The following is a 113,904-nucleotide window of genomic DNA, read 5'->3' on the forward strand; positions in this document are numbered from 1 at the left end:
GACCGAGGTTACCCAACGCCTTGAGCACGTTGCCAGCAACCGATTCGCTGGCCTGCATGGCGTAGCCCTGCTGCAGGTCGAGCAGCACGGCGGCAAGGCTGTCGTCTTTGTCGTCCAGCGAGACGCCACCGATCAGGTCGGCGCGGTTTTCGCGATCGGCCAACCAGCGTGCTGCCTCGCTGGACTTGCCGCGCGGTGACAGCACCCATACCGAGGAACCCTTGGCGTCGCCATTGACGAAGGCGTCGGCATGGATCGAAACGAACAGGTCCGCATTGTTCTGGCGCGCAATCTGGTAGCGCTGCTTCAGCGGAATGAAGAAATCGGCGCTGCGCGTCAGCACGGCCTTCATGCCGGGCTGCTTGTTGATCTGGTCGGCCAGCTCGCGCGCCACGGCCAGCGTGACGTTCTTTTCCAGCGTGCCGCCCGGGCCGTGCGCACCCGGATCGTCGCCACCATGGCCGGCATCGACCGCCACGACGACCTTGCGCTCGCCATTGAGCAGCGCCGCTGCCTGGCGGGTGGACGCCATGCCGCTCTGGGTGCTCTTGATGCTGTTCTTGGTTGGCGTAGGCGAGGTCTTGCTCGCTACCGGGGCAGCTACCGTGGGGGCGGAGGCTGCAACAAGGGCTGATGAGTCACCCGTATCGCGACTGGCGACAGCGGACGAGCCACCACCACCCGGGTACACATCCACCACCAGGCGGTAGCCGTAATCAGCCGCGGGCTTGAGCAAGAAGCTCTTGTAGTGGCTGGAAGCATCGACCTTGGCCACCAGCTGCAACCGGTCATCCTGCTGGCTGCTCTCCAGGCCTTTGTAGAGCCCCTGCGCGCCCGGAGCGGCAAAGCCACCGGCCAAGGCGCTGCGGTCGATGTCGATCATCACCTGGGAGCCATCCTGGCGGACCTTGTAGTCCAGCGGTCCGGAAACATCGAGCACCAGGCGGGTGTATTCCGGGCCGGCCCAGACACGTGCCGACTTCACATCGGCGGCGTTTACCGCGCACAAAGGAGCCATGGCCAGCACGGCCAGGCAGGAAAGCTGACGGAATCGAATCGGATGTCCCCTCATGGGCGGGCATTGAAGCGCAGCACTTTTCTGAATGCAAGTGCTTTTCCCTTGAATATCCATAACCTGCAGCTTCTTTGTCAGGCTGGATCCAGCTATCGGTCGCAAGCCACGCAATCGGAAGGCTTCTGCGATGAGGCTCGGCGGAAGTAAAAATCTCATGATGGACCGACACTTAGGTCCTGGAAGCGCCCTGAAGCGTGCTTTCCGGCAGGCGCGACAAGGCGCGCACCCCGCGAGGCGAGCGAGCGGTGATCGATGCCCGGCGGCCCAACCCGGCGTAAGCCAGGTCGACCACGAGATCGGCCGCCGGCAGCGCTCCCGCCCCCCGCTCCGGCCACTCCACCATCACCAGCGCTTGTGGATCGGACAACGCATCCAGTCCAAGCCATTCCAGCTCACCGGGATCGGCAATGCGATAGAGGTCCAGGTGCCAGGCCGCGCGGCCACCCACCTGGTACGACTCCACCAGACTGTAGGTCGGGCTCTTGATGCGTTCGCCTACGCCCAGCGCACGTAGCAGCGCGCGAGCGAAACTGGTCTTGCCTGCGCCGAGATCGCCGTGCAGGTAGATCACCAGCCCTTCGTCAAGGACAGTCGCCAGCTGCGCCGCCAGGACATCCGTGGCGGCTTCGTCGGCGAGCTCCCAATCGCGTTGGCTCATGCGTCCAGTCCGTTGAGCAATCGACGCAAGGGCATCAACAGATCGCTCGCCATCAGCCCTCGCTCACCCAGCGCGGCAGCCGCATCACCGGCTCGGGCATGCAAGCCCACGCCAAGACAAGCAGCCTGCCAAGGTGAGCAACCCTGGGCCAGCAACGCCGCAACGATACCTGTCAGCACATCACCCATGCCACCTGTCGCCATACCGGGATTGCCCCATGGACAGACGGCTAGACGCCCATCGGGATCGGCGATGAGGCTGCCTGCCCCCTTCAGTACGACGATAGCGCCATACCGACCAGCCAGGGCTCGTGCGGCGGCGAAGCGATCCGCCTCCACTTCGGACGCCGTAGAGTGAAGCAAGCGCGCCGCCTCGCCAGGATGTGGCGTGAGAATGGCGGCCTGCGTGAAGCGCTGTGGCTCCCTCGCCAATAAATTCAACCCATCGGCATCCAGCACCAATGGCTTGCCAGCCTCCAGTGCGGTCAGCCACAGCGCGTGCCCCCAGGCGGCCTGCCCCAATCCTGGTCCCAACGCGAGAACGTCAGCGCGGTCGAGCAGAGACCCAAGCGCTTGCGGGCCGTCCACGGCATGCGCCATCAATTCGGGGCGCGCACTGTTCAGCGCGATAAGGTTCGATTCGCGTGTCGCCACGCTGACCAGGCCCGCGCCCGCGCGCAATGCGGCCTCGCCGCATAACCGGATGGCGCCAGCAGTACCGACATCGCCGCCTATCGCCAGCACATGGCCGTTGTCGCCCTTATGCGCATGTCGCGCTCGCGGCGGCATGGCCTGCGCTTCAAGTAACGTCGCATCGGGTTGGGTGTCCTGCCATAGCGCTTGAGGTAAGGTCAGCGTATCCAGCTCCATCTCGCCCACCTGCTCTGCCGCCCGGCCGGTATGCAGACCGCGCTTGTGGGCAATGAAAGTGATGGTGGCATGGGCCCTTATCGCGACGCCTGGGCACTGACCCGTGTCGGCATTCAAACCGGAAGGTACGTCCAGGGCCAGTATCGGTTCACCGCTGGCATTCAGTCGCTCGATCAGACTGGCTGGGACGCTTTCCGGCGCGCGCGTCAAACCGGTGCCGTACAAGGCATCCACATGCACGTCGGCCACAGGAATGGCGGTCTGCCCATCCCAGCGATGCACATGCCCACCGGCGCGCTCGAAACGCTCTTTTGCGCTGGCGGCATCCCCACGCGCATCGCCGCTCAACGCGAACAGAGTGACCTGCCATCCCGATTGCAAAGCCAGCGCCGCCAACAGGAAGCCATCGCCACCGTTGTTGCCCGGGCCGCAATACACCCCGATACGCCGCGCCTTCGGCCAGCAGCGCTGTAGATAAGCGAATGCCGCGACAGCCGCGCGCTGCATCAGCTCGAAACCGGGAATACCGAGCACGTCGATAGCGCGCCGGTCCAGCGCACGCACCTGGTCGACGGTATAGAGATCGTGGCAGTGCGGGCGCGAAGTCATCGGCCGATTATAAGAGCCTGTTCACGATCTCCGCGTGGCCCACGCGGAGATCGTGAACAGGCTCTAAGAGACATCCACGGGCCGCCATCCCCGCAGCGCCTACAATAGGCGCATGTCCACGCTTGCCCCACCGTCCCGCGATTACACCGCGCTCGCCAGCGACATCAAGCGCTGGGCGCGCGAGCTGGGCTTTGCCGACGCGGGCATCGCCGGCACTGAGTTGGGCGAGGACGAGCTGCATCTCCAGCGCTGGCTGGACGAAGGCCATCATGGCGACATGGAGTACATGGCCCGTCACGGCACCAAACGCAGCCGCCCAGCCGAATTGGAGCCCGGCACGCTGCGCGTGATCTCGGTACGCATGGATTACATCCCGCCCGGCACGCGCAATGCGTGGGAGGTGCTGGACGATCCGGACGCGGGCTACGTGGCGCGCTACGCGCTCGGCCGCGACTATCACAAGCTCATGCGCAACCGCCTGCAGAAACTGGCCGAACGCATCCACGACACTGTCGGCGACTTCGGTTATCGCGCCTATGTCGATTCCGCACCGGTGCTGGAGAAAGCGCTGGGGCGCAATGCCGGCCTCGGCTGGATCGGCAAGCACACGGTGCTGATCAACCGCCGTGCTGGCTCCTACTTCTTCCTCGGCGAGCTTTACACCGACCTGCCGCTACCGGTGGACGAACCGGCCAGTGCGCACTGTGGCAGTTGTCGGCGCTGCATCGACATCTGCCCAACCCAGGCCATCATCGCGCCCTATCGGCTCGATGCGCGGCGCTGCATTTCCTATCTCACGATCGAGTTGAAGGGCAGCATTCCCGAAGAGCTGCGCGCGCCGATGGGCAACCGCATCTTCGGCTGCGATGACTGCCAGCTGATCTGCCCCTGGAACAAGTTCGCACAGGAGGCCGCAGAGCCGGACTTTGCACCGCGCCACAGCCTGGACGGTGCCAAACTGGTGGAACTGTTCGACTGGAGCGAGGAGGAATTCCTCAAGCGCACCGAAGGCATGGCGATCCGCCGTACCGGTTACGAAGGCTGGCTGCGCAACATCGCCGTGGCGCTGGGCAACGCGCCCCATTCAATGGAAGTAGTCACCGCATTGCAGGCACGCGCCGAGCATCCATCGGCCATCGTGCGCGAACACGTGGCCTGGGCCCTCAAGCAGCACGCTGCCTTGTAGGAGCGCACCTAGCCTTCGCGACGCTGGTGAATTTCCTCGATCAACGCACGGGTGGCCGAGTCGAAAACCGTCAGATCATCGAGCTGCCCGTCCAGTGCAGGCAGGATCTGCCTCGCAATGCCCTTGCCCAATTCGACACCCCACTGATCGAACGCATTGATGCCCCACAGGTGGCCGAGCATGAATACCTTGTGCTCGTACAGCGCGATCAACGCGCCGAGGCTTTCCGGCGTAAGCGAGTCCAGCAGGATCACGGTGCTCGGACGATTTCCCGGGAACGTACGCTGCGCAGCCAGCACGCGGCGGGCGTTTTCATCGCCACTCTTGGCCTCGGCCAGCGCTTCATCGAAGGTCTTGCCCAAGGCCAACGCCGCAGCTTGCGCCAACAAATTCGACAGCAGCGCATCGTGGTTGCTGCGCAGAGGATGCGCCGGCCGCACCACACCAATGAATTCGAGCGGCACCACATCGGTGCCCTGGTGCAACGACTGGAAATAGGCGTGCTGCGCATTGGTACCCACGCTGCCCCACACCACAGGCGAGGTGGACTGTGCCACCGGCATGCCCTGTGGCGTCACCTGCTTGCCGAGGCTTTCCATTTCCAGCTGCTGCAGATACGAAGTGAGGTCACCCAGCAGATCCGCATAAGGCACCACGGCGCGGCTGGTGCTGCCCAAGGCGTTGCGATTCCAGTATTCGACCAGACTGAGCAGCACGGGCAGATTTTCCTGCCACGGCGCACTGCGGAAGTGGTCGTCGATGCGTGCCGCGCCCGTCAGCAAGGCACGAAAATGATCCACGCCGATAGCCAGCGCAAGAGACAGGCCCACGGCCGACCACAGCGAGAAACGCCCCCCGACGAAATCCCACATCGGGTAGACGTTCGACGCCGGCACGCCCCAGCGTTCCGCTTCGGCGGTGTTAGCGCTCACCGCGATGAAGTGGCGCGCTGTGGCGCGCTCATCACCTTCATAGGCACGCGCAATCCAATCGCGAAGCACGTTGCCGTTGAGCAGCGTCTCCTGCGTAGTGAATGTCTTGGAGACCACGATCACCAAGGTGCGCTTCGGGTCTAGCTGACGCATCAGTTCATGCGCGACCTGACCATCCACATTGGTGAGAAAATGGCTACGCAGGTGCGGCACATGGAATGGCGCCAGCGCGCGTACGGCCAGGCGTGGGCCGAGGTCGGACCCGCCAATGCCGATATTGACCACATCGGTAATCGTGGCGGGCAAGCCCATACTGGCCGCCTCGCCGCGATCGATCGCCTGGATCAGACGCTCGATGCGCTGCAGGGTCTGTTCGATTTCCTGACGCGCCTCGCGCGGCGACGACGATGACAAATGCGATCCGCCGGCACGCAGCGCCGTGTGCAGCACGGCGCGCTTCTCGGACGTGTTGATGGGCTCGCCAGCGAACATCGCATCGCGTGCGCCTTGCCAATCGCTCGCTTCGACATGCGCACCCAGTGCTTCGAGTGCAGCCCCGTCGAGCTTCTGTCGACTGAGGTCGAGCAGGATCGGCCCCACCCGATGGCGCAGCCGCTTGCCGCGTTCCGTATCCCTCAGCAATTCGCGCAGGTGGGTGCGCGAGAGACGTTCGACGTGTTCTGCCAGGAAGGACGGACTGCGCTGAGACGACATGGGCTCTCGTACGTAGCGAAACGGAGCCCCGATCTTAGAGCGAGATTCAAGGGATGAGTAGCGCATTCCCGCAGGAATGCTCTCTATTCATCCTTTACGGCTGACGAGACTCAGGCCGCGGCCATCTGCTTGGGAATCGAGCGGTTGGTGTGCGAGATGCGATTGTCGGCGTCGACGTAGACCAGAGTCGGCTGGAACTGCTCGGCCTCGGCTTCGGAGAGCTGCGCGAAGGCGGCGATGATGATCAGATCGCCGGGCTGCGCGCGGTGCGCCGCACTGCCGTTCACCGAAATGATGCCGGAGCCTTCTTCGGCGCGCAGCGCATAGGTGACAAAGCGCTTACCGTTGTTGATGTTCCAGGCGTGGATCTGCTCGTACTCGCGGATGCCCGAGGCATCCAGCAGCAGGCCGTCGATCGCGATTGAGCCTTCGTAGTGCAGCTCGGCATGAGTCACCGTGGCACGGTGGATCTTGGCCTTGAGCATGTTCAGATTCATGACGTCACTTCCAGCGGAAACCAATGGCGCAGCGGGCCATTATCAAACCCCCGGCGTTGCGCCGCAACAACGCCGGTCGGCGGGCATCACATGGGGGCGGTTCAATCGAACGGCAAGTTGTCAATCAACCGCGTCGTTCCCAGGCGGGCCGCGATCAACGCCACCAAGCCTTCGCGCTCGCCATCGGCCGGTTCGGCCAGGTCCTCGGCGCGGCGGATGGCCGCGTAATCCGGCTCGAAGCCAGCACGAGCCAGTTTGGCGGCGGCGGCCTGTTCCACCACCCGCCAGGCGTGCCCTTTGGCGACCAGTTCGCGCATTTGTTGCAGGGTGGCGTAGATCTGCGGCGCAAGCGCGCGCTCGGCCACCGACAGGTACTGGTTGCGGGAGCTCAGGGCCAGGCCGTCGTCCGCACGCAGGGTAGCGGCACCCACAATCTTCACTGGCAGCGACATGTCGCGCACCATGCGCTCGATCACCTTGAGCTGCTGGAAATCCTTCTGCCCGAACACCGCTATGTCCGGCTGGACCAAGTTGAACAACTTGCACACCACGGTGGCCACGCCATCGAAGTGACCGGGCCGGTGCGCCCCTTCCAGGGTCTCGGTGAGCTGCGGCACATGCAGGCTCACGCTGCCCGCTGCGCCGAACGGGTAGATCGTCGACACGTCGGGTGCGAACAGCAGGTCGCAGTCGTGCTCGGCCAAGCCAGACTGGTCCTGAGTCAGAGTGCGCGGATAGCGCTCGAAATCCTCGTTCGGCCCGAACTGGGTCGGATTGACGAACACACTGGCCACGACGCGCTCAGTGCGCGCACGCGCCAACTTGATCAGCGAATGATGGCCGGCGTGCAGGTTGCCCATGGTCGGCACGAAACCCACCGTTTCGCCCTTGGATCGCCAGCCGCGGATCGCGGCGCGCAACGCGGCGGCATCTTGCACGGTCTGCATGAGGTCTCTTCTCAGCTGAAGCAGTGTTCGGGAGCCGGGAAGGCGCCGTTGCGCACGTCCTCGGCATAGGCGGCAATGGCCGCGGCAACAGAGTCGCGTCCTGCCAGAAAATCCTTGCTGAACTTGGGCCGCTTGCCCGGAGTGATGCCAAGCATGTCCTGCAGTACCAGCACCTGGCCATCGCAATGGGGGCCGGCGCCGATGCCGATGACGGGAATGTTGACGGCTTTGGTCACGCGCTCGCCGAGCGCCGTCGGCACGCCTTCCATCACCAGCAATTCGGCACCTGCGGCTTCCACCGCCTTGGCTTCGGCCACGACGCGATCGGCAGCCTCCTGCTCACGACCCTGGATGCGGAAACCGCCGAACTTGTGCACCGACTGCGGCGTAAGACCTAGATGCGCACACACTGGAATGGCACGCGCCGTGAGCGCGCTGATGCCATCGAGAATGTGTGGATCGGCGCCTTCGATCTTGACCATCGCAGCACCACCTTCGCCAACCAGCCGAGCACCGGCTTCGAGCACATGCGGCACATCGCGATCGCTCATGAACGGCAGGTCCGCCACCAGCAACGTGGCCGTCAAGCCGCGCGCCACGGCGGCGGTGTGATAGACCATGTGATCCAGTGTCACCGGCAAGGTGCTCTTGTGTCCCTGCACCACCATGCCTAGCGAATCGCCGACCAGCGCGATGTCGATACCCGCGGCCTCCAGTTGCCAAGCGAAACTGAAGTCGTAAGCCGTGAGCATGACGATACGGCGTCCCTCCGCCTTCATGGTGCGCAGGCCCGGCACGGTGACGGGCTTGCGGGCGGGAGCGCTGGCGTTCTGGACGTACACGGGGGTTCCTTACGGAAAAGACAGACGAAGATTATCGGTTGCGCGGCCTGAAGGGCTCAAGGCAGCGCCTCGCACTCGCCGTGATCGATAGCCGCCAACAATTCAGCCACCCTGCCCTGGCCAGGAATCACTAGCTCGGGCGCAAGATCATGCAACGGAAGCAGCACAAAGGCCCGCTCGGCGATGCGCGGGTGCGGCAGTGTCAGGCGCGCATCGTTCAGTAGCACGCCCTCCATATACAGCAGATCGAGATCGAGTGTTCGCGGTCCCCAGCGCTCACCGTCGCGGACGCGTCCAGCCGCGCGCTCGATCGCCAGCAGAGCATCGAGCAAGGCCTCTGCCGGCAAAGCGGTATCGATCTGTACGGCGGCATTGACGAAAGGTGGCTGATCCAGCAGACCCCACGGCGGCGTGCGATAGAAGCGCGAACGCGCCACGACGCGCGTCTGCGGTAGACGCGCGAGCGCTTCGATGGCATCCATCAGGTACTGATGTGAATCGCCCAGGTTGCTGCCCAGCGCGATGTAGGCCGTACTCACGCAGCGCCCGATTTACCGCTCGGCTTGCGGCGCTTGCGCCGTTTGCGTGGCGACTTGGCGCTCGGCGACGCAGCGACCGGCGCATCGGGAACGGCGCCCGAACCGGACAGCGCGGCGGCCAGCGTTTCATGCGGCAATTGCTGGGCATGCTCCCACCATGCACCCAGCTCGCGGATGGCGGGCGATTCGGCGGCACGTAGCAGCAAGAAATCGAAGGCCGCACGGAAACGCGGATGCGTCATCAGGCGGAACACACGCTTGCGCTGCACCTGCTCGAAGCGCGGCTGCAGTGACCAGATTTCTTCCATGGTGATGGTGAAACGGCGCGGGATCGCTACGCGCTGGCACTGCTCGGCCACGACATGAGCCGCCGCACGCTCCCAGGCCTGCGTACTCTCGACGCCCTTGACCATCCAGGCATGCGCCAGGTCGCGCACCTCGCCCCACAGCAGCACCGCGAACAGGAATGCCGGCGTCACCGACTTGCCTTCGACGACGCGCGCGTCCGTGTTGGCCAGCCCCTGCTCGACCAGGGCGCGCAGCGCCTGGTCGCCGCGCTTGAGCGCACGCGCCGTGGCGGGGAATATGAATTTGAGCAGGCCGCACTGTTCGAGCATGTGGAAGCTCTTGAGGCCATGACCGCCCAGGAACATCTTCAGCGATTCGTCGAACAGACGCGCAGGCGCGGCATCCAGCAGCAGCGGCCCCAACTCTTCGAACGGTGCCGAGGCAGCCGTGTCGATACGGAAGCCGAGTTTGGCGGCGAGGCGCGCAGCGCGCAGCATACGCACCGGGTCCTCCCGATAGCGCGTGGCAGGGTCGCCGATCAAATGCAGCACGCGATCTTCCACGTCCTGCATGCCGCCGACATAGTCGCGCACGGAAAAGTCGCTGATGTCGTAGTACAAGGCGTTGACACGGAAGTCGCGGCGCACGGCATCTTCTTCGATGGTGCCCCATACGTTGTCGCGCACGATACGGCCGTCCACGATGTGCCGGTCGCCCTCGCCATCGTCCTCACCGGTGCCGCGGAACGTCGCTACCTCGATGACCTCCGGCCCGTACACCACATGAGCCAGACGGAAGCGTCGGCCGATCAGGCGGCAATTGCGGAAGAGCTTCTTGACCTCTTCCGGCGTGGCATTGGTGGCCACGTCGAAATCCTTGGGGTGCCCGCCCAGCAGTAGATCGCGCACGGCCCCACCCACCAGGTAGGCCGCGTAACCGGCTTCGTTGAGGCGATACAGCACCCGCAACGCAGCCTTGCTGATGTTCTTGCGCGATATCACATGCTGCTCGCGCGGAATGATGCGCAGCGATGGCGTGGCGTCGTTCCTTGCTTTCCAGTTCAAGCGGTTTGAATCCTTGCAGCCAAAGGGTGCCCGCGAAGCCAAGACCTGCACTTATCGGGAGGAATAAAGCCGATGGTTGCGCGATGGCCCACAGGCATGAATCCATTGTTTCGCAGGCATTGCCGGGCGAGACAATTCCGCTATACTAGCGCGCTCCGGTGCTTTTCGCTCCCTTCGTCTAGTGGCCTAGGACACCGCCCTCTCAAGGCGGGAACACGAGTTCGAACCTCGTAGGGAGCGCCACTTCCCGGCCTGCACAGGCCCAGGCATACACAGGCACGTGACAGTATGACCTTTGTCGTCACCGACAACTGCATCAAGTGCAAATACACCGACTGCGTTGAAGTCTGCCCCGTCGACGCCTTCCATGAAGGCCCGAATTTCCTGGTGATCAACCCGGACGAGTGCATCGACTGCACCTTGTGCGAGCCGGAGTGCCCGATCAACGCGATCTATCCGGAAGACGACGTGCCGGCCGGGCAGGAATCGTTCGTAGCGCTGAATGCCGAGCTGTCGAAAGACTGGCCGGTCATCACCGAGCGCAAGGACGGCCTGTCCGACGCGAAGGACTGGGAAAACAAACCCGGCAAGCTCGATTTGCTGCAGCGCTGAGTTTTCATTTCATTGCCCAGCTATGAAAACGCCGCCCGATGGGCGGCGTTTTCGTTTCAGCATCGAGCACGAATACTCAGCCGCCGAGACGCGACTTGAGCGTATCGACGACCTTGGCCACGGCAGCCGAATCACCCTGCGCGCGTACTTCGCTCGCATTCTGGCCGCTGTTGCCGATGGTGACCTGCACCTGGTGCGCAGCTGCGCCCGGCGCGGCTGCCGTCGACTCCTTCTTGCTGCCGCCGAACACACGGCTAAACAAGCCCGGCTTGCTGGCCTGGACCGCTGACGCGACTACGCTGAGCGTGTAGGTATGCGCCGCATCGTCATGCGCAATCACCTGGCCGATATCCCCCTGCTCCAACGCCTGGCCAACGCGGCGGTAGGCGTTGTCGACGTTGTCCGAAAGCACAAAGCCGTCGGCGATCACGCCGCCACCCTTGCCCACACGTGCCGTAGCGCCGTTGGAGGTCGGGTTATTGGCACCCGGCTCCGGGATCACCAGCGCGGCACTGGTCGAAGGAGTGTCGAGGCCCGGCGGGATTTCCAGAGGCGACTCCTGCTTGGCGGCTTCCCACGCCTTCTGCGAACGGAACATGCCACAACCGGAAAGCAGCAAGGCAGACAGGGCCAGGACCGGCAAGGCAACGACGAGCGGGGATTTCTTCATTGAAGTGAGATTCCGTAGAGATATCGGGCGGCCAGATTCAGGCCGCGTTTGCCAAGGATGCCAGACCCGCCAGCGCTTCGGTGATACGCGCGCGATCCGGGCCTTCCTGCAGTTCAACCAGAGGTAGGCGTGGTGCCGCCGTCCCCAGGCCCAGCGCCGGCAAGCCGGCTTTCACCGCAATCGGGTTCGGTGCGCAGTTGAGGGCCTGTACCAGCGGAGCAAGCGCCTCGCCGCAACGAGCCGTGGCCGCCTTGTCGCCGCTGGTCGCCGCGTCGCACAGCGCGCGGAAGGCCTTGGGCGCAAGATTGGCCACCACCGAGATGGTGCCGCCGGCCCCGCCCAGCATGGCTTTGCCGGCGGTGACGTCGTCACCGGACAAGTAGACGAAATCGGGGCGCACAAGTTCCGTGAGGGCGTGGATACGCTCGTCGCTGGCCGAAGCTTCCTTGATGCCAACGATGGCCGGGTGTTCGCGCAGCACCGCCACAGTCTCCGGCAGCAAGTCGCTAGCCGTACGGGCGGACACGTTGTAGAGCAGCACGGGCAAGCCGCCGTGCTCGGCCACTTCCAGGAAATGGCGGCGCAAGCCTTCCTGAGTGGGGCGCACGTAATAGGGGGCGACCACCAGCGCGGCGTCGGCACCTAACGTGCGGGCACGCTGCGTCAGAGCCACGGTCTTGGCCGTACCCGCCTCGCCAGTACCGGCGATCACTGGAATGCGCTTGGCCACGCGATCCACCGCGAAAGCCAACAGGCGGTCGTACTCGTCATGCTCGAGCATGTGCGCCTCGCCGGTGGAACCAGCGACCACAACGGCCTGAGTGCCTCCGGCGATCTGGTACTCGAGCAAACGCCCGAAGGCGTCCAGATCAAGCGAGCCATCCGCCGCGAACGGCGTCACCAGCGCACAGATGCTTCCACGAATGTTCAAGACCTAACTCCGGCCAAAGCCAAGCCCTGCATGATAGAGCCTGCCCTCAGGGTCCGCATAGTCCATGCGGCCCCTGAGGGCAGGCTCTTAAACTTGCGGCTTCACGGGGGCGACAAGTAAGCTCCTCGGGCCCCGTGACACCTTTCCGCGCCCTGCGGGGTCTGCCACAGGCCAACTCTCTTGAATCGTGCTTCCGTGCGTACCGGCAACGACAACCAGCTGCTGATCCAAACGCTGACCCCTTCGCCACGCACACCTCTGCTGAGCCTGGCCAGGCGCATTGCGGATGCCGGCTGCAACCTCGCCGACGCACGCGTCGCTACCATCGGCACCGATACCTCGCTGACTCTGCTGGCGACCGGTGCGTGGGACGCGGTGGCCAAGCTGGAATCCTCCCTCGGGAAGCTGGCACGCGAGGAAGATCTGCATCTGGTGCACTACCGCACCGACTCGCGCGAGCAAGCCTCGCGCCTGCTGCCCTACCTGGTGGAAGTGATTTCCGCCGATCGCCCAGGCATCCTGGTCAAGATCGTCGACTTCTTCGATCGCCACGAGATCGCCGTCGAGCAACTCAGCTCCATGCGCTACCAGGCCATGCAGACCGGCGCGGCCATGTTCCAGGCGCAAATCACTATCGGGATACCCATCGACACTCATATCGCCGCCTTGCGCGACGACTTTCTTGAGTTCTGCGACGGCCTGAACCTCGACGCGATCATGGATCCGGTCAAGTTCTGAGCCCCTCAGGCGAGGCGCCGGAAACGGCGTTTTCGCCCATCGCGCGACGGACGCCCAGCATGCCCAGCCGGCACCTTGCTTGCAAGGGCTGTTATCCGTCGCCGCAAGCGCTAGTCTTCACCCCGAAGCAATACCGGAGGCCCGCGCGCATGCAGCTTGCAGTTCGAGCGATGACCATCGCGCGATGCGCCGCCCCCGTCTTCGCGCCGCCCACTGGCGCCTTGCATTCCACCCTCGTTGACAACAAGTCGGAGTCATTCCTGGCTCCGCAGGAGAGACCATGCCCGAAGTCGGCAAGAAAGCCCCCAAGCTCAAAGGCACCACCGGGGACGGCAGCGAGCTGACGCTCGATAGCCTCAAGGGCCAATGGGTCGTGGTGTACTTCTACCCCAAGGACAGCACGCCCGGCTGCACCAACGAAGCGAAAGACTTTCGAGACCTGTATCCGAAGTTCCGCAAACGCCATACCGAGATCATCGGCGTCTCGCGCGACTCGGTGAAATCGCATGCCAATTTCGCCACCAAGCAAGAGCTGCCCTTCCCGCTGGTATCCGACTCCGAGGAGACCTGGTGCCAGGCCTTCGATGTGATCCACGAGAAGGTGCTGTACGGAAAACGTCACATGGGTGTCGTACGAAGTAGCTTCCTCATCGATCCCGACGGAAGGTTGGTACAGGAATGGCGCAACGTGAAAGTCCCGGGCCACGCCCAAACCGTGCTAGACGCTATCCCCGCCAAGTGAAGTCCGTCCGCTTCATTCGTCTTTCCGCGATGGCACTTTGCACACGCCATCGCGCAAGACGTCTGCACTCCGGTCCCGGCGACCGGAAACCCACGGCATGTCTCATGCCGCGTTTCATCCACCTGCCAGCCAGCGAGGCCCCTTCCGTATGACCGGAAGCAAGCGGATTTACGCTCTCGACACAAATGTCCTGCTGCACGACCCGACGTCGCTGTTCCGCTTCGAAGAACATGACGTCTTTATCCCCATGACAGTGCTGGAGGAACTGGACGAAAAGAAGAAAGGCGCCTCGGAAGTCTCACGCAACGGCCGCCAAGTCAGCCGCTTCCTCAACGAACTGATCGAGAAGGGCAACGGCCACGGCATCAGCAATGGCATCGAGCTGACCAGCCCACAGGGCATCAAGCTCAAGCGGGGCGGCGCCGTGGGCCGGCTGTACTTCCAGCAGCGCGCCACCAACGGCCACGGCAAAGCCGACAACCAGATCCTGTCGTCCGTGATCGAACTACGCGACCAGAACACCGATCGCGCGGTGATCCTGGTCACCAAGGACATCAACCTGCGCATCAAGGCCAAGATCTACGACCTCGACGCGGAGGACTACGAGAACGACCGTGCGCTGGACGATTTCGCCCTGCTGTACACCGGCTCCACCGAGCTGCCAGAAAATTTCTGGGATCACCACCCGGAAGTGCAGTCGTGGAACGAGCGAGGCCGCACCTTCTACAAGCTCGACCGCCGTGACGACGAGGACTGGCATCCGAATCAATGCCTGTTCCTACCCGGCGAGAACAGCGTCGAACTGCGCGTGCTGCATGTCGACGAAGTTCACGCCACCCTGGTGCTGCTGGACGACCACAGTCACAGCAACCACAGCGTATGGGGTATCGCTGCGCGCAACCGCGAACAGAATTTCGCGCTCAACGTGCTGATGGATCCGGACGTCGACTTCGTCACCTTGCTCGGCACGGCGGGCACAGGCAAAACGCTGCTCGCGCTTGCCGCCGGCCTGGCACAGGTGATGGACCAGCAGCGCTACCGCGAGATCATCATGACTCGCGCCACCGTCTCGGTCGGTGAGGACATCGGTTTCCTGCCCGGCACCGAAGAAGAAAAGATGACGCCTTGGATGGGCGCGCTCACTGACAACCTCGAAGTGCTCGCCAACCCCGAAGAAGGCGGCAGCTGGGGTCGCCAGGCCACCAACGACCTGCTCGCCTCGCGCATCAAGATCCGCTCGCTCAACTTCATGCGCGGTCGCACCTTCCTCTCGCGCTACCTGATCATCGACGAGGCGCAGAACCTCACCCCCAAACAGATGAAGACACTGATCACCCGCGCCGGCCCCGGCACCAAGATCGTGTGCCTGGGCAACGTGGAGCAGATCGACACGCCCTACCTCACCGAAACCACCTCCGGCCTCACCTATGCCGTGGACCGTTTCAAGGACTGGAAGCACTCAGCGCACATCACGCTGCGGCGTGGCGAGCGTTCGCGGTTGGCAGATTTTGCGTCAGAGGCCCTGTAAACCTTACAGAACCCGTCATTCCGGCGCAGGCCGGAATCCAGTGGAGACAATGCCATGGATTGGCGACAACCTTGTGTGTACATGCTTGCAAGCCAGCGGAACGGCACTCTGTACATTGGCGTTACCAGCGACCTGATCAAACGCATTTGGCAACACAAGCAGGATGTCGTCGAAGGTTTTAGCAAACGCTACCGGGTTCATACCTTGGTTTGGTATGAGCTACACGAGAACATGGAGTCAGCCATTCTTCGCGAGAAGGCACTCAAGGAATGGAAGCGTGCATGGAAGACCCGCCTGATCGAAGGCGAGAACCCTGAATGGCTGGACCTCTACCCAACGTTGCTGTAACTGGATTCCGGCCTGCGCCGGAATGACGAGATAGAAAGCGAAGTGCAAAAAACCTCTCCTCCCATCGCCCTCACCATCGCCGGCTCCGACTCCGGCGGTGGCGCGGGCATTCAGGCCGACCTGAAAACGTTCCATGCCCGCCATGTGCATGGGCTTTCCGTGATCGCCGCCATCACCTCGCAGAACACCCGCGGCGTCACCGCCGTGTACGCCGTGCCCTTGGCGCATATCCGCAGCCAGTTGGACGCGGTGTTCGACGATTTCCCTATCACCGCAGTGAAAACCGGCATGCTCGGCAATGCCGCCATCACTCGGCTGGTCGCGCGCGAGATGCGTCGGCGCAAACCCGCCTGGTTGGTGGTGGACCCCGTAATGATCGCCACCAGCGGAGCGCGCTTGCTGACTGAAGAAGCCGTCGACGCCATGGTCAACGGCCTGATTCCCTTGGCCGACATCCTCACACCCAACCTGCCGGAAGCCGAAGCCCTGCTTGGCCGATCGATCCGCACCGCGAAAGATTTCGACAGCGCTGGTGAAGCCTTGCTTACGCTGGGCGCGAGCGCTGTCCTGCTCAAGGGCGGCCACCATACGGGCCGCGAAGTGGTGGACCGCTTCTACGACGAGCGCGGCATGATGGAAGTGCGCCACCCGCGCCTGCGCGTGGAAGGCCATGGCACGGGTTGCACGCTGGCTTCCGCTATCGCGGCGGAATTGGCCAAAGGACAATCACCGCGCTCCGCGGTGCGCCGGGCTGCCGACTATGTGCATCGCGCCCTCGCCCACAGTTATCGCCCTGGCGGCGGTGCGGCACACGTATTGAAGCACTGAGGCTATTTGTAGCCTCGGAGTAGAATGGCGCCCGGTTTCCCTGCCCGGCCGAACACCCCGACATGATTCTCGCCCCACGCCTGATCCTGCTGACCCTCTTCGCGCTGTTTGCACTTTGCGTGCTGATGGTCCATCTGCGTGGACGTGCGCGACTGCGTTTCGATCGACAGCTGGTGGATCACTCGGCCATCTTCGCACCGTACAACCTGCTGATGTACGCGTTCTCGGCGGTGCCGGCACGCCCCATCCTGGATCGGCGCGGGTTCCCCCAACTGGATCTGCTGCAGGCGAATTGGCAGGCGATCCGCGAAGAGGCGATGCATCTCTTCGACGAGGGTTATATCCGCGCAGCCGAGAAGCACAACGACGCCAGCTTCAACAGTTTCTTCAAGCAGGGTTGGAAGCGCTTCTATCTGAAGTGGTACGGCGAACCGCTGGCATCGGCTGAAACGCTGTGCCCGCAAACGGTCAAGCTGCTCAACGCGATCCCGAGCGTGAAAGCGGCAATGTTTGCCCTGCTGCCACCCGGCAGCAAGCTCAATCCGCATCGCGACCCGTTCGCCGGCTCGCTGCGCTATCACCTCGGTCTGATTACACCGAACTCCGACGACTGCCGCATCTTCGTCGACGGCGAAATGCATGCCTGGGGCGACGGCAAAGACGTGGTGTTCGACGAGACCTACGTGCACTGGGCGGAGAACCGCACCGACCAGACCCGCGTGATTTTGTTCGCCGACGTGGAACGTCCCTTGCGCACCCGCTGGATGAGCGCGATCAACCATCGCGTCGGCGCCTTCATGGGCAAGATCACTGCGTCGCCCAATACCGAGTCGCCGGAAGAGAAAACCGGCTTCGTCAACCGCATATTCGCGCTCAACCAGCGCAGCCGCGACCGCAGCCGTGCGCTCAAGAAGAAGAGCCCCAAACTGTTTCGCATCCTCAAGTACATCGGCATCGTGCTGATGATCTGGCTGGTGTTCCTGGCGCCCTATCCGTTCGCGTACTGATCGACGGTCACGTTTCAGCCGCTTGATACGTCCTGGTGCTATCCCCACCCAGGAGCTTCTGATGGACGCACAAACTGCCCTGTTCCAACAGCATCGCCAGCGCCTGTTCGGCCTGGCCTACCGCATGCTGGGCCGACCAGCCGACGCCGAAGATGTACTGCACGACGCCTGGCTGCGCTGGCACGAACAAGACACCGCCGCGCTCGATGACCCTGAGGCCTGGCTGGTCACCGTCACCACCCGGCTCGCCCTGGATCGCCTGCGCCGCGCCAAGACCGAGCGCGACCACTACACCGGCCCCTGGCTGCCCGAACCGCTGGAACCTACCGACGGCGAGGCGCCTTCTGACCACCTGGAGCGTGCCGAGACCTTGAGCTTGTCGTTCCTGCTTCTGCTCGAACGGCTTAGCGCGGAAGAGCGTGCCGCCTTTCTGCTCAAGGAGGTGTTCGACTATAGCCACGCCGAGACCGCCGCCATCCTTGGCATCAACGAGGAAGCCAGCCGTCAGCGCGTGCATCGAGCCAAAACGCGCCTGCGCGAAGCACGTCCACGTTTTCAGGTTGACCCAGCGATGCAACGGCGCATGTTGCAACGTTTTGTCGCGGCGCTGGAGCAACCCTCACTGGACTCGCTGCGTGCGCTGTTCGCCGAGGATGCGGTGCACCTCGCTGACGGTGGCGGTGTGGTCAGGGCAACGCTGCGCCCGCTGCATGGTGCCGATCGTCTCGCGCGCCTGTATCTGCAGATCGCCCTCAGTGGCACGAACGTCCAGCAACAGCGCGTACTGGGCATGCTCAACGGCTCGCCCGCGCTGTTCCTGTGGAACAAAGGCAAGCTCACCTCGGTGATGTGGGTCGAATGCGCGGACGATCGCATCACCGAAATCCACGCCATTCGCCATCCGGAAAAATTGGCGCGCATCGAGGCGGTCACGAAATCGACGGGTGGTGCGTCCTTGCATTGAACGGCCAATACCGGCCGCTTGTATCCAAGGAGCCTCCCATGTCCCGTTTCGCCATTCAGAAGCACTACAACGCCCTCCAGCCGCTGTTCGCCCTCGGCAACAACCTCCGCGCCAGCGGCCTGGAGAACAGCCTGATCGAGCTGGTCCTGATGCGCGCCTCCCAGCTCAATGCCTGCGCCTATTGCCTCGACATGCACAGCAAGGATGCGCGTGCCGGCGGCGAAAGCGAGCAGCGCCTGTACCTGCTCCCGGCCTGGCGCGAAGTGTCGCTCTTCAGCGAGCGCGAACGCGCGGCTCTGGCCCTGTGCGAAGCGATGACCCACCTGGATTCGCACGATGCCGTGCCGGATGCGCTGTACGAGCAGGTCCGCGCCCAGTTCAACGAGAGCGAACTGGTCAACCTGACCTTGCTGGTGGTGATGATCAACGGCTGGAACCGCATCAATGCCGTCGCTCGCACGGAGGCAGGCAGCTACCGGCCCGGCATGCACCAGACCGCGGCGGCGTAACCGTAGCGACTTCACGAAACAGGCTGCGGCATGGCCGCGGCCTGTTTTGACGTCCCTGCGCGGTACGAATCCGCCGGATCGGACGAAAACCGGCCCCCTCGCACCCCAAGCTGTCCACTCCGAACTCACTCGAACCCGGCGGATCACATGGTTTTGCGCGCCCTGAAAATCACCCTCGTCACCCTGCTGGTCGCGATACTCGGCGCGGCCATCTACCTCAATACCGCCGGCAGGGACCTGATGCGTACCGCCACCGGCTCGGTCAGCCGCTCGCTGTGCGCAACGACTTTCCTGTCGCGGCTGGACCCGGACCGGATGTTCGACGAGGAACAACGGCCCCTTATGAGCAGCATTGCCTGGGCTATCCATTACGACGTGGATCGCGCCAGGCGCGAAGTGCGCACCTCCGTGTTGGGCGGCTTTGCCGCACGCGCCGTGTTCCGCGAGGGCCTGGGTTGCCTGCTGGTCCACGGCAACGACCCGGTACCCGAAGCCGCCGGCTTCGAATCCGCTCCCATCGCCAGCCCGTACCCACAGGCAGAGGTGGTCGAGCCCACCGACCCGGCTATCCACCATGCGCTCGACCGCGCTTTCGCCGAAGCGGACCCGGCCCACCCCCGACTGACCAAGGCCGTGGTGGTGCTGCACAACGGCCAACTCATCGGCGAGCGCTACGCAGCGGGCTACGGGCCGGACACGCCGATCTACGCCCACTCGCTGACCAAATCGGTGGTCAACGCCTTGATCGGCGTCCTCGTGCACCAGGGCAAACTGCGGCTGGACCAGCCTGCGCCGGTTGCCGCCTGGCGCTCAGCAGCGGACCCGCGCCACGCCATCACCGTCGATCAGCTGCTGCGGATGGACAGCGGACTGCCATTCGACGAAACCGACGGCGCGGTCAACCCGATGTCGCACATGTTGTTCCTGGAGCGCGACATGGCCGGCTACGCGGCACGGACGCCACTCGCCCATCCCCCGGGCACCGCCTGGGGCTACAGCAATTTGAGCTACGTGTTGCTGTCGCAGATGATCCGCGATGCGGCCGGCGGCGGCGCCGTCGACGCCGGGCGTTTCATGCGTCATGAGCTGTTCGAACCGCTGGGCATGCGCAACGCGGTCATCGAGACCGACGCCACCGGCACGCCGGTCGGATCGAGCAACGTCTACGCCTCGGCCCGTGACTTCGCCCGCTTCGGCCAGCTCTATCTCGACGATGGCGTGGTCGACGGGCGCCGCATCCTGCCGGAAGGCTGGGTGGACTACAGCCACTCGCAAACCCTCAAGACCGGTTACGGCGCCGGCTTCTGGACCAACCTGGTGAACGAGGGCAGCGTACCCGTGTGGGATGCGCCCTGGGGCATGCCGCAACTACCGAAAGACATGTTCTACGCACGTGGTGCGCTCGGCCAGTACGTGGTGATCGTACCGTCCGAGCATCTGGTGGTCGTGCGCATGGGCATCACGGTCGCAGGCAGCACGAAGATCGGCGATATGGTTGCCGACATCATCGCTGCGCTGCATCGTCAACCGTCGCAATCGTGACCTCCTGGCGCCTCGAGGGGGACAGCACGACGACCTTGCGATAACTACTCGGCGTCTCACCTACCTGCTTCTTGAAGGCCGCATTGAAAGTGGACTTCGAGGTGAATCCACAGGCGTAGGCGATATCGAGGATGGTGCGCGTGTCACTGGTGTCGGCTAGACAGGCACGCGCCGCCTCGATGCGCAGGCGGTTGATGTAATCCCAGAAGCTCCCGCCGAGGCGGCGGTTGATCACCGTCGACACCAGGTATTCCGGATAACCGCTGCGCTTGGCGACCTGGCCGATGGTCAACGCGGGTTCGAGATACAACGGGTCGGCGCCACCCATCAGCTGCGAGAGGCGCGCCTCGACCGCCGCAAACCGGGCATCGTCCTGGCCGGCATCCGAGGCGAGCGCCGCCGCTTCGCCGGTCGGCGGTTCGGGTTCAGGCTCTACCGCCACCGGCGGCTGGCCAAGGCTGAACCAGCCCACCACGCACACCCATGCCGCCACCGCGCCGAACAACAGGCCGTAGTTGATCACCGGCAAGTACACCATCGCCTGCACGATCGCGATGCACCAGATCACCATCTGGCAACCGGCCATCGCATCGATCCAGCGCAGCGACAGGCGGTCGGCGTCGGACCGCCGCTCGCGCAAACGCCGCCGATAGCGATGCGCCAGCAACAGCGCGGCCAACACGTAGGACAGGCTGTAGGCAAACAAGGGTACGTCGAACCACGCCCCGACCGACCGTTCGCCCGCGATCCAGCGTGCAGACAACGCCTGCAATTGCGTGTGATCCATCATGAAGACGTGGCCATTGAGCACCAGCATCACGCCAAAGCCCAACAAGTGCACCGCGTCGCGCCAGCGGAAGCCACGCCCCTGGGTTAATGCACGCACGTAGAGGAAGAACAAGCTGCCGTAGAGAAACGGAAACAGCGCCACGAAGCGGTAGGCGCGGAACCATTCCGGCGACAGTAGATGCCAGTAGATCGCCTTGACCGCGAGATCGGCCCCCACCAGCGCCACCCATACGGCAAGTAGGCGGTTGGCCTCCCGGTTGACCGGCCGCCGCCATAGCGCCAGGGCCAGCAAGGCGGCCTGCAGGGCAGCGGCGATGTAGACGAAGACCCACAACGTCATGCGCGTAACCGTCCTGAGGAAAACGTGAAAAAAGTCGGAGGAGCGCATGCAAAGAACACATGGCACCCGCCGTGACCCATCATCGTAGCGGCGTGACCGGCGTCGATCCAGAAAGCAAAAAGCCGCGGACTGCGCCGCGGCTTTTGCATCATCCGGGAAGGTGAAACTCAGCCCTTGACGCGCTTGACGATAGCGTCACCAAAGCTGGTGGTGCTGCCCTTGCCACCGAGGTCCGGCGTCACGCTGTCGCGATCGTGCTCCATCGTGTCGCGAATGGCCTGACGCAGCTTGCTGCCCTTCGCCACCATGCCGAGGTGGTCGAGCATGTCGGCCGCAGCCAGCAGCAGCGCGCACGGATTGGCAATGCCCTTGCCGGCAATATCCGGCGCCGAACCGTGCACCGCTTCAAAGATCGCCGCGTCGGCACCAATGTTGTCGCCTGGGGCCAAACCGAGACCACCGACCAGACCGGCACACAGATCCGAAAGAATGTCACCGAACAGGTTGGTGGTAACGATCACGTCGAACTGTTCCGGCTTCATCACCAACTGCATGCAGGTGTTGTCCACGATCATCTCGTTGAACTCGATCTGCGGGTATTCCTTGGCCACCTCGCGGGCGACGTTGAGGAACAGACCCGAGCTGGTCTTCATGATGTTCGCCTTGTGCACGGCGGTGACCTTCTTGCGGCCTTTCTTCACGGCCATTTCGAAGGCGTAGCGCACGATGCGGGTACTGCCCTTGCGGGTATTGCGCACCATCGAGATCGCCGTCTCGCCGTCCTCGGACAGCGTCTGTCCTTCGGACAGGTACGCGCCCTCGGTGTTCTCGCGTACGGTGATGATGTCAATGTTCTCGAAACGCGCCTTGGTACCCGGGAAGCTGATCGCCGGGCGCACGTTCGCGTAAAGATCGAAGTGACGGCGCAGCGTGACGTTGATCGAGGTGAAGCCGCCGCCGATCGGCGTGGTCAGCGGCCCCTTCAGTGCCACCTTGTGCTTGGCGATGGTGTCCAGCGTGCCCTGCGGCAACAGATCACCATGCTTGTCGAGCGCCACCATGCCGGCATCGACGGTGTCGTAGGACAGGCCGCAGTCCAACGCGTCGAGCACGCGCAGCGTGGCGGTCATGATCTCCGGACCGATACCGTCACCAGGGATTACGGCGATGGTCTTGCTCATGGGGGGGAACTCCTCAAAGGAAAGAATCGAGCAGCCGGGCTGGGGACGCCTGGGCTATAAATCCTTTCAATTATCCCACGATGCTGCGTGAAGCGGCCAGAGCGAAACCCTTGCGAGGCGTTGCAAATCCTCGCATGGAGCGTTGCAAAAACTCGCACGGAGGGGGCCGTCGCGGCAGAGGCCCCACCCACCTCAAGCGTGGCTGGTGCAGCCTTCGCCGGCAGCGGATTCGCCGGATTCCAGCTGGTCCAGAAAATCCACAGCGCGGCGCAGGTGCGGGATCACGATCGAACCGCCCACCACCAGACCGACGCTGAACGTCTCGAAGAACTCCTCGCGCGTCACACCGGCTTCCTTGCACTGAGCCACGTGATAGCTGATGCAATCGTCGCAGCGCAGCACCATGGAGGCGACCAGGCCAAGCAGTTCCTTGGTCTTCACGTCCAATGCGCCGGGCTTGTAGGTCTGCGTGTCCAGCGCGAAGAAGCGGCGCACGACCTGATTGTCCTCGGACAGAATCCGCTCGTTCATGCGCTGGCGGAAGGCGGTGAATTCGGCGACGCGATCCTTGCCTTTATCGGCGCTCATGCGGCGCTACCCAGCAGTTCGGCCAACTTGCCGCTGCGATCGGCGGCCACGAGATCGTCGAAGCCACCCACGTGCTGATCGTTGATGAAGATCTGCGGCACGGTACGGCGACCGCCGCTTCGCGCCAGCATCAAATCACGCTGAGCCGGGTCGGTGTCGACGCGGATTTCGATCCATTCCAGCCCTTTCGACTTGAGCAGGTTCTTGGCGGACACGCAATAAGGGCAGACGGCGGTGGAATAGACCTCAATTTTGGGCACGACAACACTCCGGAGCAGAAAACGACCATGGCCGGCTACCTGGGGGTAAGCACCCCAAAAACAAGCGATAGCCTTATGAACCGACACCGCTGGACAGCGGTCACAAGTGATATTGTCACCCACCTATGCGCATGGCACCACGCACCTTCCCCACCCGTCTCCTGACCGCCCTGATCTGCGCCGGCCTGACCTTCGGAGCCGGCGCCCAGGAACACACGGTCCGCCTGCCCGACCTGGGCAGCTCGGCCAACGCCCTGGTCTCCCCGCAGGAGGCGCAGGACTACGGCGCCGCCATGCTGCGGCAGATGCGGGCCATGGACATGGTGGTGGACGACGCCTTGCTGGACGACTACGTCAACGACCTGGGCTACCGCCTGGTCGCCAGCAGCGACAAGCCGAAAGATCATTTCTCGTTCTTCATCGTGAAGGACTCGGTGATCAACGCCTTTGCCGCACCCGGCGGCTATATCGCGGTGAATTCGGGCCTGATCACCATCACCAACAGCGAAAGCGAACTGGCCGGTGTGATCGCCCACGAAATCGGCCACATCACCCAGAATCACCTGCAGCGAGCCTTCGAAGCGTCGAAAAAAGATGCGCCGTTGCTGGCCCTGGTGCTGCTGGGCGCTATCGCCGCTGGCGCGGGCGCCGGAGCGGGTGATGCCGGTGCCGCTGTGCTGATGAGTGGCCAGGGCTTGATGATGCAGCGGCAGATCAACTTCACCCGCAAGGACGAAGTCGAGGCCGACCGTGCCGGCATCCAGACCTTGGCCAATGCCGGCTTCGATCCCAACGCCATGGCCAGCTTCTTCGAGCGCATGCAGGACACCTTGCGCGCAGGCTCTGCTGGCGACCGCGATGTGCCCGAACTGCTACAGACCCATCCGGTGACGTTGTCGCGCATCAGCGACGCCAAGTCGCGCGCCAGCGCGCTGGTCGCCGAGCAGAAGCAGCGCCCCGCCTCCCCCACGCTGGTCAAGAGCCAGTGGGAAAAAAACACCGCGCCGATCGCTTACGTGAAGGATCCGACCGCTCTCAGCAGCCGCAACAGCAAGGGCGGCCTCGACACCTATGCGCTCATGCGCGAACGCGTCCGGGTGTTGTCCGAAGACGCCCTGCAGCAGAGCACCTACTACGCCTCCAATCTGGAAAAGCAGCGCGGATTCGACACACCGGCCAACCGCTACGGCTACGCGCTTGCTCTCACTCGCAGCGGTCGCGGCGCCAAGGCCATCGACGAACTGCAGCCACTGCTCAAGTCCAACCCTGACAACCAGATCCTGCAGCTCGCCCTGGCCGACGCCAAGCTCCAGGCCGGTCACCGTGCGGAAGCGCTTTCGCTGTACGCCGAGCTCAACCGGGAGTCGCCTCGCAACCACGCCATCGCCCTCGGCTATGCGAAAGCACTTACCGATGGCGGGGCCACCGCCGAAGCGGTCCAGGCCGCCGATATGCTGCGCCCCATGCTGGACAACGCCGTGGAGCCGGAGCTGTACCGCAGCTACGCTCGCGCCAGCGACAAGGCCGGTGACCCGGTTCGCGCCGGCGAGGCCTACGCCGACGCCAGCTACCTGTCGGGCCGCCCCTTCGACGCCATGGAGCAGCTCAAACGGCTGCTGAAACGCCCCGATTTGGACTACTACGCCCGCGCCCGCATCCAGGCACGCATCAGCGACCTCACCCCCCTGGTGATGGAGCTACGCAAGCGCAAGGTGCAGACCGAAGACAACCCCGATGGCCACTCCCAGCAGCTGCGGAAGCCCTCGGACAGCTGCACCGGCCGCCTCTGCTTCAACGTGATGGGCGACTCGCACTGAGCATTCAGGCGGGCTCCCGCCCCATCCAACGCACGTTCACGGGGATTTTTCGTACCGATATTGTGAAATGTCATCGCGACGTAACATTGGACCGCTGCAATATTTGCGTCATAGGCCAACCCGAGCGGACCACATCGCGTGCACAAACGCATACTGATCGTTGAAGATGAAGCATCGATCCGCGACATGGTCGCCTTTGCCTTGCGCAAAGCCGGCATGGACGCGGCCCACGCCGCCGACGCGCGAGCCGCCCAGATATCCATCGCCGAGCAGGTCCCCGACCTGATCTTGCTCGACTGGATGCTGCCCGGTACCAGCGGTCTCGAACTGGCTCGCCGCCTGCGCAAGGAGGAGCTGAGCCGGGAAATCCCGATCATCATGCTCACCGCCCGCGGCGAGGAAATGGACCGGGTCAACGGGCTCGAGGCCGGTGTGGACGACTACGTCGTCAAGCCGTTCTCTACCCGCGAACTGGTCGCGCGCATCAAGGCGGTGCTGCGGCGCAGCCAGGGCGACGACGGTTCCGGCATGGTCGAACTCGGTGGCCTGCGTATCGACGGCCCCGCCCATCGCGTGTTCGCCAGCGATGACGCGGTGCCAATCGGCCCCACCGAATACCGCCTGCTTTACTTTTTCATGACTCACCCGGAACGGGTCTACTCCCGCGCCCAACTGCTCGACCACGTATGGGGCGGCAGCGTGTACGTGGAAGAGCGCACCGTCGACGTGCACATCCGCCGCCTGCGCAAGACGCTGGAACCGTGGAAGCTCGACGACATGGTGCAGACCGTGCGCGGTGCCGGCTACCGCTTCTCAGCCAGCGTCTGATCCGGTTTGGGGGCTCGGCGGCGTTTGCCGATATGCTTGCTCGCCATTTTGGCGTCCACGGCTTAACTCCCTCATGTCCCAGCCCTCCGACCGCTTCTGGAAACTGCCGGCCGCACTCGCGGCCGGCCTGGTTGTCGGTGGACTGCTGGGATGGCTGGCCGGGGGGCATGTCGCCACTGGCGTCGCGCTGGTCGCTTTCGCCGAAATCGTCTTGCTGCTGACTCGAATCCGTCATGTAACACGGCACATCATGCCGGCGAACCCCACTATCAGCCCCTTGCAACATGACCGCTTCATGACGCGCTCCCGTCGCATCGCTTCCAGTCTGCGCGATTTGCGCAGCGCCGCCGGCAGTCTGCCCGACGCCGTCGTGCTACTCGACAATGACCAACACGTGCGCTGGTTCAACCACGCTGCCGAAGATTTGCTCGGCCTGCGTCGCCCCCAGGATCGCGGCACTGCGTTGCACGAGCGGATGGGCACCACCGAATTGGCCGGCTGGCTGCATGATGGCGCGCACGAGCCGCTCAACGACGTGATCGCCCCCGGCCATCCAAACCGGCACATCAATGTCACCCTGTTGCCGTTTGGCCGTCGCCAGCGCTTGCTGCTCGCCCGCGACATCAGCCATCTGACCCGGCTTGAGCAGATCCGCCGCGACTTCGTGGCCAACGTATCGCACGAGCTGCGCACGCCACTCACCGTCATTCATGGCTATCTCGAGCTGATCGATCCGGAAGACGTTCCGGAACTGGCGCCCGTACTCGGCGAAATGCGTGCGCAGTCCAAGCGCATGGGCCAGATCGTGGAAGATTTGCTGACCCTGTCGCGCCTGGAAACCCAGGACCATGTGACCGACGAACGCGTGCCCATGACGCCCCTGCTGGCGACCATCCGCAAGGAAGCCGAGGCGCTGAGCCAGGGGCGCCACCACATCGCCATCGAATCCATCGCCGAAGCCGATCTGCTCGGTTCGCCCAAGGACCTGCACAGCGCGTTGTCCAACCTGGTGAGCAACGCCGTGCGCTACACCCCTACGGGCGGCAGCATCACCATCCGCTGGAAGCGCACGCCCGCAGGCGCCACGTATTCGGTCAGCGATACCGGCTTCGGCATCCCCGCTACCCATCTGGCGCGATTGACCGAACGCTTTTATCGCGTGTCCTCCAGCCGCTCGCGCGACAGCGGCGGCACCGGCCTGGGCCTGTCGATCGTCAAGCACGTGTTGAACCTGCATCAGGCGCGACTGGAGATCGAGAGCGAACCCGGTCAGGGCTCGACCTTCTCGTGTTGCTTCGGCCACGAACGCTTACTGAAACCCGGCATGCAGGACGACGTCTAATCGCTGGCCCGTAGGAGCGCACAGGGTGCGCTCCTACAAAGACCCGTGCGGCCTGGGTGAACAACCGCCGAGCAGCCCATCACACTACGCGGCGCTGCCGCATGTGCTTCCTGGCGCTATCGGCCAGAATGATCTCATGCGTCGTAAACCTGTCACATCGTCCCCCGTGATCGACCGAGCTGCCCCCGAGCTGTACCTCAGCCGCGAACTGGCCGCCCTCGAATTCAATTTCCGCGTACTCGCCCAGGCGCGCGACACACGCGTGCCGTTGCTGGAGCGCCTGCGCTACCTGAGCATCGTCGCCAACAATCTGGACGAATTCTTCGAGGTGCGCGTGGCGATGCTCAAGCATCACCACAGTTTCGGCTCGGCCGCGCCCGGACCGGACGGGTTACCTTCCGGCGAGTTGCTCACGCGCATCCGCAAGCGTGTGCTGGACCTGGTCTCCGAGCAGTACGCCACCTGGCAGGACGAGTTGAAGCCGGCACTGGACGCCGAAGGTATCCACTTCCTCACGCGCGACCGCTGGAATGAACGCCAGCACCGCTGGCTGCAAGGCTACTTCGAAAATGAAGTGCTGCCGGTACTGTCGCCGCTGGGGTTGGACCCAGCGCATCCGTTCCCGCGCATTCTCAACAAGACGCTGAACATCGCCGTGGTGTTGAAAGGCCGCGACGCGTTCGGGCGTGAAGGCCACATGGCGCTGGTGCGCGCGCCGCGCTCGCTGCCACGCATCATCCGCCTGCCCAATGAAGTGTGCGGGCCGGGCGACCACTACGTCTTTCTCGCCGAGCTGCTGCAGGGTTTTGTCGACCAGATGTTCCCCGGCTTCAAAGTGGCTGGCTCGTACCAGTTCCGCGTTACCCGCAACAGCGAGCTGATGGTGGAAGAAGCCGAGGTGGACAACCTCGCTCGCGCGCTCAGCGAGGAACTGCTGGGCCGCGGCTACGCCCGCCCGGTGCGACTGGAGATCGGCACCGATTGCCCGAAGGCGATCGTGTCCATGTTGATCGCGAACTTCGAGCTGGAAGAGAGCGACGTCTACCGTTGCGACGGCCCGGTCAATATCATCCGCGCCGCTACCATCTACGATGGCCTGGACCGTCCCGCGCTGAAATTCCCGCGTTTCACGCCCCAGCTACCTAAGGCCTTCGACGCCAGCAAGTGCAAGTTCGAAGTACTGCGCGAACGCGACGTGTTGCTGCATCACCCGTATGAGTCGTTCGCCGCCGTGGTGGATCTGCTGCGCCAAGCTTCGCAGGATGCGGAGGTGCTGGCGATCAAGCAGACCCTGTACCGCGCCGGTGCCGACACACCGCTGGTGGATCTGTTGGTCGAGGCCGCGCGCAACGGCAAGGACGTCACCGTGGTAATCGAGCTGCGCGCGCGTTTCGACGAGGAAGCCAACATCCGCCTTGCCACGCGTCTTCAAGAAGCCGGTGTGCAGGTGGTCTACGGCGTGGTGGGCTACAAAACCCACGCCAAGATGCTGCTGATCGTGCGCCGCGAAGGTGAGTTGCTGCGCCGCTATGTGCATCTATCCACCGGCAACTACCACCAGGCCAACAGCCGCGCCTACACCGACATCGGCCTGATGACGGCCAACCCGGAGATCGGCGAGGATCTGCACAAGATCTTCCAGCAGCTCTCCGGGCTGGGTCCGATGATCCAGCTCAAGCGTTTGCTGCATTCGCCGTTCACGCTGTACAAGAGCGTGGCCGCCAAGATCGAGCGCGAAACAGCGCATGCCTTGGCCGGCCGACCGGCGCGGATCGTCGCCAAGCTCAATGCCCTGAACGAAGCACACGTGATCGAAGCGCTCTACCGCGCTTCGCAGGCCGGCGTGGAGATCGACCTGATCGTGCGGGGCGCCTGCACCCTGCGCCCGGGTCTGCCGGGCATCTCCGAGCGCATCCGTGTGCGTTCCATTGTCAGCCGCTTTCTCGAACACAGCCGCGTGTACTGGTTCGCCAACAACGGTGCGCCAGAGACTTACTGCGCCAGTGCTGACTGGATGGAGCGCAACCTGATGCGTCGCATCGAGGTGGCTTTCCCCATTCTCGACCCGGTCCTGGCGCAGCGCGTGTATGACGAAACCCTGGTCAATTACTTGGAAGACAACACCCAAGCCTGGTTGTTGGAAAGCGACGGTCATTACATCCGCGCCCAGCCGTCCGAAGCCGCGCCACACGACGCGCAGCAGTTCCTGCTGGACAAGCTCAGCCCGACGACGGCCTGAAAAACCGCGACATCCCGACCTGCGCCGGGCTGACGCGTCTGGTTCCGTGCGTGCGAGAATCCACTCTCATCTGCACGGAACGAGCCCCGCATGAGCCAAGGCGATCAGATCCAGATCAAGGACGGCGAACTGATCGCCGCCGTGGACATGGGCTCCAACAGCTATCACATGGTGGTGGCGCGGGTGGAGCACGGCGAGCCGCGCGTGATCGACCGCCTGCGCGAAACCGTGCGCATGGCCGCCGGCCTGCGCGCCGACGGCACGCTCGACGCCGAACATCGCGCCCGCGCATTGAACTGTCTGGCCCGCTTCGGCCAACGCATTGCCGGTGTGCCGTCGATCCGCGTACGCGCCGTGGCCACCAATACCGTGCGACGACTGGCTTCGCCCCAAGCGTTCCTGACCGCAGCGGAGACCGCACTCGGCCATCCGGTGGAAATCGTCTCCGGCCGCGAGGAGGGCCGCCTGATCTTCCTGGGCGCCTCGCATGATTTGCCTGCGTCGCGTGAAAACCGGCTAGTGATCGACGTGGGCGGCGGCAGCACCGAGTTCATCATCGGCCGCGGCCTGGCCCCAATGCATACCGAAAGCGTGCAGGCGGGCTGTATTGCCTCCACTTTGCGTTTCTTTCCCGGCGGCAAGCTCAACCGCAAACGCTGGCAACGCGCCAGCAGCGAAATCGGCGTGCTGCTGCAGCAGTTCGCCGAGGACTATCGCGAAGCAAGCTGGGTAGAGGCCTTCGGCTCCTCCGGCACGGCCAAGGCGATCGGCTCGGTGGTGCAGGCCATGAAGTTCTCCGACGAAGGCGTCACGCCTGCGTCGCTCGCCTTGCTGCGCGACGCGCTGATCGACCAAGGGCAGATCAGCACCCTCAAGCTGCCCGGCCTGGCCGAGGATCGCGCACCGGTGATTGCCGGCGGCGTAGTGATCTTCGAGGCCGCTTTCGAAGCCCTGGGCATCGAGCGCCTGCGCGTGTGCGAAAGCTCGATGCGCGAAGGGCTGTTGTGGGACTTGCTGGGCCGCGCCGGCGGCACCGACCCGCGCACCGCCAGCATCGACGCGCTGGCCTCGCGCTACGGCGTGGACCGTGCGCAGGCACGACGTGTGGAATCCACCGCCCTGATGCTGTTCGATCAAGTCGCCAAGGCCTGGAAGCTGGACGGCGAGGCGCGCGAGTGGCTGTCGTGGGTGTCTCGCGTGCACGAGATCGGCCTGGCTATCGCGCACAGCCAGCATCACCATCACGGCGCCTACATCCTGCGCCATGCGGATCTCGCAGGCTTCTCCCGGCAGGAGCAGCAATTGCTGGCTGCTGTCGTGGAGTCGCATCGCCGCAAGCCGGACAAGGCGCAGTTCTCGGCCCTGCCGCAGCGCCACCGCACACTGGCCCGCCAGATCACTGCCCTGCTCCGTCTGGCCGTGCTATTCCGCCGCGCCCGTCGTGCCGAATCATTGCCGCAGATGCGCCTCGCAGCCACCACCCAGCGGCTGCGCCTGGCGCTGCCTGGCACTTGGCTGGAACAGCATCCGCTCACCGAGGCCGACCTCGAACAGGAGCAGGCTCCCATGTCGGAGCTTGGCCTGAGCCTCGCCCTTTCGGCCGTCTGAATCATGCCGTCCATCAAATGGCCCGCTCGTTTTAAGCCTAGCCTCACTCCTGCCGCGTATGATGCTCCGATGCCCGACGCCGCCCGAACCGCCATGCAACGATTCCTGCTCGCCGCCCTGCTGCTGATCCTGCCATTCACGCTCGCTGCACAAGCCGTCAAACCAGCGGCCATGCCAGCAGTCCAGGCCCACCCACAGGTGGTGGTGCACACCTCGATGGGCGACGTCACCCTTGAGCTGTATCCGGACAAGGCGCCCAAGAGCGTTGCCAACTTTCTGCAGTACGTACGGGACGGCTACTACAGCAGCACCGTGATGCACCGGGTGATTGCCGGCTACATGGTGCAGGGCGGCCTGTACACCCGCGACCTGCAGCCCAAGCGCACCCGCTCGGCCGTGCCCAGCGAAGCGGACAACGGTCTTTCCAACCTACGCGGCACCATCGCTGTGGCGCGCGGAGCCGATCCGAATTCCGGCACGTCCCAGTTCTTCTTCAATCTGGTCGACAACCGTCGACTGGACTTCGTGGGCAACCAGAGTGGCCTCACCTGGGGCTTCACCGTCTTCGGCAAGGTGGTGAAGGGCATGGATGTGGTCGACAAGATCGCCACCCTGCCCGTTCGCGCCCTCGGCCCGTTCGCCAATGACGTGCCCAACCCTCTGGTGATCATCAACGGCGCCAACGTGGTTGGCGAAGAAACCCCTGCTTCAGCCGCCACCAGCGCTGCGCCTCCTGCACCCGCCAAGATCGCGCCAGCACCAGCACCGGCCTCCAAGCCGGACAAGAAGCACAGCAAAACCAAGGGCTGATCCACCCGATGCACACCCTGTTCATCGCCGACCTGCATCTGGACGCCAGCCGCCCGCAGATCACCCGGCTATTCGAGGATTACCTCGCCAGCGGCGAAGCACGCCAAGCCGATGCGCTCTATATCCTCGGCGACCTCGTCGAAGCCTGGATCGGCGACGACGACGATGCCGAGTTGCCGCAGCGCATCGCCCATGCGACCGGATTGCTGCGCGAGTCCGGCGTACCGGTGTACTTCATGGTGGGCAATCGCGACTTCCTGCTCGGCGAAGACTTCGCTCGCCGCGCCGGCCTCACCCTGCTCGAGGACGGCACCGTACACACCCTGTACGGCCGCCCCACACTCATCATGCATGGCGACGTGCTGTGCACCGATGACATCGCCTACCAGGCCGTGCGCAAGCAAGTGCGCACGCCGGAGTGGAAGGCACAGATCCTGTCCATGTCATTGGCAGCGCGCCGCGCCTTCGCTGCCAAGGCGCGCGAAGACAGCCGCGCGCATACGGGCAGCACCATGGAGACCATCATGGACGTGAATGATGGGGCGGTCGCCGCGGCGATGCGCCATGCCGGCGTGACGCGCCTGATTCATGGACATACCCATCGACCGGCCATCCATCGCTTCGATCTGGACGGTCGGGAGGCCGAGCGGATCGTACTGGGCGATTGGTATGAGCAGGGGTCGGTGTTGCGGGTGACGGTGGAAGGAACAGAGTTGCGGGGATTGGCGCTAGGCGATTAGCCCCTCAAACGTCATCGCTCCGCCGCACGAAGGTCTCAGCGCTTCAGCACCATTGCTCGCTTGGGTGTGCCCTCTTGCACATCCGCACACAGGCCATCGGTGAAGCGAGCTCATGGAGACCCCAGGCTTCAAGCAAAGGATCGCGCGCTACATAGGGCGTGCCCTGCGCCACCTGCTCTTTCTGGCTATCGCGGGTGCTGTCGCGCTTTGGGGTGCGGGCTTTGCCCTGACCCATCCAGCTCAGCGCGACGTCGGCCAACCGCCGCCAGACCTGCCTGCCCAGACCATCGTCTTTCCGAGTGCTTCCGGGCAGCTTGTGCACGGCTGGCTTGTTCCCGGCATCAAGGGCCAGGGCGCCATCCTCCTTCTGCACGGAGTGCGCGCCAACCGGCTCAGCATGCTTGGGCGCGCGCGATTCCTTCACGCGTCCGGGTACGCGGTTTTGCTGATCGACTTTCAGGCCTCTGGTGAAAGTCCAGGGCAAGCTATCAGCTTCGGCTACCGAGAAGCAGGGGATATTGAAGGGGCTCTTCGATACCTGAGGGAGGCCGCACCGGGAGAACGCGTCGGTATCGTGGCAACCTCCATGGGCGGCGCAGCTAGCTTGCTCGCCGAGCCCTTGCCTGACGTCGACGCCATCGTGCTCGAACAGGTTTATCCCACGATAGAGCAAGCATTGAAGGATCGGTTGAAGCTCCACCTCGGCGTGCCCGGGACATGGCTGGCGCCGCTCATGCTGGCGACATTGCCGATTCACCTGGGTATTTCACCAGCTCAGCTTCGGCCGATTGATCGCATTGGCAGGCTGCAGGCACCCAAGCTGCTTATCGCTGGCGATCAGGATCAACACACGCTGATCGACGAATCGCGTGCCATGTTTGAAGCTGCTGCGGAGCCGAAGGAGTTTTGGGTTGTCGAGGGGGCGGCGCATGTCGATTTGTATCGTTATGCGGGAGGGGCTTATGAGCAGCGAGTGGGCTGCTTTCTGGGGCGTTGGTTGCGGGATGAAGTGGCGAGCAGCAAGTGTGCTTTCGTGGCGAATCGCTGATAGCAAAATCGCAGGCGACGCGCGGACTTCGATGAAGCGCATCATGGCGTGAAGGGAGGGATTGTTCGGCCCATCCATGGGCCTCACCCCTACGCGCGTTGCGCTTCGGGGCCAGCCTGCGGCTGTCCTTGTCGTTCCAGACGAATTTGTCGAACCGGTGGGTTCGTCCACACCTCTCTCTCCGCCAGATACGCAAAACGCCCCTCCACTTCGATGAAGCGCGTCATGGCGTGAAGGGAGGGATTGTTCGGCCCATCCATGGGCCTCACCCCTACGCGCGTTGCGCTTCGGGGCCAGCCTGCGGCTGTCCGAATTCGTTCCTGACGAATTCGTCGAACCGGTGGGTTCGTCCACACCTCATCTCTCCGCCAGATACGCAAAACGCCCCTCCACTTCGATGAAGCACGTCATGGCGTGAAAGGAGGGATTGTTCGGCCCATCCATGGGCCTCACCCCTACGCGCGTTGCGCTACGGGGCCAGCCTGCGGCTGTCCAAATTCGTTCCAGACGAATTTGTCGAACCGGTGGGTTCGTCCACACCTCTCTCTCCGCCAGATACGCAAAACGCCCCACTAGGGGGCGTTTTGCGTATCTGGCGGAGAGAGAGGGATTCGAACCCTCGATAAGGCTTTTGACCCTATACTCCCTTAGCAGGGGAGCCCCTTCGGCCTCTCGGGCATCTCTCCGTTTTTATTCCGCATCTCTGCGGAGCCGGCAAGGATACTGACCGGCGCGGTCGAGGTAAAGCTTTTTGATCGTCAGTGTTCGCCGTTACCGCCGGAGTTGCCGCCATCCGGCTCGTGCTCGTTCTTGATCCGCTGATAGATCTCTTCGCGATGCACGGCTACGTTCTTGGGCGCATTGATGCCGATACGCACCTGGTTGCCCTTCACGCCCAGGACGGTGACGGTCACCTCGTCGCCAATCATCAGGGTTTCACCGACCCTGCGGGTCAGAATCAACATGTTTGCCACTCCATGAAAGCTATGTGGTCATAGGCCATCAGATGGTGAAACCTCACCCCTGAGCAACACCATCTGTAGTTCGACGAACTGTCCATCGAAGGCCCTACCGCCTTCCCCGGCTCAACGGCAAGTTACCCTAAGGGACCCTCGCCGCCTATCGGCACCGCAACAAACGGTGCCGACATTCATCCGATACTAGCCGAGCGCAAGTGCCCTGCGCAATGCATCCGACCTGTGGTAAGAGGCCCGTTCACCTTGGTTTTAGCCGGCCAGGCGCCCGCCGATCCAGCCCGGCAAACCGGCCAGCAGCGCGGGAAGCTGCGCTGTGTCGGTACCGCCGCCCTGGGCCATGTCGGGGCGACCGCCGCCCTTGCCGTCGATCTGACTGGCCACGTGCGCCACTACATCGCCTGCCTTGACGCGCCCCAGCGCCTTGCCGTGTACGCCCGCCACCAGGGATACGCGGCCATCGACCGCGCCAGCGAGCAGGACCACACAATCCGCAAGCTGCTGCTTGAGCTGGTCGACGCTGTCGCGCAGTGCCTTAGCGTCCAGGCCCTCAAGACGCGCCGCCACGACCTTGATGCCGTCCACGTCATGCGCGGAGGAAGCAAGATCCGCGGTGGCCGAACCGGCCGCCTTGGCGCGCAGGGACTCCAGCTCGCGCTCGAGCTTCTTCTGCTTGTCGAGCAACTGACGCAGCTTCTCCACCACCTCGTCGCCGCTGGTGGAGAGCAGCTGGGAGAGTTCGCCCAGACGGCGCTCCTCGTCGACCACGTAGGCCAGTGCACCAGCACCCGTGACCGCCTCGATTCGGCGTACACCGGAGGCCACGCCGGCTTCGCTGACGATCTTGAACAGGCCGATGTCACCGGTGTGGCCGACATGAGTACCGCCGCAGAGTTCGGTAGAGAACTCACCCATCTTCAAAACTCGGACCTCGTCGCCGTATTTCTCGCCGAACAGGGCCATCGCACCGAAGTCGATCGCATCGTTGTAGCCCATGTGGTGCACTTCGGCCGGCACGTTGCGGCGCACCTCGGCATTCACGATGTCCTCGATGCGGGCCAGCTCCTCGTGGCTCATCGGCTTGAAATGGGAGAAATCGAAACGCAGGCGATCAGGCGCGACCAGCGAACCCTTCTGCGTGACATGCGCGCCCAGCACCTGACGCAACGCGGCATGCAGCAAATGCGTGGCGGAGTGGTTGAGCACCGTGGACTGGCGCCGTGCGGCGTCGACGTCCGCTTCGACGCTGTCGCCGGTACGCAGTGGCTGTGCACCGTGCCAGCGCCCGGCATGACCGTGGAACACGCCACCCATTTTGAGCGTATTGATCACCTCAAAACGGCCGGCACTGTTCGACAACCTGCCTGTGTCGCCAATCTGGCCACCGGATTCGGCATAGAACGGGGTGCGATCGAGGATCACCAGGCCTTCGTCGCCCTCGGCAAGCTGCTCGACCTGCTTGCCGCCGCGCACGATGCCGACCACCTTGCTGCCCTGGCTCCACAAGGTTTCATAGCCTAGAAACTCCGTGGGCTTGAGCTGGCTGGCCAGCTCGGCCGGCATTTGGCCCTTGGCTTCGAAGCGGCCGCCTTCGCGGCTGCGCTCCTGCTGTTCCTTCATGGCCTGCTCGAAGCCTTCCATGTCCACCATGAGCCCGCGCTCACGCGCGATGTCGGCGGTGAGGTCGACCGGGAAGCCGTAGGTGTCGTACAGGCGGAACGCATCGGCGCCGGGGATGGTGCCGCTAGCCTTCAACGCAACCGCATCGAACAGGCGCATTCCATTTTCCAGCGTCTCGCCGAAGCGCCGCTCCTCCGTGCGCAGCGCCTCTTCCACGAAGGCCTGCTTGGCAGCCAGTTCCGGATACGCCTCGCCCATCTCCTCGACCAGCGGCTTCACCATCTTCCAGAAGAAGTCGCCGCGCACGCCGAGCATCCAGCCATGACGCAAAGCCCGGCGGATGATCCGGCGCAGCACATAGCCACGACCTTCGTTGGACGGAAGCACACCGTCGACGATAAGGAACGAGCAGGCGCGAATGTGATCCGCGATCACGCGCAGTGACTTATTGCCCAAGTCCTTGGTGCCAGTGAGCTGGCTCGCCACGCGAATCAGGTGCGCGAACAGGTCGATCTCGTAGTTGGAATGCACGTGCTGCAGCACGGCGGCCAGGCGCTCCAGGCCCATGCCAGTGTCCACGCACGGTGCCGGCAGCGGTGACAGCGTGCCGTCGGGCGCGCGGTCGAACTGCATGAACACGAGGTTCCAGATCTCGATATAACGGTCGCCATCTTCGTCCGGCGAACCGGGCGGGCCACCGGCGATCTCCTCGCCGTGGTCGAAGAAGATTTCGGTGCAAGGACCGCAAGGGCCGGTATCGGCCATCTGCCAGAAGTTATCGGAAGCGTACGGCGCGCCCTTGTTGTCACCGATGCGCACGATGCGTTCGGCAGGCACGCCAACTTCCTGGTTCCAGATGCCGTAGGCCTCGTCATCCGTGTGGTAGACGGTGACCCACAGCTTGTCCTTGGGCAGCTTGAAAACGTCGGTCAGCAGCTCCCAGGCGTAACGGATCGCGTCGCGCTTGAAATAGTCACCGAACGACCAGTTGCCCAGCATCTCGAAGAAGGTGTGATGGCGGGCGGTATAACCCACCGAATCGAGATCGTTGTGCTTGCCACCGGCACGCAGGCAGCGCTGCACGTCGGCCGCGCGCGCGTACGGCAATTTCTCGCTGCCGAGAAACACGTTCTTGAACTGCACCATGCCCGAGTTGGTAAACAACAGGGTCGGGTCGCTGGCCGGCACCAGCGAGCTGGAGGGCACGATGGTGTGGTCCTTGGAGCGGAAATAGTCGAGGAAGGCGGAGCGGATTTCTGCAGTTTTCATCGGTTCGTGGCGGCAAGCTGCGGAGGCCACACCACGGCCGTGTTGGCGCGATCAGTCGCTTTCGTCGCCCAACTCGTCCACTTCGGCGTGGGTAAGACCTCTTACTGTGGCGGCGGGAAAGCCTCTACGCAAGAGAAATTGCGCCCGGCGAGCCCTTTCGGCGGGGTCCGCTACGGCGACGGTGCCGTAGCGGCGGCGCAACTGGGCGGCCGCGGACTCGGCCCAGTCGACATCGGCCTCATCCAGCAGCTGACGGATGCGCGCGTCGGACAGGCCGTGACTTTTCAGCTCGGCGCGCAGGCGCAGTGGACCGTAGCCCTGGGCGGCACGACTGCGCACCAGCATCTCAGCGAAGCGATCGTCGTCCTGATAGTGCTGCTCGCCGAGGCGGTCGAGGGCATCGGTAGCTTCGTTGCCGGCGTAACCGCCTTGGTTGAGTTTCCGTTTGAGCTCGCGGCGGGAATGTTCACGGCGCGCGAGCAAACCCAGCGCCTTGTCGTAGGCGCTGCGCTTGGGCTTGGGCTTGGGCTTTTCTTCGCTGGATTTGTCGCGGTTACGGCTCATGGCGTGAAGCCGTGTCGGAAGCGCATGCAGGCGTGTCGCAAGGGTTTACCCCTCCCTACCCCTCCCCCGCAAGCAGGGGAGGGGTAGGGCTTATTGATCCCAGGGGGAGATCAAGCTTCCTCGAGCGCCGCTTCCGAACCAGCGGGCGCACCCTTGCCGGAAGTAACCAGAAGACGCGCACGCAGTTCCTGGTCGACCTCGTTGGCGATGGCCGGGTTGTCGCGCAGGAACTGGCGCACGTTCTCCTTGCCTTGGCCGATGCGATCGCCCTTGTAGCTATACCAGGCGCCCGACTTGTCGATCAGGTTCTGCGCCACGCCCAGCTCGATGATCTCGCCCTCACGCGAGGTGCCCTCACCGTAGAGGATCTCGAACTCGGCCTGGCGGAACGGCGGGGCCACCTTGTTCTTGACCACCTTGACGCGGGTCTCGGAGCCGATCACTTCCTCGCCCTTCTTCACCGCGCCGATGCGGCGGATGTCCAGACGCACCGAGGCATAGAACTTCAGCGCGTTGCCGCCGGTGGTGGTCTCGGGGCTGCCGAACATCACGCCGATCTTCATGCGGATCTGGTTGATGAAGATCACCAGGCAGTTGGACTTCTTGATGTTGGCGGTGAGCTTGCGCAGCGCCTGGCTCATCAGGCGGGCGTGCAAGCCAACGTGGGAATCGCCCATCTCGCCTTCGATTTCGGCCTTGGGCGTGAGCGCGGCGACCGAGTCGACCACCACCACGTCCACGGCACCGGAGCGCACCAGCATGTCGGCGATTTCCAGCGCCTGTTCGCCGGTATCCGGCTGCGAGACCAGCAGGTCGGCAACGTTGACGCCGAGTTTCTCGGCATAAGTCGGGTCGAGCGCATGCTCGGCATCGACGAAGGCCGCGGTGCCGCCGTTCTTCTGGCAGTTGGCGATCACCTGCAGGGTCAGCGTGGTCTTGCCGGACGACTCCGGACCGTAGATCTCGACGACGCGACCGCGCGGCAGGCCGCCGATACCCAGCGCGATGTCCAGGCCAAGCGAGCCGGTCGAAACCGTATCAATGGCGTCGTCCACCCGATCGCCCAGCCGCATGACCGCGCCTTTGCCGAACTGCTTTTCGATCTGGCCGAGGGCGGAGGCGAGCGCCTTGCGCTTGTTGTCATCCATCGTCTTGTATCCCGAGTTGCTGAAAGGGTTGGCTGTTGTATCCATGATGCGCTGGCCGTGTCTCATGGGCTGCGATCATCCAGATGGGGCAGTATCCCATACTGATCAAGCGGGTCCCGTGGCCGACACGCGCATCATTCCGTCAGCGCTTTCCTTACACCCGTGAGCGCCGCAGCCACGGTCTGGCGTCGGATCGCTTCGCGGTCGCCATCGAAATGGAACTGTCGGGCATGGGCATAACCGCCACGGCGCTTCCAGCCGATCCATACCGTGCCAACAGGCTTCTCTGGGGTGCCGCCACTGGGGCCGGCAATACCGGTCACCGCCACGGCCACGCCGGCGCCAAATCGGGCCAGTGCGCCGGAGACCATTTCCAACACGGTCTCCTCGCTCACCGCGCCGGTCTGTTCCAGCGTGCGCGGATTGACGCCCAGCAGCGCCTCTTTGGCCTCGTAGCTGTAGGTCACCACGCCAGCGTCGAACCAGGCCGAACTACCGGGCAGATCGGTCAAGCTCTTGGCAATCCAGCCGCCAGTGCACGATTCGGCCGTAACCAGCATCAACTTGGCTGCCTGCACCGCGGCGGCTACGTCACTGGCTAGCGCCAAAAGCTCGGCATCGGTAGGAACGGACAACAACTGCATAAGGAACTCTCACTAATTTGAACGTCACAGCCCGCCATCGCGTGAAGCCGCCCGTTCTACCCTCTAAACACAGCAACGCCAAGACTTGACGATGGGCAACACTTGCTCAACCTGCCGCTCTCAGAACGCATAGGTCCCCGTGAGCAGAACCGTACGACGCCGATAGAGCGGCACGAAGGTTTCGTCAAAATCTTCGCCGTACAAACGCCGTCCCCATAAGTTCTTTGCGCCGAGCGTCACGCTCCAGTTTTTCGCGTGATAGAACACATTGGCATCCACGCTGGCCTGCCCCGGATTGTTGAACGTCGTGGTGCCATCCGTGAACAGCCCGACGGCACGGCTGCGGGCATGCACGCCTCCAGCCACGCCCCAGCCGTGCAGCGCCGCCGATTGAAATGCGTAGCTGGTCCACAGATGAAACCGTTGCCGGGGCGCTCCCGTGGCCAGTGAACCATCGTGGTTGTGGATGCGCGCATACGTGTAACTGGCACTGACATCCCAACCCGCAACCAACTGGCCGTTGAACTCCACCTCCACCCCCTTGTTCGTCTGGCCAGGACCGGGAATACCGAAATAGGGCGGCTTGGGCGAATAAGCATCCGTGCTGTGGTCAAGCATGATGCGATACCACGACATCGTCAGGCGGGCGCGATTCTGGAAAAGGTCGAACTTGACCCCCGCCTCAACCTGTCGGGACAGCGCCGGCAGCAGCGGACGGCCGCTCTGTCCAAGCACCGTATCGGGCTGGAAGCCACTGGTAGTGCTGGCGTAGACGGAAATACCCGGGCTGGCCTTGTAGACCACACCCGCATTGGGCACCCAATGCACCTGATGCCTGACCCAAGGCGAGCCGTCGAGATGGTTGGTGGAGAGCAGGTAGGCTGCACGCCGCAACGCCAGCAACACATCCCAGCGTTCGCCGAGCTTGACCTGATCCTGGAGAAACAGGCCGCTGTCGGTCACCCATGGCTCGCCGGACGTACTGCTACTACTCGAAGGTACGACCAGCGTGCTCACTGGCGGCAATCGCCCCCCGGAAAAAAAGTTGTACGTGCCGTCACCGATGCTCGCCTGAGCGTCATCGATACGACCGATACGAGCGCGCGAATAGTCGAAGCCGACCACGACCGTATGCCGCACGCGCCCCTGGTCGAATGTCGCCACCACATCGTTCTGCAAGGTGTAGAACGCATCCGAATAGCGATACAGGTCGGCGGTTGCGTAGACGTCGCCCGAGGGCGATGGACTATCCAGGTACCAGCTCTGCTCGTTAGCGATTTCATGCACGTACTGGCCGCGGCTACGGAACGACCAGGTGTCACCGAACGCGTGCTCGAACAAGTAGTAGTACCGGCTGGTCCTGAACTTGGAATGCTCTTGCGCGTTGCCCAGCAGGATCCCGTCCGGCGAGGCCGAAGACAACGAGTCGCCCAGCAGCATCGTGTGATCGGGCACCGGAACCCGGTTGACGGTGCGCGCCATGCCCACGATCAGCTGCGTGCCCTGCCCCTCCCAGCCGAGCGACGGTGCCACGTAGTTATTGCGCTGCCCCACATAGCCCTGCGCCGTACGATCTGTACGTTCGCCGGAAACCACCAGCCGGTACATCAGCCCATGGTTCGCGCTCAGCGCGCCGGCAAAGTCCGCGCCCAACTGGGCATCGCCGTGGTCACCCACGGCGTAAGTCAGCATGTGAATGGGCTCGCGCTGCGGCTTCTTCATGACCAGATTGATCAGGCCGCCGAAATTATTGTTAGAGGAGACGTCGCCGAGGATGGCCTGCGGCCCCTTCAGCACTTCGATCCGCTCCACGCCGATCAACGGCGGCAGATCCCCTACTCCGGCAATGCTGTTGGGCATGCCGTCGGTCATGCCGTTGCCCGTATGAAAGCCGCGTATCTGGAACTGGGGCAAGCCGATGGAGCCATTGATATATTGGACGCCGGCAATACCCTTAACCGCTTCGGCCACCGTACGGGCCTGTTCCGAGTCCATCAGGTCGCGAGTCACCACACCGATCGACTCCGGCACATCGCCCAGATCGGAATCGATGCGGGTCGTGCTACTCGTGGCGTCGCCCCGATACCCGCTCTCAAACAAACCCAGCGCATGCACCGGCGCAAGCTGCTTCGCCTCGGTCACGGATGCCACCGGCGATGCCGTCTTGGCCGGAGCAGCGGCAACAGCTGCGGGCAGCGGCCTCACCACCACCGTGCCCTCATCGATGTACTCGAAGCCCAGGCCCGTGCCTTCCAGCAGCAAGGACAGCGCCGCATCAGCGGTAAAACTGCCCTGCACGCCGGTAGACCTCAGCCCGGCGACCACATGGCCTGCGGTAAGCACCTGCACATTGGCTCGCTTGCCAAAGGCGAACAACGCCGTGGAAAGCGGTTGCGCCGGAATGGCGAAATCCATTCGCGCGTGCAAAGTCGTCCCATCTGCCGTGCCAGTCGCCGCTCCCCATGCGGGCGACGACGCCAACCAACTGCAAGCGAACAGCAACGCGAACCGACTCATGGCATCCGCAATCCCCAGGCGAAACCACAAGTGTGGCATGCGCAAGAAGCAAGCGGACGTGCGATCAGGGCTGCCTATGGCGTGGAAGACCGGCTGACAGCCCTCGAACCTTACGCCTTACTGACGCGACTCTTGTGCAGCCCTGGAAAGAACCACTTCGCCCGGGCTGGCACTGACTCGAACCGGAAGAACTTGCGGCAGCGCATCCAGCCAATGATCGATGGCATCGGTCTTGATGGTGCCGGTAAACGCCAGGTTCTCCAGACCCGCATCGGCAATCCGAACAGGGCGTGCCGCGTAGCGATTGAGGTTGGCAACCACCCTGCCCAGCGGCTCGTTGTCGAACTCGAGGCGATCGTCGCGCCAGGCTGTGGCCTGCCCAGGCTGGAGGTTGCCAACACGCATCGCCTGCATGTCGGGATCGTACGAAATCTGCTGGCCTGCGACCGCTTCAACCGTACCTTGCGCGCTGTCTCCCGCCGCCACCTGCACACGCCCTTCCGTGACCGCAATCGTCACGCTCCGCCCCGTGCGGCGCACGTCGAACGCCGTTCCCACATCGCGAATGGTCAGTGCGCCCGCCGTCACCACAAACGGCTTTTGCGCATCGTGCGCCACCTGGAAGAACGCCTCGCCCTCGCTCAGCTCGACCTGCCGACGATCACGCGTAAAACGCATCGCAAACCGGGATGCGCCGCCAAGCGCCACCTGAGTCCCGTCCGGCAACAGGATGTCGCGATTCTGCGCCACAGCGCTGGTGTAACTCTGCGAAACGACACCCGGGGCCAAGACACTCCAGACAAGGTAGCCGCCCAGCACCAGCGCCACCATGCTCGCCGCCGCCGCGATGGGCAGCCAGCGACGCGCGGGTGCCGCCGGTAGAGCGAACGCCTTGGCGAACGAGCGCCGTGTCACCTCATCGAGCGTTCCCATCTGCTCACCCAGGGCACTTATGCGCTCGAATGCCTCGAGGTGACGCACATCCGCGTGAGCCCATTCGAGCCATTCCTGCATGGTCTCTTCCGCAATTTCCGGCTCGCGCAGGCGCAGCCACCAGTCCGCCGCTGTCTGCAGTATGTGTTCGTCGATCATCCATCCGGCCTTGGACATCAGGGCATCTCCAATTCGTCGAGCCGCGCGCGGCAATGCGCAAGAGCACGGGTCACGTGATAGCGCACCATGCGCTCGCTAAGTTTCATCGCCTGCGCGACCACACCAAAGTCGCGCCCTTCGATCACATGCTCCCGAAAGGCGTAACTCGTCTTGTGCGGCAGTTCGCGCAGCGCCTCGTGCAGACCATGCAGTTGTTCCACGGCCATCGCTTGCTGCTCCGGCGCCGGGGCCATGGGAATCTCATCCGGCCTCGGTTCGGCGGCCACGCGGGCACGCACCGCATGCCGGCGCATGCGATCCACGGCAAGATTCATCGCTGTGCGGAACAGATAGGCCCGAAGGTCATCGACCTGCTCCGGACGCTCCATCGTTAGCATGCGCACGTAGGCCTCCTGCGCCACTTCCTGCGCATCGGACAACGACCGGAGCCGGCACTGCAGAAACGCGACCAGAGCGCGATGGTGCTCCCGGCACAGCTGCTCGACCTGCGCCACGTGCGACGGCGCCGTGGCGTTCGTTGCGGAATGGACCATTGGTTTCAAGGTATCCAAGCGACTTCCAATGAGAGACGTGGCATGGGTTCGGAACGCGGTCCCACGCATCTCTCGTCCATAGCGAGATTCCCCGACGCGCCCTCGCCTAGCGCAAGGGTCAACAACCGATCCGCTTCAGCGCGCATCGCCTCGCGTCGGCGAAACGCAGAACGGTGATGGCTTGGCACGTCAGCCTCGGTTTTCCGGTCAAGCGTTGCGGGGAGCAGGAACCAGCCGTCGTCACCCTGGACGCCCTTCTGCTCCTGCCAGAACGCATCGTAGTCTGCCTGAAACCGGCGGCCACGGCGGCGTAGCGGATGGGCATCGTTACCCACGGCAAGGATATGCCCGATCCCACCATGCTTGGCGAACGCATACGCCAGAGACAGCATCAGCTGCTTCGGTCGCAGGCCATGCATCTGACGCGTGAGGTCGCGAACCATATCTCTGCTGTCCGCCCCATCCGGCCCCTGCAAGCAACCGATCGCCAGGGTGGAGCCGTCGTCGATCACAGTGAACACCAAGCGGTACAACACGCGGCCTTCGGCATTGCTGAGAACAAGGCCCAGCTCGCCCTCACATCCCTTGAAAATCGACGGGCGCAAGCTCAGCGTCAACACGCGGCCATCCTTCATCACCAGTTCGCCCAGCGATGCCTCGCCGTTGACATAGATCGCCTCGAACAGCGGAGCCGGCAAGCGGGCCAACATGAACCGGTAGTGCGACAACAAGCACAGCAAGCGTACGCGGCGACTCCAATGCGTGTTCACGAAACGATGCAGATGCCGCTCCAGCAGGCGGGGATCGCGGAGCCGACAGGCGTACATGCGTGGATCGTCGTGGATGAAATCCACGTACCACCGGTGCAAGACCGGGAGGCTGGCACAGCGACCAAGGTACTTGACCGCCGCGCTGCAGCGCTCATAAAAACTGCCGGACCAATCATGACGACCGCGCAACGACACGAACCAGCGGGATGTCGCGCGATGAGACACGCCAGCACCACGGATGGACTGGCCTGATCCCTGGCCCAGCCACCGTTGACCGGCGCCATCTCCCGGGCCTACCCAAAGGAATCCGACGTCCGCCCCAAGCGCCTCGGGGCCAAGTTGATGGATGGATGCGTTCAACGCCGACTCTCAACGTAATCATTCGATCCTTCCATGACGCGCGAGTCGACCGATCTTGAAATGGCGACGCGAAATCCGCCTCCAAAGCCCGCAACGAGGCGAACCTTGGTGCGCAGGACGAGGCTCTCCACCGCTTCGCGGGCCCGTTCCGGCATACTCTGCAGCCTTGCACGCCCTCGCCTGTTCCTCGGGCTACGCCAAGGCAGCAAGTTCCCCAACAGCGATGACGAGCCGCACGGCCTGTTCGCCGCACGTCCATGACGTCCAGGCCGCACGCACCGCGCCGGCTCCACCACAAAATGATGTGACTCAATCAGCGATGACGATCGAAAAAACGCCAGAGCACACGCCGTTCATGCGGCAATACCTGTCGGCCAAGGCCGAGCACCCGGAAGTGCTGCTGTTCTTCCGCATGGGCGATTTCTACGAGTTGTTCTACGACGACGCCCGCAAGGCGGCACGACTGCTCGACATTACCTTGACCCAGCGCGGCCAGTCGGCCGGCCAACCGATTCCGATGGCCGGCGTGCCGTACCACGCAGCGGAAAACTACTTGGCCCGGCTGGTACGCCTGGGCGAATCGGTGGCGATCTGCGAGCAGATCGGCGACCCCGCCCTGTCCAAGGGGCCAGTGGAACGCAAGGTGGTGCGCATCGTCACGCCGGGTACGGTGACCGACGCCGCACTGCTGGAAGAACGCCGCGACAATCTGCTGCTCGCCATCGCTGCCGGTGCACAAGGCGCCTACGGCCTCGCCTGGGTAGACCTGACCAGCGGCCGTTTCCTCCTGAGCGAAGTGCCGAGCGCCGAAGCGCTCGCCGCGGAGCTTGCGCGGCTGCAACCCGCCGAGACACTGGTAGACGAAAGCGTGGCCTGGCCGAAACTCGTCAGCGCCCTGCCCGGCCTGCGCAAGCGCCCACCGTGGCATTTCGACAGCGACGCCGCACGACGCGAGCTGAATCGATTCTTTGGCACGCGCGACCTCGGCGGCTTCGGTGTCGACAACCTGCCCATGGCCATCGCCGCAGCCGGCTGTCTGCTGGGCTACGTCGAGGAAACCCAGAAAAGCGCGCTGCCGCACCTCTCCGGCATGGCGGTGGAAAGCGCCAGCGAAACCATCGCACTGGACGCCGCCACGCGTCGCAATCTGGAACTGGACACCCATCCCAGCGGCCGCACCGAACACACTCTGCTCGGCGTGCTCGACGAAAGCGTCACGCCGATGGGCGCGCGTCTGCTACGCCGGTGGTTGAATCGCCCCTTACGTTCGCGCGAGCTGCTGCGCCGCCGCCATCAGGCTATCGGCGCACTGATCGACACTCGCCGCCATGAAAGCCTGCGCGACCAGCTGCGCGGCATCGGCGACCTGGAACGTATCCTGGCCCGCGTCGCCTTGCGCTCTGCGCGGCCACGCGACCTTTCCACTCTGCGCGACGGCCTCGCCGCCGCGCCCGTGTTGCGCGCTGAGATCACCACGCTGGACAGCCCGCTGCTGCACGCCTTGGTCGAGCGCATCGGCGACCACGCGGACCACGCCGCGCTACTCACTCGCGCCATCGTGGCGCAGCCGCCGGTGCTGCAACGCGACGGTGGCGTCATCGCCGACGGCTACGACGCCGAGCTGGACGAATTGCGCCGCCTGGCCACCAACGCCGATCAATACCTGGTCGAGCTGGAAGAGCGCGAAAAGGCCGCCAGCGGCATCGCAACGCTCAAGGTTGGCTACAACCGCGTGCACGGCTATTACATCGAGATCAGCAAGGGCCAGGCCGACAAGGCCCCCACGCATTACACGCGTCGCCAGACCACCAAGAACGCCGAGCGCTACATTACCGAGGAACTGAAGACCTTCGAGGACAAGGTGCTTTCGGCCAAGGAGCGCTCGCTGATGCGCGAGCGTGCACTGTACGAAGCGCTACTCGACACGCTCACCGAAAAACTCGAGCCACTGAAGTCCGCCGCCGCCGCGATGGCCGAGCTGGACGTACTCGCCACGCTGGCCGAACGCGCCACCGCGCTGGACTGGAGCGAGCCGGTATTGACTGACGAGCCAGGCATCGCCATCGAGCGTGGCCGTCATCCGGTGGTGGAGAAAGTCCGCGCGGAGCCGTTCGAACCGAACGACCTGAAGCTCGACGATGCGCGCCGCATGCTGGTGGTCACCGGCCCGAACATGGGCGGTAAGTCCACCTACATGCGCCAGAACGCGCTGGTCGTGCTGCTGGCACATATCGGCAGTTACGTGCCGGCGAGTCGCGCAGTGATTGGTCCGATCGACCGTATCTTCACCCGCATCGGTGCGGGCGATGATCTCTCGCGCGGCCAATCCACCTTCATGGTGGAAATGAGCGAGACGGCGAACATCCTGCACAACGCTACCGAACTGAGCCTGGTGCTGATGGATGAAGTCGGTCGCGGCACCAGCACCTACGATGGCCTCGCGCTCGCACGTGCCGCCGCCGTGCATCTGGCGGCCAGCAGCCGCGCCTATACCTTGTTCGCTACGCACTACTTCGAGTTGACCGAGCTGGCCAACGAATACACCACCATCGCCAACGTGCACCTCGACGCAGTCGAATATGGCGAGCAACTGGTCTTCATGCATGCCGTGAAGGAAGGCCCCGCCAATCGCAGTTTCGGCTTGCAGGTGGCCGCCTTGGCCGGACTACCGAAATCGGTGATCGCCGATGCGCGACGCACGCTGGCTGAGCTGGAACGCGGCATGCATCAGCAAGCTTCTGCGCCGAACCCCAAGGCAGAGAACTCACCGCAGCTGGGTTTGTTTGCGTCGGCGCCGTCGGCTGCCGAGCGTGCGCTGGGGGAAGTCGATCCGGACGCACTGACGCCACGCGAAGCGCTTGAAGTGGTTTATCGGTTGAAGGCGTTGCTTTGAGCGTTTGAGATGGGAGGGCTTGCCACAAGGGCTTACCCCCTCCCAGCCTCCCCCTGTCCCACGGGACTAGCTTCGCGTCGCAAGCAAGGGGAGGAGCTAGAAGCTCGCGACGACCTACTCCCTCCCTTGCTCGCAGGGGAGGGCTGGGGAGGGGTAGGCCCTTGCGATAACGCCACCCAGATCAAGCCGCCGCAGACATCGGCTCCGGGAACGGCTCCCGCCATGCCGGAATCTCCATCAACCGCTCGTGCCAGCGCGCGATGTTGGCGAACCCTTCCACCGGCAGGTGTGATTCCTTCGCCCACGGCAGCAGCGTGCCGGCGCCGAAGTCCGCAATGGTCAAGCGATCGCCGACCAGGTAGGTGCGATTCGCGAGATGGGCATCGAGCACGGCGGCGAAGCGCCTGTAGAACTTGGTGGCTTCTTCCACCGCGGTGGGATTCGGTTGACCCAGGCCCAAATACGGCTTGACGTGATTCTCGAAGTACAGCGTGCCGCCATGGCGCGAGAAATGCGCGATGTCCCAGGACAGCCAGCGCAGCACTTCCACCTGCTGCGCGGCTTCGCTCGGCCACAGGTCCGAGCCGGCTTTCACCGCCAGATGCGCCATGATCGCCGTGCTCTCCCACAGCCGCAGGTCGCCATCGACCAGGACCGGCACCTTGCCGTTGGGATTTTCGGCAAGGAAATCGGGCTTCATCTGTTCGCCCTTGCCCAAGTCGACCCGGATGTACTCCACCGGCGAACCGAGATACTTGGCAACCGCGCAGGCTTTGCGCGGGTTCATCGTCTCTGCGTAGTACAGCTTCATGGCACTGCCTCCATCCAGGGTTGGGGGAACTAGGCGCCACCCGGGAAGCGGCGCTGCCGGCAGTCTGGCAGCGGACAAAATATGTTCAAGAACATATTCATTCGCCGGAGTAGGCTTCGGCCGTCCCCTGTTCCCACGCGAGCACCCGCCATGCCCTATACCGCCGAGCACAAGCTGAAAACTCGCGCGCGCATCGTCGAGTGCGCGCGCGAACTGTTCAATCGCCGTGGTTTCGCCGACGTGTCCATCGACGAAATCATGCAGCGCGCCGGACTGACACGCGGCGGTTTCTATAACCACTTCAAGGCCAAGGAAGAGCTGTTCGCCGAAGCGATTGCCGCCTACCAGAACTTCAACCCGGCACAACGCTGGAAGGAGTTCACCTTCGACACTGCGCACGGCGGCGGCCCACATGCCCGGCAGATGGTGAACGCCTACCTCTCGAATGCGCACCTGGAAGACATCGAAGGCCATTGCCCGATGATTGCCCTGCCCTCCGACACCGCCCGCGCGGGTCCGCAGGTCAGGCAGGCCTATGGCGACCTGCTGGAGCGCATGGCTGGCATCCTCGCGGAGGGCATGTCGGTGCCGGACGATATCGACAAACGTCAGCGCGGGCTCGCTGTGGCCGCGCTTTGTGTGGGAGGCATGGTGCTCTCGCGCACCATCGACGACCTTGCCTTCAGCAATGAGATCCGGGAAGCCGCACGCGCGATCGCGCTCGAATTGGTGGGCTGAACGCATCCGCCGTCATCCCGTCGTGTTACCCACGGGAAGCAACGGATCCGTCACGTGAACTTCACCGTGGCGATGGTGAATGGCGGAGCCGATCGCCGTGCATTCGCCGCAGCGCATTCATAGCCATAGCCTATTGGGTATATCGAAACAATCGAATTCAATCTATGGTCCTACCTGCGTAGATTCGAACCCAAGCCAGCCGACGCCAGCCCTTCCCCACAGCGCCAACCAGGAGCCCCGCATGAGCGCCCACCGACGTACTCTCACCACCTCTTCCGGTGCCCCTGTCGCCGACAACCAGAACAGCCTCACGGCCGGTCCGCGTGGCCCACTGCTGGTGCAGGACCACCAGCTTTTCGAGAAGCACGCCCACTTCAATCGCGAGCGCATCCCCGAGCGCGTCGTGCATGCCAAGGGTTCCGCGGCGTTCGGTACGCTCACCATCACTCACGACATCACGAAGTATTCCCGCGCCAAGGTGTTCAAGCCGGGCAGCACAACGCCGCTGTTGCTGCGCTTCTCAACCGTCGCCGGCGAGCGCGGCGCAGCCGATGCCGAGCGCGACGTGCGCGGCTTCGCCATCAAGTTCTACACCGAGGAAGGCAACTGGGATCTGGTGGGCAACAACACGCCGGTGTTCTTCGTGCGTGACCCGTACAAGTTCCCTGACTTCATCCACACACAGAAGCGCGATCCGCGCACCAATATGCGCAACAGCACCGCGATGTGGGATTTCTGGTCGCTGTCGCCGGAATCGCTGCATCAGGTCACCATCCTGATGAGCGACCGCGGTTTGCCCGCCAGCCTGCGCCATATGCACGGCTTCGGCAGCCACACCTTCAGCTTCTGGAACGACCAGGGCGAGCGCTTCTGGGTGAAGTTCCACTTCAAGACCCAGCAAGGCATCGAGAACTGGACGAACGAACACGCCGCCAAGGTCATCGGCGAGGATCGCGAATCGCACCAGCGCGACCTGTACGAAGCGATCGAGCGCAAGGCATTCCCGCGCTGGACCATGTACGTGCAAATCATGCCCGAGGCCGATGCGGAGAAGACTTCATACAACCCGTTCGACCTCACCAAGGTGTGGCCGCACAAGGATTACCCGCTGATCGAAGTGGGTGTAATGGAACTCAACCAGAATCCCGCGAACTACCACGCCGAGGTCGAGCAATCGAGCTTCTCGCCGGCCAACGTGGTACCCGGCATCAGCCACAGCCCGGACAAGATGCTGCAGTTCCGCATCTTCTCCTACGCCGACGCGGCGCGTTACCGCTTGGGCACCAATCACGAGCAGCTGGAAGTGAATCGCCCGCGTTGCCCGGTGCACAACTACTACCGCGACGGCCAGATGCGCTTCGACGGCAACGGCGGCGGCAGCGTGAATTACGAGCCGAACTCGTTCGGCGGCCCGATCGAAGACAAGTCGGTGAAGGAGCCGCCGCTGAAGATTTCCGGCGATGCCGACCGCTACGATCATCGCGCGGGCAACGATGACTACACGCAAGCTGGCGATCTGTTCCGACTGATGGATGCCGGCCAGAAACAGCAGCTGTTCGACAACATCGCCGCAGCGATGCAAGGCGTGCCGGAAGAAATCGTGCGACGCCAGCTAGGCCATTTCGCCAAGGCCGACCCCGCCTATGCGGCAGGTGTAGCGAAGGCGCTCGGCCTCAAGCTCTGACGCTGGCAACTACGTAGACGCCAACGGCCCGCCAAGCGGGTCGTTGGTTTTGTCACGCGGAAACCTAAAACAGGCTCTTAGGCAGCGATACTGGCGACCGTCGTCTCCGGCACGACGCCCCCTTCAGTCATCCGTACCGGCACGACTTCACGCGCGATTTCGCGGGCGGCAAGACGTCCCGACAACACCAGTTTGTGGATGCAGGTCGTGACTTCCGCACGGCCGAACGGCTTTTTGATGAAATCGTCAGCACCGAACCGCTGTACGTAGAACTGCTCAGTGGCCTGTTGGTTACCACTGATCATCACGATCGGAATATCCCGCGTCATGGGGTCGTGACGCAGCGCGCGTAGCACAGCAAAGCCATTGATACCCGGCAGCACGATATCCAGGAAGATCATCGCGGGCTGCTCGTCGCGGGCCAGCTCCAGGGCGCTTTCGCCATCGAAGGCCTTCAATGGGGCATAGCCTTCCTGATCAAGCATCTTGCCCAACACGGCCAACAGCGTGGGAGAGTCGTCGACCATCAACACGCGGCTACCCTCCGGCGCCTGCAGCCGAAGTGGCGTGACGCGCTCGTGCGTAGCCGTACTGCCAAGCAGGCGTTTCAAAAAACCGATTCCAGTCATGACGTGCTCCCCCGCAGGTGCTCTTGCGCATGAAACGGTACATCGCGTAGCCGCTTCTTTGCGCAAATGCTCCCTCAGATTGGCACCACAAACTGCGATGCGTTGCTCAACTGGAGCCCTTCAAACGCCGTAATTCCCTCCTATCCTGCTTATCAGGACGCCCTGCAGGGGCATTCGCGCCGATCAAACGGCGTTGCTCGCGCATGGCGTCGCGTGCCAACTGGCTCGCTTCGGTCTCGCGATAGAGGGCTTGTGCCACGCTCGCCGGGCCGCGCCGTTCAGACAAGGCCAGCACCTCGACCTCCAGACGCTCCTCGCCACGGGTGATCTTCAACCTGTCGCCCACATGCAGGGCTTTGGCAGGCTTGCAGCCGGCATCATTCACATCGATCCTGCCGCCATCGATCGCCTGTTTGGCGAGGCTGCGGGTCTTGAAAAAGCGGGCAGCCCACAGCCAGACGTCGGCGCGGACTTCGTTCGTGGCAGGAACAGACGGGGATGGCATGACTGCATTATCGGTCAGGCAGCTACAGCTGACATGATCGGCCCACCGAAAGTCTGACCGACGAGGCATCACGATGGATGGGACAGCATACCCATGGGTTTGGGCGGCCCTCACGTTCGTTGCAGGCTTCCAACTGGCCAGAGCCATCTATCGCCGCGATAGCCCGCACACGACGCACCCCCTGCAGGAGGTCAGCGATGGTGATATCGATGCGGCGATTCGAGCAAAGCAGACGATTGAAGCCATCAAGCTTTATCGCCAGCGCACTGGCTGTGATTTGAAGGAAGCACGGCAGGCGATCCAGACACGTGCAGGACAACTGGACGTTACCCTCTAGACACCGCCTAGCCATGCACTGCCCAGCGGCACGGTCAAGAGCGACAGCACGATACCTGCGCCCAAAACAGTGTTCGCCAACGGCGGCTCCAGACCGTATTCGTCCGCCAGGATCGCCGCAGAGATCATCGGCGCCATCGCCGCTTGCAGCACGCCTACTGTCAGCACCAGGCCGCCCACGCCTGCCGCCGCGCCCATCGCCAGGCACAGTAAAGGCGCCAGCACCAGCTTCCAGCCCAGCCCCATACCCAGGGCGATGGCCTGGCGCTCGCCCAGATGGAATTTGAACTGCAGCCCCACCGAGAACAGGGCCAGCGGCGTGAGCGTGGCACCGATCGGCGCGAATACGCCGTCGAACAACGCTGGCCAACCGCCGAGCAAGCCGACAACGATGCCCACCACGAGCGAAAGAAAAGCCGGAAAAGTAAGGACGCGCCGCACGATCACGCGAGGCTGTGGGGTGCGCCCCGCATACAGCGAAGCCACCACCACGCCGGCCGAGGCAAGCAACGGGAAACAGCCAAGCTGGTCGGCCACCACGGCCAGCGCCAGCCCTTCCTTGCCATGCATCGCCTGCATCATGGGGTAGCCCATGAACGAGGTATTGCCCAGACCACAGACCACCGTCAGCGCGCCGATGCGGCCGCGCGACCAGCCCAGCCAGCGCCCCAGCAACGCGAACAACAGCCACGCCCCGAAGAACACGACCCACATCGTCGCCACGAGGAACCATAGCTGCGCGTCGAACGCCACCTTCGGTATCAACGCCAACACCAGCGCCGGCAAGGCGACGTGGACAACCCACCAATTGATGCCGTGGACGATGCCAGCTGGCGGTTTGGCGAAACGTGCAACCAGCACGCCAAGCACCAGACAGGCGAACAGCATCAGCAGCGAGGCCATGGTGCTCTCTTCAAGAAAAAAGGCGGCCGCAGTATAGCGGCCGCCTTTCGGGTCCTCGTGGATGTCCCGCGTGAGCTAACCGAGCAGCACCCGATTCATGCGCTGCACGAAGGCCGAGGGATCGGGCAGCGGCGCACCGGCTGCAATCTCTGCCTGCTCCAGCAGCAGATTGGCGAGATCCTTGGCCTTGCCTTCGTCGGCCTCAGCCTCGACTCGCATTAGCAGTGCGTGCTGCGGATTGATCTCCAGCGTGGGCTTGCTCTCTGGCATGTCGTGGCCGGCTTCGCGCAGCAAGCGCGCCAGATGCGGCGCCATTTCATAGTCGGACAGGGCCAGGCAGGACGGCGAATCGGTCAGGCGCGCCGAGACACGCACGTCGGAGACGCGATCGCCCAGCAGGTCCTTGAGCTTCTTGAGCAGCGGTTCGGCCGCCTTGCTGGCCTCTTCTTGCTGCTTCTTATCCGCCTCATCCAGTGCCAGCTCGCCCTTGGCGACGTTTTTCAGCTTCTTGCCGGCGTACTCGTTGAGGCTGCCGAGCATCCACTCATCGATGCGGTCGGACATCAGCAGCACTTCGATGCCCTTGGCCTTGAACGCTTCGAGCTGCGGGCTGCCAATAGCCGCGGCATGACTGTCGGCAGTGATGTACCAGAGGGTGTCCTGGCCCACGGCCATGCGCCCGATGTAATCGTCGAGCGACACGCTCTGCGCACTGCCCTCGCCCTTGGTCGAGGCGAAACGCAGCAATTTGGCGATGCGCTCGCGGTTCGCGTGATCCTCGGCAATGCCTTCCTTCAGCGTGTTGCCGAAGGCTTTGTAGAAGGTGGTGAACTTCTCGGGCTCATCGCGAGCCAGCTTCTCGATCAGGTCGAGCACGCGCTTTACGCACGCCGCCTTGATGCGATCCAGCTGACGATTTTGCTGCAGGATTTCGCGGCTCACGTTGAGCGGCAGGTCGTCCGCGTCCACCACGCCGCGCACGAAGCGCAGGTAGTTCGGCAGCAACTCTTCAGCCGCGTCCATGATGAAGACGCGCTTGATGTAGAGCTTGAGTCCCTTGCGCTCGTCGCGCCCGCCCATCATCAGATCGAACGGTGGCTGCGAGGGCAAGTAGAGCAGCGTGGTGAAGCTCTGGCTGCCTTCAACGCGGTTGTGCGTCCAGGTCAGTGCATCGTTGAAATCGTGGCCGAGCGATTTGTAGAAGCTCTGGTAGTCCTCGTCGCTGATCTCGGACTTCGGCTTGGTCCATAGTGCGGAGGCGGCGTTCACCGTCTCCCCTTCGTCGCCGGGCTTGCCGTCCTTTTCGAGCGGCAGACGGATCGGGAAAGCCACGTGGTCGGAGTAGCGGGTAATCAGGGATTTGAGCGTCCAGGGCTTGAGGAACTCGTCCTCGTCGGCCTTCAGATGCAGGATCACGGTCGTGCCGCGCTGAGCCAGTTCCACTTGCTCGAGCGAATACTCGCCCTTGCCGTCGCTCTCCCACTTCACGCCCTCGCCAGCCGGCGCATCAGCGCGGCGGCTCAGCACGGTGACGCGGTCGGCCACGACGAAGGCGGAATAGAAACCCACGCCGAACTGGCCGATCAGATGCGCGTCGGTTTTCTGTTCGGCGCTCATCGCTTCAAGGAAGCGGCGCGTGCCGGAACTGGCGATGGTGCCGATGTTGGCGACCACCTCGTCGCGGTTCATGCCTACGCCGTTGTCGCGCACGGTAACGGTGCGCGCTTCCGGATCCCAGCTCACGTCGATGTGCAGCTCGCCGTCACCAGCCACCAGCTCCGGCTTGGCGATCGACTCGAAGCGCAGCTTGTCGCAGGCGTCGGAGGCGTTGGAGATCAGCTCGCGCAGGAAAATTTCCTTGTGCGAGTACAGCGAGTGGGTGACCAGGTGCAGCACCTGGGCGACTTCGGCTTCGAATTTGCGGGTTTCGGCGGGTGCGAAGGTCATGGAGGCTTCGTTGATAGGTGGTGTTGATAAGGAATGGAAACGGCGTGAAGGGGCTACTCGCCCATCATCCCTGTCGTTGCAATGCGGCGACGCGCTCTTCCAGCGGCGGGTGGCTCATGAACAGGCGTTTGAAGCCCGGGGCCAGGTGTCCGGCAATACCGAACGCCGCCATGGTCTGCGGGAGGGTGCTTTCGCCGTGATTGGCCTGCAGGCGCTGCAGGGCCGAGATCATCGAACCGCGACCGGCCAGCTTGGCGCCAGCGGCGTCGGCGCGGAACTCGCGCCAGCGCGAGAACGCCATCACGATCATCGAGGCGAACAGGCCGAACACCAGCTGCAGCACCATCACCGACACGAAGTAGCCGATGCCGCCGCCACGCTCGCGTCCGCCGGAGAGCCAGCTGTCCACCAGCCGGCCAACGATGCGCGCGGCCACGATCACCAGCGTGTTGAGCACGCCCTGGATCAGGGTCAGCGTGACCATGTCGCCGTTGGCGACGTGGCCGATCTCGTGGCCGAGCACGGCGGAAACCTGCTCGCGATCCATCTGCTGCAGCAGACCGCTGCTCACTGCCACCAGCGAGCTGTTCTTGGTCATGCCGGTGGCGAACGCGTTCATCTCCGGCGCGTCGTAGATGGCGACCTCGGGCATGCCGATGCCGGCGTTCTGGGCATGGCGGCGCACGGTGTCGACCAGCCAGCGCTCGGCGTCGTTCTGCGGCTGCTCGATGACCCGGGCGCCGGTGGACATCTTGGCGGTCCACTTGGACATGGCCAGCGAGATGAAAGCGCCGCCCATGCCGAACACAGCGGCATAAGCGAGCAGGCCTCCCATACCGCCATAACCACGGGCGGCGGCCCACTGATCAATGCCGAACAAACGGCACACGATGGTGAGCAGGGCAAGAACGGCGATATTGGTAAACAGGAACAATGCGATGCGACGCATGGCTGTCTCTCGGGCAGTCATGAAAGGGGATGCGGCTTTCGCCGCAGGGAAAGGATCGTGGCGATGCGCCGCGGTTTCAAGGGTTAAGGATGCTCTGATCTATTCCACGTACCCGGCATGACGTCCAGAAGGCCCGCGGGGTGTGTTGCGTGGCGCAGGGCAGACTGGCTGTCTGTTCAAGCCGCGCGGCGCAGCCTGCAGGCCTTCTGGACGTCACCCCATCATTCAATTCAACACGTGGGGCCGCCCTGTATGCGCGCAGCGCTTCGCCCCAGCGGCTCGACAGACAGCCAGTCTGCCTTCACCGCTGCGACAAACCGCTGCGCGCATACAGGGCGGTGACGGGTGCGTGGAATAGATCAGAGCATCCTTATGTCTGGACCGTAGAATGGAAGGATGAGTTACCGCGGACGCTTCGCCCCCTCTCCGACCGGCCACCTCCATTTCGGTTCCCTGATCGCCGCCCTGGCGAGCTGGCTGTGCGCGCGCCGAGCCGGCGGCCACTGGCTGGTCCGGATGGAGGACATCGACCCGCCACGCGAAGTCCCCGGCTCGGCGTCGAGCATCCTCGCCACCCTGCCTGCCTTCGGCCTCGTCGCCGACGGGCCGGTGCTCTACCAATCTCAGCGCATGGCGGCCTATGACGCGGCCTTCGAGCAACTACGGGCGGCCGACCAGGTATTCCCTTGCTGGTGCAGCCGGTCGGACTTGGCCGAAGTGGACGGCATGCACCGGGATGGACGCTGCGTAGCGGCACCGGACCACGATCGGCCGCCAGCGTGGCGCCTGCGGGTGCCGGATATGGATATCCGGTTCGACGACGCGCTACAGGGCCCGCAACGGCAGAATCTGCGCGAATCCGCCGGCGACTTCGTGATCAAACGGGTCGAGGGTTTCTACGCCTACCAGCTCGCCTGCGTGGTGGACGATGCCTGGCAGGGCATCACGCAAGTGGTGCGCGGTAACGACCTGCTCGACTCCACGCCGCGACAAATCTGGCTGCAGCGCTGTCTCGGGTTAGCGACGCCGAGTTATCTGCACCTGCCACTGGCGCTGGATGCCAGTGGCCGCAAATTATCCAAGACCGAGCGCGCCCATCCCGTGGACCCGGACGAACCGCTACCGGCTCTGCGTCGGGCGCTGAGCTTCCTCGATCAATCGGTAGCGAAAGATCCCGCGAGCGTCGAGGCGTTGTTGAACCACGCGCTCGCGCATTTCGACGCTGCATCTTTGCCGCACTGCAGCGACCGTTCGGCGGCATAAACCGCTATAAAGAAACCGCTGCCATGACCCGACGCACAACGCGACCGGCAGCGTGCTTCCCGTAGACGAATTGCCATGTTGAACCTGTAAACATGGCGCGGCCCGGTAGCACGATCGGGTCGAATAGATATTACGGACTACTGGAGACAAGGCATGACGCAGCGTACGGCATTGGTCACGGGTGGCACGGGTGGCATCGGCACCGCCATCGTTCGGTATCTGGCCCGTCAGGGGCATCGTGTTGCCACCAATTATCGTGACTCAGCCAAGGCAGACGCCTGGCGCCAAGCGATGACACAGGAAGGGATCGACGTGCTCTTGGTGCAGGGCGACGTCGCCGATCCGGCATCTTGCGAAACCATGGTGCGAGAAGTGGAGGCCAAACTCGGCCCGATTGAAATTCTCATCAACAACGCTGGCATCACACGTGACACCACCTTCCACAAGATGACCTATCAGCAGTGGACGGATGTGGTGAACACCAATCTCAATGCCTGCTTCAACGTCACCCGTCCGGTGATCGAGAGCATGCGTTCGCATAAGTGGGGCCGCATCGTGCAGATCAGCTCGATCAACGGCCAGAAGGGCCAGTACGGCCAGGCCAACTACGCGGCGGCCAAGGCCGGCATGCATGGCTTCACCATCTCGCTGGCGCAGGAGAATGCCAAGTTCGGCATCACCGTGAACACCGTCTCGCCCGGCTACGTCGGTACCGACATGGTGATGGCCGTGCCGGAGGAGGTGCGCGAGAAAATCGTCGCGCAGATTCCCATCGGCCGTCTCGGCAAGCCAGAGGAAATCGCCCATGCGGTCGCCTTCCTCACCGGCGAAGAAGCAGGCTGGATCACCGGCACCAACCTGGCCATCAATGGCGGCCACTATATGGGGTGGTAAGAGGTAAGAGGTGAGAAGTGAGAGAGGAACTCGCTAGTGCGTGGCTTCTATCTCGCTTCTCACTCACTACTCACTCCCTAGCAGCTTCTCCATCACCTTGCCGACCGCCGCAAAGGCGAATGCACCGGTGACGTGGGTCGCAGCGCCGAGACCACCGCCGCAAGCGAGATTGAGCGCATCGCCACCCGGCGGTCGCGTGCCGCATACCGTGCCGTCAGGCTGCGGGTACTGCACGTTCTGCAGCGAATACACGGCCGACACACCGAAGTAGCGGTCCGGATTGCGCGGAAAGCCGAAGTCCTGGCGGAGCTTCTTGCGGATCAGACTGAACATCGCATCGTGTTCGGTGCGGGAAAGATCGCGCACGCGGATCTGGGTGGGGTCAGTGCGGCCACCCGCCGAACCCACCGTCACCACCGGCAATTTGCGTCGGCGGCACCAGGCGATCGCCTCCAGTTTCACGCGGAAGGCATCGCAGGCGTCGAGCACTACGTCATAGCCGCGATCGAGCAGCTCATCCAAGGTGGAAGGCGTCAGGAAACGCTCGATCGCATCGATCTCGATCGCTGGATTGATGGCCTTGGCGCGCGCGGCGATCACCCCGACCTTGGACTTGCCGTACTCGCCATCCAGCGCGTGCAACTGCCGGTTGGTATTGGACACGCAGACTTCGTCCGCATCGATCAGCGTGAGCTTGCCAACGCCGCTGCGCGCCAACGCCTCTGCCGCCCACGACCCCACGCCGCCAATACCGATCACGCAGACGTGGCCCTGCTGCAGCTTGTCGACGCTGCCGACGCCATAGAGACGCTCCACGCCCTGGAAGCGCTCGGCCGGAAATACGACCTCGCTCATGCCGTCACCACGACGGATGCACCGTGCCGGGTTGAGCAAAGGAATCGATGGCCAGACATCACGAACACACTCCAGAGACTTGCGGGACTCGCCATTCTATCCGAGCACGGGACAGGCGCTCGAAAGGCCTGTGCTACCCTCCCCGCTCCTTCAAACCACGTATGGGTACCACGCATGCGCGCAGCGCTCTTGATCGTCCTGGGACTGGCGATAGGCATCATCGGCACGGTCTTCGCCATGAACGCCATCAAGCAGCGCAACCCGTTTCCGCATGCCGTGATGGTGGTGATGGCGCATCATCTGGGCGATCTGCGCAACGCTGTGAAAACGCAGCGTTGCGAGGCCACGCAGAATCGCGAACAGCTGGAGCGCCTGCTGGCCGCTTCGTCGGATATCGCGCCGGCTTTCCCTGGTGTCGAACAGGGCTTCGTCGACGAGGCGCGGCATCTGCACAACCAACTCCAGGCCGCCGTACAGGCCGCGCCAACAGATTGCGCCACGCTCACCGCGGCTATCAAGCCGGTGGGTGAGGCTTGCCAGTCCTGCCATCAGAAATACCGCTGAGCGCCTGCGGCTTTAGATCCGAACTTTGCCGCGCAAGATCTGCCAATACATCACCCAATCGCCCATCAAGCTGTAAAGCGGATGACGAAAGGTGGCAGGTCGGTTCTTCTCGAACGCGAAGTGCCCCACCCAGGCAAAGCCATACCCGGCGACCGGTGCAAGCCACAGCCAGGCCATGCGTCCTCTGACCAGCGCCAGCGCGACCACCAGCAACACCAGCGTGCTGCCGACGAAGTGCATGCGTCGGCAGTTCCGGTTGCTGTGTTCGCCCAGATAGTACGGATAGAACTCGCGGAAGCTGGCAAAGCCGGACATGCGTTTTCCCCGTGGTGCAACGATGTCAGCGTAATCCGCAGGCCGCTACGATGCATGCGCGGCCGCAGCATTTAAGGATGCTCTGATCTATTCAACGCAGGCGGCATGATGCCCAGAAGGCTCGCGGTGCGTGTCGCGTGGCGCCGGGAAGGCTGGCCGCCTTAGCAAGCTGCGCGACACGCACCGCGAGCCTTCTGGACATCACCCCGTCTTTTAGAATTCACATGTGCGGCCGCTGCGTCAGCTCGCCTGCGGCCCGGGCGCCGCCTCGACAGACAGCCAGTCTGCCTTCGCCGTCGCCCGGGCCGCAGGCGAGCTGACACAGCGGTGACGCCTACGTTGAATAGATCAGAGCATCCCTTGGGTGCCTGAAATACGCAGTCCGGCTTGTCTGAATTCCGGCCTGCCATTATCATCTCCTCTCTTTGCCGGGCCTTGATGACCGGCAAGGCGATTTCACCATCGCGGAGAGGTGTCCGAGTGGTTGAAGGAGCACGCCTGGAAAGTGTGTATACGGCTTATCCCCGTATCGCGGGTTCGAATCCCGCCCTCTCCGCCAGTGAGTGAAATCGCACAACGGTCCTGACCGTTGTTCTGGGCAGCAGCCCAACGTCTATGGTGGCCCCGTCGGTCCCCCCGCGACGATAGTTCGTAAACTCCGCCAGGCCCGGAAGGGAGCAACGGTAGCGAATGATTCGGGTGCCGGGGTGTGGCTGGCGGGGCTGCCGCCTTTCTGGCGGTCGCAATGTCCGTGGTTACCCACATGATGCTGAGGTCAATACTGACTTGCTAGTGTCGACTTGGCACAATCGGTTCTCGCCCCAAGGTAATCCGGCATGTCCTATCAGGTACTCGCGCGCAAATGGCGCCCCCGCAAGTTCGCCGAACTCGTCGGGCAGGAGCATGTGGTCCGCGCGCTCACCAATGCACTCGACACCGGGCGCATGCATCACGCCTATCTGTTCACTGGCACTCGCGGCGTCGGCAAGACCACGATCGCGCGCATCTTCGCCAAGTCGCTGAACTGCGAGCGCGGCGAGTCGGCCGATCCGTGCGGTGAGTGCGCCGTCTGCACGGCGGTCGATGCCGGCCGCTTCGTCGATCTTCTGGAAATCGATGCGGCCAGCAACACCGGCGTGGACGATGTGCGCGAGGTGATCGAGAACGCGCAGTACGCGCCAGCCCGCGGCCGCTTCAAGGTGTACCTGGTCGACGAGGTGCACATGCTTTCCAAGCCAGCCTTCAACGCCTTGCTGAAGACGCTGGAAGAGCCGCCGCCACATGTGAAGTTCCTGCTCGCCACCACCGATCCGCAGAAGCTGCCGGTGACGGTGTTGTCGCGCTGCTTGAAGTTCAACCTCAAGCGATTGCTGCCGGAACAGATCTCCGGCCAGATGCGACACATCCTGGGTGCCGAGAACATCCAGTACGAAGATGCCGCGATCGGCGAGCTGGCGCGCGCTGCCGACGGCTCGCTGCGCGACGGCCTGTCGCTGCTCGACCAGGCCATTGCCTACGGCGGCGGCTCGCTGCAGGCCGATGACGTACGCGCCATGCTGGGCAGCGTCGCGCGCGGTCAGGTGCTCGGCGTGCTCGAAGCGTTGGCCGTGGGCGACGGCACTCAATTGATGGACGAGTGCGCACGCATTGCTTCTTTCTCGCCAGATTTCGGTGGCGTGCTGGACGATCTCGCCAGCGTGCTGCACCGGATTCAGTTGATGCAGTTGGTGCCCGGTTATCGCACCGAGGGCGACGCTAGCGATGACAGCCTCCTGGCCTCGCTAGCCGAGCGCATGGGGCCGGAGGACGTGCAGCTCTATTACCAGATCGCCACGGGCGGACGCCGCGATCTGTCGTTGGCGCCGGATGCGCGCACCGGTTTCGAAATGGCTTTGCTGCGGATGTTGGCCTTCCGCCCGCAGGGTGGTGGTGACGGCTCACGTGCGGAGCAGTCTGCTGCTACCAGTGCGACACCACGGGCACCTGCCGCGCCGGTGCGTTCGGCACCTTCTGCGCCTGCGGCCATCGAGCGGCCTGCAGCAATAAGAACGCCAGAATCCGCGCCGTCTCGCGTCGAACCGGCTCCCGTGCCGCAAGCGCCCGCGCGAACGGCACCCGTGCTGGACGCGAATGGCTTGCCCAACTGGGACAAGATGATCGACCAGGCGGGTCTGCGTGGCCCACTGGGTCAGCTGGCGCAGAACGCCGCCCTGCGCGAGCGCGAGGGCCAGACCCTGGTGCTGGCCTTGCAACCGATACACATGCACCTGGCCGTCGAACCGATGGTGAGCCAGATGGAAGAGCGGGTCAGCCAGGCCATGGGCGAACGCATCCGGCTTCGCTTCGTCAGCGACCAGGGCGGTGGCGCGGAAACGCCAGCTGCGCGCGCGGCCAATGCGCGTTCGGCGGCGCAGTCCGCAGCGGAACAATCCATTGAAGACGACCCGCTGGTGCAATCGCTGCGTCGCGAATTCGGCGCACGCGTACTGCCGCAGTCGGTCAAGCCCTTTGAACAGTAACGAGCATTTGGAGTCAGGATCATGAGAGGACAGATCGGCCAGCTGATGCAGCAAGCCCAGCGCATGCAGGAAGAAATGAAGCGTGCGCAGGAAGAGATCGCCAAGCTGGAAGTCACCGGAAGCTCGGGTGGCGGCCTGGTCAGCGTCACCATGAACGGTGCGCACGAAGTGCGCCGCGTGCAGATCGACCGCAAGCTGTTCGCCGACGATCCGGAAATGGCCGAGGACCTGGTGGCGGCCGCTATCAACGACGCGGTCAACAAGGTGGCTGAGGTGAGTAAGAACAAGCTCGGCGGCGTGACCTCCGGCCTGAACCTGCCGCCCGGTTTCAAGATGCCGTTTTGAGTGAGTATTCGTTGGACGTATGAGCAAGTTGCTTAGCGACCTGATCGAAGCGCTGCGCTGCCTACCCGGCGTGGGCGGCAAGAGCGCACAGCGGATGGCTTTTCATCTGTTGGAGCGCGAGCGTGAGCGCGGCTTGCGCCTGGCCAGTGCACTGGAGCAAGCCATGCAGCGCATCGGCAATTGCACGCGTTGCCGCAATTTCAGCGAGGAGCCGGTGTGCTCGATCTGCGCCAGCAGCAGTCGCGATCGCCATGTGTTGTGCGTGGTGGAATCGCCGACCGAGCTGGCCGCGATCGAGCAGGCCACGGGTTACCGCGGGCAGTACTTCGTGCTGCTCGGGCGTCTTTCGCCGCTGGATGGCCTGGGCCCGGAAGAACTCGGACTGGGTCTGCTGACGGAGCGGCTGGGTGAGGGCGAGATCGAGGAAATGATCATCGCCACCAACCCGACCGTGGAGGGTGAGGCGACGGCGCACTACCTTGGACAGTTGGCGCGGGCCGCAGGTGTAAAGCCCACCCGTCTGGCCCATGGTGTGCCGCTGGGCGGAGAGCTGGAATATGTCGACCGTGGCACGTTGGCGCATGCCTTCGGTAGCCGGCAAAGTTTGTGACCCAAACGTTTATTGACCCTGGGAGCCGAGACATGGGCGACACGATTTTCGGAAAGATCATCCGCCGCGAAATTCCGGCCGACATTGTTTATGAAGACGACGATGTGTTGGCCTTTCGCGATCTGAATCCGCAGGCGCCGGTGCATGTGCTGTTCGTACCCAAGCGCGCGATCGCTACGCTCGACGAGGCCAAGGCGTCCGATGCGGAATTGCTGGGCAAGTTGCTTCTGGCGACGGCCGCTTATGCACGGCAGCAAGGCATCGCCGAACAGGGTTATCGCACGGTGATCAACTGCAACGAGCATGGCGGGCAGACGGTGTTCCATCTGCATGCGCATCTGCTGGCAGGTCGCCGGATGCATTGGCCGCCGGGCTGATCCGGGACTCGCATATATGAAAACGCCGGCGCAAGGCCGGCGTTTTCATGAAAGAGCTTTGCTTATCTGGGACGCGGCGGCGGCAACGGACGCGGTACCACGATGACGCGCGGCTGATACCAGAACGGGTCGCCCCACGGGCCCCAGTACGGACCCCAGCCCGGGCCCCAGAACGGGTCGTAGTAGCCCGGCGGGTAGCGCACGGCCACGCGCTTCGGCCACAGATAGACTACATCGGCTTCCACTCGCGGATAGGCGTAGTCGTACTCGCCCACTTTCTGCGACACGGCGCCGTGCAGGGTGCCGGTGACGGTCACTTCGCGACCGCGTGCGAACACTTCAGGGTCGTAGAAGCCAGCGCGACAGGCGACGAAGCGTCCCTGGTTGTCGTTGTTATTGCTGTCCATCTTCGGCCGCGCTTGGTCGTCCAACGGACGCGACAGCATGTAGAAACAGGTTTCCTGCGGGCCGGGTTCGGTCTTGATGATTTCGCCGCCCCAGCGCACCTTGGCTCCGCCGGCGCCACCTTGCTGCGCCGAGGCCGTGCTGAGGTCGGTGTAAGTGCCCTGCAGTGGTTGAGGAACCGTTGCGCAGGCGGCCAGCGAAGCTGTAACGGCTGCCAGAGCGAGGGTTTTGTACATGGACATGACCGCTTTCTCCATCGTCGGGCGGATACTCCTGTATCCGCGAATCAACTGCTTCGGTTCATTTGACCACGTGTCGTGGTCGGAAATCCCGCACCGCCTGACAAAAGCCACGAAGAGATTCAGGCGGCGGAACGGCGTGGGCATAGCGCAGGTCGAGGTAGCTCTTCATCAGTCGATCGAGTTCCACACGCTGGGTAGGCAGTGCCCGCGCCGCGCGCAGCAGAAAGTGCTGTGGGCCCTCACTGCTTCGTCGCATGACACCGACCCGCGCCAGTTTTCGCTCAAGTGTCTGCATGGCGGCCCGCAAGGGGTCGGTGTCGCGTCGCTGCCACAAAGCCCAGGTAAGCCCGAGGATGGCAAACAACACGCTGCCGATGGCGAGCAGCACACTCAAGGTGGTCGTGTCGGTGTCGTGGACGCCGAAGGGCGTGAGGAGCCCGCGTTGCCTTAGTGCATCAAAGCCGATAACGCCTTGACTCCACCAGCGGTTGACCACGTCCCAGCGGTTGCGGAACTCCTGCAGCCAGTTCAGACCTTGCCAGGCCGCTTGGCTGGCAGCGACGGCGGAAGCTCCCAGGCTGACCCGCTCGGGCCGTACGGCAGCGGTGGGGTCGATGCGCACCCAGCCGCGCCCCGCCAGCCACACCTCACTCCAGGCATGGGCGTCGGATTGGCGCACCAGCAAGTAGTTGCCCAGCTTGTTCCAGTAGCCACCCTGATAGCCGGTAACTACTCGCGCCGGAATGCCGGCTGCACGCATCAGCACGGTGAAGGCGGAAGCATAGTGTTCGCAGAAGCCCTCATGGGTGGCGAACAGGAAATCATCCACCGCGTCCCGGCCCAGCGGCGCGGGAGCCAGTGTGTAGTTGAAGCCACCATTGTGAAACAGCGATAGCGCCGTCTGTACGATGGTGTCGTCATGGTTGCCGTAGTGCTCGCGCCACTGTGTGGCAAGCGCTTGGGTGCGGGGGTTGAAGCCGGTCGGCAATTGCAGGGTGCGCCGACGCGTAGCGTCGTCCAGTTCGGCCTGGAGGCGATAGTGGAGAGCCGACCGCAATGCATAAGTCAGCGGGTCTTGTATTGACTTGCTGCTCATCACTTCGCGGTCTGCCCCGAGCGCGGCCGCGGGCGGTGCTTCCAGCGGCACGTCCAGTGCAGGCAGCACGCGCTGGTCGTTGGGTTCGAGGGTAACGCGATAGGCCACGCTGTCGGTCGACTCGAGCGGAGCCGGCTGGCGCCCGGTTTGCGCGGAGGTCCAGCGGCGGCCGTCGTAATGCGACATGACATAAGCGCGGAAATAGCGCTGAGCAGGGGAAGGTGCTGCCTGTTCGAAGCTGATGCGCATGGCGGGTCGGTCATCGGTCAGCAGGTCGACGAAGTCCCCTGGCGACATGCGGTCGCTGAGCCCCGTGCGTGCCTGCTGGGCCGGCGGGGCACCCCATAGCGGGGAATCCAGCCGTGGCACCAGTACAAACGCAAGCAGGGAGAGCGGGATCGCTGCGGCGAGCAGACCGAGTCCCGGCAGCAACTCACGTAGGAAGCTGGCGGCTAGGCGCGCCGGCTGCAGCGCGCGCAGCGCGGCCAGCGCCGGCAACAGGCCGAGTGCGACCACGAAGGTGGCGACCATGCCCTGGTCGGCCAGCAGCGCGGCCATCAAGGTGAAGCAGGCGAATGCGGCTCCGACTTTGGCGTCGCGTGGTGTTTCGGTTTCCAGCAACTTCAGTATCAATAGGCCGACGGCCAGTGCGGAGCCCGGTTCGCGTCCGAAGATGTTGCCGTAATAGAAGATCACCGTGACGGCCAGCAGCACGACCAACGGTAGCTTGAGGTAGATCGGCGCGCGCCCCGGCTTGCGTTGCCGTTGCCACCAGCGCAGACCCAGCACCGCGGCCAAGCCGGCGGTCAGCCATAGCGGTAGGTGAACGGCATGCAAGCACAACACCACCGCCGCGGTCAGGCAAAGCAGGTCGAAAGCGCGGTTGTCGAGCAGCGCTTCCTTACGCTGGGTTCGACGCAGGCGGATCACGGCAAGCGCGCCAGCGCGCTCATGCAGCGCGCATAGTGGGCGGGGCCGGCGCCGTGGCTGATGTCATCGCCGGGTAGCCATAGGCTGCTTGGGCGCCCTTGTGCCTCGGCTTCACCCAGCCATCGGGCCAGGCGTGCAATGCGCGCTTCGTTGTCCAGGCCGGGCAGGTGGCGCCAATCCAGGCGCCATTCCTGGCGCGGCAGGGGTTGTTCAAAATCCTTCACCAGCAGGCTGTCGTGCCGAGCACTGGCTTTCCAGGCGATGCGGCGTTGCGGATCGCCCGCGCGGTAGTCGCGTAATGCGGCCAGATCCTCGCCGTGATGGAGGCGTTGGTGCATGGGGTCGTCAGCCGGCAAGCGCGGCGGTGGTCCACCCGTTTCGGGGCGCGGCCAGACCAGGACGGACTGTTCCGGATACAGCCAACTCCACGCCTGAAACAGGCCGAGTGGCCAACTGCTCCATAGCCGCAGGCGCGGTAGCGGCTGCCAACCTCGCCGCGTGGTGGCGATGGCGAGCGGCAAGGCGAGCTGGCCATGGGCCGGCATAGCGAAGGCCTGGGTTTGGCCGTCTATATCAACGCGGATCGCCTGGCGAACGCGCGTGCCCGCGTCCAGATGCAGCTGTAGGATCAGCGGCTGTCCGGCGATGGCGTGATTTGGCTGGATGGCGGTCAGCCGCAGGCCATCCAGGCTGCGGAAAGCCACCAGCATGCTCGTCGCGCAGGCCGCACCCAAGAGACAGGTAAGCAACAGGGCAGCGTTGTTCGCATAGTTTAATGCGCCGGCCAGCATCACTATCAGCAGCACACCGAAGGCCATGCCTAGGCCCGTGGGCACGATATAGATGCGCCGGCGATGCAGCTCGATCGGCAGGCTTTCAGGGCGCCGGTAGCGAGTGAGCGCCGGTAGCCGACGCTCGGCCCAGTTCTGCATGCGTCGAGTGGCTTCGGCCAGTGGCATGGTCATGCGGCAGGCTCCTAACCTACCACCACCTCGGCAAGCAGTTGACGAGCCAGTGTGTCGCCGTTGGCGCCACGTGCGGGGACCAGGCGATGGGCGGCTAGTGGCACGAACAAGGCCTGGATGTCTTCCGGCAATACGTGCGTGCGACCGCTGAGCATGGCCCACGCGCGCGCTGCGTTGAGTAAGGCGAGACCGGCACGTGGCGACAGGCCCACGCGGATATCGGCATGTCGCCGGCTGGCACCGAGCAGGGCCTGCAGGTAATCCAGCAGCGCTGGGCTGGCGGTGATCGCCTGCGACTGCCGGTGCAGCGCGGTGAGACCGGGGCCATCCAGTTGCGGCACCAATTGAGCGAGCAGGTCGCGGCGGTCGCTACCGGTGAGCAGTGATCGTTCGGCCGCGGCATCGGGATAGTCCAGCGATAGCCTTAGCATGAAGCGGTCAAGCTGCGAATCCGGCAGTGGGAAGGTGCCGGCGAGATCAAGCGGGTTCTGTGTGGCCACCACGAAGAAGGGCTGCGACAGCACATGCGTTTGGCCGTCTACGGTGACCTGACCTTCGGCCATCGCCTCCAGTAGCGCGCTCTGCGTCTTCGGCGTGGCGCGGTTGATTTCGTCGGCCAACAGCAGACCAGTGAAGATCGGGCCGGAATGGAATCGGAACTGTCCGGTCTCGCGCTCGTAGACGCTCACCCCGATGATGTCCGATGGCAGCAAGTCGCTGGTGAACTGCACGCGCTGGAAGTCCAGCGCAAAGCTCGCGGCGAGCGCGTGCGCCAGCGTGGTCTTACCGACCCCAGGCACGTCTTCCAGCAACAGGTGTCCACCCGCGATCAGGCAGGTAAAAGCCAGTTTGACCTGGCGTGGCTTGCCCAGCAGCACTTGATTGACCTGCGCCATGGCGGCATCCAGGCGTGGGCGCAATGCATCATCTTGAAGCGGCGTGATGGCGGACATGAAGTTTGGGCGGTAGGTGAGTGGGGCAGGGGATGGCCCATGCATGATCGCGGCAGTGTAGTCTTCGGCTTCGCGCGCTGGTGAGCCGTGTTTCTCATGGCTTTCGTGTTTGCGGCCCTGCCGCCTTGCAAGCGCGGCCCGTTGACCAGGCTTCAGGGCAGTGGAAACCCCGCCTCACGCAGTAGCCGGGCCAGCGCAATCAGCGGCAAGCCGATCAAGGCGCTGGGGTCCTCGTTGTCGATGCCATCGAACAGGCTGATGCCCAGCCCCTCGCATTTGAAGCTGCCTGCGCAATCCAGTGGCTGCTCGCGTTCTATATAGCGGGTGATCTCGCTGTCGGTCAGTGCACGGAAACGGACCCGGGTGTGATCCACATGGGTATGGCGCTCGCCGGTGCGCGTGTCGAGTAGGCACAGCGCGGTGTGGAACTGCACCGCATGTCCCGAGCTGGCCGTTAGCTGGGCGTGGGCGCGTTCGATGGTGCCGGGCTTGTCCAGCATCGTCCCGTCCAGTTCGGCAACTTGGTCGGAACCGATGATCAGCGCATCGGCTTGTCCTTCGGCGGCGGCTTCGGCCTTGGCGATGGCGAGTCGCAAGGCCCGTTCCGCCGGAGATTCTGCAGGCAGTGCGGTTTCATCTGTGCCGGGAGCGCGCTGGTCGAAATGCGGATACAGGCGGCGCAGCAGCTCGGCGCGGTAACGGGAGGTGGAGCCGAGCACCAGCCGAGGTGCGCTCATGCCTCGGGCCCGCGCTGGATGATGTGTTCGCGCATGGCGTCGTCGAGCGCGTGCTGGGCCTGTTCGAGCGCCTTCAGCAAGGGTGCCAGTCGGCCGCGCGTCTCGGTCATAGTCGAGACGGCTCGATTCAGCTGCTGCTGGCTGGCGCGGGGAGCTTCGTCGCGGATCCAGATGCGTTGCTGCAGCAATGACCGCAGGCCAGCTTCGATGGCGTGGCGCGCTTCCTGCTCGCTGGCCGCGGGCAGGTCGGGATTGAGGGACATCACGGCGTGAGCCTGTTGCAGGCCGGCGCGGCAGGTCTTCAGGTCGGCCTCCAGGCGGTCGGCCAGTTCCAGCAACTGGTGCAGGCTGCGGGAGCGTTGGTCGCCACGTCGCCGAAACCACAAGGTAGCCAGGGCGGCGAGCACCAAGGCAAGGAACAGTCCGGCCATGCCGAGCGTCAGATAGGCATTCACGTGGGCGGTTCGGCTCAGGGGCGATGGAGCCGGCAGTCTGCCGCATGGGAGCTGTTCAGGCAAAATGCGGGGATGGCTATCGCAAATGGCGGATTGTGGTTGACTTCAATCGCTTGCAAACCTAAGATTTCGCGATTATGTCCGTGACACTGCCAGAGTCCGTGGACGCTTGGCGCATGGTCTCGGCGCGGCGTTCGTTCCAAGGGTTGTTGCCCATTGCCGCTATGCAGCGCTTGGGCGGGCTCCTTGCTGGCACCGAAGGCGAGGTCCGGTTCGAGCTGGATTTCGGTCGTGACGAGTTCGGTACGGCGTACCTCGACGTTCGCGTCCAGGCCCCGCTTACACTGATATGCCAACGTTCCTTGGAGCCGTTTGTGCTGCCGGTGACGGTGGACAGCCGACTGGGTCTGATCCGGCAGGAGCGCGAGGAATCGGCCCTGCCGCCGGGTAGCGAACCGTTGTTGGTCGCTGAGGACGGCAAGCTGAGCCTGGCGGACGTGATCGAAGATGAATTGCTGTTGGCGCTGCCGCTGGTTCCGGTGAATCCGGACAGTACGTTGCCCGACGAAGTAGTAGCCCCTGCGCCGGAGGAGTCATCCATCGGCGAGGGTCGTTCCGATAACCCGTTCGCGATTCTGCGCGAACTCAAGAAATAACGTCGATTTTAATAATCGCTTAGCTGGAGACTCACCATGGCCGTTGCCAAGAGCCGCAAAACCCCGTCCACCCGCGGCATGCGTCGTTCGCACGATGCGCTGAAGACCGTGCAGCTGGCCACCGATCAGACCAGCGGCGAGGTGCATCTGCGCCACCACGTCACCAAGGACGGCTACTACCGTGGCAAGAAGGTCATCGACACCAACACCTCGGTGGTCGAAGAGGATTGATCGTTCCCGCAAGGGATACGGTTCCGCAAAGCGGCGCGGCGACGCGCCGCTTTGCGTTTAGGCGCTCACGAACGTAACTTTGCTGTCTTGGTGCGGGCGATCATCCCTAGACTGGATGAGGTGCCGTGTGCGCCGATTCTGCTGATGGATAACCCATGGCCCCGATCTACGCCCGCATCACTGGTACCGGCAGCGCGCTGCCCGAGCGCGTTCTGACCAACGCCGACCTGGAGCAATTCGTCGATACCAGCGACGAATGGATCCAGACCCGCACCGGCATTCGTCAGCGTCACGTTGCCGTCGAGGGTCAGACCACTGGCGATCTCGCTTTCCTCGCCGCGCAGCGCGCGCTGGAAGCGGCTGGCGTGAAGGCGTCCGAGCTGGACCTGATCGTGCTTGGTACGACCACGCCCGACATCATTTTTCCGTCCACCGCATGTCTGGTGCAGCACCGCCTGGGCGCGAACGGCTGCGCGGCGTTCGACGTCAATGCCGCCTGCTCGGGCTTCGTCTATGCCTTGGGCATTGCTGACAAGTTCATCCGCAGCGGGCAGTCGAAGAAAGTGCTGGTGATCGGTGCCGAGACGCTTACCCGCATGGTCGACTGGAGCGAACGCGAAACCTGCGTGCTGTTCGGCGATGGTGCTGGTGCGGTGGTGCTCGAGGCTTCCAGTGAGCCTGGCATCTACGCCACCTGCCTGCATGCCGATGGTGGCTATAAAGAGCTGCTGTGGAATCCGGTGGGCGTCTCCGTAGGTTTCAAGGACGAGCCGAATCACGGCGTGCGCATCAATATGAGCGGCCGCGAAGTGTTCAAAGTGGCCGTGAAGACGCTCGACTCTCTGGTGGAGGAGACTCTGCGGGCCGGCGGCATGGAGGCTTCGCAGCTGGACTGGCTGATCCCGCACCAGGCCAACCTGCGCATCATCGAGGCCACCGCCAAGCGCCTGAACATGCCGATGGAGCAGGTGATCGTCACTGTCGACAAGCACGCCAACACCTCGTCCGGTTCGGTGCCGCTCGCGCTGGACTACGCCGTGCGCTCGGGCAAGGTGCAGCGCGGCCAGAACCTGCTGCTGGAAGCTTTTGGCGGCGGCTTCACTTGGGCCTCGGCATTGTTGCGCTTTTGAAGATCTAAGAACGTAGCGCAAGTTGGGACGAGCGTGAGCGAATCCCAATACGTGTACGCCTCTTTTGAGATTCGCTCACGTTCATCCCGGCCCACACGTTCATCGATCAGGCTTTCGCCACAGCGGAACGTTGATTGGCATCGGAGCAATGCCGGTAGATCGCATCGACGTGACGTATATCGGTGCCGCAGCAACCGCCTACTACGGCGAGCTGCGGCAGCAATGGAAGCAGGTCGGAGTGCGCGCGCCCGAGTGCTTCAGGGTCGCCGCAATCCAGTTTTCCGCAGTTATCGAGCTCGGCATGGCTGCGGCATGACGCGTTCACGCGCAGGCCGCGGATGCGTTCACGGCATTGATCGGAGTCACGCAATATGGGCTCGAAATGCCCGGGGTGTGCGCAGTTGACCATGTAGTACGCCGGGTAGCCGCCAGTGCAGTCGTCTGTTCGGGCAATGGCGTCAGGCAAGGACTCTCCGGAGGGCAACCGTCCATCGGTTTCGACAGTGAAGGAAACGATCGCCGGAATAGCGCTGGAGCGCGCGGCCAGGGCGATGCCGATCGCTTCTTGCGGATAGTTCATCGTCAGTGCGGAAATCTGGTCGACGCCCGCGTCGACCAGGGTTTCGATCTGCCGGCGATGATAGTCGGTGGCTTCCCTGGGGATCATCTTGCGACTAAGGCGATAACCATAGCCGCGCGGGCCGACATTGCCTCCGATCACGATGGGATTGGCAGGGGTCGCATAGTGCGAACGAATGTTCTGCAGTAATGCAATGCTTTGGACATTGGCCTGGAACAGGGCATGTGCGTCATAACCCAGGGTTTCGCCCCAGTCGCGGTTGGCGCGCCAGGTTGGGCTGTCCAGCACCAGGCCGGTGGCGTGGGTTCGCGCCAGTTCGGCGTAACTAGCATAGTAATGCTGCAGCGCCGCCCGGCCCCGCTCATGGGACAGCAGCAAGAACGAAGCGAATTCAGGCAGTTCCATGCCATGGTGAAAGGTGATCGTGGTGCCCAGGCCGCCGTCGGTCATAAACAGGCGACCCTGCAGTTGAGGCAGGTCTGCGTGCTTGCTTTGCATGGGAGAGCTTCCGGCTCAGAAAGACCAGAACGAACGGCAGGATCACGGTGATTTCGACGATTGATATTCCGGGCCTGGTAGTGAAGCCGCAGTGAAACGAGAGGGATACGGCTGCGTACGGTCGGCGATGCTGGCACCATTCCGGTTTTCGTCGATGGAAATCTTCAGTACATGAGTCAGAACGTTGCATCGCTCGCTTTCGTCTTTCCAGGGCAAGGCTCGCAGTCCGTGGGCATGCTGGCCGAGTTGGCTGCGACCTACGCGGAAGTGAAAGCCACCTTCGACGAGGCCTCGCAAGGCGCCGGTACCGACCTATGGGTGCTGAGCCAGCAGGGGCCGGAAGAACAGCTCAACCGCACCGAAAACACCCAGCCCGCTTTGCTGGCCGCCAGCGTGGCAGCATGGCGCGTGTGGCAGAAGCTCGGCGGTGCGCAGCCGGCGCAGCTGGCCGGTCATAGCCTCGGAGAGTACAGCGCACTGGTTTGCGCGGGTGCCTTGTCGCTGCACGACGCCGCGGCGCTGGTCGCCGAGCGCGGCCGTTTGATGCAGGCGGCCGTGCCGCCGGGCGTTGGTGCGATGGCCGCGATTCTGGGCGGCGACGATGCGCAGATCGCTGCGGTCTGCGAGGAGGTCGCACAAGGGCAGGTGGTGTCGCCCGCCAACTTCAATTCGCCCGGTCAGTTGGTGATCGCTGGCAACGCCGAGGCCGTGGATCGCGCGCTCGTGAAACTCGCCGAACTGGGTGTGAAGAAGGCCATCAAATTGGCTGTGTCGGTGCCCTCGCACTGTGCACTGATGCGCGACGCGGCCGACAAGCTGGGCGAGCGGATGGCCTCGCTGCAATGGCAGCAGCCATCCATCCCGGTGGTGCAGAACGCCGAGGCGCGCAGCTATGGCCATGTCGACGACATCCGCGCCGCCCTGCAGCGCCAGCTGTACCTGCCGGTGCGCTGGACCGAATGCGTGCAGGCCCTCGCCGCCGGTGGCGCCACGCGCGTGGCCGAATGCGGCCCGGGCAAGGTGCTGGCTGGCCTGATCAAGCGCATTGACAAGAGTGTCGACGCGCGCGCCATCGGCGCGCCGGCCGATCTGGATGCCGTTCGTGCCGAATGGACCTGAGCGGCGCCTCGCGCGACGCATGACCTTTTCCGTTGAGCTATAGGAAGCGATACAGATGAGCAAGACTCTGCAAGGGGAAATCGCCCTCGTCACCGGCGCCAGCCGCGGCATCGGTGCGGCGATCGCCGACGAACTGGCGGCACAGGGTGCCACCGTGATCGGCACGGCGACCAGCGAAAGCGGCGCGGCCGCGATCGGTGATCGGCTTGCGGCGCATGGTGGCCATGGCCGTGTGCTCAATGTGGTGGATGGCGCTGCCGTCGACGGGCTGATCGAGTCGATCGGCAAGGAATTCGGCCCGGTGTCGATCCTGGTCAACAACGCTGGCATCACCCGTGACCAACTGCTGATGCGCATGCGTGACGAGGACTGGCAAGCCATCCTCGACACCAATCTCACCTCGGTGTATCGCACTTCCAAGGCGGTGATGCGCGGCATGATGAAAGCGCGCAAGGGCCGCATCATCTCGATCGCGTCGGTGATCGGTCTGACCGGTAATCCGGGACAGTCCAACTATGCGGCGGCCAAGGCCGGCATCATCGCGTTCTCCAAATCGTTGGCGCGCGAGATCGGTAGCCGCGGCATCACCGTCAATGTGGTGGCGCCGGGCTTCATCGACACCGACATGACTCGTGCGCTGCCGGAAGAGTCGAAGCAGGCGTTGCTCGGCCAGATCGCCTTGGGGCGATTGGGCGAGGCGAACGATATTGCCAAGGCCGTGGCTTTCCTGGCTTCGCCATCGGCGGCCTACATCACCGGCGAAACGCTGCACGTCAACGGTGGCATGTACATGGCGTGACGCTCGGGGCCGGCCTTGCACGGGCCGGCCTTATCCTGCGTGGCGGGATCGTGATAGGGCTCTCACCGCGACCCTGCTCAAGCTAAGATCGACCTAAGTGCGACTACCGAGACTGGGCACTATGAATGCCCTGATGCGTTTGAAAGCAGGCCTGGATGCCACCCCCTGGCTGGTTATGCTTCTGCTATTGCCTTTCCTGGGGATACTGCCACCCGTCCCGATCGACGAGACGCGCTACCTCAGCATCGCCTGGGAAATGCGCCAGTCGGGTGAGTTGATCACGCTGCATCTCAACGGCTCTCCTTATTTCGACAAGCCGCCGCTGCTGTTCTGGCTGCTCAATCTCGATTGGAGTCTGTTCGGCGTGTCGCTGTGGGGCGCGCGCGTGCTGCCGCTGTTGTTCGGTGCTGGCTGTATCGCCTTGTTGCAGAAGCTCGAGCGCGAGCTCGATGGTACGGCGACGGGGCAGGCGCCCTGGCTGATGCTCGGCTTCATGTATTTCGAGCTGTTCTCCGGCGTGGTGATGTTCGACGTCATGTTGTGCTTCTTCGTGCTGCTCGCTTTCGTAGCGATCATGCAGTGGATGCGCGACGGAACGCGTCGCGCGCTGGGGCTGCTTTTTTTGGCGAGTGCGCTGGGCATGCTGGCGAAAGGGCCGGTAGCGCTGCTGCATTTGCTTCCGCCTGTGCTCCTCGCTCGTTGGTGGATGCGGCCCACAGGAACGCAACCATCGTGGAAGCGCATAGGTGCGGCGCTACTGGTCTGCGTGCTGGGTGGTCTGCCGGTGTTGCTATGGGCGTTGGCTGCCGTGCAGCACCTGGGGCAGGCCGAGGCAAAGGAGTTGCTGGTCACGCAAACCGCTGGGCGCGTGGTCGAAAGTTTTGCGCACAACCGCGCGTTATGGTGGTACCTGCAATGGCTGGTTCCGCTGCTTTTGCCGTGGCCGCTGGTGTTGCGCTTGACTCGGTTGCGGACGGCCTTTGCTTCCGCCATGCCGTCGCTGGCTGCGCGTTTCGGATGGTGCGCCACGCTGCCGGCTTTCGTGGGCTTCAGTGTGGTGAGCGGTAAACAGCTGCATTATCTGATTCCGCTGTTCCCCGGTTTGGCGTTGTTGCTGGGCACGATGTTGCGTGCCGAACCGCAGCTGTTTGTTTCGCGTCGCATGCTGGCGTTCTCCGTGTTGGTGCTGGGGTTGTTGTTGTGGGCGATCCTGCGCCCCGGCGACACGAGTCCAGCACCTATCGCGCCAGGCGCATTGAAAGGCTTGTTCGCGTTGACGGTCGTACTGGCGTTGTCGTCGATAGGGTTGCTGATGAGGCGCAGCGAACAGGCACCCGAGCGGCGCGTGGCATGGGTGATGCTGCTATTGACCGTTGCGTTACTGCCGGTGATCCGTGCGCAGGTCTTGGGAGCGATGGATTTGCGTGGCCTAGCGCAATCGGTCGAGCAGATGCGCCAGCAGGGTGTGCCGCTGGCGCGCACCGGCAACGAGCCGGGATTGATCACCTTCCTTGCGCGGTTGCCCGAACCCTTGCCCACCACCGCCGATCCGACGCAATGGGCGCAGCAGCATCCGGCCGGCTTCGTGTTGGTGTGGTCTTCGCGTGAGACGCCGCCTGGCACGTTGCACAAAGTCAGAGCGGCGAATGGTTGGGTCGCCTTGTGGCCAGCATCCGCATGGCGCAACCCGCCAAGCGGGGTGGTGGCTTCTCAGGTTGCGGTGGCATCCTTGGGATGCTCTGAATAAGTCTACGCAGCCGTCACCGGCTCTGTCTGCTCACCGATGCGTGGTGCGTTGGCGCAGGCAGACTGGCCGTCTTTCAAGCCAGCGCGCCGCGGAGCTGTAGGCAGACAGAGCCGGCCCTCACACTTTGAATATCAATGACAGGGTGATGTGTGGGAGGCCCGCAGGCTGCAGCCCACGTCTAGGCAAGGCAGCCAGCCTTGCCGTCGCCGCGCGTCACACCCTACGAACCTCCCACACATCATGACGGCTGCGTAGACTTGTTCAGAGCATCCCAGTGGCCGGTTTCCCAGGGCCTGTCGCCAGCGGCACGTTTTTAGGCGACAATTGCCCTTTCGCGCCGGTCCCCAGGGCCTGCGCCTTACCAACGATGGCGGACCATGGCGGCCTCGGGGCTTAGCCACTACAATCCGCCAGCTATTTTGTCCTTGGGAGGTATTGGCAACATGAGCACCATCGAAGAGCGCGTCAAGAAAATCGTCGTCGAGCAGCTGGGTGTGAAGGAAGATGAAGTCCAGGCGAGCTCCTCGTTCGTGGACGATCTGGGCGCGGATTCGCTGGACACCGTCGAGCTGGTGATGGCTCTCGAGGAAGAGTTCGAGTGCGAAATCCCGGACGAAGAGGCTGAGAAGATCACCACGGTGCAGCAGGCTGTCGATTACATCAAGGCCCACACCAAGGAGTGATCGACTCGTGGCGGGCTGGCGCATTTGGCGCATTCCCGCTCGTTCACGAAGCGATACCGAAAGCTGCGCCTCCTTGGCGCAGTTTTCGTTTCTGCATTTTGCAACGTCCGATCCCGTATGGTTTGCGGATACGCGCCACGCGGTTAAGACGACCGTTCCGTTAAGACGACATTCGCGACCGCCGCGGAACGGCTGCCTCACGGCAGAACCACGGATCCATGAAGGAAGATCAGCATGAGCAAACGACGTGTGGTTGTAACCGGCCTCGGCATCATTTCGCCGGTCGGCAACGATATCGCTACCGCTTGGGACAACATTCTCAAGGGCGTGAGCGGCATCGGTCAGGTTACCCATTTCGACGCCACGGCCTATGCCACCCGCATTGCCGGTCAGGTGCGTGATTTCGTCCCAGCGGACTGGATTGCCGCGAAAGACATCAAGAAGATGGACCCCTTCATCCACTACGGCATTGCCGCGGGCACGCAGGCCTTGCGCGATTCCGGACTGGAAGTGACAGAAGCCAACGCGCCGCGCATCGGCGTGGCGGTCGCTGCCGGCATCGGCGGGCTGCATACCATCGAACACACATCGATCGAGTTGCACGACAAGGGGCCGCGTCGCGTGTCGCCGTTCTTCGTGCCCAGTTCGATCATCAACATGGTGTCGGGCCATCTCTCGATCATGTTCGGCCTGAAGGGGCCGAACATCGCCTGCGTCACCGCCTGCACCACGGCCACGCACAACATTGGTTTGGCCGCGCGCATGATCCAGTACGGCGATGCCGACGCGATGATTGCCGGCGGTGCCGAGTTCGCCACCACCGGCACGGCGATGGCTGGCTTCTGTTCTGCCAAAGCCATGTCCACCCGTAACGACGAGCCGGGCAAGGCCAGTCGTCCCTGGGACAAGGATCGCGACGGCTTCGTGCTGTCCGATGGCGCCGGTGTGCTGATGCTGGAGGAGTACGAACACGCCAAGGCGCGCGGCGCGAATATCTATGCGGAACTGGTCGGTTTCGGCATGAGCGGCGACGCGTACCACATCACCGCACCGAGCGAGGGTGGCGAAGGCGCGGCGCGCTGCATGGAGAGCACACTGCGTGACGCTGGCCTCAACCCGGCTGACGTGCAGTACATCAATGCGCACGGTACCTCGACGCCGCTGGGCGATCTGGGTGAAGTGATGGCCGCCAAGCGTGTATTCGGTGATCACGCCTACAAGCTGGCAATGAGCTCGACCAAGTCGATCACCGGCCACCTGCTTGGTGCGGCCGGCGGCGTGGAGGCGATCTTCTCGATCCTGGCGCTGCGCGACCAGGTGCTGCCGCCGACGATCAACCTGGACGAGCCGGGCGAAGGCTGCGATCTCGACTTCGTGCCGCATACCGCGCGCGAGGCCAAGCTCGACGTGGTGTTGTCCAACTCCTTCGGCTTTGGCGGCACCAACGGCACGCTGGCGTTCCGTCGCGCTTGAGCGACGCGTGAACAACCTTAGTCGTACTTTGCACGGCCGGCGCGACTTGCTCGCGCCGGCCGCTGCATTTCCAGAGCGCTATCCCTGCCTGTTGCAGAGCGTGGTGCGCGGTACACCGCAAACGCGCTTCGACATCCTGTTCGCATTTCCGCAAGACAGTCTGACGCTGCGTGCGGACGGCCGTTTGTTTGACGGACAGGGGCGTGATCGCTCCGGTCGCTTCCTCGATGCCCTCGATGCCGCATGGCATGCCGAGCGCTTGCCGCGGGAAGTCGACGACGGATTGCCGTTCCACGGCGGCTGGGTGCTGATGTTGGCCTACGAATTGGCCGGCGAGATCGAACCGCGCCTGCGACTTCGCGATCCACAGACGCTGCCTGTTGCGTTGGCGCTGCGTTGTCCGGCAGCAGTGATTGTGGATCACGCGCGGGAATGCACGGTGTTGATCGTCGAGCCTGGCCACGAAGCGTTGCTCGATGCGTTGGAGGCCGACCTTTCCGTGTCGCCGGCTATTCCCGCCTTGCCTGCGCCCATGCAGTGGGGTGAAGACGATCCACAGCAGTTTCTCGACGGCGTCGCGCGCATCCACGAACACCTGCACGCCGGGGATATCTTCCAGGTCAACTTGTCGCGGGCCTGGCATGCGCGGTACGCACCATCGCCTTCACCAGCGTCGCTCTATGCCTCGTTGCGAGAGGCGAACCCCGCGCCATTCGCCGGCCTGTTGCAGCAGCCGGAGTGGGCGGTAGTAAGTTCCTCGCCGGAACGCCTGGTCGAAGTGCGCGACGGCATGGCGCAGACTCGCCCGATTGCAGGCACCCGTCCGCGCACGCCGTCGGACGACGAGCTGGCACGCATCCGCGAGCTGCGCACGCATCCCAAAGAGCGCGCCGAGCACGTGATGCTGATCGACCTGGAGCGCAACGATCTCGGTCGTGTCTGCGTGCCCGGCACGGTGGAGGTGGACGAGCTGATGGTGGTGGAGAGTTACGCTCACGTGCATCACATCGTGTCCAATGTGCGCGGCCAGTTGCGCGCTGGCGTGACGCCTGGGCAGGTGATTGCCGCGACCTTTCCGGGCGGCACCATCACCGGCTGCCCGAAAGTGCGTTGCATGGAAATCATCGCTGCGCTGGAGGATGCCCCGCGCGGAGCCTACACGGGGGCGATGGGTTACCTCGACCGCAACGGCGACCTCGATTTGAACATCCTCATTCGTACGCTCACGCTTGCCGGCCAGGACGTGACCCTGCGTGCTGGCGCGGGCATCGTGACGGATTCGGTGGCGGAGAAGGAGCTGGACGAGACGCGTGCCAAGGCCAGAGGCCTGCTGCGCGCGCTCGGAGTAGCGGGCTGATGGCCGCGGCGACGGCACGCATCCTGGTCAACGGTCGGCCGGACGATGCACTGCCGGTGCTGGATCGCGGCCTGGCCTACGGCGATGGCCTGTTTGAAACGATTCGCTTCGTCGATGGCATGGCGCCGCTGTGGGCGAGGCATATGGAACGTCTGCGCCACAGCTGTGCGCGGCTGCATCTGCCTGCTCCCGCCGCGGAGCTTCTTCTGGCTGAGGCTCGGCAGGTTGTGCAGGGCCTGTTTCAGGCGGTAGTGCGGGTCACCGTCACTCGCGGTATCGGCGAGCGCGGCTATGCGTTGCCGATCATCACGCGTCCCCACCGCATCGTTGCTGGTTTTGCGCTGCCGGAGCTCTCTCCGGACCACTATGTTCAAGGGGTGCGGCTTCGGATCTGCGACATCCGGCTGGCCGAGCAGCCGCTGTTGGCTGGCATGAAGCACCTCAATCGTTTGGAGCAGGTGCTGGCCCGCGCCGAATGGAGCGATCCGGCGGTGGCCGATGGCTTGCTGCTCGATGCCTCCGGCCGGATCGTCTCGACCACCATGGCCAACCTGTTCGCGGTGATCGACGGCACGCTGGTCACGCCGTCGCTCGAACGCTGTGGTGTGGCTGGCGTGGCACGCGCCGAGGCGTTGGCTGTGCAGCCCGCACAGGTGCGGGATCTTGTGTTGGATGACCTGCGGCTTGCCAGCGAACTCTTCCTCAGCTCCAGCGTTCGCGGCATCCTGCCAGTTCAGGCCGTGGCCGATACCGTGTATGTTCCCGGCCCGGTCACCCGCGCGATGCAACGGCATTGGCGCGACCTGGGTTTTCCGATGGAGCAGGCATGAGTCGAAACACGATGCATGGTCGCGCCTTGTGGCGTGGCCTGGTTCTCCTGGTGTTGCTGGCGCTGGCCGGTGGGCTGGCCTATGTCTGGCAGGACTTCTCCCGCTTCAGTCAAACGCCACTCAACGTGGCAGCGCAGGGGCAGAGCATCGACGTTGGTCGAGGCAGCAGCCTGAAAGACATCGTGGCCCAGCTGCGTCAGCAGGGTGTCAGTACCGGACAGCCTTTGTACTGGCGTTTGCTGGCAGAGCAAGGGCGCGTAGCCGGCAAGCTGCACGCCGGTGAGTACGCACTCACTGCCGGCATGACGCCGCGCGACCTGCTCGCCAACATGGCCGCCGGTAAGGTGCTGCAGCGCAATTTCACCATCGTCGATGGCTGGACTTTCCGCGACCTTCGCCAAGCCCTGGTCAAGGCCGACAAGCTGCGCCAGGACGGCGCCGAGCTGGACGAGGCGGCGGTGATGCAAAAGATCGGTGCGGAAGGTGAGGCGCCGGAGGGGCGGTTTCTTCCTGAGACCTATGCCTATGTCAAAGGCGATAGCGATCTGGACATTCTCAGGCGCGCCCATGCTGCCATGAGCAAGACGCTGGAAAGCCTCTGGCCGCAGCGCGATAAGAGCTTGCCGCTGGCCACGCCCTACGATGCGCTGATCCTCGCCTCCATCGTGGAGAAGGAAACCGGCCGCGCCGACGAACGGCCGCGCATCGCCGGTGTGTTCGTGCGGCGCCTGCAGACGCGCATGTTGCTGCAGACCGATCCCACGGTGATCTACGGCATGGGCGAGAGCTACGCGGGCAATATCCACAAGCGCGACCTCACCACCGATACGCCGTACAACACCTATACGCGTCCCGGATTGCCGCCGACACCCATCGCCTTGCCGGGCAAGCCAGCGCTTGAGGCAGCGTTGCATCCCGCCGCAGGAAGCGAGCTCTACTTTGTAGCGCGTGGCGATGGCAGCCATGTGTTCTCCAGTACGCTGGACGAACACAATCGCAACGTCGCCTGTTATCAGTTGAAGCGGTGTCCATGAGCAAGCAGCGCGGAACATTCATCAGCCTGGAAGGCGGCGAAGGCGCCGGAAAGAGCACCTTGCTGGCCGGCCTGCGCGACTACATCGCGGCCCAGGGCGTGGATCTTGTGCTGACCCGCGAGCCGGGCGGCACCGCCTTGGGTGAGGCGGTACGCGCCATTGTGCTGGATCCGGCCCGTCATGGCATGGCGGCCGAAACCGAACTGCTGCTGATGTTCGCCTCCCGCGCGCAACTGGTGCGCGAGTTGATTGAACCCGCGCTGACCGCTGGGCAATGGGTGCTGTGCGATCGGTTCACTGATGCGAGCTTTGCCTATCAGGGAGGCGGACGTGGCCAGCCAGTGGAGCGCATCGCTGAGTTGGAGCGCTGGGCTACCGATGGTCTGTCGCCGGACATGACCCTGCTGCTTGACTTGCCAGTGGCCACCGGACGCGCTCGCGCTGCTGGTCGCGGCGAAGCCGATCGGATCGAGGTCGAAGCCGATGTTTTCTTTGAGCGGGTTCGCGAGGCCTATCGCGCGCGTGCCGCGGCGGAGCCGAAACGCTTCCAGATCATCGACGCCAGTCTGACGCCGGTCGAGGTCCTGCATGCGGCGATAGCCGCTATCGCGCCGCTGTTCGAGGTCAAGGCATGAGCGTGATGCCGTGGCATGCCGAGCATTGGGCGCGTTTGCAGGCGCGACGCCAACGCGATGCCATGCCACATGCCTTGCTGCTATGTGGCCCGGCAGGGTTAGGCAAGCGTGACTTCATGCGCCGCTTCGTGCGCGGTTTGTTGTGCGAGCAGGCGGTGGATGGCGAGGCATGCGGTCGCTGTCGCAGTTGCCTGCTGCTGGCTGCGGGTACGCATCCTGACGTGGTTGCGCTGACTTATGGTTTGCGCAAAGACGGCGTCCAGCGTAGCGAGATCGTGGTGGATCAGATCCGTGATTTGTCGGCGCGGTTGGCGATGTCCAGTCAGTTCGGCGGCTGGCAGGTGGTCAGCATCGATCCGGCCGACGCGATGAATGCGGCCGCCGCCAACGCACTGCTGAAGACATTGGAAGAGCCGTCGCAGAATACGCTGCTGTTGCTTGTTGCTGACGCGCCATGGCGCTTGCCGCAGACCATCCGCAGCCGCTGCCAGCGCATCGAGTTCCAGCTGCCGTCGCGCGACGAAGCCCTGGCCTGGCTGCAGGCCGAGGGTGTGAAAGATGCCGCCATGGCGCTCGAAGCAGCGGGCGGTAATCCCGGCATGGCGAAAGCCTGGTCGGAAGAGGGCGCGCTCACCCGCCGCCAGGAAGTGCGCAAAGATCTTGCCGCATTGGCTGCGGGTCGCGGTGAGGCCATGGACGTGGTGCGTCGCTGGTTGGACAACGAGCCGGAACAGCGGCTGTGGTTCGCTGCCCAGGCGGCGGCCGATGAGGCGCGAGCGCAGGCAGGTGCCGCCGGTGGGCCGTTGTCCAGCACGCTTGACGCCGAAGCGCTCGGCGATTGGTACATCGCTGCCAATCGGGCGCGCGATGCCTTGCGTGGCCCGCTGCGCGGCGATTTGCTGCTGCTTGAGCTGCTTGCGCGCTGGCGTTGAGAGGAATGGCATGCCGATGAAGCTGGACGCGCAGACTCGTCTGCTGGTCATCGCGCCCCATCCGGATGACGAGTCCATCGCCACGGGCGAGCTGATCCAGCATGTTCATCTGGCTGGCGGCACGGTGGACATCCTGCTGCTCACCGATGGCGACAACAACCCCTGGCCGCAGCGCTGGCTGGAGCGGCGCCCGTACATCGGACCGGCCGAGCGCGAACGCTGGGGCCGCCGCCGCCGTGGCGAAGTAGGGCAGGCGCTTCGTCAGCTCGGCCTGCCGCCGGAAGTGCTGCATGCCTTGGGCCTGCCGGACATGGGGGTGACAGCCCGCCTGCGCGACGATCTGTCGGGCTTATTGCGGCTATGGCTTGCCCGGCTGGAAGCATGTCGCCCCACGGTCATTGCGTTTCCGGCCTTGGCCGACCGCCATCCTGATCACAGCGCGGCGCACGTGCTGACGCGGCTGGCGGTGGCGCAGTGGCCGGGTGGCGCGCCGCAGCTGCTCAGCTATCTCGTCCATGGATACGCGGAGGAGCATGGAGGGCTGCTTGCCATTCCATCCTCCGAGCATGTCCACACGAACAAGCTGTCCGCCTTGCGCGAGCACCGCAGCCAGATGGCTCTCAGCGGCAAGCGTATGCACAGGCTCGCTGATCGGGCGGAACACTATCGGCAGCTGAGCGGCGTGGAGCAGGGGTGTAGCCTGCCTTGGCAGCCCGCCCCGGTCCTGCGGCCATGGCTGAAGCTGACTTTGGTGGATAGCCATGGTGTGTGTAGCTGGTCCTGGCAGGACGCGCCGCTCGAGCGGGACGAAGCCGGTCGGTTCAGGCTGTGCCTTCCATCGACAGAGCACGTCGGGCCGCGGTTCGTGAAGCTGCATATGGATCTGCCGTCGCCCTGGATCTTCGATCGCTGGGGTTGGTGCGAGCTTTGAACAGGCTCTAAGCATCGCGGGTGCCTGTGAAGCAGCTCCCAGACATGGCGCTTTTTGCTTTACGCCCGGCGCCGCGGCTCGCTACGATGCGGCACATCGGACCGTTTCCGTCCCACGGTCTGCGGGGGAGTAGGCATGAGTCCGGTCGTTGCAGCCCGTCAGGGCATCATTTCTTTGAAGATCAAGGACACGGCCGCGCTCTATAACGCGTACATGCCGTTTCTCAAGCACGGTGGCCTGTTTGCCCCCACCGCTCAGAGCTACTCGCTCGGCGACGAAGTGGTATTGCTGGTGAATCTGGCCGACGAGGGCGAGCGCCTGTCGGTCGCCGGCAAGGTGGTCTGGGTGACCCCGGTGGGCGCTCAGGGCAACCGCACGGCCGGAATCGGGGTGCAGTTCAATGATTCCTCCGATGGCGAGGTCGCAAGAGCCCGCATCGAGAACATCCTGGTCGGCATGAGCGGCTCGGAACGCCCGACTCACACCATGTAACGCCAGGCCGCGTTGACATCGGCTTACCATGCCTTGCGAGACAAGGCGTAAGGCGATTGCAACATCGGTACCAAACCGCAGCGAAATAGCGCTCAAGGCTTGTTGTTGTTAAGCGCACTGATACAATGTCCTGATTCCCGAATTTGATCGTGGAAAGTCGGACGCTCGTGGCTTCAATCGCGTGCGATCGTGGCTGGATAGCCCATGGCCTTTGCGGGCCTCCGATCCCAGTTGCCGGACCGTTTCCCCCGACGGTCACTGATGCGCCTCGATGGCGCGGAGGTACGTTACATCGTGCTTGCCGAATACTGGCCCATCCTGCTGTTTATCGGCGTTGCGACCGGTCTAGGTCTGGTTCTGCTGGCCATCGGCCTGCTCGCCGGTCCGCGCCGTCCCGACTCTGAAAAGCTTGCGCCCTACGAGTGCGGCTTCGAGGCCTTCGAGGACGCGCGCATGCGTTTCGACGTGCGCTACTACCTGCTGGCGATCCTCTTCATCATCTTCGATCTTGAAATCGCCTTCCTGTTCCCGTGGGCGGTGGTGTTCGACAAGATCGGCATCATCGCGTTGATCGAGATGGCGCTGTTCCTGCTGCTCTTGGTGGTCGGCTTTGCTTACGTGTGGAAGAAGGGAGCGCTGGAATGGGAGTGATCTCCTCCATTGATCGGGTGATGCATAACCCGCAGCCGTTGAATCTGGTGGACGACATCCTGCGTCCGTCCGGCGACAACCCCGTTATCCAGCGCGGCTTTGCCACCACCAGCGTCGATGCGCTGATGAACTGGGCGCGCACCGGCTCGATGTGGCCGATGACCTTCGGTCTGGCATGCTGCGCGGTCGAGATGATGCACGCCGGCGCCGCGCGCCTGGACCTGGACCGCTACGGCGTGATCTTCCGTCCGAGCCCGCGCCAGTCCGACGTGATGATCGTGGCCGGCACCCTGGTCAACAAAATGGCCCCGGCGCTGCGTAAGGTCTACGACCAGATGCCCGACCCCAAATGGGTGATTTCCATGGGCAGCTGTGCCAACGGTGGTGGCTATTACCACTACTCCTATTCCGTGGTGCGCGGCTGCGACCGCATCGTGCCGGTGGACATCTACGTGCCGGGCTGTCCGCCCACGGCCGAAGCGCTGATCCACGGCATCCTGCAGTTGCAGAAGAAAATCCGCCGCACCAGCACCATCGCGCGTTCCTGAGGCGCAGCCATGAGCGATACGCAAATGAACTCGCTGGCCGAGCGCCTGATCGCGCGATTCGGCGATACGCTGAAAATCACCACCATCCGGAACGAAGTCACCGCCGAGGTGGCTGCGACCGATTTGATCGCGGTAGCGACGGCGCTGCGCGACGAATCGGCTTTCCGTTTCGGCGAGCTGATCGATCTCTGTGGCATCGATTACCTCGGTTATGGCCAGACCGAATGGGATACCGAAACCGTCTCCAGTACCGGCTTCTCGCGCGGTGTGGAAGGCGAGGCGATGGGGCGCTTCAATTGGGCCGATCGCCCACGTAACGTCCATCAGCCGCGCCGCTTCGCAGCCGTTATTCATCTGCTGTCGATCGAGAACAACCATCGCCTGCGCTTGCGCATCTTCTGCGAAGACGACTCACTGCCGGTGGTGCCGTCGGTGACCGGTATCTGGGCGGGCTCCAACTGGTTCGAGCGCGAGGCGTTCGACCTGTTCGGCATCCTTTTCGAAGGCCACCCGGACCTGCGCCGCATCCTGACCGACTACGGTTTCGTCGGGCACCCGTTCCGCAAGGACTTCCCGCTGATCGGCAACGTCGAAGTGCGTTACGACCCCGAGCAGAAGCGCGTGGTCTACGAACCCGTGTCGATCGAGCCGCGCGTGCTGGTGCCGCGCGTGATCCGTGACGACGCCGACCTGGTGCAGGCCAAGGCCGAAGCCGCCGACAACTGGCGGGAGAATTGAGCATGCAGGAAATCCGCAACTACACGATGAACTTCGGCCCACAGCATCCGGCCGCGCACGGTGTGCTGCGCCTGGTGATGGAGATGGACGGCGAGACCATCGTTCGTGTCGATCCGCACGTCGGGCTGCTCCATCGCGGCACCGAGAAGCTGGCCGAGTCCAAGCCGTTCAACCAGTCCATCGGTTACATGGATCGCCTCGATTACGTGTCGATGATGTGCAACGAGCACGCCTACGTGCGCGCCATCGAAACCCTGATGGGTATCGAGGCGCCGGAGCGTGCGCAGTACATCCGCACCATGTTCGACGAAATCACCCGCATCCTGAATCACTTGATGTGGATCGGCTCGAACGCGCTCGATCTTGGCGCAATGGCGGTGTTCCTCTACGCCTTCCGCGAACGCGAAGAGCTGATGGACGTCTACGAGGCGGTGTCGGGCGCGCGCATGCACGCGACCTACTACCGTCCGGGCGGTGTCTACCGCGACCTGCCGGGCAAGATGTCCCAGTACCGCGAGTCGCCGTGGCACAAGGGCAAGGACCTCAAGCGCCTCAATAGCTGGCGCGAGGGTTCCATGCTCGACTACCTCGATGCCTTCACCGCCGACTTTCCGTCGAAGGTGGACGAGTACGAGGAACTGCTCACCAACAACCGCATCTGGAAGCAGCGCACCGTCGGCATCGGCGTGATCTCGCCGGAGCTGGCCCAGCAGTGGGGCATGACCGGTGCAATGATTCGTGGCTCGGGCGTGGCTTGGGATCTGCGTAAGAAGCAGCCGTACGCCAAGTACGCCGATGTGGATTTCGACATCCCGGTCGGCGTCAATGGCGACTGCTACGACCGTTACCTGGTGCGCGTCGAAGAGATGCGCCAGTCCAACCGCATCATCCAGCAGTGTGTGAAGTGGCTGCGTGCCCATCCAGGTCCGGTGATGGTGGAAAACTTCAAGGTCGCGCCGCCCAAGCGCGAGGCCATGAAGGAGGACATGGAAGCGCTCATCCATCACTTCAAACTGTTCACCGAAGGCTACGGCGTGCCGGCGGGCGAGACCTACTGCGCGGTCGAAGCACCCAAGGGCGAGTTCGGCTGCTACCTCGTCTCCGACGGTGCCAACAAGCCGTTCCGCGTGCATCTGCGCGCGCCGGGCTTTGCCCATCTGTCGTCGATCGATCCCATCGTGAGCGGCCACATGCTGGCCGACGTGGTGGCGATGATCGGCACCTATGACCTCGTGTTCGGCGAAGTCGATCGCTGAGCCCGGAGGATAAGAACTCATGAAAGCCACCGGAAATTACGAGCAGGTCAAGAACGTCGACCCGCTTGCCGTACTCACCGAGCACACCCGCCATCACATCGATGAGTGGGTGGCGAAGTTTCCGCCGGATCGCAAGCGTTCGGCGCTGATCCAGGCGTTGTTCGCCGCGCAGGAGCAGAATCAGGGCTTCCTCACCGACGAGCTGATCACCGCCGTCGCGAAGTATCTCGACCTGCCGGCCGTGTGGGCCTACGAGGTCGCCAGCTTCTATTCGATGCTGGAGACCAAGCCGGTCGGCCGCAACAACGTGGCGATCTGCACCAATATCTCGTGCTGGCTCAACGGCGCCGAGGAACTGGTGACGCATTGCGAGAAGAAGCTCGGCATCAAGCTCGGCGAAAGTACGCCGGATGGCCGCGTCTATCTGAAGCGCGAAGAAGAATGCATCGCCGCCTGCGCCTGCGCGCCGGCGATGACGGTCAATGGGCATTACCACGAGCGTCTGTCGATCGAAAAGATCGATGAGATTCTCGACGGTCTGAAGTGAGGCTGGGCAATGGCATTCGGACCCGCACCTAAAGAACACCAAGTCGTCTACACCACGCTGCATTTTGACAAGCCGTGGGCGATGGACAGCTATACGCAGATGGGTGGCTATGAAGCGTGGAAGAAGATCCTCGCCGAGAAGCCCGACCCGAACGCGCTGATCGAAGAGATCAAGAAGAGCAATCTACGCGGCCGTGGCGGCGCCGGCTTCCCCACCGGCTTGAAGTGGTCCTTCATGCCCAAGGGCACCATGCAGAAATACATCCTCTGCAACTCCGACGAGTCGGAGCCGGGCACCTGCAAGGACCGCGACATCCTGCGCTTCAACCCGCACTCGGTGATCGAGGGCATGGCTATCGCCTGCTATTGCACCGGTTCCACTGCGGCTTACAACTACCTGCGTGGCGAGTTCCATCACGAGCCCTACGAACATTTCGAAGAGGCGCTGAAGGAAGCCTACGCGGCCGGTCTGCTGGGTAAGAACATCCAGGGCACCGGCCTCGACATCGACATCTATGGCGCGCTCGGCGCTGGCGCCTATATCTGCGGCGAAGAAACCGCGCTGATGGAGTCGCTGGAAGGCAAAAAGGGCCAGCCACGCTTCAAGCCGCCGTTCCCGGCCAACTTCGGTCTGTACGGCAAGCCGTCGACGATCAACAACACCGAAACCTACGCCTCGGTGCCGGCTATCCTGCGCAAGGGTGCGGACTGGTTCCTCGCGCAGAGCAAGACCAAGAACGGCGGCCCGAAGATCTTCTCGGTCTCCGGCTGCGTGCAGAAGGGTGGCAACTTCGAAGTGCCGCTGGGCACCACCTTCGACGAGCTGTTGGAAATGGCCGGCGGTCTGCGTCCGGGCCGCACCCTGAAGGGTGCGGTTCCCGGTGGTGTGTCCATGCCGGTGCTGCGCGCCGAGCAGCTCAAGGGGCTGCCGATGGACTACGACACCCTGCGCGACCTCAAGACCGGTCTCGGCTCGGGCGCCATCGTGGTGCTGGACGACACCGTCTGCACGGTGCGCTTCACCCGCCGCATCTCGCAGTTCTTCCATAAAGAGTCTTGCGGCCAGTGCACGCCGTGCCGCGAAGGCACCGGCTGGATGCACCGCGTGCTGGATCGCATCGTGGACGGGCAGGGCACGATGGACGACCTGCATCGCCTGAAGGCGATTGCCGGCCAGATCGAAGGCCACACCATCTGCGCGTTCGGTGAAGCCGCTGCCTGGCCGGTGCAGGGTTTCCTGCGCCAGTTCTGGGATGAATTCGAGTACTACATCGTCAATGGCCGCTCCATTGTCGACGACAAGCTTGGAGCCGCCGCATGAGTGCGCAGCCCGTTGCCAACACCGCCCCCGATCTGCTGAATATTGAGATCGACGGCAAGCCCACGCAGATTCGCAAGGGCGCGATGATCATCGAAGCGGCGGACGCCATTGGCGTGACCATTCCGCGCTTCTGCTATCACCGCAAGCTACCCATCGCCGCCAACTGCCGCATGTGCCTGGTGGAAGTGGAAATGGGCGGCAAGCCCATGCCCAAGCCGCAACCGGCGTGCGCCACTCCGGTGGCCGAGGGCATGAAGGTGCAGACCCGTACGGGCACCGCGCTGAAGTACCAGCGCGATGTGATGGAGTTCCTGCTGATCAACCATCCGCTCGACTGCCCGATCTGCGATCAGGGCGGCGAGTGCGAGCTGCAGGACGTGGCCCTCGGCTACGGCCGCAGCGTGTCGCGCTACACCGAACGCAAGCGCACCATCACCGACGAGAACCTCGGCCCGCTGGTCGCCACCGAGATGACCCGCTGCATCCAGTGCACGCGTTGCGTGCGCTTCACCAGCGAGATCGCCGGCACCTACGAACTGGGCGGCATGAGCCGCGGCGACAACCTGCAGATCGGTACCTACATCGGCAAGACCATCGAGACGGAATTGTCGGGCAACATCATCGACGTCTGCCCGGTAGGTGCGCTGACCAACAAGCCGTTCCAGTTCCAGGCGCGCGCCTGGGAGCTGGTCGCCAAGCCGTCCATCGGTTACCACGATGCTCTCGGTTCCAACCTGTGGTTGCACACCCGCCGTGGCGAGGTGCTGCGCACGGTGCCGCGCGACAACGAATCGATCAACGAGTGCTGGTTGTCCGACCGCGATCGCTACAGCCACCAGGGCCTGTACGCTGCCGATCGCGTCAGCGCGCCGCAGGTGAAGCGCAACGGTCATTGGCAAACCACCACCTGGGAGGACGCGCTCGCCGTGGCCGGCGAAGCCTTGACCAAGGCGCCGGGCAGTGAGCTGGGTGTGCTGGTACATCCCGCCACGTCGAACGAGGAAGGCGATCTGCTGGTGCGTCTGGCCCGTGGCTTGGGCAGTGCGCACATCGATCACCGCGTTCGCCAACTCGACTTCGCCGACAACGCGACCGCTCAGGCTTTTGGCCTGCCGGTGGCCGAGCTGGACAAGGTGAAGGCGGCGCTGCTGGTCGGTTCCGATCTGCGCCATGAGCTGCCGCTCTTGAATCATCGCGTGCATCAGGCCGTGAAGAAGGGCGCCAAGGTCTACGCCGTGAATCCGGCACGCTTCGACTTCAACTACGCGCTGGCTGGCGAAGAGATCGTGGCGCCGCAGGCGATGGTCGATGCGCTACTCGCGCTCGCCAAGGCTGCTGTTGAAGCGGGTGCCACAGCGCCCGCTGCGCTGGCTGCTGCCATCAGTGCAGCACCGACGGATGCCGGCGACCACGATGCCATCGCTGCACTAAAGAGCGGCAAGGCGGCCGTCATCGTCGGCGAAGCCGCGGTGACGCATCCGCAGGCCTCCTGGCTGCGCGCCATCGCTCGTTTCATCGCCGATGCGACGGGCGCCGGTTACAACGAACTGCCCGTCGGCGCGAATGCGCTCGGCCTGGCCCGCGTTGGTGTGCTGCCGAGCCATGGTGGCCTCGATGCGCAGGCCATGCTGGCGCAGCCACGCAAGGGCTATCTGCTTTACGGCGTGGAGCTTCCGCACGATGTCGCCGACGGCGCTGCCGCCATCAAGGCGCTGCACGCCGCTGAAAGCGTGGTTGCCTTCACCGCCTATGCCAGCCCCGCGCTGCGCGAAGTAGCCCATGTGATCCTGCCGATCGCATTGCTGCCGGAAATCGAAGCGACCCTGGTCAACGTGGACGGTCTGGCGCAGAGCGTCGTTGCCGGCGCCAAGGCACCGGGCGAAGCCCGTCCGGGCTGGAAGGTGCTGCGTGCCTTGGGTGGTGCGCTGAAGCTGGCCGGCTTCGACTTCGACGACCTTGGCGGTCTGCGCGATGGCATCGTTGATCGCGCCGTCGCGCCGCGTACCGATCTGGCCGAGCGCGGCGCTGTGCCGGGTCTCAGCCGCCTGGCCACCTGGCCGATCTATCGCACCGACGCCGTACTGCGCCGCGCATCCGCGCTGAATGCGCATCCGCTGAACCGCGCGCCGGCCGTGCGCCTGAATGCCGCCGAGGCCCAGCGCCAAGGTCTGGCCGAAGGTGCCTCGGTGCGTGTCGGCCATGTCTCGCTACCGCTGGTTGTCGATGCATCGGTGCCGGATGGTTCCGTCTGGATCGAGGCTGCGCACGATCTCACCGCCACGCTGCCGCCTTATGGCGCGGCCATCACCCTGAGCAAGGCGTAAGCACATGGGCGAACAGATCTGGACTCAGGTCCTCCTGCCGGTTCTCTATATCGTGGCCATCGTGCTGCCGCTGATCATCGCCGTGGCGATGTTCGTGTATTGGGAGCGCAAGGTCATCGGCTGGATGCACGTGCGCATGGGACCGAACAAGGTCGGCCCCTTCGGTCTGCTGCAGGCCTTCGCGGACGTGGTCAAGCTGCTGCTCAAGGAAGTGATCCTTCCGACCAACGCGAACAGAGTGCTGTACTACTTGGCGCCACTGCTGGCGCTGATTCCGGCGATGGCCGCATGGGCGGTGATCCCGTTCAGCGAGAAGATGGTGCTGTCGAACGCCAATGCCGGCGTGCTGTACCTGCTGGCGATGACCTCGCTCGGCGTCTACGGCATCATCCTCGCTGGCTGGGCCTCGAATTCGCGCTACGCACTGCTTGGTGCGATGCGCGCGACCGCGCAGGTCATTTCGTACGAATTGGCGATGGGCCTGTGCCTGGTTTGCGTGCTGGTGCTGGCGGGTAGCCTCAACCTCACCGATATCGTGCATGCGCAGACCGGTCACAAGGGTATCTTCGACTGGTTCATGTGGCCGTTGTTGCCCGTCTTCGTCATCTACTTCATTTCCGGTGTGGCCGAGACCAACCGCGCGCCGTTCGACGTGGCGGAAGGCGAGTCGGAAATCGTGGCCGGCTTCCATGTGGAGTATTCCGGTTCGGCGTTCGCGATCTTCTTCCTCGCCGAATACGCCAACATGATCCTGATCAGCTTCCTGGCCTCCGTGCTTTTCTTGGGCGGTTGGATGAGTCCGTTGCAGGGCGTGATCACCGCAGACGTGTCGCCATGGGTCAATTGGATCTGGACAGGCGGCTTCATCTGGCTATTCATTAAAGCCTTCATCTTCGCCTTCATGTTCCTGTGGTTCCGCGCCAGTTTTCCGCGCTACCGCTATGACCAGATCATGCGGCTGGGCTGGAAGGTGTTCATCCCCATCACCATCGTCTGGGTCCTCGTCGCCGGCTGCATGAAGTACTACGGCTGGGTCACTGTCGGCACGGGAGGCTGAAGAAAACCATGTCCCGCATCACCCACTATTTCAAAAGCCTGCTGCTGATTGAACTGTTCAAGGGCATGGGCCTGACCATGCGTTACATGTTCAAGCCCAAGTACACGATGCGCTACCCGATGGAGCACATCCCCAAGTCGAACCGCTTCCGCGGCCTGCATGCGTTGCGCCGCTATGCGAACGGCGAGGAACGCTGCATCGCCTGCAAACTGTGCGAGGCGGTGTGCCCGGCGTTGGCGATCACCATCGACTCCGCGCCGCGCGAGAGCGACGGTCAGCGCCGCACCACGCGTTACGACATCGACTTGTTCAAGTGCATCTTCTGCGGATTCTGCGAAGAGAGCTGCCCGGTCGACTCGATCGTCGAGACGCATGTGCACGAATACCACTTTGAAAAGCGTGGCGAGAACGTGGTGACCAAGCAGCAGCTGCTCGCCATCGGCGACCGCTTCGAGCATGAGATCGCCACGGCTCGTGCCCAAGACGCCGCGTATCGCTGAGGCAGGGACATCATGATCGATTCGTCTATGTTCCAACTCGTCTGTTTCTACGCCTTCGCCGCGGTCACCGTGGGCGCTGCGCTCGGCGTCATCACGCTGCGCAATACGGTGCATGCCGTGCTGTCGCTGGTGCTCACTTTCTTCAGCACGGCCTGTATCTGGCTGCTGGCCGAAGCGGAGTTCCTCGCCATCGCCCTGATCGTGGTCTACGTGGGTGCAGTGATGGTGCTGTTCCTGTTCGTGGTGATGATGCTCGACATCAAGCAAGAGCATCTCCGCGAAGGATTCATCCGCTACTTGCCGGTGGGCATCATCATCGCGCTGGTGATGCTGGGCGAGATGCTGGCCCTGATCGGTGTGCGCGCCATGCATATGGCGGTGATGGGCGCGAACCCGGCCACGGTGGCGGGTGTGTCCAATACCGAATGGCTGGGTCATGCGCTGTATACGCAGTTCCTGCTGCCGTTCGAAATCGCCGCACTGATCCTCACCGTCGGTGTGGTGGCTGCTGTGGCGCTGACCTTGCGTCATCGCGGTGGCGTGCGTCACCAGAGTGCCGCGCAGCAGGTTGCGGTCAAACCGAGCGATCGCATCCGCATCGTGAAGATGGCGGCCGAACGACCCGCGCAAGACAAGAACCAGGAGCCCACGCCATGATCACGCTTTCGCACTTCATCGTGCTCGGCGCGGTGCTGTTCTGCATCGCGGTGGCCAGCCTGTTTATCAACCGCAAGAACGTCATCGTGCTGCTGATGTCGATCGAGCTGATGCTGCTGGCCGTGAACATCAACTTCGTGGCCTTCTCACGTTTCCTCGGCGACGTGGCAGGGCAGGTGTTCGTGTTCTTCATTCTCACTGTGGCCGCGGCAGAAACCGCCATCGGCCTGGCGATCCTGGTGCTGCTGTTCCGCAATCGCAGCACGATCAACATCGCCCAAATCGACAGCATGAAGGGTTGAGCCGATGGAACTCTCCACATCCATTCTGCTGACCATCGCGCTGGCGCCGCTTGTCGGCTGCGTGCTGGCCGGGTTCCTGGGCAAGGTCATCGGCCGCGCCGGTTCGCATACCGTGACCATTCTCGGCGTGGCGATCTCCTGCGGCTTGTCGATCTACGTGCTGTACCTGCTGTGCACGGGTGCCGCGTCGGTCTACAACCAGAACATCTACACCTGGTTCGAGATCGGCAAGTACACCGCCAGCGTCGGTTTCCTGATCGACAAGCTCGCCGCCATGATGATGGTGGTGGTGACCTTCGTGTCGTTGTTGGTACACATCTACACCATCGGCTACATGTACGAAGACGACGGCTACCAGCGCTTCTTCAGCTATATCTCGCTGTTCACCTTCTCGATGTTGATGCTCGTGATGAGCAACAACTTCATGCAGCTGTTCTTCGGCTGGGAGGCGGTGGGCCTGGTGTCGTACCTGTTGATTGGTTTCTGGTTCAAGCGCCCGACTGCGATCTACGCCAACCTCAAGGCCTTCCTGGTCAACCGCGTGGGTGACTTCGGCTTCTTGCTGGGCATTGCCGCGGTGCTGTATTTCCTCGGCACGCTGGACTACGCCACGGCGTTCGCCAACGCCCCGAGCCTGGTCGGCAAGACCCTGCAGATCACCCAGAACCACGCCTGGGACGCTGCCACCGTGATTGGCATTCTGTTGTTCATCGGTGCGATGGGTAAGTCGGCTCAGGTGCCGCTGCACGTGTGGCTGCCCGACTCGATGGAAGGCCCGACTCCGATCTCGGCGCTGATCCACGCGGCCACCATGGTGACCGCGGGCATCTTCATGGTCGCCCGCATGTCGCCGATCTTCGAGTTGTCAGAATCCGCGCTCAGCTTCGTGATGGTGATCGGCGCCACCGGTGCGTTGTTCACCGGCCTGATCGGCATCGTGCAGAACGACATCAAGCGCGTGGTCGCGTATTCCACGCTGTCGCAGCTCGGTTACATGACGGTGGCGCTAGGTGTGTCGGCCTATGCCGGCGCCGTGTTCCACCTGATGACCCACGCCTTCTTCAAGGCGCTGCTGTTCCTCGGTGCGGGCTCGGTGATCATTGCCATGCATCATGAGCAGGATATGCGCTACATGGGCGGCCTGCGCAAGTACATGCCTATCACCTGGATCACCATGTGGGTCGGTTCGCTGGCCTTGTGCGGCGTGCCGTTCTTCGCGGGCTTCTATTCGAAGGACGCGATCATCGAGGCGGTGGGCGAGTCACATCGCTGGGGCGCCAACTACGCCTATTTCTGCGTGATGGCCGGTGCCTTTGTGACGGCGCTGTACACCTTCCGCCAGATGTACCTGACCTTCCATGGCAAGGAACGCTTCACTGTGGTCGAGAACCACGGTCATGGCCACCACGTCGAACACATGGACGACCATGGCCACCATGAACAAGGCATCATGCACGAGGCTCCCAAGGAATCGCCGTGGGTGGTCACGCTTCCGCTGGTGCTGCTGGCGATCCCCTCGCTGGTGATCGGTTTCCTGGCAGTCAAGCCGATGCTGTTCGGCGGTTGGTTCGGTGGCTCCATCCAGGTGCATGAAGCCAATGATGTGTTGGGTGAATTGAGCCATGAATTCCATGGTGCCGTGGCGATGGCGTTGCATGGCTTCACCCAGCTGCCGTTCCTGTTGGTTCTCACGGCCTTCGTGATCACCACCTACATCTACCTGTTCAACCCGGCTATGGCCGACCGGATCAAGAACGCGCTCAAACCGATCCACGCCGTGCTCCATCACAAGTACTGGATCGACTCGATCTACTTCGTGATCTTTGCGCGCGGCGGCATCAAGCTCGGCCATGCGCTGTGGAAGGGTGGCGACGCGGCGGTGATCGATGGCGTGCTGGTGGACGGCTCGGCCTCGCTGGTTCAGCGAATTGCCAGCGGCGTCCGTCGCCTGCAGTCCGGCTACCTCTATCACTACGCCTTCGCGATGATTCTTGGCCTGATCCTGCTTCTTGGCGGGTACTGGCTGGTCGGGCAATAAGGGAACCCAGATCCATGTTCAATCACTTGCTCAGCCTGCTGATCTGGCTACCCATCGTCGGTGCCATCCCGGTGCTGCTCGCCGGCTCCGGACGTCCCAACGTTGCACGTTGGACCGCACTGCTGGTCGCCGTGCTCACCTTCGTGTTCAGTCTCTACCTGCTGTCGCAGTACAACGCGGCGGACAGCGCCAAGCAGCTGACCGAAAGCCACATGTGGATCGCCTCGCTCGGCGTTCACTACAGCCTGGCTGTGGACGGCATTTCGATCGCCCTGATCCTGCTGACGACCTTCGTCGGCATCCTGGTGATCGTCGGCGCGTGGGAAGTCATCCAGAACAATCCGCACCAGTACATGGCCGCGATGCTGGTGCTCGAAGGCCTGATGATCGGCGTGTTCTGCGCCACCGATGCCTTGCTGTTCTATGTGTTCTTCGAGGCCATGCTGATCCCGATGTTCATCCTCATCGGTATCTGGGGTGGTCCGCGCCGCGTGTACGCGACGATCAAGTTCTTCATCTACACCTTCCTTGGCTCCATCTTCATGCTGGTGGGCCTGATCTACCTGTATCTGAAGGCGGGCACGTTCGACCTGCAGGCGCTGGCCGCGCTACCGCTGAGCATGAAGGAGCAGAGCTGGCTGTTCTTCGCCTTCCTCGCCGCTTTCGCAGTGAAGGTGCCGATGGTGCCGGTGCATACTTGGTTGCCGGATGCCCACGTGGAGGCGCCAACGGGTGGTTCGGTGGTGCTTGCCGCCGTGATGCTGAAGATCGGTGGTTACGGCTTCCTGCGATTCTCGCTGCCAATCGTGCCGGATGCGTCCGAAGCCTATGCCTGGGTGGTGATCGGCCTCAGCTTGATCGCGGTGCTCTACATCGGCTACGTCGCGCTGGTGCAGGAGGACATGAAGAAGCTGGTGGCGTACTCGTCCGTGGCGCATATGGGCTTCGTCACGCTGGGTATCTTCATCGCCTTCATGCTGGTGCGTGGCGCCGGCAACATGGATGCCGCCAAGCTCGGCATGCAAGGTGCGATGGTGCAGATGATCTCGCACGGCTTCGTGTCGGGCGCGATGTTCTCGTGCATCGGCGTGTTGTATGACCGCCTGCATTCGCGCCAGATCAAGGACTACGGCGGCGTCATCAATGTGATGCCCTGGTTCGGCTTCTTCTACGTATTTTTTGCCATGGCCAACAGCGGTCTGCCGGGCACCAGCGGTTTCGTGGGCGAGTTCCAGGTGGTGCTGGCCAGCTTCCAGGCCAATCCGTGGATCGCGCTGTTCGCCGCCTTCACCCTGATCATTGGCGCGGCCTACACGCTGTGGATGGTCAAGCGCGTGATGTGGGGTGACATCGCCAATCCGCACGTGGCCGAGATGAAGGACATCAACGGCCGCGAAGTCTTCGTGCTGGGCGCCTTTGCCGCCGCGGTGCTGGTGCTCGGCGTGTGGCCGCAGCCGTTGATCCATTTGATGGATAGCTCCGTGACGCAGCTAGTGCAGCAGCTTGGCAACCACAAGATCTGAGAATGACCATGCCGAATATCAATGACATTCTGATCATGCTGCCGGAGCTCTATCTGGTGGTGGCGGCGTGCCTTCTGTTGCTGCTGGACGCTTTCATGAAGCCCGAGCAGCGCCATTGGCTGCACTGGCTTTCGGTGGGCGCGCTGCTGATGGCCATCTATCTGGTGGTGGCGGGGCAGCCGGCCCAGCCGGTGGTCGCTTTCGGCGGCATGTTCGTGCGCGACGGCGTGTCGGAGATTCTCAAGGCCTTCGCCTTGCTCAGCACGGCGCTGGTGTTTGTCTATGCCAAGCCGTATCTGATCGATCGCAAGCTGTTCGTTGGCGAGTTCTACACGCTGATGATCTTCGCGGTGATCGGCGTCATGCTGCTGGTGTCGGCCGGAAGCCTGGTTACCGTATACCTTGGCCTAGAGCTGCTGACGCTGTCTTCGTACGCGCTGGTAGCGTTGAACCGCGACTCGCAGTTGTCCTCCGAGGCGGCGATCAAGTACTTCGTGCTGGGTGCGCTGGCCTCGGGCATGCTGCTGTACGGTATGTCGATGGTCTACGGCGCTACCGCCACGCTGGATCTGGCCAACCTGCACACCGCAGCCGCCCACACCGGTGCGCCGAAGCTATTGCTGTTCGGCCTGATCTTCATGATCGTAGGCATCGGCTTCAAGCTCGGTGCCGCGCCGTTCCATATGTGGATACCGGACGTGTACCAGGGCTCGCCGACGGCGGTGACCATCTTCATCGGCTCCGCGCCGAAGCTTGCCGCTTTCGGCATGGCCTACCGCCTGCTGGAGTCGGGCCTGGGTGATCTTTCGCACCATTGGCAGCAGATGTTGGCCGTGCTTGCGGTGCTGTCGCTGGCGATCGGCAACCTGGTCGCCATCGTCCAGACCAACCTGAAGCGCCTGCTGGCCTATTCGACCATCTCCCACATGGGTTATCTGTTGCTGGGCCTGGTCAATGCCGGTCCGGAAGGCTACGCCTCGGCGCTGTTCTATGCGATCAGCTACGCGCTGATGAGTACCGCTGCTTTCGGCGTGATTCTGGCGCTGGCCCGTGCGGGCTTCGAGTGCGAGGAGATCGACGATTTGAAGGGCCTCAACCAGCGCTCGCCCTGGATGGCCTTTCTGATGATGCTGGTGATGTTCTCGCTGGCTGGTGTGCCGCCGATGTTTGGTTTCTTCGCCAAGCTGCTGGTACTGCAGGCGGCCATTCACGCTGGCATGATGTGGCTGGCCATCGTCGGTGCGGTGTTCGCCATCATCGGCCTGTACTACTACCTGCGCGTCGTAAAGGTGATGTACTTCGACAAGCCGGTCGAGGGCAGCGAACTGAAGATGCAGGCCGATCCGTCGGTGCGCGTGGTGCTCTCCTTGAACGCGATCTCCCTGCTGGTGCTCGGCCTCAGCTGGGGGCCGCTGCTGGGGTGGTGTAAGAGCGTGTTTCCGGGTTGATGACGGGCGGCGATTCGGTTCGCCGTCGTCTATCGATCCATGGTTCTGAAAGAAAGTTGATAAAGCATTGAAAGAAATTCACGAGATCGCTTGCAAGAATTCGGCCATCTCGTTAAACTCTTCAAACTCTGATGCGGGGTGGAGCAGTCTGGCAGCTCGTCGGGCTCATAACCCGAAGGTCGCAGGTTCGAATCCTGCCCCCGCTACCAGATCTTTCTTAGAACAAGAAAGCCTCCTCGTGAGGCTTTTTTGTTGGGCGCAAGGATGCGTCGCACGGTCGTCACAGGTCGGTTGATACTGATACGTGCGCGGTGCCCGGAAAGAGTCTGGAAGGGTCGGGACATCGGCGAGAACGCTCTTGAAAAAGAGCAGGGAATGGGCCGCTTGAGCCCATTTTTTGTTTCTGGCGACGGTAGACGGACTTATGGATACGCAGGCACTAGCACAACGCTTCACCGAGGTACTGGCCGATCTGGGCCTGGAATGCATCGGCGTGGAGTTCTCCCCATCGCAGGGGCAGAGTACCCTTCGAGTTTATCTGGACGTGCTCCACCAGGAGGGAGAGGGCCGCGAGGTCAATCTCGACGACTGCGAGTCGGCCAGCCGCGAGCTGTCGGCCATGCTCGACGTGGAGGATCCGATCCCCGGACACTATTTGCTGGAGGTGTCCTCGCCAGGGATCGATCGTCCGCTTTTCACGGCAGCGCAGTTCGCCAAGGTCAGTGGCCAGGAAGTGAAAGTGCTGCTGAAGGCGCCGATCGATGGTCGACGCCGCATGCGCGGCAAAGTGGTAGCGGTGGAAGGCGAGCGGGTGACGCTGGAAGCCGAAGGCAAGACATTTGAGTTTGAGCACGGGGCAGTGGAAAGCGCGCGTGTCGTACCGGATTGGGTGGCGCTCGGTTATGTGCCGCAGCCCAAGCCGGGCAAGGGTCCGGCCAAGAAGGCCTCGAAGTAATCCATTCAAGAGCGATCGGGCGCCAGATAGCGTCTACGGAGTTGCTGCAATGAGCAAAGAATTGTTGCTGGTGGTCGATGCGGTTGCCAACGAAAAAGGCGTGCCGCGCGAAGTGATTTTCCAGGCCATGGAGGCCGCGTTGGCTTCGGCCGCGAAAAAGCGCTACCCGGACGAAGATCCGGATATCCGCGTGTCCATCGATCGCCATAGCGGCGAATACGAAACCTTCCGTCGTTGGGAAATCATCGCCGACGACGGCGAGATGGAGTCGCCGTTCCATCAGCTGCGCCATATGGACGCCGTTGACGAGCGCGAAGACGCGCAGATCGGCGAGTACATCGAACAGCAAATCGAGAACGCAGAGTTCGGTCGCATCGCCGCGCAGGCCGCCAAGCAAGTGATTGTGCAGCGCGTTCGCGAGGCCGAGCGCCAGCAGGTGGTCGACGCGTTCCAGGAGCGTGTGGGCGAGCTGATCACCGGTATCGTCAAGCGCGTCGAGCGCGGCAATCTGTATCTGGACTTGGGCAGCAACGCCGAAGCCTTCATCCCGCGCGACAAGACCATCCCGCGCGAGTCGGCCCGCGTCGGCGACCGCGTGCGTGGCTATCTGTACGAGGTGCGCTCCGAAGTGCGTGGCCCGCAGCTGTTTGTGTCGCGCGCCGCACCGGAATTCATGATCGAGCTGTTCAAGCTCGAAGTGCCGGAAGTCGGCCAGGGCCTGGTCGAGATCAAGGGCTGCGCCCGCGATCCGGGCGATCGCGCCAAGATCGCCGTGGTGGCCCATGACAGCCGCACCGATCCCATCGGCGCCTGCATCGGCATGCGCGGTTCGCGCGTGCAGGCTGTGTCGAACGAGCTCAACGGCGAGCGCGTGGACATCATTCTGTGGCACGAGAACCAGGCCCAGTACGTCATCAATGCGATGGCGCCGGCGGAAGTGCAGTCCATCATCATGGACGAAGAGAAGCACTCCATGGATATCGCCGTGGGTGAGGAGAAGCTGTCTCAGGCCATCGGCCGCGGCGGCCAGAACGTGCGCCTCGCCAGCAAGCTCACCGGCTGGCAGCTCAATGTGATGACGCAGGATCAGGTCACCGCCAAGAGCGAAGCCGAGCAGGAATCCGCCCGCCAGCTGTTCATGGACAAGCTGGAAGTGGACCAGGAAATCGCCAATATCCTCGTGCAGGAAGGTTTCTCCAGTGTCGAGGAAATCGCTTACGTACCGAGCGCCGAGCTGCTGGCCGTGGAAGGCTTCGACGAAGACATCGTCGAAGAGCTGCGTGCCCGCGCCCGCGACGCCTTGCTGACCGAGGCGCTGGCGGTGGAAGAGGGCATCGACGAACACCAGCCGTCGGAAGAGCTGCTCGCTCTGCCGGGTATGGACGAGTCGACCGCCTATGAACTCGCTGCGCGTGGCGTGGTGACGGTGGACGATCTGGCCGACCAGGCCATCGACGACGTGATTGATATCGAAGGCATGGACGAAGAGCGCGCCAAGGCGCTGATCATGGCCGCACGTGCGCCGATGATCGCGCGATTGGAGAAGGGCGGCTAACCGCGGGCGGCCGCGCCCTGGAAGGGCGCGCCGGGAAGGCTCTGCGGAGTCTTCCACCATGGACGGAGGTGGCTGTGCAGGCTTGGCCGTACAGACGATAAGCGCGGGAACGGCGGAGAAAGAACACGATGTCGGACGTAACGATCAAACAACTCGCCAAGGTACTTGGCATGCCGGTGGACAAGCTCCTCGGGCAGCTGGCCGAGGCCGGCATGAAATTCTCCGATCCGGAGCAGGTCATCAGCAGCACCGAAAAGGTGAAACTGCTGGGCTTTCTGCGCCGTACCCACGGCAAGGCCGAGGAGACCGCCGAAGCGGAGGACAGCGCGCCGCGCCAGATCACGCTCAAACGCCGTAAGGTCAGCGAGCTGAAAGTGGCCACGCCTGGCGCGCGCGGCGCGACGGGTGCCAAGACGGTAAACGTGGAAGTGCGTGCCAAGCGCACCTACGTGAAGCGCAGCGTCATCGCCGAAGAAGCTGGCGCGGACGTGGAGCGCGAGGACGCCGTGCGCAAGCTGCAGGAATCCCACCAGCAGCGCGAGCATGAAGAAGCCGAACGCGTCGAGGCCGAGCGCCGCCGCCAGGATGAGGCACAACAACGCGCCGAGGCTGAGCAGCGCAAGCTAGCCGAAGCGGAGCAGCGTCGCCTGCAGGCTGAGGCCGAGGCTGCCGCGCAAGCCGAAGCTGCGGAAGCTGAGGTCACGGAAGAAGTCCGCGAGGAAGAACCCGCTGTGGTCGAAAGCGCTCCCCAGGCCGAGGTGGTCACACTGAAGGATAAGGCCGCCCCGGTCCAGCAGACCGTTCAGAAGATCGATCCGAAGTCGCTCGGTATGATCCTGCCGCGCATTCATGAGCCGCGCCGCCGTGAAAAGCTGGTCGTGCCGCCGCCGGCTGCAGCGCCCGCACCCGCACCCGCACCAGCGCCCACGCCGGTTAAGGCAGCAACAACGGCAGCAGCGCCGGCACCGGCAGCTTCCGCCGATGCAAACCGCAACAAACCCAAGCACGGCCGCGATCGCGACGAGGGCCCGGGTGGCAAGCGTTTCGCCGCTGGCGAGCTGCATCTGTCCGATGCCGATCGCGCGCGTCGCTCCAGCAAGCGCGGCAAGCCCGGCAAGGGCGGCCAGCGTGAGGCCGTGCGCGGCGGGCACAGTGCTGCCGCTGGTGCGCACGGATTCTCGCGCCCGACCGCGCCGGTGGTGCGTGAGGTCGTGATCGGCGATGCCAACGTGGTCGCCGAGCTGGCTCAGAAGATGGCCGTCAAGGGCTCGGAAGTCGTCAAGGCGCTCTTCAAGATGGGCGTGATGGCGACCATCAACCAGACCATCGACCACGACACCGCGGTGCTGGTGGTCGAAGAGCTGGGCCACACCCCGGTTGCCGCCAGCAACGACAATGCTGAGGCCACGCTGGCTGCACACACGCAGAGCGCCGAGCTGGAAGGCGAGAAGATGCCGCGTCCGCCGGTGGTCACCATCATGGGCCACGTCGACCACGGCAAGACTTCGCTGCTGGACTACATCCGCCGTACCAAGGTCGCCTCGGGCGAAGCCGGCGGTATTACCCAGCATATCGGTGCATATCACGTGGAAACGCCGAAGGGCGTGATCACCTTCCTCGACACCCCCGGCCATGCCGCGTTTACCTCGATGCGTGCCCGTGGTGCGCAGTCGACGGACATCGTGGTGCTGGTGGTGGCGGCCGACGATGGCGTGATGCCGCAGACGGCGGAGGCCGTGCAGCATGCGCGCGCCGCCAAGGTGCCGCTGATCGTGGCAGTCAACAAGATGGACAAGTCCGACGCTAACCCGGACCACGTCAAGCAAGGCCTCGGCAATCTCGAGGTGATTCCGGAAGAGTGGGGTGGCGACACGCCGTTCGTACCGGTGTCGGCCAAGACGGGCATGGGCATAGACGCCCTGCTCGACGCCATTTCGGTACAGGCCGAAGTGATGGAGTTGACGGCGGTCGAAGATGGCCCCGCATCCGGTGTGGTGATCGAATCCAGTCTGGATCGCGGTCGCGGTCCGGTGGCGACGGTGCTGGTGCAGCAAGGTACGCTCAAGCGTGGCGACTTTGTCGTCTGCGGTATCGAGTACGGCCGCATGCGTGCACTGGTCGATGAGAACGGCAAGACCGTGCAGGAAGCTGGCCCGTCGATCCCGGTACAGGTGCTTGGCCTGTCCGGCGTGCCGGAGTCGGGTGACGACTTCGTGGTGGTCGCCGACGAGCGGCTGGCTCGCGAAGTGGCCGCCGAGCGTCAGCTCAAGCGTCGCGAGACGCGCATGGTCAGCAAGGCTAATCGCCTTGAGGACATCATGGCCCTGATGAGCCAGGGTGCCGAGCAGCAAACGCTCAACATCCTGGTCAAGGCCGACGTGCAGGGTTCGGTCCAGGCGCTGCGCGAGTCGCTGAGCCAGATCGGCAACGAGAACGTGAAGGTCAACGTGATCGCGGCCGGCGTCGGCGGCATCACCGAGTCCGACGCGACCCTGGCGGCGGCGTCGAAGGCGCTGGTCATCGGCTTCAACGTGCGTGCTGACGCTTCGGCCCGCAAGGTGATCGATACCGCCGGCCTCGATGTGCGCTACTTCTCGATCATTTATGACGTGATCGATCAGGTGAAGCAGGCGGCTTCTGGCCTTCTCGGCAAGGAAGTGCGCGAAGAAATCATCGGCGTGGCCCAGGTGCGCGAAGTGTTCCGCAGCTCCAAGTTCGGCGCCGTGGCTGGCTGCATGGTCATCGAAGGTACGGTCAAGCGCAGCAAGCCGATCCGCGTGCTGCGCGACAACACCGTGGTCTTCCAGGGCGAGCTGGAGTCGCTGCGCCGCTTCAAGGACCTGGTCGACGATGTGCGCAACGGCATGGAATGCGGTATCGCTGTGAAGCAGTACAACGACGTCAAGGTGGGCGACCAGATCGAGTGCTTCGAGCGCATCGAAGTGGCCCGCACACTGTAAGAACTAAAGGGAGTGGAGTGAGTAGCGAGGGCGCGAAAACTCCACATCCCAAGTAGTCAGGGGCCCGGACAAGTGGTTGTCCGGGCTTTTTCGCTTGTCGTAGCCCGCGATGTTGGCGCCCTCGCCATTCGCTCGTCGCCTCAAAAGGCGTTTAAGGAGTTCCCCCATGCCCTCACGCGACTTCAAACGCACCGACCGCGTTGGCGCCGAGCTGCGCCGCGAGCTGGGCCTGCTGGTCCACGCCGCTGTGCGCGACCATGGCCTGCCGTCGGTTAGCGTGTCGGATGTGGAGGTCACCCGCGACCTGGACTGGGCTACGGTGTGGGTCACGGCGCTGTTGCCCGACCAGTCCGTACCGGCGGTAAAGGCTTTGAATGAACTGGCCTTCGAATTCCGACGCTCGCTGTCACGCAGCATGCGCCTCCGCCGCGTGCCGGAGCTGCGTTTCAAATACGACGATTCAGTGGACAAGGGCGAGCGCATCGACACGCTGCTGCGCGAACAAGCGCGCGATCTCGGTCCACGCGAGGAAAGCGACGAGGACTGATGGGCCGCATCCGTTTCCGCGACCTGCACGGCATCCTGCTGCTGGACAAGCCGCTAGGTCTCAGTTCCAACCAGGCCCTGCAGGCGGCTCGCCGGCTGCTCCGGGCCGAAAAGGGCGGCCATACCGGCGCCCTCGATCCGTTGGCTACCGGCCTGCTGCCCTTGTGCTTTGGCGAGGCCACCAAGATCGCGGGCAGTCTGCTTGGTTCGCGCAAGGCGTATGTCGCCGAGTGCCGTTTGGGCGTGACCACCACGACCGCGGATCTCGAGGGCGAGGTGCTTCGTGAGCGTCCGGTGCCGATGTTGGGTGACGCGGTCATCGAAGCGGCCCTGGCCAAGTTGCGAGGACGCATCGTTCAGGTGCCGCCGGTCTATTCCGCACTCAAGCAGGAAGGCGAACCGCTTTACCTGAAGGCACGCCGGGGTGAGGCTGTTGAGGCACCACCGCGCGAAGTGGAGGTATTTCGGCTCGATCTGCTTTCCCGTACAGCGGACAGTCTGAGTCTTTACGTGGAATGCGGATCGGGTACCTACGTGCGGAGCCTGGCCGTCGACCTCGGCGAGGATCTGGGCTGCGGCGCCCATTTGACCGCGCTGCGCCGTCTCTGGGTCGAGCCGTTCCGTGAGCCGGTGATGGTGACCTTGGACCAGTTGCACTTAGCGGCGGAGCAGGGCGATGCCGCCATGGACGCTCTGGTGCTTCCCGTGGCTGCTGGTCTGGCCGACTGGCCGGCGCTGCGACTGGACGATGCCCAAAGCCTGGCCGTCTCACAGGGACGCCAGATTCTGCTTTCGGGGATGGCCGCCGGTCGTTGCGCCGCTTTTGCGCCGGATGGGCGGTTGTTGGCCTTGTGCGAGCTGGACTCGGAAGGAAAGTTGCGCATCCTGCGCGGCTTCAACTTGCCGCCGCTCATGTCTGACATGCCGAAGACAAGCTAACGGCGTGATTGTCATGGTCTTGTTGTAGTGCGCTCCAGCTCGCTACAATACACCGCTTGTTCCAGAGCTTTCATTCATCCAGCCGAAGCTTGCGCAACGTCATCGTGCGGTGACGTTGCGCAAGCTTCGCATCCGTTTTTAAGTTTTTAAGGAAGAGATACTCATGTCCCTCACTGCAGAACAGTCCGGCAAGATCATTGCTGACTTCGGCCGCGTGCCGAACGATACCGGTTCGCCGGAAGTCCAGGTGGCCCTCCTGTCCGCCCGAATCGACCATTTGACCGACCACTTTAAGGCCCACAAGCAGGATCACCATTCCCGCCGTGGTCTGCTGCAGATGGTCAATCGCCGCAAGAGCCTGCTCGCCTACCTCAAGAAGAGCGACCAGGCCCGCTATCAGAGTTTGATCGAACGCCTCGGCCTGCGTCGTTAAGACTTGGGTTTTGCGTTCCTCCATGAACGCGAAAGTCAAAAAGCGGCCATTCATGGCCGCACTTCCCAAATCAGGATAAGACAGTGGCGAAAGTAACCAAGTCATTCCAGTACGGTAATCACGAAGTCACGCTGGAGACGGGCGAAATCGCCCGCCAAGCATCCGGTGCGGTCATGGTCAGCATGGGCGGCACCGTGGTGCTGGTCACCGCCGTCGCAGCTCCCAAGGCGCGCGAGGGGCAGGATTTCTTCCCGCTCACCGTCGACTACGTGGAAAAGTTCTATTCCGCCGGCCGTATTCCGGGTGGCTTCTTCAAGCGCGAAGGCCGCCCGACCGAGAAGGAGACGCTGACTTCGCGTCTGATCGATCGTCCGGTGCGTCCGCTGTTCCCGGAAGAGTTCCGGAACGAAGTGCAAGTCATCGCGCAGGTGATCTCGCTCAACCCCGAGGTTGACGGCGATATCCCGGCATTGCTTGGCGCCTCCGCCGCGCTGAGCCTGGCTGGCATCCCGTTCAAGGGCCCGGTCGGCGCCGCTCGCGTCGGTTACGCCAACGGCAAGTACCTGCTCAACCCCAGCGTCACCGAGCTGAAGACGTCCGAGTTGGACCTGGTCGTCGCCGGTACAGCCAACGCGGTGCTGATGGTCGAATCCGAAGCCAAGCTGCTCAGCGAAGAAGTGATGCTGGGCGCCGTGGTGTTCGGTCACCAGCAGATGCAGTCGGCCATTCGTGCGATCGCCGAGCTGGCTACCGAGGCGGCCAAGCCGTCGTGGGACTGGCAGCCGCCGTCGCGTAACGAGGCGTTGGTCGTCGCCATCAAGGGCGCCGTCGGCAACAAGCTGGAAGAAGCCTTCCAGGTGCGCGACAAGCTGCAGCGCCGCGACGCTATCGCCGCGATCAAGACGGACGTCCTGGACTCGCTCAAGGCGCAGGCCGAAGAGAAGGCCTGGTCAACCGCCGATCTGGCGAAGGAATTCGCTGAGCTCGAATACCGCACCATGCGCGACAGCGTGCTGAAGACCAAGGTGCGCATCGACGGCCGCAAGCTGGACGACGTGCGTGCGATCAGCGTGCGCGTCGGCGTGCTGCCGCGTACCCACGGCTCGGCGCTGTTCACTCGCGGCGAGACGCAGGCGCTGGTAGTGGCCACGCTGGGTACCACGCGTGATTCGCAGATCATCGATGCGCCGGAAGGCGAGTCGAAGGATCCGTTCCTGTTCCACTACAATTTCCCGCCCTTCTCGGTGGGTGAGGCCGGTCGTTTCGGTGCGCCGAAGCGTCGCGAGATCGGCCACGGCCGCCTCGCCAAGCGTGGTGTGCAGGCGGTCAAGCCGAGCATCGAGGAATTCCCGTACGTGCTGCGCGTGGTCTCTGAGATCACCGAGTCGAACGGTTCCTCGTCGATGGCTTCGGTCTGCGGCTCCTCGCTGGCCATGATGGACGCCGGTGTGCCGCTGAAGGCGCCGGTGGCCGGTATCGCCATGGGCCTGGTGAAGGAAGGCGACGATTTCGTCGTGCTATCCGACATTCTTGGCGACGAAGATCACCTCGGCGACATGGACTTCAAGGTGGCCGGTAGCGCCGACGGTATCTCCGCGCTGCAGATGGACATCAAGATCGACGGCATCACCGAAGAGATCATGAAGGTGGCGCTGGAGCAGGCCAAGCGTGGTCGTCTGCACATCCTCGGCGAGATGGCCAAGGTCATCAGCACGCCGCGTTCGGAGATGAGCGAGTACGCCCCGCGCCTGCTCACCATCAAGATTCATCCGGACAAGATCCGCGAAGTCATCGGCAAGGGTGGCGCCACCATCCGCTCGATCACCGAAGAGACCGGCACCACCATCGACATCAGCGACGACGGCACCGTGATCATCGCCTCGGTGAATCGCGAGGCAGCCAATGCGGCCAAGGCGCGCATCGAGCAGATCGTGTCCGACGTCGAGCCGGGCCGCATCTACGAAGGCAAGGTCGCCAAGTTGATGGACTTCGGCGCGTTCGTCACGATCATGCCGGGCAAGGACGGTCTCGTTCACGTCTCGCAGATTTCCAGCGAGCGCGTGGAGAAGGTCTCCGACAAGCTGAAGGAAGGCGATATCGTCAAGGTCAAGGTGCTCGAGGTGGACAAGCAGGGCCGTATTCGCCTGTCCATGAAGGCCGTGACCGAGGACGAAGGCGCTAGCGTCTAATCGCGTCCCTGACGTCGTTTCAGCAAAGGCCCGGCGCAAGCCGGGCCTTTGCGTTTGTGGTTTAGGGATGCTTTGAACCTATCTGCGGAACCTGCCTACGGGGCAGGTGACGCCTCCATAGACAGGTTCAGAACATTCCTGGTGCGTGTGCGGCAATCATCTGCGCATGCTTTTGCTAGGATGCTCGTGTGCAGACGAGGATGAAAGCATGAGCGACCAAGCTACCGATTTTCTCAAGCAGTATCAGACTTGGGCGCAGCAATCCTGGGATACCTGGATGCAATCGCTGCAAGCGCCTTCCCCTCATCCCTTTCAGCCGTTCCAGCGAACCGCTTCATCGCCCGCCGATGACTTGCTGGGGCGCGCATTAGGCGGTTTGAAGAGCTATGCCGATTGGTTGCAGGCCGCGGCAACCAGCGGCATCGTGGGGCAAGGGCAGGGCGATTGGCAGCAGTCGCTGCGCCAGTTGTTCACAGGTGGCAGCCAGCCGTTCGCGCAAGCTTTCGCCGGGATCGACAACGCTTCCGCTCAGGGTTTCGCGCAGCAATGGCAAGCCTGGTTACAGGCTGTGCAACCAAACGGCTTCGGCGTGCCGCCCCATGGCTTCGGTGATTTGCCCGGTATGGGCGACATACCCGCCTTCGGCTACACCCGCGAGCGGCAGATGCAACAGCAGATGCTGGCCGACGCGATGCGCGAGTACGCGGAAACCTCCGCGCGCTACCAGTCATTGATCCTGCGTGCCAATGCGCAGGGTTTCGAGCAGCTGCAGGAAAAGCTTTCGAAGCATATGGAGCCGGGCCGGCAGGTGGAATCACTCAAGGCGCTGTATGACCTCTGGGTGGACGCCGCCGAAGAGGCTTACGCCGAGATCGCGTTGTCCGACGAATTTCGCGAGGCGTACGGCGCCATGGTCAATGCGCAGATGCGCGTGCGCAAGCTGCAGCAAGAGCAGCTTGAGGCACTTTGCCGCGAGCTGGGCATGCCGACCCGCAGTGAAGTTTCCGCATTGGGCAAGCGCGTGCAGGAGCTGCGGCGCGAGATGCGGGCGACCACCACAGCGCCTGCTGCCAATGACGAAGTGTCGGCTTTGCGCGCCGAACTGGCCGCGCTCAAACGTAAGCTCGCAAGTCGTTCGGAACCGGCGACGGTAGCGACCAAAAAGGTCGTGTCCGCACCGATGGATGTGGATGCCACGCGGGTGCGTAAGTCAGCGTCGGCTCGCCGCGCCACGACGACGGCCCCGGTACGTGGCGCCCCGCGCAAGCGCAAGTAAGGATTCCTCATGTTTACACCCCTACGCATCGATCCGGCCAAGGTCCTCGGCGAAATCACCGCCTTCCAGCGCAAGCTCGCAGCGGGGATGGAAAGCCTGCGCGGCCTGCATGAACCGGAATACGCCAACACCCCGCGCGAAGCGATCTATCGTGAAGACAAGCTCACCGTCTGGCACTTCAAGGGCACCGGCAAACCGACGTCCAAGACGCCGTTGTTGATCGTCTATGCGCTAGTCAACACGGTATGGATGACGGATCTACAGGCCGATCGCTCGCTGGTACGCAATCTGCTGGAGCAGGGCGAAGACGTCTATCTGATCGACTGGGGCTATCCGGACGGCGCCGACCGCTGGCTGACCCTGGACGACTACATCAACGGCTATCTCGACCGCTGCGTCGATGTCGTGCGCCAGCGACACGGGCTGGATGCGGTCAACCTGCTGGGTATCTGCCAGGGCGGCGCGTTCTCGCTGTGCTACACGGCCTTGCATCCGGAGAAGGTGAAGAACCTCATCACCATGGTCACGCCGGTGGATTTCCAGACGCCGGACAACATGCTGTCGCACTGGGTCCAGGACCTGGATGCGGATATGTTCGTCGATACGCTGGGCAACATCCCAGCCGAGTTGATGAATTGGGTCTACCTCACGCTCAAGCCGGTGCGGCTCAACCAGCAGAAGTACGTGAGCCTGGTCGACATCTTCGACAACCGGAAAGAGTTGGAGAACTTCTTGCGCATGGAGCGTTGGATCTTCGACTCGCCGGATCAGGCCGGCGAGGCATTCCGCGAATTCATCAAAGACTTTTACCAGGGCAACAAGCTGGTGAAGGGCTCGCTCACTATCGGCGGCAAGCCAGTGGACCTGGGCATGGTGACCCAGCCCGTGTTGAACATCTTTGCCGAGCAGGATCATCTGGTGCCACCGGATGCCTCGCGCGCGCTGGGCAAGCATGTCGGCACCACCGATTACACCCAGTTGGCGTTCAAGGGTGGGCACATCGGCATCTACGTATCCAGCCGAGCACAGCGTGAAGTGCCGCCGGCCATTCACCAGTGGCTGCGTTCGCGCGATTGACGCCCCTGAGTGGAGACTGCATGAGCAACGAGAAACGACTGTGCCGTTCCAGCAGCCAGCGCATGCTGGCTGGGGTATGTGGCGGTATCGCCGAGTACTACGGCTGGGACCCCACCATCGTGCGCGTGGCATGGATCGTCCTGACCCTGCTCGGCGGCTCCGGTATCCTGCTCTACCTGATCCTGTGGCTGGTGATGCCGGAAGCGTCCTGAGCACGCCTCCGCTCGGCCACGCATCCAGCCCAAGTTACAACGCGGACACCCTAAATCCGCGAGCCCGTCTTTGCATGAGTGAACGACCCGCATGACCATGGACTACGACCGTTACGACCGCATCCGCGCTGTGCAGTGGCAAGGCGATCGCCTGCGCTTGCTTGACCAGCGCCTGCTGCCGCGCGAGGAACGCTGGATCGATTGTCTCGACGCCGGCCAGGTGACCCAGGCCATCCGCGATCTCGCCGTGCGAGGCGCGCCGGCGATCGGCATCACCGCAGCGTGGGGCGTGGTACTGGCGGCGAAGCAGGGCGCGTCGCAGGACCTGGCGTTGGCGCAACTGCGCGCTGCGCGTCCCACCGCCGTCAACCTGATGTGGGCGCTGGACCGCATGAAGGTGTGCATCGCTGCCGGCGCCGATGCGGCAGCGCTTGAGCGCGAGGCGCAAGCCATCCAGGACGAGGATTTGGCCGCCAATCGCCACATGGGTGAACTGGGTGCGGGTTTGATCGCACCACACTCTGGCGTACTCACGCACTGCAATACCGGTTCGCTCGCCACGGCGGGCTTTGGTACGGCCTTGGGCGTGATCCGTGCTGGCGTCAGCGCGGGCCGTATCGAGCAGGTGTATGCCGGTGAAACGCGCCCGTGGCAGCAAGGGGCGCGCCTCACCATGTGGGAACTGGTGCGCGATGGTATTCCGGCCAAATTGATCGCCGACTCCGCCGCATCCCATCTGATGCGCTCAGGTACGGTGCAATGGGTGATCGTTGGCGCCGACCGCATCGCCGCCAACGGCGACACCGCCAACAAGATCGGCACCTATCAGCTGGCCATCGCCGCGCGCCACCATGGCGTGAAGTTCATGGTGGTGGCGCCGTCGTCGACGGTGGACATGGCGACGCCATCCGGCGAAGACATCGATATCGAGTTGCGCGATCCGGCCGAGCTGTTGGCTGTGGCCGGCCAGCGCACGGTGGTGGAAGGCGCCGAAGCGTGGAACCCGGTGTTCGATGTGACGCCAGCGGAACTGATCGACGCCATCGTCACCGAGCGAGGCGTGAT

General features: G+C 63.6%; 109 protein-coding genes, 4 tRNA genes and 1 other RNA gene (2 of these 114 cut by a window edge). 74 read left to right on the plus strand and 40 right to left on the minus strand.

The features are described from left to right. The 3 genes from OUZ45_RS01210 to OUZ45_RS01220 all read right to left on the minus strand — a co-directional run. Nucleotides 1–1,072 carry the 5' portion of an N-acetylmuramoyl-L-alanine amidase gene (locus OUZ45_RS01210; protein WP_266168047.1) on the minus strand. 518 nt of this gene lie to the left of the window's left edge, so only the first 1,072 of its 1,590 coding nucleotides appear in the window; its start codon is at nt 1,070–1,072; its stop codon lies beyond the left edge, outside the window. 172 nt (nt 1,073–1,244) lie between these two features. Then, nucleotides 1,245–1,733 (minus strand): tRNA (adenosine(37)-N6)-threonylcarbamoyltransferase complex ATPase subunit type 1 TsaE, encoded by a 489-nt coding sequence (gene tsaE, locus OUZ45_RS01215; protein ID WP_266168048.1) that lies wholly within the window; start codon nt 1,731–1,733, stop codon nt 1,245–1,247. Next, nucleotides 1,730–3,211, minus strand: a complete 1,482-nt coding sequence (locus OUZ45_RS01220) for an NAD(P)H-hydrate dehydratase (protein WP_266168049.1) — start codon at nt 3,209–3,211, stop codon at nt 1,730–1,732. The genes tsaE and OUZ45_RS01220 overlap by 4 nt, the downstream gene beginning before the upstream one ends. 112 nt (nt 3,212–3,323) lie before the next feature. Here OUZ45_RS01220 and queG point away from each other — a divergent pair, with 112 nt between their 5' ends. Further along, nucleotides 3,324–4,397, plus strand: coding sequence for a tRNA epoxyqueuosine(34) reductase QueG (gene queG / locus OUZ45_RS01225; RefSeq protein WP_266168050.1), 1,074 nt, complete (start codon nt 3,324–3,326; stop codon nt 4,395–4,397). An 8-nt stretch (nt 4,398–4,405) separates the two neighbouring features. Here queG and pgi read toward each other — a convergent pair whose 3' ends face one another. The 6 genes from pgi to pcnB form a co-directional block, all read right to left on the minus strand. Then, a complete protein-coding gene (gene pgi, locus OUZ45_RS01230) occupies nt 4,406–6,043 on the minus strand; it encodes a glucose-6-phosphate isomerase (protein ID WP_266168051.1) in 1,638 nt (545 codons plus the stop codon). Nucleotides 6,044–6,153: 110 nt separating this feature from the next. Further along, nucleotides 6,154–6,540 carry an aspartate 1-decarboxylase gene (gene panD / locus OUZ45_RS01235; protein ID WP_266168052.1) on the minus strand — a complete coding sequence of 129 codons (387 nt, stop codon included), beginning with the start codon at nt 6,538–6,540 and terminating at the stop codon, nt 6,154–6,156. 101 nt (nt 6,541–6,641) lie between these two features. After that, complete coding sequence (gene panC / locus OUZ45_RS01240; RefSeq protein ID WP_266168053.1) at nt 6,642–7,487, minus strand: pantoate--beta-alanine ligase; 846 nt, start codon at nt 7,485–7,487, stop codon at nt 6,642–6,644. Between the two features lie 11 nt (nt 7,488–7,498). After that, nucleotides 7,499–8,329 (minus strand): 3-methyl-2-oxobutanoate hydroxymethyltransferase, encoded by an 831-nt coding sequence (gene panB / locus OUZ45_RS01245; protein ID WP_266168054.1) that lies wholly within the window; start codon nt 8,327–8,329, stop codon nt 7,499–7,501. A gap of 56 nt (nt 8,330–8,385) precedes the next feature. Further along, entirely contained in the window at nt 8,386–8,868 is a 483-nt protein-coding gene (folK, locus tag OUZ45_RS01250) for a 2-amino-4-hydroxy-6-hydroxymethyldihydropteridine diphosphokinase (RefSeq protein WP_266168055.1), read from the minus strand. Continuing rightward, the gene (gene pcnB / locus OUZ45_RS01255) at nt 8,865–10,220 is read right to left on the minus strand and encodes a polynucleotide adenylyltransferase PcnB (RefSeq protein ID WP_266168056.1); all 1,356 of its coding nucleotides are present in this window, start codon (nt 10,218–10,220) and stop codon (nt 8,865–8,867) included. Before pcnB ends, folK begins: the two co-directional genes overlap by 4 nt. Nucleotides 10,221–10,387: 167 nt before the next feature. Here pcnB and OUZ45_RS01260 point away from each other — a divergent pair. Beyond that, a tRNA-Glu gene (locus OUZ45_RS01260) sits at nt 10,388–10,463 on the plus strand. 45 nt (nt 10,464–10,508) lie between these two features. Beyond that, nucleotides 10,509–10,832, plus strand: coding sequence for a ferredoxin FdxA (gene fdxA, locus OUZ45_RS01265; protein WP_266168057.1), 324 nt, complete (start codon nt 10,509–10,511; stop codon nt 10,830–10,832). Nucleotides 10,833–10,908: 76 nt separating this feature from the next. On the opposite strand, the gene OUZ45_RS01270 is transcribed toward fdxA, so the two are convergent. Both OUZ45_RS01270 and dapA read right to left on the minus strand, forming a co-directional pair. Next, nucleotides 10,909–11,502, minus strand: a complete 594-nt coding sequence (locus OUZ45_RS01270) for a hypothetical protein (protein WP_266168058.1) — start codon at nt 11,500–11,502, stop codon at nt 10,909–10,911. 37 nt (nt 11,503–11,539) lie between these two features. Then, nucleotides 11,540–12,433: a 4-hydroxy-tetrahydrodipicolinate synthase gene (gene dapA / locus OUZ45_RS01275; RefSeq protein ID WP_266168059.1), complete on the minus strand. Its 894-nt coding sequence runs from the start codon at nt 12,431–12,433 to the stop codon at nt 11,540–11,542. A gap of 180 nt (nt 12,434–12,613) precedes the next feature. Between dapA and OUZ45_RS01280 the strand changes: the two genes are divergently transcribed. The 9 genes from OUZ45_RS01280 (at nt 12,614) to OUZ45_RS01320 (ending at nt 20,639) form a co-directional block, all read left to right on the plus strand. Further along, the gene (locus tag OUZ45_RS01280; RefSeq protein WP_266168060.1) at nt 12,614–13,171 is read left to right on the plus strand and encodes a glycine cleavage system transcriptional repressor; all 558 of its coding nucleotides are present in this window, start codon (nt 12,614–12,616) and stop codon (nt 13,169–13,171) included. 280 nt (nt 13,172–13,451) lie between these two features. Next, complete coding sequence (locus OUZ45_RS01285; RefSeq protein ID WP_266168061.1) at nt 13,452–13,913, plus strand: peroxiredoxin; 462 nt, start codon at nt 13,452–13,454, stop codon at nt 13,911–13,913. A gap of 148 nt (nt 13,914–14,061) precedes the next feature. Beyond that, complete coding sequence (locus OUZ45_RS01290; RefSeq protein ID WP_266168062.1) at nt 14,062–15,441, plus strand: PhoH family protein; 1,380 nt, start codon at nt 14,062–14,064, stop codon at nt 15,439–15,441. 54 nt (nt 15,442–15,495) lie between these two features. Continuing rightward, nucleotides 15,496–15,789: a GIY-YIG nuclease family protein gene (locus OUZ45_RS01295; protein ID WP_266168063.1), complete on the plus strand. Its 294-nt coding sequence runs from the start codon at nt 15,496–15,498 to the stop codon at nt 15,787–15,789. 42 nt (nt 15,790–15,831) lie between these two features. Next, entirely contained in the window at nt 15,832–16,617 is a 786-nt protein-coding gene (gene thiD, locus OUZ45_RS01300; protein ID WP_266168064.1) for a bifunctional hydroxymethylpyrimidine kinase/phosphomethylpyrimidine kinase, read from the plus strand. Nucleotides 16,618–16,697: 80 nt separating this feature from the next. Beyond that, complete coding sequence (locus tag OUZ45_RS01305) at nt 16,698–17,624, plus strand: aspartyl/asparaginyl beta-hydroxylase domain-containing protein (RefSeq protein WP_425601659.1); 927 nt, start codon at nt 16,698–16,700, stop codon at nt 17,622–17,624. A gap of 61 nt (nt 17,625–17,685) precedes the next feature. Continuing rightward, entirely contained in the window at nt 17,686–18,588 is a 903-nt protein-coding gene (gene sigJ / locus OUZ45_RS01310) for an RNA polymerase sigma factor SigJ (RefSeq protein WP_266168066.1), read from the plus strand. 38 nt (nt 18,589–18,626) lie between these two features. Continuing rightward, a complete protein-coding gene (locus OUZ45_RS01315; RefSeq protein WP_266168067.1) occupies nt 18,627–19,097 on the plus strand; it encodes a carboxymuconolactone decarboxylase family protein in 471 nt (156 codons plus the stop codon). 147 nt (nt 19,098–19,244) lie between these two features. Then, a complete protein-coding gene (locus tag OUZ45_RS01320) occupies nt 19,245–20,639 on the plus strand; it encodes a serine hydrolase domain-containing protein (RefSeq protein ID WP_266168069.1) in 1,395 nt (464 codons plus the stop codon). On the opposite strand, the gene OUZ45_RS01325 is transcribed toward OUZ45_RS01320, so the two are convergent. The 4 genes from OUZ45_RS01325 to grxC form a co-directional block, all read right to left on the minus strand. Next, nucleotides 20,602–21,768, minus strand: coding sequence for a helix-turn-helix transcriptional regulator (locus OUZ45_RS01325; RefSeq protein ID WP_266168071.1), 1,167 nt, complete (start codon nt 21,766–21,768; stop codon nt 20,602–20,604). The two genes, OUZ45_RS01320 and OUZ45_RS01325, sit on opposite strands and share 38 nt — an antisense overlap. A gap of 167 nt (nt 21,769–21,935) precedes the next feature. Next, nucleotides 21,936–22,949: an isocitrate dehydrogenase gene (locus OUZ45_RS01330; RefSeq protein WP_266168073.1), complete on the minus strand. Its 1,014-nt coding sequence runs from the start codon at nt 22,947–22,949 to the stop codon at nt 21,936–21,938. Between the two features lie 192 nt (nt 22,950–23,141). Then, nucleotides 23,142–23,537, minus strand: a complete 396-nt coding sequence (locus tag OUZ45_RS01335) for a carboxymuconolactone decarboxylase family protein (RefSeq protein ID WP_266168075.1) — start codon at nt 23,535–23,537, stop codon at nt 23,142–23,144. After that, nucleotides 23,534–23,797 carry a glutaredoxin 3 gene (gene grxC, locus OUZ45_RS01340; RefSeq protein ID WP_266168077.1) on the minus strand — a complete coding sequence of 88 codons (264 nt, stop codon included), beginning with the start codon at nt 23,795–23,797 and terminating at the stop codon, nt 23,534–23,536. Before grxC ends, OUZ45_RS01335 begins: the two co-directional genes overlap by 4 nt. A 125-nt stretch (nt 23,798–23,922) precedes the next feature. On the opposite strand from grxC, the gene OUZ45_RS01345 reads away from it, so the two are divergent. The 8 genes from OUZ45_RS01345 (at nt 23,923) to OUZ45_RS01380 (ending at nt 34,229) form a co-directional block, all read left to right on the plus strand. Beyond that, nucleotides 23,923–25,614, plus strand: coding sequence for a M48 family metalloprotease (locus OUZ45_RS01345; protein WP_266168079.1), 1,692 nt, complete (start codon nt 23,923–23,925; stop codon nt 25,612–25,614). A gap of 138 nt (nt 25,615–25,752) precedes the next feature. Next, on the plus strand, nt 25,753–26,442 hold the full coding sequence (gene phoB, locus OUZ45_RS01350) for a phosphate regulon transcriptional regulator PhoB (RefSeq protein ID WP_266168081.1): 690 nt from the start codon (nt 25,753–25,755) through the stop codon (nt 26,440–26,442). A 73-nt stretch (nt 26,443–26,515) separates the two neighbouring features. Beyond that, nucleotides 26,516–27,784, plus strand: a complete 1,269-nt coding sequence (gene phoR, locus OUZ45_RS01355; protein ID WP_425601654.1) for a phosphate regulon sensor histidine kinase PhoR — start codon at nt 26,516–26,518, stop codon at nt 27,782–27,784. 136 nt (nt 27,785–27,920) lie between these two features. Then, complete coding sequence (gene ppk1 / locus OUZ45_RS01360; protein WP_266168083.1) at nt 27,921–30,023, plus strand: polyphosphate kinase 1; 2,103 nt, start codon at nt 27,921–27,923, stop codon at nt 30,021–30,023. A 90-nt stretch (nt 30,024–30,113) separates the two neighbouring features. Next, complete coding sequence (locus tag OUZ45_RS01365; RefSeq protein WP_266168084.1) at nt 30,114–31,631, plus strand: Ppx/GppA phosphatase family protein; 1,518 nt, start codon at nt 30,114–30,116, stop codon at nt 31,629–31,631. Between the two features lie 93 nt (nt 31,632–31,724). Further along, entirely contained in the window at nt 31,725–32,441 is a 717-nt protein-coding gene (locus OUZ45_RS01370; protein ID WP_266168339.1) for a peptidylprolyl isomerase, read from the plus strand. A gap of 8 nt (nt 32,442–32,449) precedes the next feature. Further along, nucleotides 32,450–33,181: a UDP-2,3-diacylglucosamine diphosphatase gene (locus OUZ45_RS01375; RefSeq protein ID WP_266168085.1), complete on the plus strand. Its 732-nt coding sequence runs from the start codon at nt 32,450–32,452 to the stop codon at nt 33,179–33,181. A 112-nt stretch (nt 33,182–33,293) separates the two neighbouring features. Continuing rightward, nucleotides 33,294–34,229 (plus strand): alpha/beta hydrolase, encoded by a 936-nt coding sequence (locus OUZ45_RS01380; RefSeq protein ID WP_266168086.1) that lies wholly within the window; start codon nt 33,294–33,296, stop codon nt 34,227–34,229. Nucleotides 34,230–34,822: 593 nt separating this feature from the next. Here OUZ45_RS01380 and OUZ45_RS01385 read toward each other — a convergent pair. The 10 genes from OUZ45_RS01385 to OUZ45_RS01430 all read right to left on the minus strand — a co-directional run bounded on the left by OUZ45_RS01385 (nt 34,823) and on the right by OUZ45_RS01430 (nt 45,606). Then, nucleotides 34,823–34,915 (minus strand) — tRNA-Ser (locus OUZ45_RS01385). A gap of 72 nt (nt 34,916–34,987) precedes the next feature. Further along, nucleotides 34,988–35,194, minus strand: a complete 207-nt coding sequence (gene csrA, locus OUZ45_RS01390; protein WP_266168087.1) for a carbon storage regulator CsrA — start codon at nt 35,192–35,194, stop codon at nt 34,988–34,990. Between the two features lie 261 nt (nt 35,195–35,455). Continuing rightward, nucleotides 35,456–38,092: an alanine--tRNA ligase gene (alaS, locus tag OUZ45_RS01395; RefSeq protein WP_266168088.1), complete on the minus strand. Its 2,637-nt coding sequence runs from the start codon at nt 38,090–38,092 to the stop codon at nt 35,456–35,458. 51 nt (nt 38,093–38,143) lie between these two features. Further along, nucleotides 38,144–38,656, minus strand: coding sequence for a regulatory protein RecX (locus OUZ45_RS01400; protein ID WP_266168089.1), 513 nt, complete (start codon nt 38,654–38,656; stop codon nt 38,144–38,146). Between the two features lie 110 nt (nt 38,657–38,766). Beyond that, nucleotides 38,767–39,804, minus strand: coding sequence for a recombinase RecA (recA, locus tag OUZ45_RS01405; protein WP_266168090.1), 1,038 nt, complete (start codon nt 39,802–39,804; stop codon nt 38,767–38,769). A 134-nt stretch (nt 39,805–39,938) separates the two neighbouring features. Further along, complete coding sequence (locus tag OUZ45_RS01410; protein ID WP_266168091.1) at nt 39,939–40,448, minus strand: CinA family protein; 510 nt, start codon at nt 40,446–40,448, stop codon at nt 39,939–39,941. Nucleotides 40,449–40,568: 120 nt separating this feature from the next. Next, complete coding sequence (locus tag OUZ45_RS01415) at nt 40,569–42,863, minus strand: TonB-dependent siderophore receptor (RefSeq protein WP_266168092.1); 2,295 nt, start codon at nt 42,861–42,863, stop codon at nt 40,569–40,571. A 219-nt stretch (nt 42,864–43,082) separates the two neighbouring features. Further along, nucleotides 43,083–44,075, minus strand: coding sequence for a FecR family protein (locus OUZ45_RS01420; RefSeq protein WP_266168093.1), 993 nt, complete (start codon nt 44,073–44,075; stop codon nt 43,083–43,085). Further along, entirely contained in the window at nt 44,075–44,629 is a 555-nt protein-coding gene (locus tag OUZ45_RS01425; protein WP_266168094.1) for an RNA polymerase sigma factor, read from the minus strand. Before OUZ45_RS01425 ends, OUZ45_RS01420 begins: the two co-directional genes overlap by 1 nt. Next, nucleotides 44,617–45,606: a VirK/YbjX family protein gene (locus OUZ45_RS01430; protein WP_323137504.1), complete on the minus strand. Its 990-nt coding sequence runs from the start codon at nt 45,604–45,606 to the stop codon at nt 44,617–44,619. The genes OUZ45_RS01425 and OUZ45_RS01430 overlap by 13 nt, the downstream gene beginning before the upstream one ends. Nucleotides 45,607–46,060: 454 nt before the next feature. On the opposite strand from OUZ45_RS01430, the gene mutS reads away from it, so the two are divergent. Beyond that, on the plus strand, nt 46,061–48,634 hold the full coding sequence (mutS, locus tag OUZ45_RS01435; RefSeq protein ID WP_266168095.1) for a DNA mismatch repair protein MutS: 2,574 nt from the start codon (nt 46,061–46,063) through the stop codon (nt 48,632–48,634). 181 nt (nt 48,635–48,815) lie between these two features. Here the strand turns inward: mutS and OUZ45_RS01440 are convergent, their stop codons facing one another. Further along, a complete protein-coding gene (locus tag OUZ45_RS01440) occupies nt 48,816–49,445 on the minus strand; it encodes a glutathione S-transferase family protein (protein WP_266168096.1) in 630 nt (209 codons plus the stop codon). A 150-nt stretch (nt 49,446–49,595) separates the two neighbouring features. On the opposite strand from OUZ45_RS01440, the gene OUZ45_RS01445 reads away from it, so the two are divergent. Next, nucleotides 49,596–50,183 (plus strand): TetR/AcrR family transcriptional regulator, encoded by a 588-nt coding sequence (locus OUZ45_RS01445; protein ID WP_266168097.1) that lies wholly within the window; start codon nt 49,596–49,598, stop codon nt 50,181–50,183. A 241-nt stretch (nt 50,184–50,424) separates the two neighbouring features. Next, complete coding sequence (locus OUZ45_RS01450) at nt 50,425–51,867, plus strand: catalase (protein WP_266168098.1); 1,443 nt, start codon at nt 50,425–50,427, stop codon at nt 51,865–51,867. 77 nt (nt 51,868–51,944) lie between these two features. Here OUZ45_RS01450 and OUZ45_RS01455 read toward each other — a convergent pair whose 3' ends face one another. Together OUZ45_RS01455 and OUZ45_RS01460 are read right to left on the minus strand one after the other, a co-directional pair. Beyond that, nucleotides 51,945–52,496, minus strand: coding sequence for a response regulator (locus OUZ45_RS01455; RefSeq protein ID WP_266168099.1), 552 nt, complete (start codon nt 52,494–52,496; stop codon nt 51,945–51,947). 106 nt (nt 52,497–52,602) lie between these two features. Next, nucleotides 52,603–53,001, minus strand: a complete 399-nt coding sequence (locus OUZ45_RS01460) for an RNA-binding S4 domain-containing protein (protein ID WP_266168100.1) — start codon at nt 52,999–53,001, stop codon at nt 52,603–52,605. Nucleotides 53,002–53,074: 73 nt separating this feature from the next. On the opposite strand from OUZ45_RS01460, the gene OUZ45_RS01465 reads away from it, so the two are divergent. Beyond that, complete coding sequence (locus OUZ45_RS01465; RefSeq protein WP_266168101.1) at nt 53,075–53,338, plus strand: hypothetical protein; 264 nt, start codon at nt 53,075–53,077, stop codon at nt 53,336–53,338. On the opposite strand, the gene OUZ45_RS01470 is transcribed toward OUZ45_RS01465, so the two are convergent. The 3 genes from OUZ45_RS01470 to htpX form a co-directional block, all read right to left on the minus strand. Beyond that, nucleotides 53,335–54,240 carry an AEC family transporter gene (locus OUZ45_RS01470; protein WP_266168102.1) on the minus strand — a complete coding sequence of 302 codons (906 nt, stop codon included), beginning with the start codon at nt 54,238–54,240 and terminating at the stop codon, nt 53,335–53,337. The genes OUZ45_RS01465 and OUZ45_RS01470 overlap by 4 nt on opposite strands. Before the next feature lie 75 nt (nt 54,241–54,315). Beyond that, nucleotides 54,316–56,187 carry a molecular chaperone HtpG gene (htpG, locus tag OUZ45_RS01475; protein WP_266168103.1) on the minus strand — a complete coding sequence of 624 codons (1,872 nt, stop codon included), beginning with the start codon at nt 56,185–56,187 and terminating at the stop codon, nt 54,316–54,318. Nucleotides 56,188–56,251: 64 nt separating this feature from the next. Continuing rightward, entirely contained in the window at nt 56,252–57,136 is an 885-nt protein-coding gene (gene htpX / locus OUZ45_RS01480; protein ID WP_266168105.1) for a protease HtpX, read from the minus strand. A gap of 396 nt (nt 57,137–57,532) precedes the next feature. Between htpX and gluQRS the strand changes: the two genes are divergently transcribed. Together gluQRS and phbB are read left to right on the plus strand one after the other, a co-directional pair. Next, on the plus strand, nt 57,533–58,399 hold the full coding sequence (gluQRS, locus tag OUZ45_RS01485) for a tRNA glutamyl-Q(34) synthetase GluQRS (RefSeq protein WP_266168106.1): 867 nt from the start codon (nt 57,533–57,535) through the stop codon (nt 58,397–58,399). A gap of 153 nt (nt 58,400–58,552) precedes the next feature. Next, on the plus strand, nt 58,553–59,293 hold the full coding sequence (phbB, locus tag OUZ45_RS01490) for an acetoacetyl-CoA reductase (RefSeq protein WP_266168108.1): 741 nt from the start codon (nt 58,553–58,555) through the stop codon (nt 59,291–59,293). A gap of 66 nt (nt 59,294–59,359) precedes the next feature. Here phbB and OUZ45_RS01495 read toward each other — a convergent pair whose 3' ends face one another. Continuing rightward, nucleotides 59,360–60,148: a tRNA threonylcarbamoyladenosine dehydratase gene (locus tag OUZ45_RS01495; RefSeq protein ID WP_266168110.1), complete on the minus strand. Its 789-nt coding sequence runs from the start codon at nt 60,146–60,148 to the stop codon at nt 59,360–59,362. A 174-nt stretch (nt 60,149–60,322) separates the two neighbouring features. Between OUZ45_RS01495 and OUZ45_RS01500 the strand changes: the two genes are divergently transcribed. Next, nucleotides 60,323–60,712, plus strand: coding sequence for a cytochrome c (locus OUZ45_RS01500; RefSeq protein ID WP_266168112.1), 390 nt, complete (start codon nt 60,323–60,325; stop codon nt 60,710–60,712). A gap of 12 nt (nt 60,713–60,724) precedes the next feature. Here the strand turns inward: OUZ45_RS01500 and OUZ45_RS01505 are convergent, their stop codons facing one another. Beyond that, nucleotides 60,725–61,027, minus strand: a complete 303-nt coding sequence (locus tag OUZ45_RS01505; protein WP_266168113.1) for an Mpo1-like protein — start codon at nt 61,025–61,027, stop codon at nt 60,725–60,727. A gap of 466 nt (nt 61,028–61,493) precedes the next feature. Between OUZ45_RS01505 and OUZ45_RS01510 the strand changes: the two genes are divergently transcribed. The 6 genes from OUZ45_RS01510 (at nt 61,494) to OUZ45_RS01535 (ending at nt 64,878) form a co-directional block, all read left to right on the plus strand. Next, nucleotides 61,494–61,586 (plus strand) — tRNA-Ser (locus tag OUZ45_RS01510). Between the two features lie 66 nt (nt 61,587–61,652). Beyond that, an RNA gene (gene ffs, locus OUZ45_RS01515) (signal recognition particle sRNA small type) lies at nt 61,653–61,749 on the plus strand. A 114-nt stretch (nt 61,750–61,863) separates the two neighbouring features. Next, nucleotides 61,864–63,546: a DNA polymerase III subunit gamma/tau gene (gene dnaX, locus OUZ45_RS01520; RefSeq protein WP_266168114.1), complete on the plus strand. Its 1,683-nt coding sequence runs from the start codon at nt 61,864–61,866 to the stop codon at nt 63,544–63,546. Between the two features lie 21 nt (nt 63,547–63,567). Next, on the plus strand, nt 63,568–63,891 hold the full coding sequence (locus tag OUZ45_RS01525; RefSeq protein WP_266168116.1) for a YbaB/EbfC family nucleoid-associated protein: 324 nt from the start codon (nt 63,568–63,570) through the stop codon (nt 63,889–63,891). Between the two features lie 19 nt (nt 63,892–63,910). Then, entirely contained in the window at nt 63,911–64,501 is a 591-nt protein-coding gene (recR, locus tag OUZ45_RS01530; protein ID WP_266168118.1) for a recombination mediator RecR, read from the plus strand. Between the two features lie 32 nt (nt 64,502–64,533). After that, nucleotides 64,534–64,878 (plus strand): histidine triad nucleotide-binding protein, encoded by a 345-nt coding sequence (locus OUZ45_RS01535; RefSeq protein WP_266168120.1) that lies wholly within the window; start codon nt 64,534–64,536, stop codon nt 64,876–64,878. 62 nt (nt 64,879–64,940) lie between these two features. Here the strand turns inward: OUZ45_RS01535 and OUZ45_RS01540 are convergent, their stop codons facing one another. From OUZ45_RS01540 to OUZ45_RS01565, 6 genes are all read right to left on the minus strand, one after another. Further along, the gene (locus tag OUZ45_RS01540) at nt 64,941–65,525 is read right to left on the minus strand and encodes a Slp family lipoprotein (RefSeq protein WP_266168122.1); all 585 of its coding nucleotides are present in this window, start codon (nt 65,523–65,525) and stop codon (nt 64,941–64,943) included. A 58-nt stretch (nt 65,526–65,583) separates the two neighbouring features. Beyond that, a complete protein-coding gene (locus OUZ45_RS01545) occupies nt 65,584–67,551 on the minus strand; it encodes a transglutaminase TgpA family protein (protein ID WP_266168124.1) in 1,968 nt (655 codons plus the stop codon). Continuing rightward, a complete protein-coding gene (locus OUZ45_RS01550) occupies nt 67,548–68,516 on the minus strand; it encodes a DUF58 domain-containing protein (RefSeq protein ID WP_266168126.1) in 969 nt (322 codons plus the stop codon). Before OUZ45_RS01550 ends, OUZ45_RS01545 begins: the two co-directional genes overlap by 4 nt. Before the next feature lie 11 nt (nt 68,517–68,527). After that, complete coding sequence (locus OUZ45_RS01555) at nt 68,528–69,469, minus strand: AAA family ATPase (protein ID WP_266168127.1); 942 nt, start codon at nt 69,467–69,469, stop codon at nt 68,528–68,530. A gap of 152 nt (nt 69,470–69,621) precedes the next feature. Continuing rightward, nucleotides 69,622–70,206: a Maf family protein gene (locus OUZ45_RS01560; RefSeq protein ID WP_266168128.1), complete on the minus strand. Its 585-nt coding sequence runs from the start codon at nt 70,204–70,206 to the stop codon at nt 69,622–69,624. Then, entirely contained in the window at nt 70,203–70,661 is a 459-nt protein-coding gene (locus tag OUZ45_RS01565; protein WP_266168129.1) for a hypothetical protein, read from the minus strand. Before OUZ45_RS01565 ends, OUZ45_RS01560 begins: the two co-directional genes overlap by 4 nt. Before the next feature lie 137 nt (nt 70,662–70,798). Between OUZ45_RS01565 and OUZ45_RS01570 the strand changes: the two genes are divergently transcribed. The 3 genes from OUZ45_RS01570 to OUZ45_RS01580 all read left to right on the plus strand — a co-directional run bounded on the left by OUZ45_RS01570 (nt 70,799) and on the right by OUZ45_RS01580 (nt 72,678). Beyond that, on the plus strand, nt 70,799–71,317 hold the full coding sequence (locus OUZ45_RS01570) for a YceD family protein (RefSeq protein ID WP_266168130.1): 519 nt from the start codon (nt 70,799–70,801) through the stop codon (nt 71,315–71,317). Nucleotides 71,318–71,353: 36 nt separating this feature from the next. After that, nucleotides 71,354–71,548: a 50S ribosomal protein L32 gene (rpmF, locus tag OUZ45_RS01575; protein ID WP_266168131.1), complete on the plus strand. Its 195-nt coding sequence runs from the start codon at nt 71,354–71,356 to the stop codon at nt 71,546–71,548. Between the two features lie 155 nt (nt 71,549–71,703). Continuing rightward, nucleotides 71,704–72,678 (plus strand): beta-ketoacyl-ACP synthase III, encoded by a 975-nt coding sequence (locus OUZ45_RS01580; RefSeq protein WP_266168132.1) that lies wholly within the window; start codon nt 71,704–71,706, stop codon nt 72,676–72,678. A 106-nt stretch (nt 72,679–72,784) separates the two neighbouring features. Here OUZ45_RS01580 and OUZ45_RS01585 read toward each other — a convergent pair whose 3' ends face one another. Continuing rightward, nucleotides 72,785–73,756, minus strand: a complete 972-nt coding sequence (locus OUZ45_RS01585; RefSeq protein WP_266168133.1) for a homocysteine S-methyltransferase family protein — start codon at nt 73,754–73,756, stop codon at nt 72,785–72,787. Between the two features lie 171 nt (nt 73,757–73,927). Between OUZ45_RS01585 and fabD the strand changes: the two genes are divergently transcribed. The 38 genes from fabD to mtnA all read left to right on the plus strand — a co-directional run. Beyond that, nucleotides 73,928–74,875, plus strand: a complete 948-nt coding sequence (fabD, locus tag OUZ45_RS01590) for an ACP S-malonyltransferase (RefSeq protein ID WP_266168134.1) — start codon at nt 73,928–73,930, stop codon at nt 74,873–74,875. A 55-nt stretch (nt 74,876–74,930) separates the two neighbouring features. Further along, the gene (fabG, locus tag OUZ45_RS01595) at nt 74,931–75,674 is read left to right on the plus strand and encodes a 3-oxoacyl-ACP reductase FabG (RefSeq protein ID WP_266168135.1); all 744 of its coding nucleotides are present in this window, start codon (nt 74,931–74,933) and stop codon (nt 75,672–75,674) included. A 133-nt stretch (nt 75,675–75,807) separates the two neighbouring features. After that, nucleotides 75,808–77,421, plus strand: a complete 1,614-nt coding sequence (locus OUZ45_RS01600) for an ArnT family glycosyltransferase (protein WP_266168136.1) — start codon at nt 75,808–75,810, stop codon at nt 77,419–77,421. A gap of 443 nt (nt 77,422–77,864) precedes the next feature. After that, nucleotides 77,865–78,104, plus strand: a complete 240-nt coding sequence (gene acpP, locus OUZ45_RS01605; RefSeq protein WP_266168137.1) for an acyl carrier protein — start codon at nt 77,865–77,867, stop codon at nt 78,102–78,104. A gap of 234 nt (nt 78,105–78,338) precedes the next feature. Continuing rightward, on the plus strand, nt 78,339–79,577 hold the full coding sequence (gene fabF / locus OUZ45_RS01610) for a beta-ketoacyl-ACP synthase II (RefSeq protein ID WP_266168138.1): 1,239 nt from the start codon (nt 78,339–78,341) through the stop codon (nt 79,575–79,577). A 7-nt stretch (nt 79,578–79,584) separates the two neighbouring features. Continuing rightward, a complete protein-coding gene (locus OUZ45_RS01615; RefSeq protein WP_266168139.1) occupies nt 79,585–80,934 on the plus strand; it encodes an aminodeoxychorismate synthase component I in 1,350 nt (449 codons plus the stop codon). Further along, nucleotides 80,934–81,764 (plus strand): aminodeoxychorismate lyase, encoded by an 831-nt coding sequence (pabC, locus tag OUZ45_RS01620; RefSeq protein WP_266168140.1) that lies wholly within the window; start codon nt 80,934–80,936, stop codon nt 81,762–81,764. Before OUZ45_RS01615 ends, pabC begins: the two co-directional genes overlap by 1 nt. Further along, a complete protein-coding gene (gene mltG / locus OUZ45_RS01625) occupies nt 81,761–82,798 on the plus strand; it encodes an endolytic transglycosylase MltG (protein WP_266168141.1) in 1,038 nt (345 codons plus the stop codon). The genes pabC and mltG overlap by 4 nt, the downstream gene beginning before the upstream one ends. After that, nucleotides 82,795–83,433 carry a dTMP kinase gene (gene tmk, locus OUZ45_RS01630; protein WP_266168142.1) on the plus strand — a complete coding sequence of 213 codons (639 nt, stop codon included), beginning with the start codon at nt 82,795–82,797 and terminating at the stop codon, nt 83,431–83,433. The genes mltG and tmk overlap by 4 nt, the downstream gene beginning before the upstream one ends. Next, on the plus strand, nt 83,430–84,365 hold the full coding sequence (gene holB / locus OUZ45_RS01635) for a DNA polymerase III subunit delta' (RefSeq protein WP_266168143.1): 936 nt from the start codon (nt 83,430–83,432) through the stop codon (nt 84,363–84,365). Before tmk ends, holB begins: the two co-directional genes overlap by 4 nt. Nucleotides 84,366–84,375: 10 nt before the next feature. Further along, the gene (locus OUZ45_RS01640) at nt 84,376–85,296 is read left to right on the plus strand and encodes a PIG-L deacetylase family protein (RefSeq protein ID WP_266168144.1); all 921 of its coding nucleotides are present in this window, start codon (nt 84,376–84,378) and stop codon (nt 85,294–85,296) included. A gap of 135 nt (nt 85,297–85,431) precedes the next feature. Further along, entirely contained in the window at nt 85,432–85,788 is a 357-nt protein-coding gene (locus OUZ45_RS01645; protein WP_266168145.1) for a PilZ domain-containing protein, read from the plus strand. A gap of 294 nt (nt 85,789–86,082) precedes the next feature. After that, nucleotides 86,083–86,439 (plus strand): NADH-quinone oxidoreductase subunit A, encoded by a 357-nt coding sequence (locus OUZ45_RS01650; protein ID WP_266168341.1) that lies wholly within the window; start codon nt 86,083–86,085, stop codon nt 86,437–86,439. Further along, entirely contained in the window at nt 86,430–86,987 is a 558-nt protein-coding gene (locus tag OUZ45_RS01655) for a NuoB/complex I 20 kDa subunit family protein (RefSeq protein ID WP_266168147.1), read from the plus strand. Before OUZ45_RS01650 ends, OUZ45_RS01655 begins: the two co-directional genes overlap by 10 nt. Nucleotides 86,988–86,996: 9 nt before the next feature. Then, entirely contained in the window at nt 86,997–87,725 is a 729-nt protein-coding gene (locus tag OUZ45_RS01660; protein WP_266168148.1) for an NADH-quinone oxidoreductase subunit C, read from the plus strand. A gap of 2 nt (nt 87,726–87,727) precedes the next feature. After that, on the plus strand, nt 87,728–88,981 hold the full coding sequence (locus tag OUZ45_RS01665) for an NADH-quinone oxidoreductase subunit D (protein WP_266168149.1): 1,254 nt from the start codon (nt 87,728–87,730) through the stop codon (nt 88,979–88,981). A 19-nt stretch (nt 88,982–89,000) separates the two neighbouring features. Then, nucleotides 89,001–89,528, plus strand: a complete 528-nt coding sequence (gene nuoE / locus OUZ45_RS01670) for an NADH-quinone oxidoreductase subunit NuoE (RefSeq protein WP_266168150.1) — start codon at nt 89,001–89,003, stop codon at nt 89,526–89,528. Between the two features lie 9 nt (nt 89,529–89,537). Further along, a complete protein-coding gene (gene nuoF / locus OUZ45_RS01675) occupies nt 89,538–90,848 on the plus strand; it encodes an NADH-quinone oxidoreductase subunit NuoF (protein ID WP_266168151.1) in 1,311 nt (436 codons plus the stop codon). Continuing rightward, complete coding sequence (gene nuoG / locus OUZ45_RS01680; RefSeq protein WP_266168152.1) at nt 90,845–93,172, plus strand: NADH-quinone oxidoreductase subunit NuoG; 2,328 nt, start codon at nt 90,845–90,847, stop codon at nt 93,170–93,172. The genes nuoF and nuoG overlap by 4 nt, the downstream gene beginning before the upstream one ends. A 4-nt stretch (nt 93,173–93,176) precedes the next feature. Then, nucleotides 93,177–94,229 (plus strand): NADH-quinone oxidoreductase subunit NuoH, encoded by a 1,053-nt coding sequence (nuoH, locus tag OUZ45_RS01685; protein ID WP_266168153.1) that lies wholly within the window; start codon nt 93,177–93,179, stop codon nt 94,227–94,229. Nucleotides 94,230–94,237: 8 nt separating this feature from the next. Then, nucleotides 94,238–94,729 (plus strand): NADH-quinone oxidoreductase subunit NuoI, encoded by a 492-nt coding sequence (nuoI, locus tag OUZ45_RS01690; RefSeq protein WP_266168154.1) that lies wholly within the window; start codon nt 94,238–94,240, stop codon nt 94,727–94,729. A 12-nt stretch (nt 94,730–94,741) separates the two neighbouring features. Next, entirely contained in the window at nt 94,742–95,386 is a 645-nt protein-coding gene (locus tag OUZ45_RS01695; RefSeq protein ID WP_266168155.1) for an NADH-quinone oxidoreductase subunit J, read from the plus strand. After that, complete coding sequence (nuoK, locus tag OUZ45_RS01700; protein ID WP_131150015.1) at nt 95,383–95,688, plus strand: NADH-quinone oxidoreductase subunit NuoK; 306 nt, start codon at nt 95,383–95,385, stop codon at nt 95,686–95,688. Before OUZ45_RS01695 ends, nuoK begins: the two co-directional genes overlap by 4 nt. 4 nt (nt 95,689–95,692) lie before the next feature. Further along, complete coding sequence (gene nuoL / locus OUZ45_RS01705) at nt 95,693–97,726, plus strand: NADH-quinone oxidoreductase subunit L (protein WP_266168156.1); 2,034 nt, start codon at nt 95,693–95,695, stop codon at nt 97,724–97,726. Nucleotides 97,727–97,740: 14 nt separating this feature from the next. Then, nucleotides 97,741–99,249, plus strand: a complete 1,509-nt coding sequence (locus OUZ45_RS01710) for an NADH-quinone oxidoreductase subunit M (protein WP_266168158.1) — start codon at nt 97,741–97,743, stop codon at nt 99,247–99,249. A 2-nt stretch (nt 99,250–99,251) separates the two neighbouring features. After that, a complete protein-coding gene (gene nuoN / locus OUZ45_RS01715) occupies nt 99,252–100,697 on the plus strand; it encodes an NADH-quinone oxidoreductase subunit NuoN (RefSeq protein ID WP_425601655.1) in 1,446 nt (481 codons plus the stop codon). A 132-nt stretch (nt 100,698–100,829) separates the two neighbouring features. Next, nucleotides 100,830–100,906 (plus strand) — tRNA-Met (locus OUZ45_RS01720). A gap of 215 nt (nt 100,907–101,121) precedes the next feature. Next, a complete protein-coding gene (locus tag OUZ45_RS01725; RefSeq protein WP_266168159.1) occupies nt 101,122–101,652 on the plus strand; it encodes a ribosome maturation factor RimP in 531 nt (176 codons plus the stop codon). 49 nt (nt 101,653–101,701) lie between these two features. After that, a complete protein-coding gene (gene nusA / locus OUZ45_RS01730; protein ID WP_266168160.1) occupies nt 101,702–103,207 on the plus strand; it encodes a transcription termination factor NusA in 1,506 nt (501 codons plus the stop codon). A 128-nt stretch (nt 103,208–103,335) separates the two neighbouring features. Further along, nucleotides 103,336–106,167, plus strand: a complete 2,832-nt coding sequence (infB, locus tag OUZ45_RS01735) for a translation initiation factor IF-2 (RefSeq protein WP_266168161.1) — start codon at nt 103,336–103,338, stop codon at nt 106,165–106,167. 166 nt (nt 106,168–106,333) lie between these two features. Further along, entirely contained in the window at nt 106,334–106,714 is a 381-nt protein-coding gene (gene rbfA, locus OUZ45_RS01740; protein WP_266168162.1) for a 30S ribosome-binding factor RbfA, read from the plus strand. Further along, the gene (gene truB / locus OUZ45_RS01745; protein WP_266168163.1) at nt 106,714–107,652 is read left to right on the plus strand and encodes a tRNA pseudouridine(55) synthase TruB; all 939 of its coding nucleotides are present in this window, start codon (nt 106,714–106,716) and stop codon (nt 107,650–107,652) included. The genes rbfA and truB overlap by 1 nt, the downstream gene beginning before the upstream one ends. Nucleotides 107,653–107,815: 163 nt before the next feature. Further along, nucleotides 107,816–108,085 (plus strand): 30S ribosomal protein S15, encoded by a 270-nt coding sequence (gene rpsO / locus OUZ45_RS01750; protein ID WP_266168164.1) that lies wholly within the window; start codon nt 107,816–107,818, stop codon nt 108,083–108,085. Between the two features lie 83 nt (nt 108,086–108,168). Further along, complete coding sequence (gene pnp / locus OUZ45_RS01755; RefSeq protein WP_266168165.1) at nt 108,169–110,274, plus strand: polyribonucleotide nucleotidyltransferase; 2,106 nt, start codon at nt 108,169–108,171, stop codon at nt 110,272–110,274. A 208-nt stretch (nt 110,275–110,482) separates the two neighbouring features. After that, nucleotides 110,483–111,550, plus strand: a complete 1,068-nt coding sequence (locus OUZ45_RS01760) for a poly(R)-hydroxyalkanoic acid synthase subunit PhaE (RefSeq protein WP_266168166.1) — start codon at nt 110,483–110,485, stop codon at nt 111,548–111,550. Between the two features lie 9 nt (nt 111,551–111,559). Continuing rightward, nucleotides 111,560–112,627: a class III poly(R)-hydroxyalkanoic acid synthase subunit PhaC gene (locus OUZ45_RS01765; RefSeq protein ID WP_266168167.1), complete on the plus strand. Its 1,068-nt coding sequence runs from the start codon at nt 111,560–111,562 to the stop codon at nt 112,625–112,627. A 20-nt stretch (nt 112,628–112,647) separates the two neighbouring features. Further along, nucleotides 112,648–112,839 carry a PspC domain-containing protein gene (locus OUZ45_RS01770; protein WP_266168168.1) on the plus strand — a complete coding sequence of 64 codons (192 nt, stop codon included), beginning with the start codon at nt 112,648–112,650 and terminating at the stop codon, nt 112,837–112,839. Between the two features lie 97 nt (nt 112,840–112,936). Continuing rightward, nucleotides 112,937–113,904, plus strand: the 5' portion of a protein-coding gene (gene mtnA, locus OUZ45_RS01775) for an S-methyl-5-thioribose-1-phosphate isomerase (RefSeq protein ID WP_266168343.1). Its footprint extends 43 nt past the window's final position; the window shows 968 of its 1,011 coding nt (coding positions 1–968); its start codon is at nt 112,937–112,939; its stop codon lies beyond the right edge, outside the window.

This window comes from Dyella subtropica (assembly GCF_026283965.1).
In the GTDB taxonomy this organism is placed as follows: Bacteria; Pseudomonadota; Gammaproteobacteria; order Xanthomonadales; family Rhodanobacteraceae; genus Dyella_D; species Dyella_D subtropica.

Bases quoted from the DNA above. Each gene is read 5' to 3' on its own strand.
- tsaE (WP_266168048.1), bottom strand. From the start codon at position 1,733: ATGAGCCAACGCGATTGGGAGCTCGCCGACGAAGCCGCCACGGATGTC.
- OUZ45_RS01220 (WP_266168049.1), bottom strand. From the start codon at position 3,211: ATGACTTCGCGCCCGCACTGCCACGATCTCTATACCGTCGACCAGGTG.
- queG (WP_266168050.1), top strand. From the start codon at position 3,324: ATGTCCACGCTTGCCCCACCGTCCCGCGATTACACCGCGCTCGCCAGC.
- pgi (WP_266168051.1), bottom strand. From the start codon at position 6,043: ATGTCGTCTCAGCGCAGTCCGTCCTTCCTGGCAGAACACGTCGAACGT.
- panD (WP_266168052.1), bottom strand. From the start codon at position 6,540: ATGAATCTGAACATGCTCAAGGCCAAGATCCACCGTGCCACGGTGACT.
- panC (WP_266168053.1), bottom strand. From the start codon at position 7,487: ATGCAGACCGTGCAAGATGCCGCCGCGTTGCGCGCCGCGATCCGCGGC.
- fdxA (WP_266168057.1), top strand. From the start codon at position 10,509: ATGACCTTTGTCGTCACCGACAACTGCATCAAGTGCAAATACACCGAC.
- OUZ45_RS01270 (WP_266168058.1), bottom strand. From the start codon at position 11,502: ATGAAGAAATCCCCGCTCGTCGTTGCCTTGCCGGTCCTGGCCCTGTCT.
- OUZ45_RS01285 (WP_266168061.1), top strand. From the start codon at position 13,452: ATGCCCGAAGTCGGCAAGAAAGCCCCCAAGCTCAAAGGCACCACCGGG.
- OUZ45_RS01290 (WP_266168062.1), top strand. From the start codon at position 14,062: ATGACCGGAAGCAAGCGGATTTACGCTCTCGACACAAATGTCCTGCTG.
- OUZ45_RS01295 (WP_266168063.1), top strand. From the start codon at position 15,496: ATGGATTGGCGACAACCTTGTGTGTACATGCTTGCAAGCCAGCGGAAC.
- sigJ (WP_266168066.1), top strand. From the start codon at position 17,686: ATGGACGCACAAACTGCCCTGTTCCAACAGCATCGCCAGCGCCTGTTC.
- OUZ45_RS01315 (WP_266168067.1), top strand. From the start codon at position 18,627: ATGTCCCGTTTCGCCATTCAGAAGCACTACAACGCCCTCCAGCCGCTG.
- OUZ45_RS01320 (WP_266168069.1), top strand. From the start codon at position 19,245: ATGGTTTTGCGCGCCCTGAAAATCACCCTCGTCACCCTGCTGGTCGCG.
- OUZ45_RS01325 (WP_266168071.1), bottom strand. From the start codon at position 21,768: ATGACGTTGTGGGTCTTCGTCTACATCGCCGCTGCCCTGCAGGCCGCC.
- OUZ45_RS01330 (WP_266168073.1), bottom strand. From the start codon at position 22,949: ATGAGCAAGACCATCGCCGTAATCCCTGGTGACGGTATCGGTCCGGAG.
- OUZ45_RS01335 (WP_266168075.1), bottom strand. From the start codon at position 23,537: ATGAGCGCCGATAAAGGCAAGGATCGCGTCGCCGAATTCACCGCCTTC.
- OUZ45_RS01345 (WP_266168079.1), top strand. From the start codon at position 23,923: ATGCGCATGGCACCACGCACCTTCCCCACCCGTCTCCTGACCGCCCTG.
- phoR (WP_425601654.1), top strand. From the start codon at position 26,516: ATGTCCCAGCCCTCCGACCGCTTCTGGAAACTGCCGGCCGCACTCGCG.
- ppk1 (WP_266168083.1), top strand. From the start codon at position 27,921: ATGCGTCGTAAACCTGTCACATCGTCCCCCGTGATCGACCGAGCTGCC.
- OUZ45_RS01365 (WP_266168084.1), top strand. From the start codon at position 30,114: ATGAGCCAAGGCGATCAGATCCAGATCAAGGACGGCGAACTGATCGCC.
- OUZ45_RS01370 (WP_266168339.1), top strand. From the start codon at position 31,725: ATGCAACGATTCCTGCTCGCCGCCCTGCTGCTGATCCTGCCATTCACG.
- OUZ45_RS01375 (WP_266168085.1), top strand. From the start codon at position 32,450: ATGCACACCCTGTTCATCGCCGACCTGCATCTGGACGCCAGCCGCCCG.
- OUZ45_RS01380 (WP_266168086.1), top strand. From the start codon at position 33,294: ATGGAGACCCCAGGCTTCAAGCAAAGGATCGCGCGCTACATAGGGCGT.
- csrA (WP_266168087.1), bottom strand. From the start codon at position 35,194: ATGTTGATTCTGACCCGCAGGGTCGGTGAAACCCTGATGATTGGCGAC.
- alaS (WP_266168088.1), bottom strand. From the start codon at position 38,092: ATGAAAACTGCAGAAATCCGCTCCGCCTTCCTCGACTATTTCCGCTCC.
- OUZ45_RS01400 (WP_266168089.1), bottom strand. From the start codon at position 38,656: ATGAGCCGTAACCGCGACAAATCCAGCGAAGAAAAGCCCAAGCCCAAG.
- recA (WP_266168090.1), bottom strand. From the start codon at position 39,804: ATGGATGACAACAAGCGCAAGGCGCTCGCCTCCGCCCTCGGCCAGATC.
- OUZ45_RS01410 (WP_266168091.1), bottom strand. From the start codon at position 40,448: ATGCAGTTGTTGTCCGTTCCTACCGATGCCGAGCTTTTGGCGCTAGCC.
- OUZ45_RS01415 (WP_266168092.1), bottom strand. From the start codon at position 42,863: ATGGATTTCGCCATTCCGGCGCAACCGCTTTCCACGGCGTTGTTCGCC.
- OUZ45_RS01420 (WP_266168093.1), bottom strand. From the start codon at position 44,075: ATGTCCAAGGCCGGATGGATGATCGACGAACACATACTGCAGACAGCG.
- mutS (WP_266168095.1), top strand. From the start codon at position 46,061: ATGACGATCGAAAAAACGCCAGAGCACACGCCGTTCATGCGGCAATAC.
- OUZ45_RS01440 (WP_266168096.1), bottom strand. From the start codon at position 49,445: ATGAAGCTGTACTACGCAGAGACGATGAACCCGCGCAAAGCCTGCGCG.
- OUZ45_RS01445 (WP_266168097.1), top strand. From the start codon at position 49,596: ATGCCCTATACCGCCGAGCACAAGCTGAAAACTCGCGCGCGCATCGTC.
- OUZ45_RS01450 (WP_266168098.1), top strand. From the start codon at position 50,425: ATGAGCGCCCACCGACGTACTCTCACCACCTCTTCCGGTGCCCCTGTC.
- OUZ45_RS01455 (WP_266168099.1), bottom strand. From the start codon at position 52,496: ATGACTGGAATCGGTTTTTTGAAACGCCTGCTTGGCAGTACGGCTACG.
- OUZ45_RS01460 (WP_266168100.1), bottom strand. From the start codon at position 53,001: ATGCCATCCCCGTCTGTTCCTGCCACGAACGAAGTCCGCGCCGACGTC.
- OUZ45_RS01465 (WP_266168101.1), top strand. From the start codon at position 53,075: ATGGATGGGACAGCATACCCATGGGTTTGGGCGGCCCTCACGTTCGTT.
- OUZ45_RS01470 (WP_266168102.1), bottom strand. From the start codon at position 54,240: ATGGCCTCGCTGCTGATGCTGTTCGCCTGTCTGGTGCTTGGCGTGCTG.
- htpG (WP_266168103.1), bottom strand. From the start codon at position 56,187: ATGACCTTCGCACCCGCCGAAACCCGCAAATTCGAAGCCGAAGTCGCC.
- htpX (WP_266168105.1), bottom strand. From the start codon at position 57,136: ATGCGTCGCATCGCATTGTTCCTGTTTACCAATATCGCCGTTCTTGCC.
- gluQRS (WP_266168106.1), top strand. From the start codon at position 57,533: ATGAGTTACCGCGGACGCTTCGCCCCCTCTCCGACCGGCCACCTCCAT.
- phbB (WP_266168108.1), top strand. From the start codon at position 58,553: ATGACGCAGCGTACGGCATTGGTCACGGGTGGCACGGGTGGCATCGGC.
- OUZ45_RS01495 (WP_266168110.1), bottom strand. From the start codon at position 60,148: ATGAGCGAGGTCGTATTTCCGGCCGAGCGCTTCCAGGGCGTGGAGCGT.
- OUZ45_RS01500 (WP_266168112.1), top strand. From the start codon at position 60,323: ATGCGCGCAGCGCTCTTGATCGTCCTGGGACTGGCGATAGGCATCATC.
- OUZ45_RS01505 (WP_266168113.1), bottom strand. From the start codon at position 61,027: ATGTCCGGCTTTGCCAGCTTCCGCGAGTTCTATCCGTACTATCTGGGC.
- dnaX (WP_266168114.1), top strand. From the start codon at position 61,864: ATGTCCTATCAGGTACTCGCGCGCAAATGGCGCCCCCGCAAGTTCGCC.
- OUZ45_RS01525 (WP_266168116.1), top strand. From the start codon at position 63,568: ATGAGAGGACAGATCGGCCAGCTGATGCAGCAAGCCCAGCGCATGCAG.
- recR (WP_266168118.1), top strand. From the start codon at position 63,911: ATGAGCAAGTTGCTTAGCGACCTGATCGAAGCGCTGCGCTGCCTACCC.
- OUZ45_RS01535 (WP_266168120.1), top strand. From the start codon at position 64,534: ATGGGCGACACGATTTTCGGAAAGATCATCCGCCGCGAAATTCCGGCC.
- OUZ45_RS01540 (WP_266168122.1), bottom strand. From the start codon at position 65,525: ATGTCCATGTACAAAACCCTCGCTCTGGCAGCCGTTACAGCTTCGCTG.
- OUZ45_RS01550 (WP_266168126.1), bottom strand. From the start codon at position 68,516: ATGACCATGCCACTGGCCGAAGCCACTCGACGCATGCAGAACTGGGCC.
- OUZ45_RS01555 (WP_266168127.1), bottom strand. From the start codon at position 69,469: ATGTCCGCCATCACGCCGCTTCAAGATGATGCATTGCGCCCACGCCTG.
- OUZ45_RS01560 (WP_266168128.1), bottom strand. From the start codon at position 70,206: ATGAGCGCACCTCGGCTGGTGCTCGGCTCCACCTCCCGTTACCGCGCC.
- OUZ45_RS01570 (WP_266168130.1), top strand. From the start codon at position 70,799: ATGTCCGTGACACTGCCAGAGTCCGTGGACGCTTGGCGCATGGTCTCG.
- rpmF (WP_266168131.1), top strand. From the start codon at position 71,354: ATGGCCGTTGCCAAGAGCCGCAAAACCCCGTCCACCCGCGGCATGCGT.
- OUZ45_RS01580 (WP_266168132.1), top strand. From the start codon at position 71,704: ATGGCCCCGATCTACGCCCGCATCACTGGTACCGGCAGCGCGCTGCCC.
- OUZ45_RS01585 (WP_266168133.1), bottom strand. From the start codon at position 73,756: ATGCAAAGCAAGCACGCAGACCTGCCTCAACTGCAGGGTCGCCTGTTT.
- fabD (WP_266168134.1), top strand. From the start codon at position 73,928: ATGAGTCAGAACGTTGCATCGCTCGCTTTCGTCTTTCCAGGGCAAGGC.
- fabG (WP_266168135.1), top strand. From the start codon at position 74,931: ATGAGCAAGACTCTGCAAGGGGAAATCGCCCTCGTCACCGGCGCCAGC.
- OUZ45_RS01600 (WP_266168136.1), top strand. From the start codon at position 75,808: ATGCGTTTGAAAGCAGGCCTGGATGCCACCCCCTGGCTGGTTATGCTT.
- acpP (WP_266168137.1), top strand. From the start codon at position 77,865: ATGAGCACCATCGAAGAGCGCGTCAAGAAAATCGTCGTCGAGCAGCTG.
- fabF (WP_266168138.1), top strand. From the start codon at position 78,339: ATGAGCAAACGACGTGTGGTTGTAACCGGCCTCGGCATCATTTCGCCG.
- pabC (WP_266168140.1), top strand. From the start codon at position 80,934: ATGGCCGCGGCGACGGCACGCATCCTGGTCAACGGTCGGCCGGACGAT.
- mltG (WP_266168141.1), top strand. From the start codon at position 81,761: ATGAGTCGAAACACGATGCATGGTCGCGCCTTGTGGCGTGGCCTGGTT.
- tmk (WP_266168142.1), top strand. From the start codon at position 82,795: ATGAGCAAGCAGCGCGGAACATTCATCAGCCTGGAAGGCGGCGAAGGC.
- holB (WP_266168143.1), top strand. From the start codon at position 83,430: ATGAGCGTGATGCCGTGGCATGCCGAGCATTGGGCGCGTTTGCAGGCG.
- OUZ45_RS01640 (WP_266168144.1), top strand. From the start codon at position 84,376: ATGCCGATGAAGCTGGACGCGCAGACTCGTCTGCTGGTCATCGCGCCC.
- OUZ45_RS01645 (WP_266168145.1), top strand. From the start codon at position 85,432: ATGAGTCCGGTCGTTGCAGCCCGTCAGGGCATCATTTCTTTGAAGATC.
- OUZ45_RS01655 (WP_266168147.1), top strand. From the start codon at position 86,430: ATGGGAGTGATCTCCTCCATTGATCGGGTGATGCATAACCCGCAGCCG.
- OUZ45_RS01660 (WP_266168148.1), top strand. From the start codon at position 86,997: ATGAGCGATACGCAAATGAACTCGCTGGCCGAGCGCCTGATCGCGCGA.
- OUZ45_RS01665 (WP_266168149.1), top strand. From the start codon at position 87,728: ATGCAGGAAATCCGCAACTACACGATGAACTTCGGCCCACAGCATCCG.
- nuoE (WP_266168150.1), top strand. From the start codon at position 89,001: ATGAAAGCCACCGGAAATTACGAGCAGGTCAAGAACGTCGACCCGCTT.
- nuoF (WP_266168151.1), top strand. From the start codon at position 89,538: ATGGCATTCGGACCCGCACCTAAAGAACACCAAGTCGTCTACACCACG.
- nuoG (WP_266168152.1), top strand. From the start codon at position 90,845: ATGAGTGCGCAGCCCGTTGCCAACACCGCCCCCGATCTGCTGAATATT.
- nuoH (WP_266168153.1), top strand. From the start codon at position 93,177: ATGGGCGAACAGATCTGGACTCAGGTCCTCCTGCCGGTTCTCTATATC.
- nuoI (WP_266168154.1), top strand. From the start codon at position 94,238: ATGTCCCGCATCACCCACTATTTCAAAAGCCTGCTGCTGATTGAACTG.
- OUZ45_RS01695 (WP_266168155.1), top strand. From the start codon at position 94,742: ATGATCGATTCGTCTATGTTCCAACTCGTCTGTTTCTACGCCTTCGCC.
- nuoK (WP_131150015.1), top strand. From the start codon at position 95,383: ATGATCACGCTTTCGCACTTCATCGTGCTCGGCGCGGTGCTGTTCTGC.
- nuoL (WP_266168156.1), top strand. From the start codon at position 95,693: ATGGAACTCTCCACATCCATTCTGCTGACCATCGCGCTGGCGCCGCTT.
- OUZ45_RS01710 (WP_266168158.1), top strand. From the start codon at position 97,741: ATGTTCAATCACTTGCTCAGCCTGCTGATCTGGCTACCCATCGTCGGT.
- nuoN (WP_425601655.1), top strand. From the start codon at position 99,252: ATGACCATGCCGAATATCAATGACATTCTGATCATGCTGCCGGAGCTC.
- OUZ45_RS01725 (WP_266168159.1), top strand. From the start codon at position 101,122: ATGGATACGCAGGCACTAGCACAACGCTTCACCGAGGTACTGGCCGAT.
- nusA (WP_266168160.1), top strand. From the start codon at position 101,702: ATGAGCAAAGAATTGTTGCTGGTGGTCGATGCGGTTGCCAACGAAAAA.
- infB (WP_266168161.1), top strand. From the start codon at position 103,336: ATGTCGGACGTAACGATCAAACAACTCGCCAAGGTACTTGGCATGCCG.
- rbfA (WP_266168162.1), top strand. From the start codon at position 106,334: ATGCCCTCACGCGACTTCAAACGCACCGACCGCGTTGGCGCCGAGCTG.
- truB (WP_266168163.1), top strand. From the start codon at position 106,714: ATGGGCCGCATCCGTTTCCGCGACCTGCACGGCATCCTGCTGCTGGAC.
- rpsO (WP_266168164.1), top strand. From the start codon at position 107,816: ATGTCCCTCACTGCAGAACAGTCCGGCAAGATCATTGCTGACTTCGGC.
- OUZ45_RS01760 (WP_266168166.1), top strand. From the start codon at position 110,483: ATGAGCGACCAAGCTACCGATTTTCTCAAGCAGTATCAGACTTGGGCG.
- OUZ45_RS01765 (WP_266168167.1), top strand. From the start codon at position 111,560: ATGTTTACACCCCTACGCATCGATCCGGCCAAGGTCCTCGGCGAAATC.
- OUZ45_RS01770 (WP_266168168.1), top strand. From the start codon at position 112,648: ATGAGCAACGAGAAACGACTGTGCCGTTCCAGCAGCCAGCGCATGCTG.